A 113,521-nucleotide genomic window follows, 5' to 3' on the forward strand; every position below is an offset into this window, starting at 1 on the left:
CGGCTCGGGCTTGCCCGGGCCGACGACGGCAAGCCGCCGATGGCCGTCGGCGTCGACCTGCGCGGCGAGTCCTATGGCCTCCTGATCGATCAGATCGGCGAAGTGCTGCGGTTGCCCGAGGAAGGCCGGGAGGACAATCCCGTCAACCTCGACCCGCGCATGGCGAAGCTCGCCGGTGGCGTGCACCGCCTCGATGGCCAGCTGATGGTCATCCTCGACGTCGATCGCGTGCTCGAACTCGCCGCCGACAAGATGGCGGCCTGACGGCCGTAGCGTAAGCCCGGCCACGCGACACCGCGTGACCGGATTTGGACCCTGATCCCGAGAGGCTGAAATGAGAACGTGTCTGGTAGTTGACGACTCGAGCGTCATTCGGAAGGTGGCCCGCCGCATCCTTGAAGGCCTGGATTTCCAGATCGTCGAAGCGGAGGATGGTGAGCAGGCGCTCGAGATCTGCAAGCGCGGTCTTCCCGATGCGGTTCTGCTCGACTGGAACATGCCGGTGATGGACGGCTACGAGTTTCTCGGCAACCTCCGCCGCATGCCCGGTGGCGATGCGCCGAAGGTCGTGTTCTGCACGACCGAGAACGACGTGGCGCACATCGCGCGCGCACTGCATGCAGGTGCCAACGAGTACATCATGAAGCCGTTCGACAAGGACATCGTGACGGCGAAATTCCAGGAAGTCGGGCTGCTCTGATTTCAGACAGCTCGACGGATCCGTGCTCGTCCGGGGTTGCCGTCACCCTGTGCCTCTGTCCTGTTGGTGAACTATGAGCGTCGCGTTGGCCAGTTCTTCGATTCCAAGTTCGACCAGGCAGGAACCTCTTCGGGTGATGGTCGTGGACGACTCCGTCGTCATCCGCGGCATGATCTCGCGCTGGATCGCGTCCGAGCCCGACATGGTCGTGGCCGCCTCGCTGCGCACGGGCCTCGAGGCCGTGAACCAGATCGATCGCGTCAATCCCGACGTTGCCGTTCTCGACATCGAGATGCCGGAGCTCGATGGCATCGCCGCGCTGCCGAAGCTGCTTGCCAAGAAGAAGAACCTCGCGGTGATCATGGCTTCGACCCTGACCCGCCGCAACGCCGAGATCAGCTTCAAGGCACTCTCGCTGGGCGCCGCCGACTACATCCCGAAGCCGGAAAGCACGCGCGAGGCGTCGGCCGCCGATAATTTCCACCACGATCTGATCCAGAAGATCCGCACGCTCGGCGCCAAGGCACGCCGTTCCTCGCCTGCACCTCATCTCCACTCCGCGCCAGCCGCGCCGCACGTCCATGAGCTGAAGCCGGCTCCGGTGCCACGACCGCTCGCGGCTCCCGTTCCCATGCACGCCGCGCCCGCCGTCGCGGCTCCGCTGGCGCGTCGCGCCTTTGGCACGCAGATGCCGAAGGTGCTGCTGATCGGATCGTCGACCGGTGGTCCGCAAGCCCTGATGTCGGTTGTCACCGAGCTCGGTGCGGTGATCGATCGTTTCCCGGTGTTGATCACGCAGCACATGCCGCCGACCTTCACGACCATCCTGGCCGAGCATCTGGCGCGGTCGAGCCGCCGGCCGGCCCACGAGGCCGTCGATGGCGAGGTTATCAAGGCGGGCCAGATCTATCTTGCGCCGGGCGGCCGGCACATGCGCGTCGCGCGTCACGGCACGGATGCGGTGATCGCGCTCGACAATGGTCCACCGGTCAACTTCTGCAAGCCGGCGGTCGATCCGCTGTTCACCTCCGCCGTTGAGGTCTGGCAGGGCGCTACGCTGGCGGTGATCCTGACCGGCATGGGCTCCGACGGCATGCGCGGCGGCAAGGACGTCGTCGCCGCCGGCGGTAGCGTCATCGCGCAGGATGAAGCGACCAGCGTCGTCTGGGGCATGCCTGGTGCTGCCGCCAATGCCGGCATCTGCGCGGCCATCCTCCCCTTGAATCAGATCGCATCGAAGGTGGTCCGTCTGTTTGCAGGAGACCGTTCGTGACCCCCCTGGACTATGAGTTCTTGCGTAAGCTCCTGAAGGAGCGCTCCGGCCTCGACCTCTCGGCCGACAAGCAATATCTGGTCGAAAGCCGGCTGTTGCCATTGGCCCGCCGCGCCAACCTGTCCGGCATTTCGGAGCTGGTGCAGAAGATGAAGAGCGGCGGCGAGCAGCTCACGACGCAGGTGGTCGAGGCGATGACCACCAACGAGACGTTCTTCTTCCGCGACAAGGTGCCTTTCGACCATCTGCGCGACTACATCCTGCCCGCGCTGATCCAGTCGCGCGCCAGCCGCCGGTCGTTGCGGATCTGGTCGGCCGCCTGCTCGACCGGGCAGGAGCCTTATTCGATCGCGATGTGCCTGCGCGAGTTCGGTGCGGCGCTTGCCGGCTGGCGGATCGAGATCGTCGGCACCGACTTGTCGCAGGAGGTGCTGGAGAAGTCGAAGGCCGGCCTCTACAGCCAGTTCGAGGTGCAACGCGGATTGCCGATTCAGTTGCTGGTGAAGCACTTCACCCAGCTCGGCGACCTCTGGCAGCTCAGCGCCGACATTCGCGGCATGGTGCAGCACCGTCAGCTCAATCTGCTGCAGGACTTCTCGCATCTCGGCAAGTTCGACGTGATCTTTTGCCGCAACGTCCTGATCTATTTCGACCAGGAGACCAAGGCCTCGATCTTCGAGCGACTTGCCAAGCAGCTCGAGCCTGACGGCACGGTGCTGCTGGGCGCCGCCGAGTCGGTGGTCGGCATCACCGATGCCTTCAAGCCGAACCAGGAGCGCCGCGGTCTCTATCAGATCAATCCGGTCCGCAGTCCGCGCGGCGGAGCAGCCCTGTTGCCCGGACTCAAGGTGGTCGCGGCACGTTGACGCGGGCCGGCCCAGAGCCACCGCTTGACCGGCCATAACGCTGGCCGGTCGTCCCAGGACCTTCTGCAAAGCAAAATCTTTTCCCCGCAGGCGGAACCTTTTCCGCCCTGACGCGTCGATTCACGCCTTGGTGTGGCCGAAGCGTGTTGGTTCGACGGCGGGGGGATCTTGATGAAAACGAGTGTGCGTCCTCGGATCGTGACGCGGGATCTTCCTGTCATCGCGAAGTCAGCGACCGGGATCGACGGCCTCGACGAGGTCACCTTCGGCGGCCTGCCGCAGGGGCGTCCGACCCTGCTGTGCGGCGCCGCGGGCTGCGGCAAGACGCTGTTCGCCATGACGTTTCTCTACAATGGCGCGGTCACCTATGACGAGCCGGGCGTGTTCGTCGCGTTCGAGGAGCAGCCGGAGGACCTGATCAAGAATGTCGGCTCGCTCAGCTACGACATCGATCGGCTGATCGAACAGAAGAAGATCGTGGTCGACCACATCCATCTCGATCGCAACGAGATCGAGGAGGCCGGCGACTACGATCTCGACGGATTGTTCATCCGCATCGGCTTCGCGATCGATTCGATCGGCGCCAAACGCGTCGTGATCGACACGATCGAGACCTTGTTCGGCGGCCTCGACAACCAGGCCGTGCTGCGTTCCGAGCTTCGCCGGCTGTTCGAATGGTTGAAGAGCAAGGGCGTCACCGCCATCATCACCGGTGAGCGCGGCGACGGCACGCTGACCCGCTACGGCCTCGAGGAATATGTCGCCGACTGCGTGATCCTGCTCGACAACCGCGTGCACGATCAGCTGTCGACGCGGCGGCTGCGCGTCGTGAAGTATCGCGGCACGGCGCACGGCACCAACGAATATCCCTTCATCATCGACCAGGAAGGCATCACCGTGATGCCGATCACCTCGTCGGGTCTCGCCCATGATGCGTTCACCGAGCGCGTGTCGACGGGCATCCCCGACTTGGACGCGATGATGCAAGGGCAGGGCTACTACCGCGGATCGAGCATCCTCGTGTCCGGCATGGCCGGCGCCGGCAAGTCGACGGTGTCGGCCCATTTCGCCAATTCGATCTGCCAGGCGGGACAGCGCTGCATCTATTTCGCGCTGGAGGAATCGCCGCAGCAGATCGTGCGCAACATGAAGTCTGTCGGCCTCGACCTGCAGCAATGGGTCGATCGCGGCCTGCTGCGCTTCTCGGCGCGGCGCCCCAATCTCTACGGGCTCGAGACCCATCTCGCCTCGATGCATCGCGAGGTCAAGGAGTTCGATCCTGCGGCCGTCGTCATCGATCCGATCTCGGCGCTGATGGGCGCCGGGCAGGCCGGCGACGTGCACTCGATGACGTTGCGCCTGATCGACTTCCTGAAGTCGCGCGGAGTAACCGCGCTGTTCACCAATCTGGGTGCTGGAACCGCGGAGACTGCGACGACCGAGATGCAGATTTCGTCGCTCACCGACACTTGGCTGCTGCTCTACAATCGCGAGATCAATGGCGAGCACAACCGCCAGCTCTATCTCCTGAAGTCGCGCGGCATGGCGCATTCCAACCAGGTGCGCGAGTTCCTGATGAGCGCTGACGGCATTGCGCTGCGTGAGGTCTATGTCGGGCCCGACGGCGTGCTCACGGGATCGGCGCGGGCGGCCCAGGAGGCCAGGGATCGCGCCGATCAGCTGCTGCGCATGCAGGAGATGGACCGCCGCGCGCGGGAGATTGCGCGTCGCCGCGAGGAGATCGCGGCACAGATCGAAGTGCTGAAAGCCCAGCTTGCGGGCGAGGAGGGGGAAATGGAGCTTCTGAACCGGGAAGGGGCCGCCCGCGAGGATCAGCGCTCGGCCGATCGCGTCGCCATGGTGCAGACCCGCTCGTCGATGCGTGCGGTGAGCTCGCCGTCGAAACCGATGTCAAGCAAATGACGGCCGCACCCATGGAACAGGATGGCTATAACCTTCGGCTCTATGTCGCGGGCCAGACCCCGAAATCGGTGGCGGCGCTCGCCAATCTCAAGAAGCTGTGCGAGACGCATCTGCCCGGCCGCTACACGATCGAGGTGATCGATCTGATGCGGGATCCTGCGCTCGCCCAGCGCGACCAGATCGTTGCGATCCCCACGCTGATCCGGCAGCTGCCCGAGCCGCTCAAGCGCATCATCGGCGACCTTTCCAACGCTGAGAAGGTGCTGGTCGGTCTCGATATCGCCCCGAGCTGAACGGAGGATTCGTGGCAGCAAAAGACGCGATGCAGGCGGCACGGCCGCGCAACGAGGCCGAAGAGACCGTCGAGGCGATCCATCGCGGCAATGTCGATGCTGTCGTGGTGCAGGGGCCGACAGGACCGCAGGTCATCATGCTGCAGGGCGCAGATGCGCCCTATCACGTGCTGGTCGAGCGGATGAGCGACGGCGCGCTGACGCTCGATGAGGACGGCTGCATCGTCTACGTCAATTCCAGGCTGTGCGCGCTGACCGGACTTGCCGCCGAGCAGCTGGTGGGGCGCGACTTCGCCGCGCTGTTCGCTGGACCGGTGCCACAGCAGCGCGCGGACGATGCAGCGACCGATGCCCAGCTCAGCCGCGCCGACGGCGGACATCTGCCGGTGTCGGTGTGGATGCGGCAGATGGCGATGGGCGGCGTCGTGGCCACGCTCGTGACCTTGACCGACATGTCGATCCAGCGCCGTGCAGAGGAGGTTGCCAATGCCGAGCGTTTCGCGCGCTCGATCCTCGAGCAGGCGACCGACGCCGTCGTCGTCCTCGCGCCTGATGGCCGGATCACCCATGCGAGCTGGGTGGCGGAGCAGCTCGCGGAACGGCCGCCGGTCGGGCAGTTGTTCTCCGAGGCCTTTCCGCTCGATGCGCGCAGCGCCAGCCAGCAGGGCACCTTCACGCGCTTCTCCCGCGAAAGCCTCGATCAGGCGCTGGCGACCAAGCCGTTCCACGGCGTCGAAGTCGGACTCCGCAACGACCGCGTTGCAGGCCGCTCGTTCCTGTTGTCGGGTGGCCCGCTGGTCAACGACGCCAAGGACATGATCGGCTCGATCGTGACGTTGACTGATATCACCGACCGCAAGCGGGCCGAGGAGCAGCAGACGGTCCTGGTCGCCGAGCTCAATCACCGGGTCAAGAACATCCTGGCGATCGTGCAGTCGGTGGCCGGGCAGACGCTGCGCACCTCGCCATCGCTGCCGGCCTTCAACAAGGCGTTCTCCGGACGTATCCAGGCGGTCTCGATCGCGCACGACATTCTCACCCAGACACGCTGGATCGGCATCGGATTCAACGAGCTGCTCACGACCGTGCTGGCGCCCTACGGCGTCGGTGAAGGGCGGATCGCCATCGACGGACCGCCGGTGCTGCTGGAGGCGCGGCTGGTGCTGCCGCTGTCGATGGTGCTGCACGAGCTCGCGACCAACGCATCGAAATACGGCGCGCTGTCGGCGCCGTTCGGCCAGGTTTCGATCTCCTGGCAGCTGTGCGACGACCGCCGCCGGCTCGAGCTGGTCTGGCTGGAGCGCGGCGGTCCCGCGGTCGAAGGCGGCGGCGCCCGCGGCTTCGGCACCACGCTGATCGATCGCGTCGTCCGCTTCGATCTCGACGGTGATGCGGATCTGGCCTTCGAGCCGGCTGGAATGCGCTGCACGCTGCGCTTTGCGCTGATAGCCGAGACCGTGCCGGAGCAGGTGCCGGCCTCTGCCGTGCAGCCTGATTAGTCCCGGATCATGCGTTAGCTCGCAACCGAGCCCAGGAACGTCGCCTCGCACATCGCGCGCAGCGCCCGTTCGTCGAACGGCTTGGCGAGGCGCGGCAGGCTGCGGAAGTCCGGCGGGAACAGGGTCGCGTCGTCATAGCCCGAGGTGATGACGATCTTCAGATCGAGCGCGATCAGCTGCGGCAGGATCGCGAAGATCTGCTCGCCGCGCAGGTTGACGTCGAGCAGCGCGCCGTCGACATGGCCGCGCTCGGCTTCACGCAGCACCTCGGCGACGCGCGAGACGGGGCCGATCACCTCGCAGCCGAACCCCTGCAGCACGGTTTCGAGCTCGAGCGCGATCAATCCCTCGTCCTCGGCGACCAGGATGCGCAAGCCTTCGAGCCGGGAGTTGTTTGTCGCCATGCCTCGCATCCGGTCGCAGTCGCCGCGTCCAGGAGTTCCCTCCCCTTGCTCTATCTAGTCATCCGGAGCGGAGTGTCGAGCCGTTTCGCGCGGGCTCGTTAACGACTACAGGATCGCATGCGGCAAAAAGCGCGAGCGATTTCCCGTGATCGGAGTTGCATCCTCGCGGATCGACAGCCCGCAGGGGGTGTTGGCGACCAGCCAGCTGCCGATCACCGGGAACACGCCGCCGAAATCCGGCAGCGGCGCCAGCGCCTGGCGGATGTAGCCTTCGGCGCCATAGGGGCCGTCCTGGGCCGACACGGCGACCCCGCCCGAGACCAGGCTGACATTGGCGCCCTCGCGCGAATAGATCGGCTTGCGCACGAAGCTCTGCCCGAGGCTCGCCGCCTTGGGGTCATCCTCGAAATAGGCCGGCAGCAGGCTCGGATGGCCTTCGAACATCTGCCACAGCAGCGGCAGGATGCCCTTGTTGGACAGGATCGCCTTCCAGGGCGGCTCGACCCATCGCGTCGGCGCGGTCTGGAGCTTGGCCCCGAAGGCGTCGTGGAACATCCACTCCCAAGGATACAACTTGAAGGCGAGTCGTATGTCGTTATTGTCGAGATCGACGAAGCCGCCACCAGTGTCGCGCCAGCCGATATCGGTGATGTCGAGCACCGTCGTGGACAGCCCGGCCTGCGCGGCGGTGTCGGCGAGATAGACCAGGGTGGCGGCATCCTCGGGCTCGCTGGTGACGCCTGCGAGGTGCAGCCGGCCTTTGCCGAGCGCGCGCCAGCGCTCGATCAGCCGCTCATGGATCGAATTGTACTGGTCGGCGCGGCCGGGAAGGATGCGCCGCTCGATCGCCTGTTCGAGCCATGTCCATTGGAACACCGCGGCCTCGAAGATCGAGGTCGGCGTATCGGCGTTGTATTCGAGCAGCTTTGCCGGCACGCGGTCGCCGCCCCTGAAGCCGGGAAAGCTGAGGTCGAGGCGGCCGTAGAGGCTGGGGTCGGCGCGCGTCCAGCTGTCGGCCAGCAACGGCCAGGCGGGCTCGGGAAGCTGCAGCCGCCGCAGCAGCGCCTCGTCGGCGACGACACGCCGGACGAGCTCCAGGCACATCTGTTCGATCTCGCCGGTCGGCTCCTCGATGCCGAGTTCGATCTCGGCAATGGAGAACGCGTAGTAGGCGCGCTCGTCCCAATAGCGCTCGCCGTCGACTTCGTAGAAGTCGAAGCCGCATTGCGCCGCCGTCTCCCGCCAGTCATCGCGTTCGGGGCAGGGGATGCGCTGCATCTGGGCTAGCCGCCGGCGTGAGCAAGCGTGCCGTGGCCATGAACGCGGCGCACAGCATGACCCAAGCCACCGTCGATGACGCGGCAATGGAGATCGCCGAGCCCCGGCGCCTGATCGCGCCCGGGGCCGCTCGATGGCTTGCGTAGAAACCCTGTCGAGACCGCAGCATTGGCGGCAGCCTCGATCGTCGTCCGCACCATCAGGCGCGGACGTTTCACCGGATGCATTCCGATCAGTCGGCGGGCGAGTTTTTTATGATCGTTGGTCTGTGTCAAAGATCCGAATCCGAACAAACAACACAAAGGCGGTGTTTTCGCGGCAGCTCCGGGACGGAAATCAGCCGCCTCCGCCGAAGCCGAAGCCATGCCCAAAACCGCCGAAGCCGCCGCGCGAGACGTGCGACGAGGATGCGTCGGCGACATGCGTCGAGCTGGAGCCGGCGCTGCTGCTGCGCGACGACGAGTCGCTGCTCGAAAAGCCCCAGCGTCCGGAGCCGCTGCCGCCGCTGCTTCCCGAGCGATGTGTCGTGCACTCGGTCGCCTGCTGCTGGCCGGCCAGCGCAGGCGTATCCGGACCCGGCTGCGGGCAGCTCTGGCGGTGCGGCATCAGCGCATAGGCGGTGCCGCCGACCGCGAGCGTGCCCATCAGCAGCAGCGCGACCTGGCCGGAGCGCTTCACCGGCGGTGTCGTCGGCGGCGGCGGCAGCGGCTTGCGCTTGCCGAAATCGCGGCGTTGCTCGGCCATGGTCAGATGATCATCGAGGCGGCGTTGAGCGCGCCGGCCGAGAGCGAGGCGAGCCCAAGCCAGATCGCCGAGGCCAGCTCGCCGGCGACGATGCGGTTGGCGAGGTCCGGCACCGGGATGCGGACCAGGTAATAGACGATCACCTGGACGATCAGCGCCACCAGCGCCCAGATCAGGCAATCCAGCACGTTGGCGGAATGCGCGATGGCGCTGACCAGCGGCAGGGTGAAGCCGAGCAGGCTGAGACCGAGCGAGATCGCAGCCGAGGGGTGGTTGTCCCGGATCAGCTGGAATTCATTGTAGGGCGTGACCCTGGTGTAGATGAAGAGGTATGTCGTCACCGCGAACAGGGCAGTGCAGAAATACACCAGGAAGGCCGGCAGGCCGGCGAGCGATTGCAGGATCATGATCGGGTCCGACGCGGGAAGTTTTCATCTGTCGCGGCGCCAGCCTGACCGGTTCGACGTGAACAAAGTCTATGCGCTCTCCGTGGATTGGCGCATGACTTGCTTTGCATGGTCCCGGATCGGCCGAGGGCCGCACACTGCGCGCGGCGCACACTCTCTCCACCTGAAAGGGCGGGCACAGGATGACCAGACGCACCCTCCTCGGCATGCTGACGCCGTCGTCGAACACCGCGCTGGAGCCGATCACCTCCGCCATGGTGGCGGGGCTGCCCAACGTCTCGGCGCACTTCTCGCGCTTCAAGGTCACCGAGATCGCGCTCTCGACCGACGCACTGGCGCAGTTCGACACGTCCAACATCCTGCGCGCGGCCGAGCTGCTGGCGCATGCCAAGGTTGACGTCATCGGCTGGAGCGGCACCTCCTCCGGCTGGCTCGGCTTCGAGACCGACGTGAAGCTTTGCGAGCAGATCACCGCGGCGACCGGCATCCCTGCCACCACCTCGATGCTGGCGCTCAACGAGATCCTGGCGACGGCGAAGGCCACGACGCTGGGCCTCGTCACGCCCTACCGCGACGACGTGCAGGCGCGCATCGTGGCCAATTACGCCAAGCTCGGCATCGCCTGCCGCGGCGACCGGCACCTCAACCTGCAGGACAATTTCTCCTTCGCCGAGGTGACGCCGGCCGAGATCGAGACCATGATCCGCGAGGTCGCGCGCGAGAAGCCGGATGCGATCGCGGTCGTCTGCACCAACATGCGGGCGGCGCCGCTGGTGGCGCGGCTCGAGCTGGAGACGGGAATCCCGATTCTCGACAGCATCGCCACCGTGGTATGGAAATCCTTGAAACTGGCCGGCACAGATCCCCGTGGCGTCAGCGAATGGGGATCGCTGTTTCACAAATTCGCCTGAGCTTCGATTGCCTGGAATTGGGAGAGCGCGTCACATGGCTGTCTTCGACACCGTCATCCGCAACGGCACCGTTGCCACCGCGAGCGACACCTACAAGGCCGATGTCGCCATCAAAGGCGGCCGCATCGCCGCCATCGGCGAGGCGATTACCGATGCCGACGAGATCGTCGACGCCGCAGGGCTCCTGGTGCTGCCCGGCGGCATCGACAGCCATGTCCATATCAGCCAGCCCTCCGGCCCGGGCATCGTCATGGCCGACGATTTCGAGAGCGCGACGCGCGCCGCAGCGTTCGGCGGCAACACCTTCGTCATGCCCTATTGCCTGCAGGAGAAGGGCCAGCCGCTGCGCGCGGCGCTGAAGGACTATCACGCGCTGGCCGACCACGCCTGCTACGTCGACCATTCCTTCCACCTCATCATCGCCGACCCCACCGACGCCGTGCTCGGCCAGGAGCTGCCGGCGCTGGTCGCCGACGGCTATTCGTCGCTGAAGATCTTCATGACCTATGAGGGTCTCGCGCTGAACGATTACGAGATCCTCGGCGTGCTGCAGGTCGCGCGCGAGCAGGGCGCGCTGGTGCAGATCCACGCCGAGAACTACGACGCCATCCGCTTCCTCACCGACCGCCTCGAGCGCGCCGGCAACACAGCGCCTTACTATCACGGCAAGTCGCGGCCGATCCCGGTGGAGCGCGAGGCCACCCACCGCGCGATCTCGCTGGCCGAGCTGATCGACGTTCCGATCGTGATCGTCCACGTCTCCAACCGCGAGGCGATGGAGGAGATCCGCCGCGCGCAGATGCGCGGCCTGAAGATCCATGGCGAGACCTGTCCGCAATATCTGGTGCTGACAGAGGAGGACATGCAGGGCCTCAACATGGAAGGCGCCAAATATGTCTGCTCGCCGCCGCCGCGTGACAAGGCGAGCCAGGAGGCGTGCTGGGAAGGCCTGCAACGCGGCGTGTTCTCGCTGTTCTCCAGCGATCACTGCCCGTTCCGTTATGACGACGAGGCCGGCAAGCTGAACCCGAAGGGCCGCACCAGCTTCCGCTGGGTGCCGAACGGGATCCCCGGCGTCGAGACCCGGCTGCCGATCCTGTTCTCCGAGGGCGTCGGCAAGGGCCGCATCAGCCTCAACCAGTTCGTCGCCTTCACCGCCACCAACCACGCCAAGACCTACGGCCTGAAGGGCAAGGGCTCCATCGCCATCGGCTACGATGCCGACATCGCGCTGTGGGATCCGAACAAGACGGCCAAGATCAGCCAGTCGGGCCTGCACCACGGCTCCGACTACACGCCCTACGAAGGTATCGAGATATCAGGCTGGCCGGTCGCCACGATGCTGCGCGGCAAGTTCGTCGTCCGCGATGGGAAGCTGGTGGGCGCCAAGGGTGAGGGGCGCTACGTGACCCGCGGCAAGCCGGGCGCTATCGGCTAGATTAGCGATCGGTCGGGCTCGCTTCGACCGGTCGATTAGCGCGCTTGCCTACCCTCCCCTGGAGGGCAGGGCAATCGCATGTGGCTCTCCAACGCGGCCCAAACGAAATATTGGAATCGCGAAGGCCGACGGGAGGAAATTTTCGAATCCAGACTGCTCTTTGGAAGCACGAAAAGAATCGAAAAATTCCACATGCGATTGCCCTGCCCTGGAGGGGGAGGGTCGCCTCGCGGCGAGCGAAGCGAGACGGGAGGCGGGGTGGGGTGAAGCCCAGGGCGCGATCCATCGGGTCGACGTCCTTAACTCCTGCACGTTCGCTTCCCTCGCCCAGACCGTACGCTCGGAAAGTCTGTCACCCCACCCCGGCTCGCATTCGCTTCGCTCATGTGAGCCGACCCTCCCCCTCCAGGGACCCTCCAGGGGAGGGTGAGCACCGCGCTTGCTGCGCCTGTGTGCTTCGATCGACCGAATGTTGCGTTGCATCATCGCCGAAGCGCCCTTCTCACCATCCCATTCCTGTCCCGGATGTGTCGAACCGTTGTTGCAACTCAGAGACATATTCTTGTCTGAGCTGCTTCACTCTGGGGGTTTTCGACGAAAGGGATTGCCGCCATGCCCGCGCTTGCATTTTCCAACAATGACATTGCCGTCGTCGCCTGGACCTTCGATCGCCGTCTCGACGGCTGTCTCGGCTTCGCCATTCACCGCATCGACGTCGCCGCCAACACCGACACTCTGCTGCCCGCGCTGGCGCGCTTTGCCGGGCAGACGGCGGACAAGCTCAACACCGACCAGGCGCCGGTGCAGAAATTCTGGTGGAAGGATCTCTATGCCAAGCGCGGCGGCACCTACAAATATCGCATCGTGCCGATGGGCGGCACGCCGGGCCAGACGCTCACGCCGCTCGCCGGCGTTGCGCCGCTGGAAAGCAATCAGGTCACGCTGACGCCGGAGCGGCCGCCGTTCCACGCCTATTTCAACCGCGGCATCACCGCGACGCAGGCGCTGAGCCATGCGCTGAACGATCATCCCAGCATCCCGGCGCTGGCGCCGCACATCCTCGATCCCAATGATCCGATCCGCATCCGCCTGATGGGCCAGCTGCAGGACGGCCTGACCTCGCTGCTGAAGCGCGCCGACACCGGCGGCGGCACCATCCATGCCGCGCTGTACGAGCTCAACGATCCCAACGGCCTCGAGAAGCAGCTGCACCAGAACCCGGCGAGCCGGACTGTCATTCTCGGCAACGAGCAGGGCAAGGACTCCGACGACGCCGATGCCGAGAACCGCGCCAACCTGAAGGCGGCGGGCGTCAGCGTGATCGACCGCATCCTCGGCAAGGGCTCGATTCCGCACAACAAGTTCATGGTGTTCACCGAGAACGACAAGCCCATGGCGGTGCTGTCCGGCTCGACCAACTGGACCTCGACCGGCCTGTGCACCCAGACCAACAACGCCCTGGTGGTGGAGAGCCCGGAGCTGGCCCAGCGCTATCTCGGCTATTGGAATGCGCTGAAGGCCGATGTCGACGCTGCCGATGGCGAGAAGTCGGCGCTGCAGTCGAAGACCTTGCGCGACTTCGCGCGCGCCAACAACGCGAGCTCGATCAATCAGCCGATCGATCTCGGTCAGGGCGTGACCATCGAGCCGATGTTCTCGCCGAACACGCCGGGCAAGCTCGGCAAAAATCCCAAGACGCCAGGCGACATGGGCCGGGTGTTCGAGCTGATGCGCGGCGCCAAGCATGCGGTGCTGTTCCTCGCCTTCGATCCCGGCAACAATTCGATCCTCGACGTCGCCGGCCAGCTGCTCAAGGACAAGCCCGATCTGTTCGTACGGGGAGCGCTGACCAGCCCGGTGCGCGCGACGAACTTCTCCGCCGCGCTGCATTCCGGCGGCCAGTCGGAGAGCGGCGGCGACGATGGGGGCGAGGAGCCCGCGCCCGAGGTGAAGGTGGTCGGCGAATCCGGCACGCCGAAGAAGGCGGGCGCCAAGGGCAGCATCGATTTCCGCGGCGTGCCCGCTGGCGCGGTGCAGGACGCCTTCGGCAAGTGGGAAAAGGAACTCGCCAAATACGGCTTCGCCATCATCCACAACAAGATCGTGGTGATCGATCCGTTCAGCGACGATTGCGTCGTCGTGACCGGCTCGCACAATCTCGGCTTCCGCGCCTCGCACAACAACGACGAGAACATGCTGATCATCCGCGGTCATCGCGGCCTCGCCGAAGCCTATGCCTGCCACGTCCTCGACCTCTACGATCACTATGCCTGGCGCTGGCTGCTGAAGGAGCACCCGGAGATCTTCGGCAAGCCGCTGCAAGGCGACGACAGCTGGCAGGACCGCTACATCAAGGGGGCGGACGAGAAGTCGCCGGAGCTACGGTTCTGGCTATCGGCGGCGGGTGGCGGGGCAGCTGCGAGCGCGGAGAGTACGGCGCCGAAGAAGCCGACGAAACCAAGCGGGACGACCAAGCCGCCTAAAAACTTGGCTGCGAAGACCAAGCTGCCGACTAAGCCGGCCAGGAAGGTCCAAAAGAAAGCCGTTGCTGCCGCGAAGACAACTGCCGGCCACAAGAGATCTACGAAGAAGGCGGCTGCAGCAGCTAAAACCACTGCTGGCCGCAAGAAAAAGACCAAAGAAAAGGTGAAGCCCACTTTGGCAGCGAAGAAGGCAAAGGCCAAGACAGCCCGGAGGTAAGCCTGGTCAGCATGTAACGCGCAGCAATCTAGGAGTAGTGTTTCGAAGAAGCGAAAGAACAGCTGACGAACATTGCAGCTGCGCTATATAGCTTGCGTAGGCGAAAGCGAATGGTGGAGGGGGCTATTGACCGTCAATGTTGCGCATTGGTCCGAGACGTTTCCGCAAGATCAAGTTCCACCGTTTCGATGCCCGGCCTGTAATCAGGGTAGCCTCGCCCAGATAAAGGGCAGTCTCAAAGTTGTAGAGTCTCAACGTTCGAAACGTGCAAGATCGCACGAGGATTGGGAACCAGATTGGGTAGATCAAAGGTTTGTTTTGCTCCTTGAGTGCTCTTCCTCCTCCTGCGGCGAGCTGGTTGTCGTCAGTGGAGATACCGTCTTTGGCGAAGAGGATGATGAAGAGCTTGGACGGATCTGGGCGTCTCAGCTGAGGCCGCGCAGCATGTTTCCTGCTCCCTACATAATCGAATTGCCCAAAGAGGTCCCTGATTCAGTCCGAAGAGAACTTGAACAATCCTTTCAACTTTTTTGGGCTGACTTGAACGCTTCGGCCAACCGATTGCGAACAAGTCTTGAACGCGGCCTAGACGAAGTTGGTATAAAGAAGTTCAACCGAACCGGAAAGCGAGTTAGTATTTCGTTGGCCCAAAGAATAGGCATTTTTGAGAAGCAGAACGGAGCTGATTTGTCGGAAATTTTCACGGCGCTAAGGCACGTGGGAAATCTTGGAACTCATGCGAGTGTATCGCGAACAGCACTCCTTACAGCTTTTACGCTATACGAGCATGCTCTTGCAGAGTGGTTCGGAAGCTATAATAGAAAGATTGCGGCCATGTCCAAGAAGCTCGTTAAATCAAAAGGCAAGATGAGATAAGTCTGCTTCCGCGTGGACGAAGCAAGGCAAATCAGCCGGCTTAGGCTTCTTGGCAAGGCTCGTATAGGCTCGAAACTAATGCTTGAGCTGCTGCAATGAGCGGGCCGAGCGGCGGGTCACCAGGATAAGCTTGGGCTGCTTCTGGAAGTGATGGATATTCAAAGACCTTTTCATTGTAGTAAGAAGAGGCTCGGGCGATAGTTTCTTTCTGTTCTGACGAAAGTGACGCGTATTCCTCCAAGCCTCGTTTCAGCGCTTCTTCAAGCAGCTTCTGGATGTCGTGGCTGAAGCGTCTTGCGTCCTTCAAGCTGCTGTTCTTCAGGGTGAGAAAGGCCTTGAGAGCGAGTTCGATGCTATGACAAGCAAGATACTTTGGGACTGGCTGCCAAGTGCCTGTTGGGGAGGTCGTTTGTTCTGCAGCATCCGCTGCTATTGCGGACAGCAAGAACTTTTTTGCCATGAAGATCAGGCCAAATGGAGCAAAGCTCCAAGTGAGGCCGGCGATCTGAAGCTTTTCTACCTCGGTGTGCCGGTTCTTATCGACTTTCAAATCCGAATCCTGTGGGAGAGAGGCTGGAAACCCGTGAAACTGATTGACAGCAAAAGACGCCTTGATTGATTTTGTGGGGTGAGCAAATCGAATGCGACATCTTTATTGCAGATTCGTCAATGCTGCCTGCTGGTTCCGAGCTGTACTCTTTCAGCTAGGCGCTTAGTGACGGTCCATTTTCGATCCTTCGTAGCTGTTGGGAGGTCCGGCAGTTTGTGCTGGGCGTCGAGGTAATTCGCTGATCTCTTTTCGGTGCGGAGCATGCTCGTCGATTCCGGCGAACGCCCCCGGGGCGCGCGGCCGAGCGACGTGGATCTGTCCACGGCGCCGACAATCTTGGTTTCCAGGCGACTGATGGATTGATACCGGAACCCGGGCGTCCTTTGGTTATCGATAGTAGACGGTCTATGGCGAAAGGTATTCTAGCTAGATGCTAGCCCGTCTCTCTCCGATGTGCGTTCTGCCGTATGTAATCTCAGGAAAAAATTGGGAAAGCTAGTGCGGAAGCCTCTAATCGCACTAGCCGATTACTTTGATTGAGATATGGATCTCTTTTAATGTCCAAGTCTGTCGACCGACCGCGGACCGCGCCTGCTACGATCTCGGTTAGCCTTCGTGGTGGCTTTGAAACAGATGAGCACGCCCGTCAATTTGGTGAGCTGATCGCGGCGTATGTTGGTGAATTTAGTCGGTATATGGAGTTGGGGACGCTCGACGGTGTTACAATTGCCGCGAACTATGGGCAGGCCCTGCTCGACCTTGATTTGGGCTATGCTGCGTCCCAAAGGCTCAAAGCATCGGACAAGCTGGCTGTGGGAATTGCCATGACGCCATCTGTGCTTCGCGATGGTCAGCTTAAGAGCCACATGGTCTTCGATGCTGCAGCGATTATCGGTTTGGAGGATCTTTCAAATCCGCTCTACGGGAGAGCTTTTCATCTTCTTGCTCACGAGTGTGCTCACGTCGAAGTTACGGCCAGATTCGATGCGGCCTTTCCTGGAATGATTCTCCGCAAAAGGCCGGCAAATCTCCATGATCATCATCGTTGGGAGGTCATTGGCGTATGCTGGGACGAGTATGCAGTGACTCAGATTTGTGCAAATTACGGCCAACCATCAACGGACGCGTATGAGGAGATCTTCTTAGAGGCGTTGAATGTCACTCGTTCTCGAGCGAACGCTTTTATTAGGCAATATCGGTTGCATGGAAAGCTCAATCAAGTGTTGGCTGAGGTCTATGGCTGCTACGGCGAGCTGATGAAGTTTTCTTGCTATTTTCTCGGTGACCTTGCTGGTCGGTCCTTGACGCTACACGATCGGCCAGCTGCGAAGTCTGCTCTCGATAGGAGTTGGTTCGCTCCTCACTTCGAAAAGTTGCATGTTATCTGCGAATCCATTGCACTTGAATACGGTAGGTGGCGAGACTTAAGCGTTTTTGAAGCGCTGGGAGATTTGGTGGACGAAGTGGTTTCTTACGGTGGACTGTATATTCAGAATAAGCAGACGGATGGCCGCTTCGACGTCGATATCCCGCTTACCTCGGAGACTACTCCAGATTAGGCGTGGTGGTAAGGCGGTGGCTCTGGTCTCGCAGGACTCATTTTTGGTCGATGTGTATTTGGCCTCGCTCCGATACCCCGCTTGGGAACGACTTTTCGCGCTTGGCCTTCGGGGCAGGTTCGGATCGGCTGCACATCCCACAGTGAGATCAGTTGATGCGATGAGAATGTGGATGAGTTTTGGTGGCTCAAGCCGTCTATTTTGCCGGCGAGGGTGCACTCTCGCTCTTCACTTCCGACAGCTCCTGATGACTGATGGCCCAGACATAGGCCGACACCGCCTCGACATCCGCCAAGTCCAGATCGCCATCGCGTCCGGGCGCCACCTCCATGTTGTGCAGGATGGTGCGCTTCACGCCGTTGACGCTGCCGTCGCTCCAGACGAACATTCCGGCGGTCAAATCGTTGCCGTTCGGCGTGCCCTTGCCATCGATGGCATGACAGACGCTGCACTGCCCGTTCGCGGCCTCGCCATGGAAGATCCGGTCGCCGAGCAGGATATGCTCCCTGGTGAAGCCTGAGGGCACCGGCAACGTCTCCGCCACAGGGCGCCGCAGATCCCTGTAGATGCTGAGCGGCGGCGTCACCAGCCTGAACTCCGTCGGCTCCGCGTCGGCAGCCGACGCAGGAGGGGCGCCCGAAAGGATGACGCAGGCCGAAGCCGCCAGGGCGATGAAGCGCAATGCCATGTGTCCCCCTCCGCGAAGCACGAGCGGACTGCAGCCGACCTATACGGCGCAGCTAGGCGCGTGGTTCGGACGGATGTATCCTAGCATTGCAGGACTAAATGCTGGAAGCTTCATAAAAAGGCGGCAAGGCTGATCTCGCCTGGCTACCTTCGAGGTGCTGAGACGCCCTTGGGCGGTTTCGCCATCTAATGCGGGTGCATGAGAGCCGCTCTGCCGCCGTTCTGCTTAAAGTTCAATTATCCAGAAAAATTTTCTTTCGCTTTATCAGAAAACGTGCTTTACTCCGCTTCGTCCCGCCCCAACGAGGGGACGCTTCGCGGTCGTCACGGACGTCGGTGTGGGATGCGATGGGCGCTTCGGGTCGCAGCATGGCTTGGCCGTGCCGACGAACGATCCTGGGTGCACGGTGAAGTCGCGTGGTCCTGGCCTCCCGGTGCTGAGGTCAAGCCTGTGGGCGTTGCTGATGAGCTGCCTGCGGGTGATGGGGGCAAGACAGCCGGTCCCCAGGGAGATCGCGTATAAATCGTAAAGCCATCGCGCAGGGAGGGCCGGGTGTTTCGGCCAGACCTGTGGTGACTGCCGCCTGCTTTCTTTTCTGCAGGCGGGCCACGGGCGCGGCCAGCGCCCGGCCTTCCCTGCGCCCTCAGTTTGGAGGAGGGCGGTGAGGATGCCGAACAACTCGGGCGCGGGGCGCTGCGAGACCGCGGTGATTTGTCTGTACGTTCTTAGAAAGCGCATCCGCAGATGTCGTGCGAACTTTTAGAGATGAAAGTCGCCTCGGGCGTCATTGCGAGCGCAGCGAAGCAATCCAGGGGCCGGGGTGGGACTCTGGATTGCTTCGTCGCTTCGCTCCTCGCAATGACGGAGCAAGGCGAGGGGCCTGTGGGGGGCGTTTGAGCCGTGCAGCTGCGGCAACGGCGGTCGGCTCCCCTCCCCCACGCCGCCAATCGCGCCAGCGATTGTCGGCACGCGGGGAGGGGTTGGGGGTGGGGGCTTCTTGCTCGGGGTGGAGTTCGGGGCAGGGGCGGTGCGGGCGGCGAGCTCAGTGCTTAGTTGGTTGGCTGGAGTGGGGGAGTCTCATGCGGACCATTTTCGGGGACCCCCACCCCCGACCCCTCCCCGCAAGGGGGAGGGGAGTTCACCGTGCGCTTGGGGAGAGCTTGGCTCCAATGACTGTCGGCCAGGGCGCAAATGGCCGGCCCATCAGCAACACCGCCCCCACAAACAAAAACCCCGCCATTTGCGGCGGGGCCCAGTCTGGGAGGAGCAAGCGGTGAGGCTTGCCGAGTTACCCAGTGAAAGATCAGGCGGGGATGCGCTCGTCCATGTCGTGCGGCTCGCGCAGCACGTAGCCGCGGCCCCAGACGGTTTCGATGAAGTTGCGGCCTTCGGAGGCGTTGGCCAGCTTCTTGCGCAGTTTGCAGATGAAGACGTCGATGATCTTCAGCTCGGGCTCGTCCATGCCGCCGTAGAGATGATTGAGGAACATCTCCTTGGTCAACGTAGTGCCCTTGCGGAGCGAGAGCAGCTCCAGCATCTGGTATTCCTTGCCGGTCAGGTGCACGCGCTGGCCGCCGACTTCGACTGTCTTGGTGTCGAGGTTGACGACGAGGTCGCCGGTCTGGATGACCGACTGGGCGTGGCCCTTGGAACGGCGGACGATCGCGTGGATGCGGGCGATCAGCTCGTCCTTGTGGAACGGCTTGGTCATGTAGTCGTCGGCGCCGAAGCCGAGGCCCTTGACCTTGTCCTCGATGCCGGCGAGGCCGGACAAAATGAGGATCGGCGTCTTGATCTTCGAGACACGCAGCTGCTTGAGCACGTCGTAACCGGACATGTCGGGCAGATTGAGGTCGAGAAGGATAATGTCGTAATCGTACAACTTGCCGAGGTCGACGCCTTCTTCGCCGAGGTCAGTCGTGTAGACATTGAAGCTTTCGGACTTCAACATCAGCTCGATCGACTGCGCGACGGCGCTGTCATCCTCAATCAGCAAAACGCGCATGCCAGTTCCCCATAGTCGCCGCTCCGGGCGTCAGGTCGGCCGCCACCGCGGCACTCAAAACGCCTTTGAACAACTGATTCGGATCCTGACGAGAGATGGTTAACAAATCCTGATTCCGCTGCGCAAGCTCTATCCGTGCAATTTTTGTCGAATCGCCGTAAGGTGTTGCGAAGAAGCAGTTTTTCTCAGCCGTCCTCGTTCAAGCTCCATGTGAAGAGATGGAACTAACCGACTCTCGTTCCTCACCGCTTTTGGGGGGGCGGCAAAGCGCACTACGTCAGTCACTCCAGACCATGACGCAATGATTAATGATGCGAGTAAACACAGAGTTAAACCAGCCAGGCGAATCGGCTCCTATTTAAGGTTTTCGCAATGAAGGCTGTTTCGTGATGAAACTGGTTTCGCGATGAAGGCAGCTTTGCAATGAAAGCCCTTGCCGAACAGATCAACGACATCGACGCTGTGAACACCTATGGTCGTGTCGTCGGCGTGAAGGGACTCATGGTGGAGATCGCCGGGCCCATTCATGCGATGTCGGTCGGCGCGCGCATCGTGATCGAGACCGGCAGCAATGTCATTCCTGCCGAGGTGATCGGTTTCTCCGGCAGGAACGCGGTGGTGATGCCGTTCGCCGGGCTGGAAGGGGTGCGGCGCGGCTGCCGCGCGGTCATCGCCAATGCCGCGAACCAGGTGCGGCCGTCGCTGGCCTGGCTCGGCCGCGTCGTCAACGCCATGGGCGAGCCGATCGACGGCAAAGGGCCGCTGCCGCAGGGCGCAGCGCCGGTTCCCTATCGCAACAATCCGCCGCCGGCGCATTCGCGCAAGCGCGTCGGCGATCCGCTCGATCTCGGCGTGCGCGCTCTGAACACGTTCCTGACCTGCTGCCGCGGCCAGCGGCTCGGCATCTTCGCCGGCTCCGGCGTCGGCAAATCCGTGCTGCTGTCGATGCTGGCGCGCAACGTCGATGCCGCGGTGTCGGTGATCGGACTGATCGGCGAGCGCGGCCGCGAGGTGCAGGAGTTCCTGCAGGACGATCTCGGTGAGGAGGGCCTGGCGCGCTCCGTCGTGGTCGTCGCGACCTCCGACGAGCCGGCGCTGATGCGGCGGCAGGCGGCATATCTGACGCTCGCAATCTCGGAATATTTTCGCGACGAAGGTAAGGACGTTCTGTGCCTGATGGACTCGGTGACGCGCTTTGCGATGGCGCAGCGTGAGATCGGATTGTCGGCCGGCGAGCCGCCGACCGCGAAGGGCTATACACCGACTGTCTTTACAGAGCTGCCGAAGCTGCTCGAGCGCGCCGGTCCCGGCAGCGGCGACGGCACCATCACCGGAATCTTCACGGTGCTGGTCGACGGCGACGATCACAACGAGCCGGTCGCCGACGCCGTGCGCGGCATTCTCGACGGCCACGTCGTGATGCAGCGTTCGATCGCCGAACGCGGCCGCTACCCGGCGATCAACATCCTCAAATCGGTGTCGCGGACGATGCCGAAATCGGCCGACCCCGTATTCTTGCCGACGATCATGCGCGCGCGCCAGGTGATGGCGACCTACGCCGACATGGAGGAATTGATCCGGCTGGGCGCCTATCGGGCAGGCTCGAGCCCCGAGGTCGACGAGGCGATCCGGCTGCACGAGCCGCTGGAGGCGTTCCTCAGGCAGCGCAAGGACGAGGTCAGTACCCTTTCTCAAGGGTATCTGGAGCTGGAACAGATCCTGGGGCGTTTGGAAACGGAAAGCTAACTTTGTCGGGTAATCATCCCCTCCATGTAACGAGCTTAGTCGGCAAGCCCAGGAAGGGCGGCCGGCCCTGTCCCGCGCCGTCTACGGGACTTCTGGGGAGTATGAGTCGATGAAGTCGCGCGAAACGCTGATCCGCCTGAAAAAGTTTCAGGTGGATGAGAAACGCCGCCGGGTGACGCAGATTGAAGGCATGATCGCTGACTTCCAGCGCATGTCCGCCGAGCTCGAGCGGGAAATCCAGACCGAACAGGACCGGGCCGGCATCAACGACCCGACCCATTTCGCCTATCCGACCTATGCCAAGGCCGCGATCCAGCGCCGGGAAAACCTGACGCGCTCGGCCGACGAGCTGCGCGGGCAGCTCGAGGATGCCAAGGCGGCGCTGTCGGAGGCGTTCGAGGAGATGAAGAAGGTCGAGTTGCTCGACGAGCGCGACCAGGCCCGCGAAAAGGCCGAGGAGAGCGCCCGCGAGCAGGCCGACATGGACAGTATCGGCCTGATGCGCGCCCGGCTCGGCGTCATCGCCTGAGCCGGTCGCCACGGCCGGAAGCTTGACGTGAACCCGGGCCGCGAGGTCCGGGTTTTTCGTCTTTGCCCCACCCGGGTAGAGCGCCCCGCGCGATGTGTGCTACGGGAGGACGTGGGCTCGAACGAGGGAGTGGGGCGATTTTCGGGGACGCTGAATGCTGACGCCGGCAGATCTGGTCGAGCTGCTGGCCGCAGTCGCCAAGGGCGACGAGGCTGCGTTCGAGCGCCTCTACGCGGCGACGCGCGCGAAACTCTATGGCGTCGTGCTCCGTATCTTGCACCGACAGGACCTCGCCGAGGAGGTCGTCCAGGAGACCTACGTGAAGGTCTGGAACAACGCCGCCCAGTTCAACCCGGCGGTGTCTTCGCCGATCACCTGGATGGCCGCCATCGCCCGCAACCGCGCCATCGACCTGGTGCGCAAGCGTGGCGAGCTGTCGTTGGAAGATGAGCCTTCCGCGCTGGAGGTCGCTGCCGAGACGCCGGATCCGCTGGCGCGCCGGGAGATGTCGGAGGAGCTCAAGCGTCTTTTGGAATGCGTCGGCCGGCTCGAGCCCGATCGCCAGAAGCTCGTGCTGCTCGCCTATTACAATGGCTGGAGCCGCGAGCAATTGGCGACCAAGTTCGAGGCGCCGGTGAATACGGTCAAGACCTGGCTGCGGCGGAGCATGATGGACATCCGCCAATGCCTCGGTCTCGGATGAGGTGTGGCTCGACTGGACTAAGAGAGCTCGTAGGTGACGTGACCTGGACCCGTGATGGCGTATAGCGAAGACCATATCGCGCTGGCGGCGGAATATGCGCTCGGGACGCTCGATGGCGCCGAGCGCGCCCAGGTCGAGACGATGATGGCGGTCGACCGCGACTTCGCGGCCGTCGTGCAGGCCTGGGAATTGCGCCTCGGCGCGCTCAACCAGATGGTCGGGCTGGTCGAGCCGCGCGCTGAGCTGTGGGACCGCATCAAGGCCGAGATCGCACGCTCGAGTCCCAAAGCCGTCGCTGTCGATCTGTCCGAAGCGGAAACGCCGGCGGTCGCTGAGGTCCCCGTAATTGAAGAAGCCCCGGTCGCGGCCATCGCGCCTGAACCGCCCCCCGTTCCGGCTGCTGAGATCCAGCTGCCACCAGCTATGCCGGCCGAGATGCCCAAGGCCGAGCGGTCCGTTGCTGAGCCGCCCAGGGTCGAAGCGCCGCCGGTCGAGATCTCCAAGGCTGAAGTCTTCAAGCCTGAAGTCTCCAACGCCGACGTCGCCAGGGTGGAGACCGGCGGCCCGCGATCGCGGGCTGCCGCCCCGCCGGTGAACGCCCCGGCGCGCATCGGTACATCGGCCGAGAGCGCGGCGAACGACAATGCCGCTGTCATCCGATTGTCGTCCCGCGTGCGGCGGTGGCGCGCGGTCGCCAACGTCATGACCGCGCTCGCTGCGGCGCTGCTTGCGCTGGTCGGCGTGCAGGTCTATCGGCCCGATCTGCTGCCGCAGCGGCTGCAGCCGAAGCCGCGAATTCAGACGGTGGAGGTCAAGGTCCCGGCCGCGCCGGAGCCGGCGGCGCAGTTCGTCGCTTTGTTGCAGAAGGATGCGGCGTCCCCGGCCTTCATCCTCACCGTCGACTCCGCCACGCGGAGCTACACGGTGCGACGGGTCGGCGCCGCGCCCGAGGCGGGCAAAAGTTTTGAGCTCTGGATCGTGTCGGACAAGTTGCAGAAGCCGCGCTCGCTCGGCGTGATCGGCGGCAGTGATTTCACCAGCCGCCCGGTTCTGTCCTCTTACGACCCCGACATCGTAAGCCGCGCCACTTACGCTGTCACCGTCGAGCCGGAGGGCGGCTCGCCGACGGGGCAGGCGACGGGACCGATTGTCTTTACGGGCAAGCTGATCGAGACGGTGCCGCCGGGCAAGTAGCTCAAACCGGCAAAAAGAAAACGCCCGTGGGGAGCGGGCGTTTTCGGTAGTGGACTTGGGGTTGGGTCTACTACATATCCACGCGGCCAGTTGGGGGGCTGTGAGAACCGCGTGAATTCCGGGAATTCTGATCAGCGAACCAGCGACGCCTGCGAGCTCGTCACCACGACCGGCTTGCCGGCCTTGATGACCTTCGCGGTCTGCGCGTAGTTCGTCTCGGCGTTGAGCCGGGCGGAGATGCCGAAGCCGGCCACTGCGATGCCAGCCACGAGCGCCACCACCACGATCTTGAGGTGGGTCGTCCGATCTGCGCTGTAAATCGAGTGGTTCATGGAACCCTCCTGCCGTCTTCCGTCCTTCGCTGATTCGTGCGAACCGACGTCCTTCTGGTTCATCGTCTCGCCTGCAAGAACGTAGGAAACCTCGATTCCGTTTCGTAGAGGGCATCACAAGCGTGTGATAAGGCGTGATGCTTCGCGATCGCAGGTTCGAAATAACGATCTTTGTCATTCTGTATCAATAGCTTGAAGCCCTGTTCGGTCTTCGGCGAAAAATTCAGCCACCTAACGCAAAATTAAGAAATTGTTTGCCTGTGGCGGCAAAACACAGGTCGGTTTGCCCCTAAAAGCGGCAAGACCGGCGCGATGCGCCGGCCCTGGTCGTAACAACTTCGGAACGAGTCGCAGGTTCCGCGCCATTCGTCTCAAACACTCCCGACGGTCTTCAGCCGCGCCCGCGGGTGGATCTCGGCCTGCGACAGCACCGTGGTCTGGGCGCGGAAGCGCTCGACCAGCGAGCGGACGAACGGACGGATCGCCGCCGAGGTCACCAGCACCGGCGACTCGCCCTCGCGCGCGGCCCGCTCGAACGCGTCGCGCGTGGCGGTCATGAACTCCGACAGCTTCGACGGCTGCATCGCCAGGCTGCGCTCCTCGCCCTGGCCGATCAGCGATTCCGCAAATGCCTGCTCCCACTTCGCCGACAGCGCGATCAGCGGCAGATAGCCCATCGGCGAGGTGTTCTGGGCGCAGATCTGGCGGGCGAGGCGGGCGCGTACATGCTCCACGATGGTCGCCGGATTGCGCGAGAACGCGAGCGCATCGGCGACGCCTTCGAGGATGGTGGAGAGATCGCGGATCGAGATGCGCTCGGACAACAACAATTGCAGCACGCGCTGGATGCCGGAGATCGTGATCTGCGTCGGCACGATGTCCTTGACCAGCTCGCCCTGCTCCTTCGGCAGCTCCTTGAGCAGCTTCTGCACCTCGCCGTAGGACAAGAGGTCGCTCATGTTGGCCTTGAGCAGCTCGGTCAGATGGGTCGACAGCACGGTTGCCGCATCCACCACCGTGTAGCCCTTCAGCGTCGCCTCTTCCTTCAACCCGGCATCGACCCAGGTGGCGGGCAGGCCGAAGGTCGGCTCCGTGGTGTGGATGCCGGGCACCGCGACCTGGTTGCCGCCGGGGTCCATGACCATGAACTGGTTCGGCCAGATCTTGCCGGAGCCGGCATCGACCTCCTTGATCTTGATGATGTAGGTGTTGGCCTCGAGCTGGACGTTGTCGAGGATGCGCACCGACGGCATCACGAAGCCCATCTCGATCGCCAGCGAGCGCCTGAGCGCCTTGATCTGGTCGGTCAGCCGGTCGGTGCCATCAGGCGCGTTGACCAGCGGCAGCAGCGCATAGCCGAGCTCGATCTTGAGGTCGTCGATCTTGAGCGCGGCGGAGATCGGCTCCTCGGCGGCCGCGGCACTGGCTGCTGCGGTCGGCGCCGCGGCGGCTGCGGCGACTTCCTCGGCCTTCGCCATCTCCTTCTGCTTGCGGGCCTTGACCGCGAGCGCAGCGGCGCCGCCGCCGAGCGCCAGGAAGGGCAGGGTCGGGATGCCCGGCAGCAGCGCCAGGATCAGCATCACGGCGGCAGACAGGCCGAGCGCCTGCGGATAGCCGGAGAACTGCTTCATCAGCGCCTTGTCGGCGGCGCCGCTGACGCCGGCCTTTGACACGAGCAGGCCGGCCGCGGTCGAGACGATCAGCGCCGGCACCTGGGTCACGAGGCCGTCGCCGACGGTCAGCGTGGTGTAGGTGCGGGCCGCCTCGCCAAAGCCGAGACCCTGCTGGGCGACGCCGATGATGATGCCGCCGATGATATTGATGAAGACGACGAGCAGGCCGGCGACCGCGTCGCCGCGGACGAATTTCGAGGCACCGTCCATGGCGCCGAAGAAGCCGCTTTCGTCCTCCAGCTCCTTGCGCCTGACCTTGGCGACCTTCTCGTCGATCAGGCCGGCGGAGAGGTCGGCGTCGATCGCCATCTGCTTGCCGGGCATCGAGTCCAGATGGAAGCGCGCCGCGACCTCGGCGATGCGGCCCGAACCCTTGGTGATGACGACGAAGTTCACCGTCACCAGGATCGCGAACACGATGATGCCGATGACGAAATTGCCGCCCATCACGAAACTGCCGAACGCCTCGATGACGTGGCCGGCCGCGTCCGTGCCCTCATGGCCGCGCGACAGGATCAGCCGGGTCGAGGCCAGGTTCAGCGACAGCCGCAGCATCGTCGAGATCAGGAGGATGGTCGGAAACGACGAGAATTCCAGCGGCGTCTGGATGAACAGGGCGGTCATCAGGATCAGGATCGACAGCGTGATCGAGATCGCCAGAAAAAGATCGAGCACCAGCGAGGGCAGCGGCAGGATCAGCACCACCAGGATGGTGAGGATGCCGAGCGCCAGCGCGATGTCGCCGCGCAGGATCATCGTCTTGAGGTCGCCGAATGAGAACCCGCCGGCCGGTGCGCCGGCCCCCTGACCCGCCGTGACGTCGACCATGGCTTTCGCCCCTTCCCGTGAGCCGCGTTTGCCGGCCCCAAACGACTGCGCGGCGGCCGACGGGCCACCGTTCCTGAACTGAGGTACCGCGCTGGCGTCCACGGAAGCTCTCCCCCGTCAACCGCACCCAACCACGACACGCACATTCCACTGGGCAATTTTTGCCCGGTGGATGGTTAGCGTTCGGTTAACGGCGGTTAACAAGAGGTTGCCGGGAGAGGGGCATGTGCTCTTCTGCGGCATCTCGGATACGCCGTGAAAATACGGGCCTCGCCGTTTGAGATGCGTAGCACTCCGGGGCTCGGAGCCTGACCCTCTTCCCGCTATCCTTTGATGATCGCGTTCGAAGCAGCCAGCAACTTCCGCACCGCTGCGCGATGCAGTGCCCTCGCCCCTTGTGGGAGAGGGCAGCGCCGGCCGATCCGCACACTCGGTTGGGTGAGGGGTTCTCTCCGCGAGCGCAACTCGTTGAAACAAACCCCTCACCCGACCGAGATCGTTGCACTGCCATGCATGCCCTCTCCCACAAGGGGCGAGGGCGCAGCCACTGCCTTCGCGCCCGCGGCGAGGTCGATTGGTTTCCCGCTTGTCCATAAGGCTGCTCTCCACAAGCGCGCGGCCAATTTGTTCATGGTCAGCTTGCAGTACGCTCCGTGCTGGAGGTTCATGGTGGAGAAGCCGCGCATCGGCGTCTCGAACCATGAGGCCTCCGCCGCCGGCCGATGCACCCGAATGAATGTCGTCTTGAAGACAAGCGCGATCCTCTCCCGCGGCGCATTGCGCCCGGGCCGTGCATCAGGTCCGCCCTCGATCAGATGGAGGGCGCAGGGAAGGCCGGGCGCTGGCCGCGCCCGTGGCCCGCCTGCAGAAAAGGAAGCAGGCGGCAGTCACCACAGGTCTGGCCGAGAACGCCCGGCCTCCCCTGCGCAACGGTTGGAACGGCTTATACGTGGTCTCCCTGGTGCGCCGGGCTTGTTGGCCACCATCACGGGCGCGATGCGCGAGCACCGCCACCTGCTTGACACCAGCGTCGGGGTGTCAGGACCGCACGACTTCGCCGTGCGCAACGAACCGTTCGTCGGCGCGGCACGAAGCCACGCTGCGATTCGCTGCGCCCATCGCATCCCACCTCCCACGTCTCGTGACGGTCGCGACACGCCCCTCCGGCGGAAGCAGGACGGGGAGAGATATACATGATTTCCGAAAAATGGAAAGACAAAAATTCTGTAAACCGTAAATGATGATCGTTCGTGCGCTGCCCTAGCAGGTGGGCTTTTACACCCAACCGTAGCCAGCTTTGTGAGACGCGGTGCTCAGCGATCCGCAAGTCCTAAGTGCCGAGGGGCAAAATCGCTGACTCGTTCAGGAACGTAGGCTGATACTTACGTCAAGTGCACCGCCGTTGCAGTCAAGAAAGACGGGTTCCGAGCGTGTCGCGCCCATACCGGCGTGCGACCAGACCTGTTACCCGGCCGTCGTGGCTAATTTGAAAGGTAATCTCGGTGTCGTCGGCATCCCAAAAGAAGTGATTGGGAGCGTCCGGTCGAAGCTCATAGGGAGAGCGTTGCCGTTCAGCCCCTTCTATCACGAGTTGTGCGAAGAGCTGATCTTTCATGCGGGTGATGGACAAGACGGCGGTCGGCAACACCCTGTATCGACCTACATAGCGTTCCAGAGTAGCGGCATCGAGCACGATGAGCGGAGGTTGAGCCTTGCCCGGTCCAAGCGCGCTGCCGGTCAGCAGATGAAAGCCGATATCACCGAACCCACTCATGGTGAAGGTGTTGGCGAGAACCACCACGCCTGTTCGGCGCCCCTGATTGATCCCCAAGAAGCACTGATATCCGGCGGTGCTCCCGTTGTGGAATGCAATTTCCCCAGCCGGCGTCGTCAGAATGAACCAGCCGAGCGCTGTCGTCATACCCTTCGCGTCGACCGGACGACGCGGTCGCAGTTGTGCCGACATTGCCCGCTTGAGAGGGGTCTCGAAAAGCCCCAGTTCGGCCGCGGTGAACCGAAGTAGATCGTTCGCCGTGGAACGAAGTGCCCCCGCGCCGGCGAGAGCGGCAAGGGTCCAATTGCGGACTGGACGCCGACCCTGATCATGACCTCGGGCAAGCCGTGCGGCGAGGGCTGGCGGAAGTTCGATGCCCGTGCTGGGCATGTCGAGAGGCCCGGTGATCCGTTGTTGGACTAGCGTTTCGTATTCGAGACCCGCGCGCAGTTCCAGGATATGGCCAAGCAGACCAACGCCGAAATTGGAATATTCATAGGCTTCGCCGATGTTCCGGGTGAGGACTTGATCGGTTATGGACCGGTAAAGCTTGTCGACCGAATAGTCCCCGAAGGGGTTGGTCGGATCCTCGGTGTCGAGAAAAGCTTTCTGCATCCCTGGCAGGCCAGAGGTGTGGGTCGCAAGATCGATGAGCGTGATCTGTCTGCCGCCGCGTCTTGGCATCGTCACGCCTGCGGGCAAGTGGAAGGCGGCCGGATCTTCGAGGGAGATTTCGCCGCGCTCCACCATGTCGGACAGGAGCAGCGAGGTGAATGTCTTTGTCACGGAGCCAATCTCGAACAGCGTGTCTCCGTCTGGCGTCTCACCGTCCCGCCCGTCGGTCTTTCCGTAGGCAACGATCCGATGGCCGTCTTCGTCGACGACCCCAACGACAAGGCCGACGCTTCGACGCTGGACGTCGACCCGGTCAACCAGGATTGCGCGAATTTCCGCATCGTCCGGAAGTGTCCAGAATGCCATCTTCTTGGCCACCGTCGCGTATCCCCGACATTCCCAGTGTGCATCTATGCAGGTGTCGGGACAAGGTAAAGAGCGCCGCGTACTTTACGTCTCGTCGCTCGCTTCGATGAACTGATTGCGTTGGCTTGTTTCAAGCATCCGAAGGGACGCGCGCGCTGGACCTTGCGGCAGTTGGGGAAGGTGTGAAACTGAGGCGCGCTTTCGACGCGAATTCAACTGAAAGTAGATCTGGCGGGGAAGAGGACTTCATCTTGCCAACGCGTCCTTCGCGCCCCTCGTCAGGCGATATTCGAGCCGACCTTGTATCACTCTCGCATTCCGATAGAACGAGGGACAGCGTCGTTCACGTGAGTGCATGCGATGACAGATGACTTCCACTACGTGATCGACTTGTCCTTGGCGCAATCGCGAGCGGAAAAGATCATCGCTTGCATCAAGCGGTGGCAGGCGGAGCACGATTTGCGTCCGTTCGAATACACCAGGCATCTGCGGGTTTCGCCAACGTCGATTCCTCATAGCCACCCGGTCTTGACCTTGAACACCGAGTTGTACGACCCGAACGCCATCCTTTGCGAGTATCTCCACGAGCAGATGCACTGGTATCTTACCAGGTTGAAAGTTGCGGAAGACGGGGCGCCTCTCATTGCCGAATTGAAGCGCCGCTACCCCGCCGCGCCGGTCGGGTTTCCTTACGGAGGAAACGATGAATACTCGACCTATCTCCATCTGCTGGTGAATTGGCTCGAGATCGAGGCGGCCTCCCGGTTTGCTGGCCGGGACCGCGTGGAAGAAATCGCCCGCAACAAGCGCTATTATCGATGGATGTACCGTACGGTGCTGTCGGATTGGCGTTCGCTCGAAGAGCTCTATCGAAGCTACGATATCGTTCCGATCAAGCCGGCCGAGAGCCTTCTCGATTGAGTCTTGATGATGCGATCCAGACTAGCGTTTCCAGGGTCTGGTCACGTTGATATGAACGTGCAGACCCTCCGCTGTCATCGGCCGGCTCTTGACTGGGCGGTCCAGTAAGCCGTGACATCTCGGTTCAGTATCCTCGGCCGCGGAGTACTGGATGCTCCACGGAACAATGACCGTCGCGAATGCTTCGCCCCTCATCCCCTGCTATCATTCCACAGCGCGATTCGACGCGATGGAGTGACGGTGATGGCAGTGAACATGGCGCAGGAGCGGGCCAAGAAGGCGTAGCGGCGGAAGCAGCTGGCGACCTTGGCGAAACGCGAGGACGCGATTCACAACAGCCTGGGCGGCCGCGTGGCAAGAGCGGCGCAAGCGCCGATCAAGCATTGCTGCGTCAATGAGGGCCTGTTCGAGGTCGGCATGGGGACGCTGGTGCTGACCCGCGGCCACACGTCGCCCTACAACATGGCCGTATTCCTGCTCGACAGTTTCGCGCTGGGCGTCAAGGACGTGATGTTCAGGACCATGGAGGGCGCGCAGATCGAGCAATATATGGCCATGGCGGATGCGGGCGGGACGATGGTCCCGCTCGCTCCGAGCGAGGCGCGCAAGCTGTTGCGCGAGCTTGCCGCCTGGTCGAAGACCCATGGCTTCGCCCCCCACCGCGATTTCGCCACGGTGGAAAAGTTCTTCGGCGACGTCAATGCCGACGACAGCGACAGCGTGTTTCAATTCGGCAGGGATGGGAAGCCGGTGTTGATCAGCGGAGAGTTTGATCCCGACGAGGAGTTGCTATTGCTGGACGAGGCGCTGGATACGCAGCTTGCGGATCAGAGCCAATTCAGCCGTCGCGGCGATGCCGGCTGAGGCGCATGCCGCAGTGAATTCTCGAAAGCCCGGCGCGTTCAATGGTCGCGCTTCAGAGAATGGACGTCGGGACGCGTCGATGCGCCGCTCCTGTGGCAACGGTCGAGGACGTCCGGCTGGCAGTCGCCGGGCCGGGAAACGCCTCGCATCCGTCGCGGCCGCCGGTCAGGCTGCTCTCACCGAGCTGAGAAACTTGACGACCTCGGATTTGAGGCGGTGCGAATTGTGGGACAGCGATCGCGCGGCGGAGAGAACCTGCGATGAGGCGGAGCCGGTCATTCGCGCGCCGCCCTGAACGTCTGCGATGTTGGAGGAGACCTGCTTCGTACCGTGGGCGGCCTTCTCGACGTTGCGTGCGATCTCCTGCGTTGCCGCATCCTGCTCCTCCACGGCGGAGGCGATCGCCGATGAGATCCCCGACAACTTTTCGATGGTGCTGCTGATCTCCCGGATCGCGCCGACAGACTCGTGTGTCGCCGTTTGAATGCCATTGATCTGTTGGCCGATCTCACCGGTCGCTTTCGCGGTCTGCTCCGCCAACGCCTTGACTTCCGATGCCACGACCGCAAAGCCCCGGCCCGCGTCCCCCGCGCGCGCGGCTTCGATCGTCGCGTTCAGCGCCAGCAAATTGGTCTGTCCGGCGATCGCATTGATCAGTTCGATGACATCTCCGATGCGACCCGCCGCCTTGGACAGCTCGCCGACACGATCGGTGGTCGTGCGCGCCTGGCCGACGGCTTCGGTCGCCACGAGCGCCGATTCCTGAACCCTGCGACCGATCTCGCTGACCGAGGAAGACAGCTCCTTCGTGGCAGAAGCCACTGATTGTACGTTCGCGGACGCCTGATCGGATGCGCCTGCGACCACGATGGTCAGTTCTTGCGAGCGCGCCGCCGTGGTCGTCAGCGACGAGGCAGACGTCTCGAGCTCGGTGGCTGCCGCGGACACGATTTCGACGATTTCGCCAACGGCAGCCTCGAAGCCATCGGCGAGTGCGATCATATCGGCCTTGCGCCGCGCCGCCGCGCCTTGCTCCTGGTTTGCCGCAGCTTCAGCTTCGTCCCGCGCTCTCCGCTCAGCGTTCTCACGAATGACGACAACCGTCTTGGCAACGTCGCCCACCTCGTCGCCACGACTGGCCCCTGGAATCTCGATGTTCAACTCACCGGCAGCCATTTTCCCGAGTGCTCCGTTGAGCCGCATCAAGGGTCGTGCGATCCCGGCAAACGTGAAAACCACGGAGCCGATCAGCGACAGCATGAGAATGACGGCCACCACCAAATTCAAGCGGTTCTGCTGGCTCAACTCGGTCGCGGCCTGCGACTTTGCGTGCTCGGCGTTGTCAGCTGCCATATCGAGCGCTGTTCGCATCAGCTCGACGGCCTGATTTGCAGCCGGCACCGCCTTCACGTTGAAGAGTGCCTTCTTGGCTGTCTCGACCTTGATCAGATCGCTGGTGGCCGCAGTGAATTCCTTCACGGTCGTCGCGAGCCCATTGATCGTGCCGAGAAGTCCAGTATCGCTGATGATGCTCCTGGCGCTGTCCAGCGTGTCTTCCAGTCCGCCCGTGCGGTTCACGATCACCTGCTTTTCGCTCTCGTCGCCGGTGGCGATCAGGTGCCAGGTCGCCGCCTGTACCGAATTGAAATTCGAATCGGCTTCGCTCAGCACCTTTTCGATGTCACTTCGATTGGCCGCGCGGATCAGCGACGGCGACAGCAGGAACCCTTCGAAGGTCTTGGTCCATTCCGCCGAACGCTCGCTCCGCTTCTTCGCGATCTCGAAGATCTTGAGCTGGGCCTTGCCGATCTCCGATGCGACATCGTGATACTCGGCTCCAAGGGAGCTGATCTTCTGCAATCGTTCCTTCTCGTCCGGCTTCTTGACATCCGCGATCGCCTCATCGAGCTCCTTGGTCAGGGTCGAAAAGATTCCATTCAGCTGGCCGATTTGCGTTTCTAGTTCGGATCGGTTCTTTGACTGTCCGATGTCGCGCAACGCCAACTCCATCCCCCGCAAGGCGATATTGGCGCGAACGGTGTGATCGGCGATCTTCTGCTGCACCCGAGCGCGATCGTTCGCCAATGTAATGGCCGACTCCGACGCAATCTGATTGATCACCATGGTGGCGGAAAGCAATACGCCAAACAGCCCCACGGCGCCGAGCTTGTTTCCAATGCGATTGAGCTTGATCAATTTTCGGTCCACCTGATTTTCAGTCTTGGCAGGATCGCAGAATAGCCGGGGCGCATTGTTTTACCGTTAATTCATCGATCTTTTTGCTCGATTCCCAAGGGCTGATGATCGTTGCACGACTAATCAGTCCAAGAGTCGATCCCGGGTGGTGTCCGCCACTGCCGGGCTGTCGGCTGGGTGCGCGTTTGACGGGCAAATCCTCAGCCTTCGCGTTTCCGAGCGCCCGTTCGTGACATTTTGTAACGATGGCCCGCATAGCCTTCATCAGGCGACGCTTGCTGTTATCGTCTCCAAACGATGGAGCGATCGATGTTGCGTTCGATACTTGCCGTTCTCTTGGCTGCGAGCTTGTGGTTCGTGCTGCCCATTTCGCTGTCACCTGCGTGCGCTGGCCCGTTCCTGGAGCGCTGGCAGGCGCGGATGGCGGCGCGCGAGGCCGAAGGCCGGGTCGCGCCGGACGCCGAATATGCCTACGGCGCCGATCCGCTGCAGACGCTCGACGTCTGGCAGGCGAGGGGAGGCAGGGCCGCGCCGCTGATCGTCTTCGTGCATGGCGGCGGGTGGAAGCGGGGCGACAAGCGCAACGCCACGGGAGCTGCGAAGGTCGAGCACCTGCTCGCGCAGGGCTACGCGTTCGCCTCGATCGACTATCGCCTGGTACCGGCCGCAACCGTCGAGCAGCAGGCGGCGGATGTCGCGGCGGCCGTGGCGTGGCTGCGCAACAATGCGGGACGCCTGGGGATCGATGCCTCGCGGATCGTGCTGATGGGGCACAGCGCCGGCGCGCATCTGGTGGCGCTGGTCGGGACCGATCCGCGCTATCTGTCTGCGGCCCGGTTGACGTTGCGCGACGTCAGTGGCTTCATCGCGCTCGACGGTGCCTGCTACGACGTCGCGCGCCAGATCGCCGACAGCGGGCGCTTCATGCTCGACACCTACGTCCAGGCGTTCGGCACCGACCCGGTGCGACAGCGGGTGCTGTCGCCGACTTTGCAGGCCGCAAAGCCGAACGCACCGGCGTTCCTGATCCTCCACGTCGACCGCGCCGACGGCAAGGCGCAGTCCGAGGCGCTCGGTGCGGCCTTGATGCAAGCGGGAACGCCGGCCGAGGTCGCAGCCGTCGCTGGCACCGGCCTGCGTGGCCACATCGAGATCAATCGCGACCTTGGCGACGCCGGCCATCCGGCCACGGCCATCGTTGACGCCTGGCTGCGCAGGACGATCGGCACGAAGTGACGATCAGCATGACGGTGCAGGGACGCGCCACGCTCGCACTCGGAGCGGACCTGCAGCCTGATCTCGCCGAGCACCGCCGGCGACCCCATCAAGAATTTCCGATCTTTCCGACCGGCGATTTCCATTGGCCTCGCGAACGTTGTTCCTTTGAACTATTCGTTGACTTCACGCCCGGCGCGGAGTGAGGCAAGGCACGGGCTCCGCCCCGGCCATCCACGTCGTCGCGCATCCTGGGCAACGCAGACAAAGTGGAGACAGACGTATGAAGAGTTGGCTGGCGCCGTCGGCCGAGGCGACGTCGATCTCGCCTTCGCATACGGTGCGATCTTGCGGAGGCCGGGCCGCGTTCAGGCAGCGGTCTCCTCATTCCAGCGGCGCTGCATTTCCTCGGGGCTCACGTCCTCGATGGTCTGCGACAGCATCCAGCGATGCCCGAAGGGATCGAGCACCAGGGCGCTGCGTTCGCCGAAGCTCTGGTTGGCGGGAGCGCGCAGCACGGTGGCGCCATGCGCCGCCGCCTGGGCGACGTCGGCATCGACGGCCTTGGTCGCGAGGTGGAGCGTGACCGGCGAGCCGCCGATCGTGTCGGGGCCGACCGCGCCGAAATCGGGATACTCGTCGCTGAGCATGACAGTGTCGTCGCCGAGGCGCAGCTCGGCGTGGCCGATGCGCCCGTCGGACGGATCGGTCATACGGAACATCTCGTCAGCACCGAAGGCGGCCTTGTAGAAGGCGATCGCGGCTTCGCCGCCGCGGACAACGAGGTAGGGCTTGACGGAGGTGATGGACGGCATGACGGCTCCTTGCACTGCGATTTAAATTACGTTACGTTTCGTATCGAAATGAGTCAAGACGAGACATCCACCGCAAGAGCGCGCGGCCGGCCGCCGAGCGAAGCGGCACGCCGCAAGGCGCTGCATGCCGCCCACGATATCCTGATGAGCGAAGGCTTCGGGCGGCTGACCATCGACGCGGTCGCCGCGCGATCCGGGGTCGGCAAGCCGACCATCTATCGGCACTGGGCCAATGCCGGCGAGTTGGCGATGGCGGCGCTGATGCTCGATCCGGCCGGTGAGTCCGACGACAGCAGCCGCGCGCTCGCTGACCGGCTTCGCGCCCAGTTGCGGGCGCTCGTCACCGCGTTCGCGACCACCCGCGGCCGGCAGATTGCGCTGGCGCTGGCGGCCTCCGATCCGGACAGCGAGATGACCAAGGCCTTCCGCAACCGCGTCATCCTGTCGAGCCGCGAAGCCGGCCGCCGCCTCATTCGCGATGCGGTTGCACGCCGCGAGGTGTCCGAGCTGCCCGACATCGAGACGGTGCTCGACATGATCTACGCGCCGGTGTTCTACCGGCTGCTCGCTGGCCACCTGCCGCTCGATCGTGCCTTCGCCGACAGCCTCGTCACCCGAAGCCTCGCGATCATCACCGGCGGGTGAGCCGGGTACAGCGGCCGGTCGTGGGCAACTCGTTCGCCGACATGACGACGGTGGTTTCGCAGCGCCGGCCGACGCCACCTTCTACGTATTCGATTGTCGCGGCCGAACATCCCTTTCGCTCGTCAGAGACCGCGGACATCAATGGCTGGCGAATGAGCAGCCGCGGCCCGATCTGCAAGCCTGCGTCGGCGTCGATATCGCCGACACGCCATTTCCCAAGTCGGTCATTCTTCGTAAGCTTGCGCTGAGCAAAGGCGAATCGCGCAAGGTCACGATCGCACGGATCGACAACCGGACATCGCAGGTCGCGATGGTCGAGCGGGAGTGGCAGAGAGGGCAGGCGCCGATCGAAGCGAAGACGATGAGCCATATCGGTGCCTCGGCACGGTCGATCAGCTGGACCTTCTGTGCGATCGCAGGCTCATCGTTCGGTGGGGCCGGGACCGCTGGCGAATGGTTTCTGCGGACCAAAAGCCGGCCGGTTTAGATGACTAGCTGATGCTCAATCGTCTTTTGAGGAGTTCCTCATGAAGCTCTATTCGTTCTGGCGCTCGCTCGCGAGTTTTCGCGTGCGGATCGCGCTCAATCTGAAGGGCGTGGCTTACGAGCAGATCGCGGTCGATATCGACCGGCGGCAGCATCGCGATGGCGCGTATGCCGCGCTCAATCCGCAGATGGCGCTGCCGTCGCTGGTGCTCGACGACGGCACGGTGCTGACGCAGTCGCTGGCGATCCTCGATTATCTCGACGAGGCCTGTCCCGGTCCGGCGCTGCTGCCCGAAGACGCCAAGGGCCGGGCGCGGGTGCGGGCGCTGGCGGCGATGATTGCGTGTGATGCGCATCCACTGACGACGCCGCGCGTGCAGCGCTATCTCACCGAGGTGCTGCACGTCGACGAGGCGGCGCGCGTGGCTTGGCTGAGGCATTGGGCGGCGGAGATGCTCGTCGCCGTCGAGGCGCAATTGGCCGGCCATGCGGCGACCGGGCGTTTCGCCCATGGCGATGCGCCGACCATCGCCGACGTCTGCCTTGCCGGTCACGTCATCTTCGCGCGCAACCAGGGCCTCGACCTCGCCGAGACGCCGACCGTGCAGCGCGTCTTCGACGCCGCGATGGCGCTGCCGGCGTTTGTCTCCGCGCATCCGCTGGCGCAGCCCGATACGCCGGAGGCGATGCGCCGCAAGCCTGCGGCGCCGTAGATCGCGATCAGGTCCCCGGCTTGGCGCAATAAGTGCGCCAGAACTGCCGGTAGGCCGCCTCGACGCAGCGCGTGTAGTTGGCAACGTCGCCGGCCGGCGAGCGTGCGACCAGGCTCGGTAGATCGGCGCGCAGCTTCGCCAGCAGCTCGGGCTGGGCCGCAAAGCTCTTGGCAATCCGGATGTAGCCGTCGTCGTCATCGGCGACCCAGTCGGCGAGGCCGGCCGCGGTGAGAATGCCGCCGGCCGCGCGCGACGCCGCGCCGCTGCCGAGCTTGGCGACGACGGGCACGCCCATGTAGAGCGACTCGAACGTCGAGATGCCGCCGTTCTGCGGGAACGGATCGAGCGAGATGTCGATGCGCTCATACGAGCGCAGATGCTCGCTGCGCTCGGAGGCACCGAGGCAGAGCAGGCGCGCGTCCGGCACGCCCTGGGCCACGAAGCGGCCGATCAGGCCGTCGCGCACCAAGGGATCGTTGAGCGCGAGGTGCTTGATGACGAGCTTCGCCTCCGGCACCTCCGCGAGCAGCCGCGCCCACAGCGTGATCGCGGCGTCGGAGATCTTGTCGATGCGGTTGTAGACGCCGAAGGTGACATGGCCGTTCTGCAGCATCGGCAGCGGCGACGGTGCGATGTCGAGCAGCGGATCGATCGTGATCACCGAGGGCAGGTCGTGGACGTGCTCGGCGAACAGCGGCCGCACGTTCGCCGGCACCGTCACCGGATCGGCAAAGAAGTAGTCCATGGTGGCGAGCCCGGTGCCGGTGCCGCTGCCCCAGGCGGTGACCTGGATCGGCGCCGGCTTGCGGGCGAACACCGGCATGCGCGTGCCCGTGGTGTAGCCGGAGAGATCGACCAGGATGTCGACCCCGTCGGCCTGGATCCGGTCGGCCAGTTCGTCGTCGGACAGGCTCGAGGCCTCGACCCAGACGTCGGCAGCCGCCATGAACTTCGCGGTGAAATCATCGTGCCGCGGCGAGGTCGAGTAGCAGTTGACCTGCACCTGGGTCTTGTCGTGTCCGCGCAGCACCGGGAGGAAGGCGAAGGCGGCCGAGTGGGTGCGGAAATCGGCCGAGACGTAGCCGACCACGATGCGCCGGTCGGGATCGAGCGAGCGCGGCGAAAGCTTGCGGCGCTGGAATTTCGAGCCGACCGCGATCCACCAATAGTGCCGCGCCGCCTGCTGGCTGGCGAAATCGGCGCCGGGCAGGAAATCGAGGTAGAAGATCTTCTTGGTGATCGCCTCGTCGTAGTCCGGCTGCACCGTCAGCGCCTGGTCGAACTGCGCGACCGCGCCGGCGATGTCGCCGAGCCGCCCGAGGCAGGCGCCGAGCAGGGTCAGCGCGACCTGCGCGGTGGGATTGGTGTCGAGCACGCGCTTGCAGGCCGCCATGGCCATGGCGACGTTGCCGTTGAGCATGCAGATCTGCGCCTTGCCCTGCCAGCCGACCTGCAGCTGCGGATCGAGGGTGATGGCGCGGTCGAAATCGGCCTCCGCCTCGGCCGTCCGTCCCGAGACCATGTATAGCCGGCCGCGATGCGCCAGCAGCTCGGCATGCGCCGGCCGCACGGCGAGCGCCGCATTGAAAGTGGCCTCGGCCAGCTCGTAGTGATGCAGCTCGAGATGCGCGAGGCCCTTGTTGACGATGGCCTCGAAATGGTTCGGGTTGAGCGCCAGCGCGCGCTCGGCGCTGGCAGCGGCGGCATCCCAGCGCCGCAGCATCAGCTCGGCCACGGCGCGGTTGCACCAGCAATCGCCATCGTCCGGATTGAGCTCGAGCGCGCGTGCGGCGGCGGCGAGCGACGCCTCGCCCTTGCGCAGCCGCAGCAGCGTGGTCGCCAGGTTGCGCAAGGTGATCGGCGATTTCGGCCGCAGCGCCAGCGAGCGCTCCAGCGCCGCGCGCGCCTCCTCGAACTGGTCGCAATTCAAAAGTGCCCAGCCGAGATTGGATTGCGCGTCCGCCGAGTTCGGGTCGAGCACGATCGACTGCCGCAGGAACACGACCGCCTCGCCGAAGCGGCCCGCGGACACCAAGGAGATGCCGAGCAGATGCATGGCCTCGAAATGGTCCGGCACCTCCTGCAGCAGCTTGGCGCACGCGGCCTGGGCATCCGCCTGCCGCCCGGCGCGAAACGCGATGGCGGCGGCCGTCAGCTGCGTCTCGATCAGCTTCTTCTGCTTCTTTTCCTGCCGCGCCTTCTGGAAGGCGCGCGAACCGACGGTGCTCAAGGCTTTTCTCCGGGCGAACTCTGCAGTGGCGCGCTCGAACGAGCCCGCGCCGCGCCCGGCGGAGCGCCCCGCCAGGGCCGCAGGTCGGGCCGATTGCGCCGTCGTGCCGCCTCCGGCGTCGACCAGCGATCCGGCAGGTTGTCCGGCGACCGGCCACGCGCAGCGCGACGCGGCAAAGCTTGCCCGCGCCATGGTTAGCAAATGGTTAACGGGGGAGGGGGTGGTTGGTGTCGGCCGCGGTCTTCCAGGTGCGCAGGTGCGTAGGGCGGATTAGCGCAGCGTAATCCGCCACACCGCGGGGGGCCGTGGCGGCGGATTACGCTGCGCTCATCCGCCCTACGAGCTACGAGCTGTCGGGTATGCCTCAGCGGCTTCCAGATGGGTCAGTGGCCGGTGCCGGTTTCGGCGCCGCAGGCTGCGCGTCTACCGGCGCCGCGGCGGTCCCCAGGCTCATCTCGCCATTGGGGCGCCGGAGCTGCCAGCCCTGCGCGGCGCGCGTCAGATCGGTCGGCGCTTCCTTATTAGTCTCGCCAGACGCCTGGAGGCGTACGCGGCCGTCGCCGATCCAGGTGTCGACCTGGTATTGCTCGAAATCGTCCGGCTTGTAGCTCCATTCCAGCTTCGGATTGTCGCCGTACGAGAACAGGCCGATCCGATAGTCGATGCCGCAATTGCCGTCGTCGCGCGGATCGATGGCGATGAAGCGCTTGCCGTTGGGCGACAGGAAGGGCCCGCTGCCGATGTTGAGCTCGGCGCCGGTGCGGCGGTTGATCAGCATCACGTAGGGACACTCATAGGGTGAGACGAGCACGATGTAGTGCCGGTCGCCGATGTGGCCGACCAGCCGATAGCTGATGCAGGAGGCCTCCGGCCCTTCCGGTTCGCACGCCTTGTCGTCGGTGATCACCTTGGTCTTGCCGCCCGCGAGACTCAGCGTCAGCTTGCGGCCCTGGCGCAGGATTGTCGCGGGCATCTCCCTCACGCAGGCGCTCTCCTGCGGCACGCCGTCGTGAATTTCGAGCGGCTGGCACAATGTCCGCAGGTCGAAGAAGCCGGCGCCGGCCGCGGCCGCGCCGGGCTTCAGCACCGCGAGCGCGGCAATGATGATGATGGTGCGAAGGAAGATGTGTGGCATCGGCAGCTGCGGTGCATGCGGGATGGAAATGCTGTAGGGCGTGCCATCCGTGGCACGGGAGCTGCATCGGATCAAGCGCGTGTCGTCGTGCGCCGCGCGTTCATTCCGTGCACCCGTAAGGACGGCTATCGCATATGACAATCGGAGTGGTGCGCTCGTCTGTCTCCACGTCGTCATGGCCGGGCTTGTCCCGGCCATCCACGTCGTTCAGCACGCTGAGAACCACGTGGATGCCCGGGTCAAGCCCGGGCATGACGGAGTAACTAACTGCCGGGATTGTTCGTCACGACGGCCCCGTATCTATATGCGATCGCCCCGACTTTCGCAGGGCGAGTCGAACCGCGCAGCAATCCAGGTCGTTGTGCCGTGAGATGCGCATGCTTCTGCTACTTCCCCTTCTCGATCTTCGTCACCGTGTAGCCCGAGGCATCCTCCTGCGCCTCGAACTTCACCTTGTCGCCGGCTTTGAGTCCTTTCAGCAGGGCGGCGTCCTTGACGCGGTAGACCATGGTCATGGCCTCGTCCATGCCGAGGCCCTTGGCTGGGCCGTGATGCAGGGTGATCTTGCCGTTAGCCGCGTCGATCTTCTTGACGTCGGCGCTGATGGCGTCGGCGGCGATGGCCAGCGGCATCAGGGCGAGCATGGCAACAGCCGCCGCGGCGGCGCTGAAGCAGATGGAGCGTTTCATCGTGTGATCCTCGTGCTGGTGGAAAGGCTGTTGCTGGTGTCGGGGGCGCTTCGCCGCACCGGCTCCGGCGCGCTCGCGACCTCCCGGGCGACGGTGCCCGGCGGGAACTGGTAGGGGCCGGGATCGCGATAGTCGTCGCGCGCGAGGCCCTCGCGGACCTTCACGGTGGTGAACATCCCGCCCATCTCGATCGGGCCGAACTGGCCGTTGCCGGTCATCATCGGCAGCGTGTTGTCGGGCGCCGGCATTTCCATGCTGCCCATCGCCATGCCGGTGTGGCCCATCACCATGCCCTCGGGCGCGAGCTTGCCGACGGCGCGCGCGAGCTCGGCCTTGGGCACGCCGATCAGGTTGCGCATGTCATGGCCCATCGCATTCATCGTGTGATGCGACTTGTGGCAGTGGAACGCCCAGTCGCCGGGATTGTCGGCCGTGAAGTCGAGCACGCGCACCGCGCCGACCGGAACGTCGGTCGTGGTCTCCGGAAATTGTGCGGCTTCGGGCAGCCAGCCGCCATCGGTGCCGATCACCTTGAACTTGTGGCCATGCAGATGGATCGGGTGATTGGTCATGGTGAGATTGCCGATGCGGATGCGGACGCGATCGCCGAGCCGCGCCGGCATCGGATCGATGCCGGGAAACACCCGCGCGTTCCACGTCCATAAATTGAAGTCGGTCATCTCGTTGACCTTCGGCAGATAGGCGCCGGGCTCGATGCGATAGCTCGACATCACGAACACATAGTCGCGGTCGGCCAGCGGCGGGACACGGTCGCGCGGATGCACGACGATCATTCCCATCATGCCCATCGCCATCTGCACCATCTCGTCGGCGTGCGGGTGATACATGAAGGTGCCGGCATGCTTCATCTCGAACTCGTAGACGAAGGTCTTGCCCGGCTTGATGTGCGGCTGAGTCAGTCCGCCGACGCCGTCCATGCCGCAGGGCAGGATGACGCCGTGCCAGTGCACGGTGGTGTATTCCGGCAATTTGTTGGTGACGAAGATCCGGACCTTGTCGCCTTCGACCGCCTCGATGGTCGGGCCGGGCGACTGGCCGTTGTAGCCCCACAGATGCGTGGTCATGCCGGGCGCGAATTCGCGCGTCACGGGCTCGGCGACGAGATGAAACTCCTTCCAGTCGCCGTTCATGCGGAACGGCAGCGACCAGCCGTTGAGCGTGACCACGGGCTGATAGTCCGGGCCGGCGCTCGGATGCAGCGGCGGCTGCATCACGGCCTTGTCCATCGTCGGCGCCTCGGGGATCGCGGCGGCCTGGACGCGGCCGGACACGGCGGAGGCGCTGGCCAGTGCGGCGGAGCCGAGCAGGGTTCGGCGTGACAACATGCTGTTGCTCCTGTCAGTCGTTGCTGGACGCGAGCGCGCTCGCGGTCTGCTGCGGGACATCCTCGCGGCCTGCGCCGCCGCCGTTCACGGCCGCCGACAGCTCGGCCTCGGCGAGGAAGAAGTCGCGCTTTGCATCGATGGCGGCGCGGCGCGAGGCGAGGCGCTGCCGTGCTTCGACCAGCAGCGCGAAGATGTCGACCTGCATGCTCGAATAGCGCAGCTGCATCTCTTCGCTGATGATCTGGCGCAGCGGCAGCACCTCGCGGGCGTAGTGGCCGGCGATCTCGAATGTCGCGCGATAGCTGCGATAGGCGTCGCGCGCTTCGGAGCGGATCGTGACGGCGCGCTCGGTCAGCCGGTTGAAGGCGATGTTGTAGGTCTCGGCCGCCTGCCGCACGCGCACCTCGCCGCCGTCGAAGATCGGGATCTGGAACTGCACGTCGTAGCCGCGTTCGCGGATGATGCGGCCGTCAGGCTCGACCGTCTTGCGGTCGAGGCCGGCGAGATCGAGCAGCGTCACGAAGCGCGTGGCATCGCTGAGCTGCAGCGAGGTCGCGAGCGCGCTCAGCTCGAGCCGCGCCATCTGCAGGTCGATGCGATGCGCCACGGCGTCGCGCTCGACGAACGGCTCGGTCAGCGGCCGGCGCGGCAGCGCGGGCAGCCGGTCGGGCAGGCGAAACCTCAGATCGTCGCCCCACAGGCCCATCAGCCGGATCAGCCGCTCGCGCGCGCTCGCTGCCGCGCGGCGCGCGCCGGCGAGTTCGGCCGTGGTCTCGGCGTAGAACACCTGCTCGCGCGCCTGGTCGAGGCGATTGAGCGCGCCGGTCTCGCCGAGCTTCTGCGCGAGCTTGGCGGTCGCCTCCGCGGCCGATTGCGCCTCGGCCAGCAGCGCCACCAGCTCATTGGCGGCGACGACGCGGACATGAGCGCGGCGCACCTCGGCGGCGAGGCGCACCGTGGCGAGCGCGGCCATCAGCTGCGCCTGATGGAAGCGCTGGCGCGCGATTTCGGAGCGCAGCGGCAAGGTCGCGAGCGCCAGGATGTCGCCGGCGACCTGGCGCTCGGCTTCCAGTGCGCCGTCGCCGCTGAGGCGCATCAGGGAAAATGTCGGGTTCGGCGGCAGGCTGGCGCCGATCGCATCGGCCTCGCTCAGCGCCAGCTGATGATAGGCCGCCTGCAGGCCCTTGTTGTTGAACAGCGCGACCTGCACGGCGGCGTCCGCCGACAGCGGCCGCGCCAGCAGCCGTTGCGTCGCGGCCCGCACGCGCGTGGCGTCGTCGTCGCTGCGGACGGACACGATCTCTTGGCCGGTGGTGCGGCCCGCTAGGTCGGCGACCGCACTCATGCCGCCGTCCGGCGAGAACGAGGCGCAGCCGGCGAGCGCTGTGGTCGCGGCCAGGAGCGCAAGCCTGATGATGCTCTGCATGTCGGCGCTCCCTAGCGGCTCGGTTCGGAGCGCGGAGCGCCGTCGCGCGATCCCCAAGACGAGGGGGCGGTGGGACGCAGCGGCGTGTACGGCGCTGTCACGGCGGACGTGCGCACCGGGGCGACAGCGGCGGCCGGATCGGCGGGGTCTGCGCCCGACAGGGCGACCGTGCGCGGCTGGCAGGCGGCGAGGCTCAGGGACGCGAGCAGCACGGCGGCGCTGGGACCGATGCGAGACGGCAGGCCGCGCCGCGCCTGACATGCGGCCGCGGGCGTCGCCCGAAGGTGCGACAACATGGTTGAGTCCTTTGGTCTGTCGATGAGATGCGAGCGGCCGCGCGCGGGCAGGCGCGCAAGACCGGTTTGGTTCGCTCAGACCAGGACGATGGGGGGGCGATCGAGCCGCGGCGGCGTGCGGCCGGGCAGGCGGGTTTCCCGTGCAGCTTCGCTCGCCGTGGCGAGCGGAGCGGGCAGCATCACGGCCGGCAGCGCGGCGGTCAGACCGACGGCGCACATCATGGCGCAGCACGGACCGGGGATCTTGCCGTGGTCGTGGTGTGACGGCGCCGGAACCTGAGCTTCGGCCTCGGCACTGGCGTGGTCGTGATCGTGACCATGATGCGAGGCGTGTGCCGCATGCATCTGCGGCATCATCGTCTCAGCCATCTCGTGATGATGCGCAACAGTGAGGGTCGCATCCTCCAGACACGGAGCGACGCCAGGGGAGAATGCGAGCGCCACGCCCGGGCTCAGCACGCAGATCAGGTAGACGAGGACGAGCAGCCGCCCCGCCAGAACCCGCATCCTTCGTGTCAGTCCCAACGACATCCGCCGCCAATCTCTCCGTTCGGTCCGCAGTCTAGCGCACGATGCGCTGCGCCGCAAAGAGGGGGCAATATCAAGTCCCCTCGCGAACGCTTGTTTGAGCCGCGCTCGGGCCTCAGCGCACCTCTCCCCGCTCTTTTGCGGGGAGAGGTCGGATTGCGCAGCAATCCGGGTGAGGGGCATGGCACATAAGTGGACCAAATCGCAGATCCATCGGACGGGCACGTTCGCTCCGAGTTGGATGCGAAATTGGCTGCGAAGAAAGTAGCACTGCCCGTGCGGCTGCCCCTCACCCCGACCCTCTCCCCGTGAAGAACGGGGAGAGGGAGTCTACTGCCCGTGTTGCTCGACTTGCTGCTGCTCGCTCGACTCGACGCGTCATGCAGCACAGCGATTCTTACGAACAACACCAAGACGGATGCCCAACGCTCCGCATTGCCTCTGTTGCGCTGCTTCTGCATGGCCAATGCTGCAGCAATGTGGCTTGACCGGATGCGATGCAGCAACGAAGTTGCCGGGATCGTGCACGCACCCAAGACGAGATTCGAGGAAGCGCCTCAGTTCATACCGGATTCGCGCCAGGCCTGGGCGCGGCTGGTGCTGGCGCTCGTCATCGGTTCCATCGGTGGCGCCGGGATGTGGACGGTCGTGGTCGTGCTGCCGACCGTGCAGGCCGAATATGCCGCGAGCCGCGGCGCGGTCTCGCTGGCCTATACGCTGACGATGTTCGGCTTCGGCCTCGGCGGCGTCATCGTCGGCCGCATCACTGACCGCTTCGGCATCGTCACCGCGATGGCGCTCAGCATCGCCACGACATCGGCGGCGTATCTGCTGGCCGGGGCCTCGGTGACCTTGTGGCAGTTCCAGGCAGTGTATTTCCTGATCGGGCTCGGCTCCTCCGTCACCTTCGCGCCGTTGATGGCCGAAGCCTCGCACTGGTTCGTGCGCTATCGCGGCGTCGCGGTCACCATCGTCGCATCCGGCAACTACGTCGCCGGCACGGTGTGGCCGCCGCTGGTGAACTATGGCGTGCAGCAGATCGGCTGGCGCGCCAGCCATGTCGCGCTCGGCATCTTCTGCGCCGTCACGATGAGCGCGTTGTTGCTGGTGCTGCGTGCCCACATGGGCGGGGCCGGCGCGCAGAACCATGCGCATGCGGCGCCCCCGCAGCTGGAACTGCCGATCTCGACCAACGCGCTGACCGTGCTGCTCAGCGTCGCCGCGATCGCCTGCTGCGTGGCGATGGCGATGCCGCAGGTCCACATCGTCGCCTATTGCGGCGACCTCGGCTATGGCGTCGCCGTCGGCGCGCAGATGCTGTCGCTGATGATGGCGCTCGGCATCGTCAGCCGGATCGGCTCGGGCCTGCTCGCCGACCGCATCGGCGGCATGCGAACCTTGTTGATCGGTTCGCTGGCGCAGGGCTTTGCGCTCTTGTTCTATCTGTTCTTCGACGGCTTGACCTCGCTGTACCTGATCTCCGGGATGTTCGGCCTGTTCCAGGGCGGCATCGTGCCGAGCTATGCGATCATCGTGCGCGAGGCGATGCCGGCGCGCGAGGCGGCGACCCGGGTCGGCATCATCATCTTCGCCTCGGTGTTCGGCATGTCGTTCGGCGGCTGGGTGTCCGGCGTGATCTTCGATGCCACCGGCTCCTATGCCGCGGCCTTCGCCAACGGGATCGCCTGGAACGGGCTCAATCTCGCGATCGTCGTGACGCTGTTGATCCTGGCGCGGCGGCAACACCGGCTGGCCGCCTGACCCAAACAGTGTTGCGCGGCAGTGACACTGGCTGCGGATCGTTTCCATACGATCCTCTATATGCACGGCGTCATACAAAATCCCGATCTGTGCCGCAAAAGCATCGAATCCCCTCCAGCAACTAGGAAATTGGATCGAGCCCGATCAGCGCCGCCAAGGCGCGGGCGTCGGATCGCGCGCGGAACTGTCGCGAGGTCTCCGTGGGGGCCACGGACGACCGTCGCTTGCCTGAAGCGCTAAGGAGGCGTCGAGGTGAAAGCTCCGGACAGGTCGAGATCGCTGCGGCGGCATGGCGTTGTCGGAGAGCATCGCTCTTCTCAAGGCGTGCTGCGAGCTGTTGCCAAGCTGCTACTCGCTGGTATCACCGCACTCTCGTTCGCCGGTGACGGCTGGGCGCAGGCGTGGCCTCAACTCCAACCCCAAACTCAACCCCAAGCTCAGCCGGCGCGCCCCGGGGCGACCCGGTCGCTGATCGTGCCGGTCGCGCCAGCTCCGGCGCGGCCCAACGCCGCTGCCGTCGTTCCGGCGCCGCCGCGTCCCGCCGGCCTGCCCGCATCGCTGCAGCCCGCGCCGGGCAGCGGTCCCGATGTGTGGCGGCTGCCCAATCCGAACGACGTCAACGACGGCACCGTCACCATCATCACCGCGCCGGCCGGCGGCGCGACCTCGGTGTTCGGCTCAGACATGGCGCGCGTGCTCGATGATCAGACCAATGTCCGCGTGCTGCCGGTGCTCGGCAAGGGACCGGTGCGCAACGTTTCCGACATTCTCTTCCTCAAGACCATCGACATGGGCGCGGTCGCCGCCGACGTGCCCGAATTCTACCGCCTGCAATACGGCATTCCGGACATCACCTCGCAACTGCGCTACATCGCGCGGCTGTATCACAACGAGATTCACGTCATCGCGCGGTCCTCGATCCGCTCGATCGCCGACCTCAACGGCAAGCGCATCATCGCGCCGACCGACGTCGGCTTCTATTCCGCGCGCGTGATCTTCAACCGGCTCGGCATGACGGCGTCGTTCGACTACGCAACCGACGACGCGAAATCGATCCAGAAGCTGATCGACGGCGACGCCGACGCCTACATCGTCTCGACCGGCAAGGTGTTCCAGCTCGCGCGCAATATCAGGAACGAGAACCGCGCACTGCATCTGGTGACCATTCCCTACGATCGCCGGCTGCAGGATCTGTACCTGCCGACGACGCTGTCGTCGGATGAATATCCGAACCTGCTCAATCCCGGCGAGACGATCGAGACCGTGGCGATCGGCATGCTGCTGGTCAGCTACAATTGGCCCGAGAATACCGAACGCTACCGCAAGGTGGCGCGCTTCGTCGACGCGTTCTTCGCCAACTACGACGAGTTCATGAAGCCGCCGCGGCATCCGAAGTGGAAGGAATCTAGCATCGTCGCCACCATCCCCGGCTGGAGGCGCTTCAAGGCCGCGGACGACTGGTTGGTCGCCCGCAACATGACGCCGCGGCCGCAGGCCCTCGACGTGCCGCGGTCGCAGGTCGCGGATGTGCAGCAGCAGCAGTTCGAGAGCTTCGTGCGCCAGAGCGGCGGCCAGGTGTCGAACGATCCGGCCGAGCGCAGCGCGCTGTTCCGGCAATTCCTGCAATGGCGCCAGCAGCACGGCGGCCCGCCGACGCCGTCACGCTGAATGCGTTGAGCGCATTCCAGCTTGCCTTCAGACCGCCTGGCCGACCTTCAGCAGCGAGCAGCCGGTGATCTTGAGGCTGCCGTCGGGCTGGGTCTGCAGCGTGTAGAGCGCCTCCCACGCCTCGCCATCGGCATCGACGATGTGCACGCGCTGCGCGATGCTGCCATCCTCGACCTGTGATGGGCCGAATTCGAAGCTCTTGTGGCGATAGACCGGCGGATAGCCCTCGCGCACCATCGCCATGAAGATCTCGATGCTGGGAAACCGCGCCTGGATCTCCGGCGCCGCCTGCGCGTAGGCCGCGGGCCCGTCGTCGCGGGCCAGCGCCTGCTCCTGGGCGCGGATGACGTTCTGCGCGGTGGTGATGTCGTTGCCGGCGAGGGCCGGCGTCGAAAGCAGGCTGAGGCAGACGAGCCAGGCTGATACTCTCATCGCACTTGCTCCGTAACGGCGGTCGTGACAGACGCAGATCTTGCGATCTGGGGGCAGGCGCCCGCCGGGTCGATCTGGTCTCTTGCGGCCCGAATCATGCATTCAGGACGGCGAACAGAGCAAGGCAGCATGACGGATTTTTCTCATACGCGATCACTTTTCCGAATCCCTGACGGCGTCATCTATCTCGACGGCAATTCGCTCGGGGCGCTGCCTTCGGCCGTGCCCGCCCGCGTTGCCCGCATGCTGGAGGCGGAATGGGGACAGGAGCTCATCCGTGGCTGGAACAGCGCCGGCTGGATGGTGCAGCCGCGCCGCGTCGGCGACCGCGTCGCCCGACTGATTGGAGCGGCCCCTGGCACCGTCGTGATGGGCGATACGCTCTCGATCAAGGTCTATCAGGCGCTCGCCGCGGCACTCTCGCTCAATCCGGAGCGGCGCGTGATCCTGTCCGACAGCGGCAACTTCCCGTCCGATCTCTACATGGCGCAGGGTTTGGTGCGCATGCTCGGCGACCGCGCGACGCTGAAGGTGGTCGAGCCGGAGCAGGTGGAAGCCGCGCTCGATGACAGCGTCGCGGTGCTGATGCTGACCGAGGTGGACTACCGCACCGGCCGCATGCACGACATGACCGCGCTGACCAGGAAGGCGCATGCCGTTGGCGCGCTCACGGTGTGGGACCTCGCGCATTCCGCCGGCGCCGTGCCGGTCGATCTCGCAGGCAGCGACGCCGACTTCGCGGTCGGCTGCACCTACAAATATCTCAATGGCGGGCCCGGCGCGCCGGCCTTCATCTATGTCGCGCCGCGTTACGCGGATATCGCGCCGCCGGCGCTGTCGGGATGGATGGGCCATGAGGCTCCGTTCGCCTTCGATCTCGACTATCGTCCGGGCGGCGGCATCGAGCGGATGCGCATCGGCACGCCGCCGATCATCGCGCTCGCAGCCCTCGATGCGGCGCTGGATGCGTGGGAGGGCGTGTCGATGCTGGACGTGCGCAAGGCCTCGATCGCGCTGTCCGAGCTGTTCATCGCCGAAGTCGAGGCGCGCTGTCCGTCGTTGACGCTTGCCTCGCCGCGTGATGCCTCGCGGCGCGGCAGCCAGGTGTCGTTCCGGCACGCCGAGGGCTATGCGATCATGCGCGCGCTGATCGCGCGCGGCGTCATCGGCGATTTCCGAGCGCCGGATGCGCTGCGCTTCGGCTTTACGCCGCTCTACATTGGCGAGGCGGAGGTGCGCGGCGCCGTCGACATTCTCGCCGAGGTGCTCGACGACAGATTGTGGGACAAGCCCGAATATCGCCAGAAGGAACTCGTGACGTGAGCAACGGCCCTTACGATCCCGCCACCGAAGGTGCGCGGATGAACTTCAAGGGACGGATGTCCTATGGCGACTACCTGATGCTGGAGCGTCTGCTCGATGCGCAGTCGCCGCTGTCCTCGGCGCATGACGAGTTGCTGTTCATCATCCAGCACCAGACCTCCGAACTGTGGATGAAGCTCGCCATCCATGAGATCAAGGCCGCGATGGCGGCGATCGCCCGGGATGACGTGCAGCCGGCGTTCAAGATGCTGACGCGGGTCGCGCGCATCTTCGAGCAGCTCAACGGCGCCTGGGACGTGCTGCGGACGATGACGCCGAGCGAATACACGCTGTTCCGCGACAAGCTCGGCGAGTCCTCCGGTTTCCAGTCGTTCCAGTACCGCTCGATCGAATTCCTGCTCGGCAACCGCAACCTCGCGATGCTGCGTCCGCATGCGCATCATCCGGAGCTGACGGCCGAGCTGGAAGCGATCCTTGCGCAACCCAGCCTGTATGACGAAGCGCTGCGGCTCCTGGCACGGCGCGGCTTCTTCATCGGCGCCGACGGCCAGCGCACCGACTGGCGCGGCACGCGCGCCGAGAGCGCGGAAGTCGCGACGGCCTGGACCCAGGTCTATCGCGACCCGCAGCGGCATTGGGAATTGTACGAGCTTGCCGAGAAGCTGGTCGATTTCGAGGACTATTTCCGCCGCTGGCGCTTCAATCACGTCACCACGGTCGAGCGCATCATCGGCTTCAAGACCGGCACCGGCGGCACGTCAGGCGTGAACTATCTGCGCAAGATGCTGGAGATCGTGCTGTTCCCCGAGCTCTGGAAACTGCGCACCGGGCTGTGAGGCCGCGCTCATTCGATCAGGAGATTTCGATGTTGTACGCCGTCAAGGACTGGGACAACGCCTATGCCAATGGCCCGAACATTCCCGGCGGCGAACGCTGGCCGGGGCTGTGGGTCGCGCCGGCGGAAGACTATCGTGCTGAGCTCGGCAAGCAAGGGCGGGCGAAGCTCGACATCACCTATGGCGCGCACGAGCGCCAGCGCCTCGATCTGTTCCTGCCGGAGGGCGCGCCGAAAGGCCTCGTCGTGTTCGTGCATGGCGGCTACTGGATGCGGCTCGACAAGAGCTTCTGGTCGCATCTGGCGCGAGGTCCGGTCGCGCGCGGCTTTGCCGTGGCGATGCCGTCGTACCGGCTGTGCCCCGAGGTCGGCATCGCCGACATCTCGACCGATGTGGCTCAGGCGATCGCGAAGGCGATGGACGAGGTTGCGGGCCCCGTGGCGCTGACCGGCCATTCCGCCGGCGGCCATCTCGTCAGCCGCATGATCTGCCGCGGCGCGCCGCTGTCTCCTGAGCGGCAGGCGCGCATCACCAGCGTGGTCTCGATCTCCGGCCTGCACGATTTGCGCCCGCTGCAGCGGACTGCGATGAACGAGACCTTGCACATCGACGACACCACGGCAGCCGGCGAGAGCCCGGCATTGCTCGTGCCCGTCGACGGTATTGCCGTCACCGCCTGGGTCGGCGGCGCCGAGCGCAACGAATTCCGCCGCCAGGCGCAACTGCTCGCGAATATCTGGACCGGGCTGGGGGCGACGACGGCCTATGTCGAGGCGCCGGACCGGCACCATTTCGATGTGATCGACGAGCTCGCGGATGCGGACAGCGGGTTGGTGACGGCGCTGGTGGGGTAAACCGATCGTCAGGCAGCAGATCGCGCAGCAGCGGCGCTGCGCATGACTGCGCCCTCGCCCCGTGTGGGAGAGGGCATGTAGAACAGTGCAGCAAACTCACTCGGGTGAGGGGTCTCTCTCCTCGAGTACCGCTAGCTGAGAGAGACCCCTCACCCGAGCGAGACTGCGGATCGGCCGGCGATGCCCTCTCCCACTAGCTCCCACTAGGGGCGAGGGCACTGTATTGCGCAGCGGTGCGGAGGATGCAGACTGTTGCGAACGCGATCATCGACAGAGTGCATTCGCATTCAGGCGAAGGCTAATCAGCTCTCCGCCACCGCATCTCCCCACGCATGCGCGATCTCGGTGGCGCCGCTGTTCACGTCGCCGGCGCGCATCACCACGCTGGGGCAGGCGAATTTCATCGGCATGGTCTGAACCGGCGCAGCGACGGTCTCGAACTTCGCAGCCAGCGCAGTCATCACCTCCGCCGGCAGCCGCGTATCGGCGCCGACCACCTCGCCCTCGCTGGCATCGATGCGCGGCTGGTGGATGGCGGCGTCGAGGTCCATGCCGTAATCCATCACGAACGACAGCATCTGCGCCACGGCGGGCAGGATGCGGCGGCCGCCGGAGGCGCCGAGTGCCAGGCGGCGGCCGTCGGCCGTATGCGCGACCACCGGCGTGTAGTTGGTGAGGCAGCGCTTGCCCGGCGCCAGCGAGTTGGTCGTGCCGGGCGTCGGGTCGAACCACATGATGCCGTTGTTCATCATGATGCCGCTCTGCGGCGCCTGGAATTTCGAGCCGAAGCCGGACAGCAGCGTCTGCGTGACCGCCGCCATGTTGCCGTCGCGGTCGACCACTGAAAAATGCGTGGTGCAGGCCGGCGCGAGATATTCGGCACCGAGCGCGCGCTTTCCCGGCGCATCGCCCATGTCGTTGAGCCGCTCGCGATAGGCCGACTGCATCGCCTCGGCATAGGCGATGAACGTGCCGGCGTCAGGGGCGTTGCCCGATGCGGTCACGCTCGCCTGCATCAGCCGCAACGCGTGCGCCAGCGTCGGCCCGGCGGTGAGCTCCGGCGTGGCGAACACGGTGCCGCCGCGATAGGGAATGCGCAGCGGCTCGCGATGATGGGCTTCGAAAGCGGCAAGATCCTCGACCGACAGCGCGCCGCCGGCGGCCTGGATGTCGCGGGTCAGCGAGCGCGCGATGTCGCCCTGGTAGAAGTCGCGCGCGCCGGCATGAGCGAGATGCGACAGCGTCGCCTTCAACTGCTCCTGCGGCAGCCGCGTCACCGCCTTGGCGCCCCATTGCGGGTTCGGCGGCAGGCCATCCTTGAGATAGGCCGCGGCGCTGCCGGGATAGCGGCGCAAATCGGCGGCGCAGCTCGAGATCATCACGGTGGTCCACCAGTCCACCAGCAGGCCTTCGGCGGCGAGCGCGACGCTGGGCGTCACGAGGTCTCGCCACGGCAGCCTGGCGTAGCGGCGGTGCGCGGCCTCCATGCCGGCCACGACCCCGGGCACCGCGATCGCGCCGGGGCCATGCAGATTGCGATCGTCCTTGACGCGCGGCCACGGGAAGATATCGGGGGACACGCTGCCGTCATTGGCCAGCGGATAGTCCTCGATGCGCAGCGAGTCCGGTGCGCGCATGCCGTAGTCGATCACCTCGACCCGGTTTTCCTTGGCGCGGTAGAGCACCATGGCGCCGCCGCCGCCGAGGCCGCTCATCCACGGCTCGACCACGCCGAGCGCGAAGCCCGTCGCTACGACGGCATCGATACAGTCGCCGCCTGCGGCCAGCACCTCGGCGCCGATTTCGGCGGCGCGCCGCGACTGCGCCGCGACGATGCCGCCCTTGCTGGTCACCGCCGGCTTGCGGATCTGCTGGCGATTGGAAAACTGGTACGGCATGGCGCTCCCCTCGATCCGTCTCGTTCGTCGGGCGAATTGACACCGGCCCGCGCCGGCACACAATCGGCAACAGCGTCTGCCTCCTCAGATCAGATCGAATGCCCCTCAACGGGCGTTGAGGATTAATTTACCATTCGGAACTAGGGTCGTCGGCAGACCAGATCGATCTCGATCAGCGCGTCATAGGCCAAGCCGGTGACGCCGACGCAGGTGCGGGCCGGCAACGGGTCCGGCGGGAAGAATGAGCGGTAAGCTTCATTCATTGCCGCGTAATCCCGCTTGAACTCGGTCAGGTAAATCCGAGACATCACAATATGTTCGAGGCCGAGGTTAAGACCTTGGAGGATGTACTTCAAGTTCTGCATCACCGCCTTCGTCTGATCCACGATCCCCTCCGGCAGCACACCCGGCGCCTCCGGCGAGTCCGGCATCTGGCCGGTCACGAACACGAAGCCGTCGGTCTCGGCCGCATGACTGAACGGCGCCACCGGCTTCGTCGCGCCTGATATCATGTGGAACTGCATGGTGTGAGCCCTTCTGCGAGTGAATGAGTAGGGTGGGCAAAGCGGCGCCGCGGGCGCCGCGTGCCCACCATTCAGAGCGTCGGTGGGCACGGCGCGGGATGCATCATCCGGTACATGGGCATCGCCGGCGCGCCTTTGCCCACCCTACGAATCGACGTGAGATCTTCCAACATCCTCGAACAGCCGCATGGTGAGGGATCGCGTGCATGCCCACTTGCCGTTGACGCCCTTGACCTGCAGCGTGATTGCGATGAGTGAGTTTCAACTCGCTCCGATCATTGGCCTGGTCTGAAGGTTCACATGCCGCTGCTGCATCGTCTCATCCGCAACGACAGCGCCGTGATCGGCTTCACGGTGGATGGCGTGCCCTGCGAGGGCCGCGCCGGCGACAGCGTGCTGACGGCGGTGCTCTGCCAGGGCGAACGGCTGCGCGAGAGCGAGTTCTCCGGCGAAGCCCGCGCCGGCTTCTGCCAGATGGGCGCGTGCCAGGATTGCTGGGTTCAGCTCGAAGGCGGCGAGCGGCTGCGCGCCTGCACCACGCCGCTTGCTCAGGGCATGCACATCATCACGGGGCGTGCGCGCCTTCATGGCTGAGCGCGCCCCACCGCTGATCGTGGGCGCCGGCCCGGCCGGCATCCGCGCCGCGATGACGCTTGCGGCGGCCGGCTTGCGGCCCATCGTGATCGACGAAGGCCATGCTTGCGGCGGCCAGATCTATCGTCAGCCGCTGAGCCCCGACGGCCGCGATGCCAGGGCGCGCTACGGGTCCGAAGCCGCGAAGGCCACGCGCCTGCATCGGGACTTCGCAGCGCTTGCGTCCCACATCGATTATCGCCCGAGCACTCTGTTGTGGAACCTGCGCGATGGTGCCGCGGACACATTGCGCGACGGCGTCAGCCGGCGCGTGAGCCATGATGGGCTGATCCTGGCGACCGGCGCCTCCGACCGCGTGCTGCCGATTCCCGGCTGGACCTTGCCGGGCGTGTTCACGCTCGGCGGCGCGCAGATCGCGCTGAAGGCGCAGGGCTGCGCGATCGGCCGTCGCGTGGTGTTCGCCGGCTCTGGTCCGCTGCTCTATCTCGTCGCCTGGCAGTATATGAAAGCCGGCGTCGAGGTCGCCGCCGTGCTCGATGCGGCGCCGCTGCAGGCGAAGCTCAACCTGCTGCGTGCCTTGCCGCTGGCCCCTAGCCTCGTGCTGCGCGGGCTGCGCATGGCCGCTGAACTCAAGCTGAGCGGCACGCGCGTGCAGCTCGGGATCACGAGACTGCGGATCGAGGGCAAGGGCAGGGTCGCGCGCATCGTCTATCGGACGGGTGATCGCGAGCACACGATCGCCTGCGATGGCATCGGCTACGGCTTGAACCTGCGCTCGGAGACGCAGGCCGCCGACCTCGCCGGCTGCGCCTTCCGGTTCGATTCTCGCGACCGCGCGCATCTGCCGCTGCGCGATGCCGCTGGCCGCAGCAGCGTCGCCGGCGTGTATCTCGCGGGTGACTGCGCCCGCATCGCAGGCGCCGACGCGGCGGAGGCCGCGGGCGAGCGCGCGGCACTGGCGCTGCTGGAGGATCGCGGACTGCGATATGATGCTGCACGCGCCGCCAGCCTCGAACGCACGCTGGCGCGGATCGACAGGCTGCGCGTTGCGCTGGAGGCGGCGTTTCCCTATCCCGCGCATTGGGCGGACGACATCGCCGATGACACGCTGCTCTGCCGTTGCGAGGAGATCAGCGCCGGCGACGCGCGGCGTGCGATCGCGGATTTCGCACTCACCGAGATCAACCGGCTCAAGGCCGTGACACGCGTCGGCATGGGCCGGTGTCAGGGCCGGATGTGCGGCGCTGCCGCCGCGGAGCTGCTGGCTGCGCAGGCGCACCGTGACATCGGCGCCGTCGGCCGGCTGCGGACGCAGGCGCCGATCAAGCCGATTCCTCTGGCCGCGGGTTCGCCCGTCGACGCGAGGCAGCATGACCCGGCGCATTGATTGCGACGTCGCGATCATCGGCGGCGGGCTGGTCGGCAGCTCCGCGGCGCTGGCGCTGCGCGGCATGGGCTTGTCCGTCGCGCTGCTCGACAAGGGTTTTTGCGGCGCGCAGGCGAGCGGGGTGAACTACGGCGGCGTGCGCCGGCAGGGCCGTCCGCCCGAGCAGCTGCCGCTGGCGCAGCGGGCGCATGCGATCTGGCCGCGGCTGTCGCAGCTGATCGGCATCGACGGCGAGTTCATGCGCTCCGGTCATCTCAAGCTCGCGCGCAACCTCGCCGACATGGCGAACCTCGAGCGCTACGCCGCTGATGTCGCGCCATTCGGTCTCGATCTCGAACTGGTCGGCCACAATCAGCTGCGCGAGCGCTTCGGCCTCTCGGAGGGCGCCATCGGCGGCTCGTTCTCTCCCGGCGACGGCCACGCCAATCCGCGGCTGGTCGCGACCGTCTTTGCCGCCGCGGCCCGCCGCGCCGGGGCGGAGGTGCTGGAGACGACGGAAGTCACAGGCGTCACCCGGACATTCGAGGGCTTTGCGCTGGAGGCGCGCGATGTCGTCATCAAGGCGCGCACGATCATCAACAGCGCGGGCGCCTGGGCGGACAGCTTTGCACGGGCCTTCAACGAGCCGGTGCCGCTGGCGCGCACGTATCCCGCGATGATCGTGACCGAGCCGCTCGATCCGTTCCTGGCCGTCAACATCGGCATGGAGGGCGGCGGCATCTATGCGCGGCAGGTCACGCGCGGCAATGTCGTGGTCGGCGGCGAACGCGCCGCGCCGCTCGACGATCCCGACTACTCACGCCCACACAGCGACGGCGTGCTCACGATCATGCAGCGCGCGAGCGAGCTGTTCGGCCCGCTGCGCCACGCCCAGGCGATCCGGTTCTGGAGCGGCACCGAGGGCAACATGCCCGACGGCAACCCTGTGATCGGCCCGAGCGCGACGACGCCGGGCCTCATCCACGCCTTCGGCTTCTCCGGCGCTGGCTTCCAGATCGCGCCGGGTGTCGGCGAGGTGCTGGCCGAGCTGGTGCGCGATGGCCGGACCTCGACACCGATCGCGCCGTTCGCGATCACGCGGTTTGTATCCGCGCCGCAGACGGGGGCCAGCTCGTCGCTCAAGAAATCGTAGGGTGGGCAAAGACGTTCCGCGCATCGCGCGGAACGGCGTGCCCACCGGGCCGAGCACGCATCGCGGTGAGATGGTGGGCACGGCGCGGTCGGGCAGCGGCTACGAGAACTAATAGATGGGCGCGCCTTTGCCCACCCTACACGTCTAGCCCGCCGGATAGCTCGTGGCATAAGCCTCCGTCAGCGCCTCATCGAGCTGTCGTCCCGCGCTGAAACCGGACAGCGTCGCGGGGCGGGTCACGCCAGCTATTAGCCGGCCATCGGGCTCCGGGGCGCCGAGCACGGTGCGCACCGGAATGCGCTCGGCATAGATCGGCAGCGCATAATCCTCCTCGTCATCGATGACGCCGGCGGCGCGGATCTTGGCGGACGCCTTGTCGATCTCCATCGTCACGACCGACGTCGCCTTGATCTCCTGCTCCGTCGTCGGGCGCAACGTGGCGGTGCGACCTGGAAACAGACGGTCGAGCATCATCGTCAGGGCTCGCGCCTTCTCGGCCTCATCCTCGATCAGCCGGGCGAGGCCGAACGCCATCACCGAACGATAGTCGGCGGAGTGATGAAAGGCGCTGCGTGCCAGCACCAAAGCGTCGAGCTGAGTCACCGTCAGGCAGGCCGGCTGCCCTTCGGACAGGTTGCGCAGCATGCGGCTGGCGCTTGAGCCGTGCCAGTACAGCGTCGTCGCCTCGCGCCAGTACAGCGTCGGCGTGCAATAGGGCTGGCCGTCGATGACATAGGAGACGTGACACAGCGTACCGGCGTCGAGCAGCGCATGCACGGTGGCATGATCGTAATGCGCGCGCTGATGCCGCCGCTTGACCCGGTTGGTGCCGTCAACGGGATAGCTTGCCACTGATTGCTCGGACATCGTCATTCTCCTGTTCCCGCCGCCGTCATGCCATGGCAAAGTGGTTGCCGGGAGTTCCACTTGGATGCCAAAACAAGCAACCACTTCGCGGCGACGGGACGACGTGCTGGCGCTGCCGATCAGGCTCGACCGGGCGATCCGCAGCCAGTCGCAGCAGGTTCATGCCGCGCTGCGCGCCGGCATCGTCGACGGCCTGCTCGCCCCTAGCCTGCGGCTACCCTCGACCCGCGGGCTCGCGGAGCAACTGGGTGTCCGGCGCAACGCGATCGTCGCCGCCTATGAGGCGCTGCTGTCGGACGGGCTGATCGAGGCACGGCACGGCGCGGGCACCTATGTCGCCGCCGAGCTGCCGTCGCCGCAGCCGCCGGCTCCCGCCGCCGAGCTGGAGGTGAGGATTCCGCCGCGCCGGCCATTCACGCTCGGCGTCACGCTGGTCGATCCGATGCTGCTGAAGCGGCTCGCCGCCGCCAGCCGCCGTCGCATTGCGCAGGCCGCGCCCGACGATCTCGGCTACAGCGATCCGCGCGGCAGCCTGCATCTGCGCACGCAGGTCGCGCACTATCTCGCCGCCAATCGCGGCGTGCGCTGCGACCCCAGCTGCGTCCTGATCGTGAGCGGCACCCAGCACGGACTGCGCCTGTGTATCGACGCGCTGTTGTCGCCCGGCGATCCCGTCTGGTTCGAGGATCCCGGCTATGCCGCCTCGCGTTACACGTTGACGACGACAGGGGCGAAGCTGGTGCCCGTGCCGGTCGATGGCGAGGGCCTCGTCGTGAGTGCGGGAGAGAAGGCGGACGCAAACGCCCGTGCCGCCTATGTCACACCGTCGCACCAGTTTCCAACGGGCGTCGCGATGAGCATGGCCCGGCGGATCGCGCTGCTCGACTGGGCGCGCCGGTCCGGCGCCTATATCTTCGAGGACGATTATGACAGCGAGTATCGCTTCGCCGGCCCGCCGCTCACGGCGCTGGCCGGCATCGGCGCCGAACGCGTGATCTATCTCGGCACCTTCGGCAAGACGCTGTTCGCCGGATTGCGGCTCGGTTATCTCGTGGTGCCGCCGGCGCTGGTGTCGCGTGTCGTCGCCGCGCGTGCGGCGCAGGATCGCTTCCCGCCGGCCTTCATGCAGGACGCCCTGGCCGACCTGATGGCCGACGGCGTGATCGCCGCCCACATGCGCCGGATGCGTCCGCGCTATCGGCAGGCGCGCGACGTCGTTGCCGAAGCCCTCGCGAAGCATGGCAAGGGGCATCTGCATCTGGACGCGCCGTCGCAGGGACTGCATCTGCTGGCGACCTTGCCGTCAGGAGCGCCGAAAGGCGCAGCCAAGTTGATCCGCGAACGCGCCGGCATCGAATGCCGGCTGTTGTCGGACGCGCGCATCGTTCAGCGCGGGCCGGACGGATTCATCCTCGGCTATTCCGGTTTCGCGGCGAAGGATCTGGCGGATGCCGCCAGACGGCTCGCGCGTGCGGCACAGGAGGTCCTGGCGAGCGCATCGAGCTCGCGCCGAGCTGCCCGATGAGCGGCGCGCGGGTGTGATCCATTCGACACGTCGGGCAAATCAGTTCGTGCGACGAAGACGTGCGGAACAAAGAGAACGATGAAGCCGCGTCCGCATGCGGCGGGGCCGCTTCGGATTTCGTCAATCCGTTCAATACCATCGTGATGTGAAATCACGCCCGCACATTTTTCGCTTTCGTTTTTACGGAAATCATGCTCTGGTGCCGTATCCCGCCTCGTTGCAGAGGGCGTAGCGCGCGATCGTCACGACACGCGAGGTGGGGAAGCGATGGCCGCGATGGAGCCGCAGCGTGTCCTTGTGATGCGCGGACGAACGGCTCGGCGCGGACGTGAAGTCGCAGGGTCCTGATACCCCGACGCTGGTATCAAGCCGCGTGACGCCGATGCGCCGCGTGGTGATGGTGGCCAACAAGCCCGGCGCACCAGGGAGACTGCGTATAAGCGTTAAACCCATCGCGCAGGGAATGCCGGCGTGTTCGGCTTTGCCTGTGGTACTGCCGCCTGCATTTTTTTCTGCAGGCGGGCCATGGGTGGGGCCTTCACCCGGCATTCCCTGCGCCTCTGCAGTTCTGCAAGGCGCGACTACTGGAAGACCTCGGGCATTCCGTGCCGCGAGAGCGCGCCGTCATGTCATCATGTTCGAGATGGAGATCGAATGAGACGAGCATTCGCGCGTTGCCGTCACGCGGCCACGAACTCATTCGTAAGGATTGTGCTCGGCATTCGTCATCGTCTGGCGCACCCGACGCAGGGTGATGGGGGTGCCGTCGGAGACGAACTGCAGCTCATAGGCGCGGCCGCTGTCGTCCTTGGCCGAGCAGGTCACGCTCGTGACCTTGAGCATCGCGAAATTGCCGACCTGCCGACAGGAGCCGGACGAGCCCTGCGCCGCCGGCACGGGAATGCCGTCGACCTTGGGGCGATGCTTGGAGTTCAGCAGCATGCGGTCGACCGGCAGCTCGTAGACGTTCTGCAGCGAGCGTTTGCCGTTGATTCCGGAGAAGGCGATGATGTGGCTCTCGTCGGCGGGATCGTCGAGCGCGACGGTGAAGTGGGCGCGGCCCTTCTCGCTGTGGAAGAACGCCACCGTCTTGCAGGGGAATTCGCGGCCGTCGACCTTCAGCGTACGGCAGGTGCCAGACATCAGCGCGTAGAGATCGATGTCGGGCCGCTCTTCCGGCGAACCGGCCAAGGGCAGGGGCTGTTGAGCTGCGCACGGCGCGACCAGGCTGAGGCCAAGGGCAATGGCGGCGAGGCGAGGATAGTGCAAGGGCATTGCGCGGCTGCTTGCCTTGGAATCGGGGGGCGGACACGAGGTTAGCGATGTGTCAGCTTTGCGGCAAAAAGAGGTCGCGCCGGGTCTACCCGCCTTGGAACGTGAAGGCGGCGCGACGCCTGCGCGCGGCGCCGCCAGCGGGGTTGAAGCCTGCAAAATCGATAGAAAGGTCGCTGTGCAGCTTGTATGGAACTTTACGGCCGTCGACGGCCGATGACATTAAAGAGGGGGAGGAACTGATGACATTGTCGCGTCGCGGCATACTTTCGGCCGCGCTGAGCGGAGCGGCCTTGGCGGTCTCGGGCCAGGCGAGGGCGCAGTCCTTCGCCTTCAGGCCGAACCAGCGCTATCCCGATCCGGCGGTCGAGATCCTCGATCCGAGCTTTGCCAAATACCGACTCTACAGCTCGACCGTGGAGCAGGTCGCCAGCGGTATGCGCTGGGCGGAGGGGCCGGCCTATTTCCCGGAGGAGCGCTGCCTGCTGCTGAGCGACATTCCCAACAACCGCATCATGAAATACAGCGAGGATGACGGCAGCTTCACCGTCGTTCGCAGCCCGGCGAACTACGCCAATGGCAATGCCCGCGACCGCCAGGGACGGCTGGTCACCTGCGAGCATTCGGTGACGCGGCGCATCACCCGGACCGAGAAGAACGGCAGCGTGACCGTGCTCGCCGACAGCTTCGAAGGCAAGCGGCTGAACGCACCGAACGACATCGTCGTGAAGTCCGACGACACGATCTGGTTCACCGATCCGCTGTTCGGCATCAACGGCAATTGGGAGGGCTTCAAGGCGAAGTCCGAGCAGGCCAGCACCAACGTGTTCCGGATCGGCACCGATGGCAAGCTGACCGCCGTCATCACCGACCTCGTCAATCCCAACGGGCTCGCGTTCTCGCCGGATGAGAAGAAGCTCTACGTGGTCGAATGGAAGGGTACGCCCAACCGCAGCATCTGGAGCTACGACGTCAATGCCGACGGCACCGTCGGCAACAAGGTGAAGCTGATCGACGCCGCCGACCAGGGCTCGCTCGACGGCTTCCGCGTCGACCGCGACGGCAATCTCTGGTGCGGCTGGGGTTCGAACGGCGCGCTCGCCGCAGAGCCCGTGGATGTCAATGGCCGCAAGGTCTATCCGCTCAAGGCCAAGCCGGAGGATCTCGACGGCGTTATGGTGTTCAACCCGCAGGGCAAGCCGATCGGCTTCATCCATCTGCCGGAGCGCTGCGCCAACCTGACGTTCGGCGGGCCGAAGAACAACCGGCTCTACATGGCGGCGTCGCATTCGCTCTACGCGCTGTATGTCGAGACGGAAGGCGCGGTGTAGGAGAGGGCGATGACCGGCGCGGCGGCGAAGTACGTGAGACTACTTCGCCGCCGGCGCTGCAACCTTCTGCTTCCACAGCGCCCAGGCGCGGTCCATGATCACCATGTTGACCGCGTCGGCCTTGGTCGCCTCTTCGGAGCTCAGGAAGGTGATCTCACTGCCGAGCCCGGTCGCCTGCGCCTGCAGCTTGGCGTTCACGTCGGTGTAGTAGGCCCGGAACACGGCAGCCTTGACCGACGGTCCGACCGCGACATCGCCATGTCCGCGCATCAGGACCACGGACTTGTCGCCGAGCGCGGCTGCGAGCGACTTGCCGATCGCATTGTTGCTGACCAGCATGTTGGTCGCGCCGAACGCCTTGCCGATGTCCCACACCGGCGCGCCTTCGCCAAGAAAGGCCGCGTTGTGATAGAGCGGCTTCAGCGGCGTGCGGCTGACGCTGAACGGCACGACGCCCGGCGAATGGGTGTGCACGACCGCCTTCACGTCCGGGCGTGCGCGGTACATCTCGGCATGGATGAAGCGCTCGAGAAAGACGGCGCGGCCGCGGACATCGACAGCCTCGCCATTCTCGTCGAACTCCATGACGTCGTCGGCCGTGACCTGCGCCGGCGCGACCGAGCGCGGCATCAGGAAATGGCTGGTGTTGGTGGGATGTCGCGCACTGACATGGCCGAAGGCATCGACGACGCCGAGATCGGCGAGGATGCGGCTGCCTGCGGCGATGTCCTCGAGCAGCTCGCGGGGGACGCCGGGGATGGCGTCCTGGGCGCGGGAGGGCGTGGCGGAGAGGACGAGGGCGGCGATCGCAATCGCGGCGACGCTGTTGAAGTTCGACATCTGCGAGTTCCCCCTGGCGCCTGTTGTCTCGGCTTGCCGCCTCAGCATACGCGTCATTGCGAGCGAAGCGAAGCAATCCAGGATGGTGGGCGGGACTCTGGATCGCGTCGCTGCGCTCGCGATGGCGGGGAGAGGTCTGGGCAAGGCAACGGCCATCGCAGGATGGGCGACGTTGCTCCCTCAGGTCACCGGCGCCGGGTTGAACAAGGTCAGGTCGTTGTGGATGCCCCATTTGTCCGACCACGGCTTGGTGCGGCCGGAGGCGACGTCGAGGATCAGCTTGAACAGCTCCCAGCCGGTTTCCTCGATGGTCATCTCGCCGGTGGCGATGCGCCCCGCGTCGAAATCGATCAGGTCCTTCCAGCGCCGCGCCAACTCGCTGCGGGTCGCGACCTTGATCACGGGCGCAGCCGCGAGGCCGTAGGGCGTGCCGCGTCCCGTGGTGAACACCTGCAAGGTCATGCCGGAGGCAAGCTGCAGCGTGCCGCAGATGAAGTCGGAGGCTGGTGTCGCCGCAAACAGCATGCCCTTCTGCTTGGCCTTCTCGCCCGGCGCGAGCACGCCGTGGATCGGGCCGGAGCCGGACTTCACGATCGATCCCAAGGACTTCTCGACGATGTTGGCCAGCCCGCCCTTCTTGTTGCCCGGCGTCGTGTTGGCGCTGCGATCGGCGCCGCCGCGGGCGAGATAGGCGTCGTACCAGTCCATCTCGCGGATCAGCGCGCGGCCGACGTCCTCGTTGATGGCGCGGCGTGTGAGCAGCTGGATCGCGTCGCGGACTTCGGTGACTTCCGAGAACATCACCGTGGCGCCGGCGCGCACCAGCAGGTCGGCGGCGAAGCCGACGGCGGGATTGGCGGTGACGCCGGAGAACGCATCGCTACCGCCGCATTGCAGGCCGATGACGAGGTCGGACGCCGGGCAAGTCTCGCGTGTGCGCTTGTTGAGTTCTGCCAGACGCCGGTCGGCCTGGGTCATGATCGCGTCGACGATCGCACCGAAGCCGTCGAATGCCTCGTCCTGCATGCGGACGATCGAATTTTCGGTGCCTTCCGGCAGCAGCCGCTCCGGCGCCAGCTTCTCGCAGCCGAGGCCGACGACCAGGATCTCGCCGCCGAAATTCGGATTGAGTGCGAGGTTCTGCAGGGTGCGGATCGGCACAACAGCGTCCGGCGCCGTGATCGCGACGCCGCAGCCATAGGCATGGGTGAGCGCGACGACGTCGTCGACGTTGGGGTACTTTGGCAAGAGCTCGCTCTTGATGCGCTTGATCGCGAATTCGAGCGTGCCCTTGACGCACTGAACGGAGGTCGAGATGCCCAGCACGTTGCGGGTGCCGACCGAGCCGTCGGCGTTGCGATAGCCCTCGAAGGTGTAGCCTTCGAGCGGCGGCAGCGGCGCGGGGACGGCGGTGGAGATTTCCAGCTTGTCGAGTTCGGGGGCGTCGGGCATGTCGATGCGGGCTTCATCCACCCACTCGCCGGAGGCAATGAGCGACTTCGCATACCCGATGATCTCGCCATAGCGCACGATGGGTGCGCCTTGCGCGATGTCGACCAGCGCGGTCTTGTGGCCCTGCGGAACGAAACTCTTCAGCGTCAGGCCGTCAGGGAATTTGGTGCCGGCAGGCAGGCCGAAATCGTTCACCACGATCGCGACATTGTCGCGCGCGTTGAGCTTGATGGTGCGCGGCTCCTGGTTCACGACCTGCTGGTTCATGCTGGCTCCGTTCTGCTCCGTAGGGTGGGCAAAGCGAAGCGTGCCCACCGTCTTTCGTCTCGCTCGACTGCCGGTGGGCACGGCGCTTCGCGCCTTTGCCCACCCTACAGATCTTGTTTCCAGGCGAGGCGCTTCCCGTGCGGCTGCCCCTCACCCCGACCCTCTCCCCGTGAAGAACGGGGAGAGGGGGTGGACCGCGGATGCGGCCCGTCTGTTAGTTCACAACGGAGAGGCTCACACCGGGAAGGTGTAGGCCGTCTTCACCGTGGTGTAGAACTCGCGCGCATAGGAGCCCTGCTCGCGGGCGCCGTAGCTCGAGCCCTTCCGGCCGCCGAACGGGACGTGGTAGTCGACGCCGGCGGTCGGCAGGTTAACCATCACCATGCCGGCCTCGCTGTTGCGCTTGAAGTGCGAGGCGTATTTCAGGCTGGTGGTGCAGACGCCGGCGGCGAGGCCGAACTCGGTGTCGTTGGAGATCGCCAGCGCCTCGTCGTAGGTCTTGGCGCGGATGACGCAGGCGACCGGTCCGAAGATCTCCTCACGCGCGATGCGCATGTTGTTGGTGGCTTCGGTGAACAGCGCCGGCTGCATGTAGAAGCCGGGCGTCTCGCGGTTCAGCAGCTCGCCGCCCCAGGTCAGCTTGGCGCCTTCGTCCTGGCCGATCTTGAGGTAGCGCTGGTCCTGCTCGAGCTGGTTGCCGTCGACCACCGGGCCGATATGCGTGCCCTGCTTGACGGCGTCGTCGACGACGAGGCCCTTGAGCCGCTCGGTGAGCGCAGCGACGAACTTGTCGTGGATGCCCTCGGTGACGATCAGGCGGGAAGAGGCCGTGCAGCGCTGGCCGGTCGAGAAGTAGGAACCGTTGGCGGCGGCTTCGACGGCGACCTTGACGTCGGCGTCGTCGAGCACGACCAGCGGATTCTTGCCGCCCATCTCGAGCTGGAACTTCTTCATCGGGTTCGACAGCACGCAGGCCTGCGCGATCTTGCGGCCGGTGCCGACCGATCCTGTGAAGGAGATCGCGGCGACGTCCGGGTGCTCGAGCAGGGTCTGGCCGACCACCGAGCCGGAGCCGACGACGAGGTTGAACACGCCAGCCGGAATGCCAGAGCGCGCGATGATCTCGGACAGCGCATGCGCCGAGCCCGGCACCAACTCAGCCGGCTTGAACACGACGGTGTTGCCGTAGCAGAGCGCCGGCGCGATCTTCCAGGCGGGAATCGCGATCGGGAAATTCCAAGGCGTGATCATGCCGACGACGCCGACGGCCTCGCGGGTGATCTCGACGTCGATGCCGGGACGCACGGAAGCGCCTTTCTCGCCGGTCAGGCGCAGTGCCTCGCCGGCAAAGAACGCAAAAATCTGGCCGGCACGGGCGACCTCGCCGATGCCTTCCGGCAGGGTCTTGCCTTCCTCGCGCGCGAGCAGGCGGCCGAGCTCTTCCTTGCGCGACAGGATCTCCGCCGAGATCTTGTTCAGCGCGTCGTAGCGCTCCTGCGGCGTCGAGCGCGACCAGGCGGGGAAGGCGGCCTTGGCGGCGGCGATCGCCTTCTCGGTCTGCGCCTTGTCGGCCCTGGCGTATTCGCCGACGACGTCGTTGGTGTTCGAGGGGTTGATGTTGCGGGTGACCCCGCTGCCGTCGACCCACTCGCCGGCAATGAAATTCTTGAGGATCGCGTTCATGTTGTTCTCCAGACTTTGCGCGATTGCTCGGACAATCTAACCGATCGCCCCCGTCATCGCACGAGACAGGGGCGCTTGTCGTCGAAAGTCCAGCCGGGGATCAGATACTGCATTGCGACGGCGTCGTCGCGTGCGCCGAGCCCGTGGCTCTTGTACAGCGCATGGGCCTTTTCGATGGCGCCGCGGTCAACTTCGATGCCGAGCCCGGGTTGCTCCGGCACCGCGATCTTGCCGCCCTTGATCTGCAGCGGCGCCTTGGTCAGCGCCTGGCCGTCCTGCCAGATCCAGTGGGTGTCGATCGCGGTGACCTTGCCGGGAGCTGCGGCGGCGACATGGGTGAACATCGCCAATGAAATGTCGAAATGGTTGTTGGAGTGCGAACCCCAGGTGAGACCGTTGTCCTTGCAGGTCTGGGCAACGCGCACCGAGCCCTGCATGGTCCAGAAATGAGGATCGGCCAGCGGGATGTCGACGGCCCCGAGCCGCAGCGCATGGCTGAGTTGCCGCCAGTCGGTGGCGATCATGTTGGTCGCGGTCGGCAGGCCGGTGGCGCGGCGGAATTCCGCCATGATCTCGCGCCCGGAGAAGCCGGCCTCGGCGCCGCAGGGGTCCTCGGCATAGGCGAGGATGCCATGCATGTCCTTGCACAGCCGGATCGCCTCATCGAGCGACCACGCGCCGTTCGGATCCAGCGTGACGCGGGCTTGCGGAAAGCGCTTGGCGATCGCGGTCACCGCCTCGATCTCGGCCTCGCCCGCGAGCACGCCGCCCTTGAGCTTGAAGTCGGCGAAGCCATAAGCCTCATGCGTCGCCTCGGCCAGCCGCACGACAGCTTCAGGGGTCATCGCCTCCTGATGTCGCAGCGTATACCAGCCATCATTCTCGCCCTCGCCGGTGGCGTAGGGCAGGTCGGTCTTGCGACGGTCACCGATGAAGAAGAGATAGCCGAGCGCCTCGACGGAAGCGCGTTGCTGGCCTTCGCCGAGCAGCGCCGCGACGGGGAGATCGAGATGCTGGCCTAGCAGGTCGAGCAGAGCGGATTCGACCGCGGTCACCGCGTGGATCATCACGCGCAGGTCGAAGGTCTGCTTGCCGCGGCCGCCGGCGTCGCGATCGGCGAAGGCGGTGCGCATCGAGGCCAGGAGCGTGTTGCAGGCGCCGATGCTCTGGCCGACGATCAGGCTCTTGGCATCCTCCAGCGTCTGCCGGATCTTCTCGCCGCCGGGCACCTCGCCGACGCCGGTATGACCGGCATTGTCGGTGAGGATGACGAGGTTGCGGGTGAAGAACGGCCCATGCGCGCCCGAGAGATTGAGCAGCATGCTGTCACGGCCGGCGACCGGAATGACCTCCATGCCGGTGACGACCGGCGCGCCGGAGATTCCTGTGCGGGTGGCGTCGTGACTCATGTGCTCCTCCTTCGTCTCTCGTTGGCGCCGCGCCTCCTCAGGACGAGGAGAAGCGTCGCGGCCTCGTCTTTACTCCGCGGCCTGGCTCACGGCCGTTGCCGGCAGCGCCTTCACCAGTGCGGTCAGCTCGGCCATCTCGGTCTCGGTCAAATCGGTCAGCGGCAGGCGGACTGGGCCGGAATCGCGGCCGATCACCTTCATGCCGGCCTTGATGATCGAGACCGCGTAGCCCTTCTTGCGGTTGCGTATCGCGATCAGCGGCAAAATGAAATCCTTCAATCCCGCATGGATGGTGGCGTGGTCGCGCTTGCGCACTGCGGCATAGAAGTTGGTCGCGAACTCGGGCACGAAGTTGAACACCGCCGAGGAATAGGTTGTCACGCCCATGTCGAGATAGGGCAGGGCGAAGGTCTCGGCGGTCGGCAGGCCGCCGATATAGGTCAGGCGGTCGCCCATCTTGGTATAGACGCGGGTCATCAGCTCGATGTCGCCGATGCCGTCCTTGTAGCCGACCAGGTTCGGGCAGCGTTCGCACAGCCGCGCCAGCGTATCCGGCTGCAGGATGGCGTTGTCGCGATTGTAGACGATGACGCCGATCTTGACCGACTTGCAGACAGCCTCGACATGGGCGGCGAGGCCCTCCTGCTCGGCATGCATCAGATAGGGCGGCAGCAGCAGCAGGCCGTCGGCGCCGGCCTTCTCCGCACCAACAGCGATCTCGCGCGCGATCGCGGTGCCGTAGCCGGTGCCGGCCAGCACGGGCACGCGGCCGCGGGTCTCATCGACGGCGACCTTGACGACCTCCGGGACCTCGGCAGATGTCAGCGAGAAGAACTCACCTGTGCCGCCGGCGGCGAACAGGCCGGCGACCTCATAGCCGCACAGCCAGTCCATGTTGGCGCGGTAGGTGGCCTCGTCGAACGAATAGTCGGCCTTGAACGGCGTCACGGGGAAGGAGAGCAGGCCGCTGCCGATCTTCGCAGCCATTTCCTGGGGGGTCATCTTGCTCATCGCGCGTCTCCTCAGCGAATGTTCTTGGAATCGCCGCGGCGAGTGGACCGGCGCGCGCATTCCTCGCGCCGTTTGGTAGGACCAAGTTCGATGCCGGTCCAAGCCAAACACGGTATTGATTGATGCTGCCGGGGCATCAATCCTCCGCCTGCTGCACAGCGAGACGGCCTGCGAGTTCGACCAGCGCCGGCAGCAGCGGATTGTCGTGATCGCGCCGCCAGACCAGGAACAGCTCGGCCGGCGTCGGATTGCGCAGCTTCAGCGGCCGCAGCCGGACGTCGGCGATCTTCAGGCTCGCGGCGGCCTCCGGCACGATCGCGAGGCCCAGGCCGGCGCGGACCATCGCCAGGATGGAGTGGATCTGGCTGAGATGCTGGACGTAGCGCGGCAGCACCTCGGAACGCATGAACTGCGACACCAGCAGATCGTGGAAATAGCGCGCTTCGGTCTGCGAATACATGATGAAGGGCTGGCCGTCGAAGTCGCGGATCGACACGGTCTCGGCCGACGCCAGGCGATGTCGGCGCGGCAATGCGGCGCAGAGCGGCTCGGCGACGACGCGGCGGGTGGCGAATTCGGGCCGCGCGATCGGCGGCCGCAGCAGGCCGGCGTCGATCTGGCCGGACGCCAGCGCCTCGATCTGGTCGCCCGACACCATCTCCTTCAGCGACAGGTCGGCCTCGGGCAGTTCGGTGCGGCAGGCGGCCACGAGATCGGGCATGAAGCCGTAGGCGGCGGCTGCGGTGAAGCCGATCTTGAGCGAGCCGCTCTTGCCGCTGGCGATGCGCTGCGCGACCTGCGCGGCGCTCTCCGCCATCTTGAGAATGCGCCGCGCCTCGGGAAGAAAGCTGCGTCCGGCCGGCGTCAGCTTGACCGAGCGGCTGGTGCGCTCCAGCAGCACGGCATCGATGATGTGCTCCAGCACCTGGATCTGCCGCGACAGCGGCGGCTGCGTCATGTTGAGCCGGACGGCGGCCCGGCCGAAATGCAGCTCCTCGGCCACCGTCACGAAGCAGCGCAGCTGGTTGAGGTCGAACATCGATGCCTCCTCGGCATGGATCGGCGGATATTGCTGCGTTGATAGCATCGGTCTGGCGAATTGGGAACGGCCGCGAAAGGCTGTCTAAATAAGGCTGTCGGGATATTGCCGGGCTGTATCGGCGCCCTCCGCCGTCATCCCGGCGAACGCCGGGATCCATAACCACGGGGCGTGGTTTGAGGCCGGCTGGTCATTGGCATTTTGCCCAACACGACTGCTGCGGCGTATGGGTCCCGGATCGGCGCTGCGCCGCGCGGTCGCGCGTCACAGCTTGTCCGGGACGACGCGTGGAAAGAGACTGCTTTACATCTCAAACAGCATGGACGTGGCGATGCGGTCTCGCGGCACATTGCGCCCGAGGTCTGCTCTCAGTTCGTCCCTCGCAAATAGTGCAGAGGGCGCGGGGAATGCCGGGCGCTGGCCGCACCCATGGCCCGCCTGCGAAAAAAATGCAGGCGGCAGAACCACAGGTTCAGCCGAGACATCCCGGCATTCCCCGCGCGATGGGTTTCACGCTTATACGCAGTCTCCCTGGTGCGCCGGGCTTGTTGGCCACCATCACCACGCGGCACGTCGCGCCACGCGGCTTGATACCAGCGTCGGGGTATCAGGACCCTGCGACTTCACGTCCGCGCCGAGCCGTTCGTCGGCGCATCACAAGGACACGCTGCGGCTCCATCGCGGCCATCGCTTCCCCACCTCGCGTGTCGTGACGATCGCGCGCCGACGCCCCTCTGCGGTGAGGCGGGATGCGCGGATAAAATCATGATTTCCGAAATTACGCAAGAGGTTTATTTTTATCAGAATTCTTCCGAGGCCCACCACTGTCGTCCCGGCGAACGCCGGGACCCATACCCCCAGGGAGATGTTTGAGGCTTGCTGCCAATTGGCCTTTTGCCCTGCAAGTCCGCCGCGGCGTATGGATCCCGGATCGGCGCTGCGCCGCGCTGGCGCGCGTCACAGCTTGTCCGGGATGACAGCGGAGTTTGAGACGCGCATCGCAAGCAGCAGCCCCGCTGCTGTCGTTCCCGCATTCGCAGGTGAACGCGGGGGGGATACCCCCCGGAGAGTGGTTGGGCGGCTCGCTGGTCGTTGGCTTTTTTCCTGCGATCGCTGCGCGATCGCAGCGGGGGAGGGGAATGCACTCTCGTTGGCGAGAGATGATCAAGTTCACGCGCTCATGCGCGCAAAAAAAGAACGGCGGCCGGGTGGACCGCCGTTCAAGTGGAGACCACGCAAGGGGGCGTGGTGCTCAGGAGGCTCGGAGCTGGACGCGCTGGATGCGCCCTACGATGAAGAGATAGGCGAACGCAGCCACCAGGGCGTTGACGCCGACGAACACCAGCGCGCCGTTGAACGAGCCGGTGGCCGACAGGATGTAGCCGATCACGATCGGCGTGGTGATGCTGGAGAGGTTGCCGAAGGTGTTGAACAGGCCGCCGGAGATGCCGCCGGCTTCCTTGGGCGAGGTGTCGGAGACGACCGCCCAGCCGAGCGCGCCGATGCCCTTGCCGAAGAAGGCGAGCGCCATCAGGCCGACCACCAGGGCCTGGCCGTCGACATAGTTGCAGCCGATGATCGCCATCGACAGCAGCATGCCGCCGACGATCGGGATCTTGCGGGCGAGCGTCAGCGAGCCGGTCTTGCGCAGGATGGCGTCGGAAATGAAGCCGCCGAGCACACCGCCGATGAAGCCGCACAGCGCCGGCAGGGTGGCGACGAAGCCGGCCTGCAGGATCGACAGTCCGCGCTCCTTGACCAGGTACACCGGGAACCACGTCAGGAAGAAGTAGGTCAGCGTGTTGATGCAGTACTGGCCGATATAGACGCCGAGCATCATGCGGTTCGAGAGCAGCTGCCCGATATGCGACCAGGTCGGACCGCCGGTCGCGGCCTTGCTCTCGCGCGCGCCCTCCATGTCGACCAGCGCGCCGCCTTCCTTGATGTAGTCGAGTTCGGCATCGTTGACGCCGGGGTGATCCTTCGGGCCGTACATGGTCTTGATCCAGACCAGGCCCATGATGATGCCGAGCGCGCCCATGACGCTGAAGACATGGCGCCAGCCGAATTCATGCGCGATCCACCCCATCAGCGGGGCGAAGATCACGGTCGCGAAATATTGCCCGGAGTTGAAGAAGGCGGAGGCCGTTCCGCGCTCGTTGCTCGGAAACCACGACGCGACGATGCGGGCATTCGCCGGGAAGCTCGGGGCCTCGGCAAGGCCGACGAGGAAGCGCAACGCGAACAGCGCAGAGACCGCGGCGCCGCCGGTGAAGAAGCCGATCCAGCCCTGCATCATGGTGAAGATGGACCAGATGACGATGCTGCACGCGTAGACCCAACGCGAGCCGAAGCGGTCGAGCAGCCAACCGCCCGGCACCTGCGCGATCACATAGGACCAGCCGAAGGCGGAGAACACGTAGCCCATTGCGACGGAATCGAGATGGAGATCCTTGGACAGCGCGGGACCAGCAATCGACAGGGTTGCACGATCGGCATAGTTCACCGTCGTGACCAGGAACAGCATGGTCACGATGAACAGCCGCACACGCGATCGGCGCAACTCGGCCGTGGATACGATTGCGCTCATGCGCTCCACCTCTCTTAAACGTTCCTCAAGGATGTCCTAGAGGAGAGGAGCGGTCTGGGTCCAAACCGAAGCCTGTATCGATCAATGCAAATTTTGGATCGATCGCCCGGTCTTCATGCCAATGAAGGCGGATCGGCAAGGCCATGTCGCGGGGATGGCGTGGGCATGAAAACAATGAGGCGCAAAGGTCGGCGTCCCATCCGGAAGCTGATGACGCTCAAGGCGTGGCGGTCGCGGGCACATCGATCCGGTCGAGTGTCCAGCCATGTCGAAGCGCTGCGGATACTGCCTGCAACAACGATTCTCGTGCGCAGAGCTGCGTGTGCTTGTATCAGTTGCCGCCGCGTGCACAATCGATCGGGCATTGCATCAGGAGCTCACCCGCGTGAAGGCCGTCTACACCGAGCTGCATCGCAGCCACGATCCACAATTCTATCTGGTGCGTGGCGTGGTCAAGCGCACCACCGAGCAGCCCGAACGGGCGGATCGGCTGCTTGTGGGATTGAAGGTCGGCCATCACGAGTTGGTCGCGCCCATTCAGTTCGGCCAGGAAGCTCGCGCGCGCGTGCACAGTCCGGAATATCTCAACTTCCTGGAGGAGGCGTGGGACGCCTGGGCCGCGCTCGGCGACGCCGGCAGCGAGATGATCCCGAACATACATCCGGTGCGCAACGCCGCGACCTATCCGACCCATATCGTCGGCCGGCTCGGCTGGCACACGACCGACACCTCGGCGCCGATCGGGCCGGGGACGTGGGCGGGAGCCTGTGCCGCCACCGACGTGGCTGCCTCGGCGGCCCAACTGCTGCTCGAGGGCGAGGACGCGGTGTACGCGCTGTGCCGTCCGCCGGGCCATCATGCCTATCGCGACATCGCCTCGGGCTTCTGCTTCATGAACAATTCGGCCATCGCGGCGGCGCATCTGCGTCAACGCCATGAGCGTGTCGCGATCCTCGATGTCGATGTCCACCACGGCAACGGCACGCAGGGCATCTTTTACGAGCGGCCCGACGTGCTCACGATCTCGATCCACGCCGATCCGACGCACTATTATCCGTACCTCTGGGGCTATGCCCATGAGCGCGGCGCCGGCGCGGGTCTCGGCGCCAACCTCAACATTCCCTTGGCCCTGAAGAGCGGCGACGACACCTATCTCAAGGCGTTCGAGACCGCCGCGAAGACCATCCACGCCTTCGCACCCGGCGCGCTCGTCGTCGCGCTCGGCCTCGACGCCTCGGAGCACGATCCGCTCAAGGGTCTGTCCGTCACGACGCCCGGCTTCCGCCGCATAGGAGCGGCGATCGCGCGGCTCGGCCTGCCGACCGTGTTCGTGCAGGAAGGCGGCTACCTCTCCGACATCCTCGGCCAGAACCTGACCGCGGTGCTTGCCGGCTTCGAAGAGGCCCGCTAGCTCTCATTCCTCACAGGCTCGGTCATGACCGTCTGGCGCGTACTCCGTGGACAGTTGTTGCCAGTGGCGTCAGGGCTGCTCGGCGCAAACTGGCCGCCGCGCGCGGCGCTGGCCTGCTCCCTGGTCGACGTCAAGGAGGCGGTTGCCGAGGCCATTGCCAGCGCTCAGGCCTGGTGGGTCGCGAGCGCGGTGGTGGCCATTGGAATTGTTGTCGTTGAAGTCGGAGGCCGCCGTCGGTCCCTGCCGCTGTTGGCGGCTGCGCTGCTCGTCGCGTTTCACCCGGCCTGGTGGGGCGGGCCGAGCTACGGGCCGGATTGCTCATTCGCGATTGTCGAGGCGTCGCATGTCGTGTTTGCGGTCCTGCTCGTGATGCTCTGCTGCACGCTGTTTCTGGCCTGGCGCGCGAGAAGGCGCGGATGATGACCGGCGCACGACGTGGGTACCGCGACGCCTTCGGTACTCCGCGAAGCTACGGGCTTTGCCGATGACAAGAGCCGCTCGCCCGGAGTTCCACGGGCGGCGAAAGTACAAGGTTCTTTAAGGTCCACAACGACAATGCGTCGCAGTCTGGCCGCGGCGCATTCACGGCGTGCGGCTCTGCCAATGCAGCCACTGATCACGATGGATCGGTGGGCGTGCTGATTGGTATCTCGGGGTTGAGTCGATGGCCAAGATCATCAAATTCCCTGCGGCCACCGTGCAGGCGGTGTACGTCGAGGGAGCGGACCTCGCGCCCGAGAGCTCGGTTGCACTTCAGCTCGTGCAACTCCGGCGGACGCTGGAGTCGTGGCGGCAGATCCTGCGGCAGCTGGACCAGTTGGCCGAGGCGGACGGCAGTGACGGCCCGTGCGAGCAGTCGCGCCATATCCGCGCGCTGATCGCCGATGCCGAGCGCGCCATTGCCGAGGTCCAGGACCGCCGCGACATCTAGCTCGCGAGCGCGTGCCGCGCAGGCGCGGCGATCTCCTTTTCCGCCGCGCGGACGATCTCCATGGTCCGCACGATGCTCGCCGGATTGACGCTGATCGAATCGATGCCGAGCCCGGTGAGGTAACGCGCCATCTCGGGATAGTTGGCCGGCGCCTCGCCGCAGATGCCGACATGGCGGTGGTTGCGCTGCGCGCCCTCGACCGCGAGCTTCAGCATGGACATGAGTCCGGGATCGCGCTCGTCGAAGTCGAACGCGACGATGTCGGAATCGCGGTCGACGCCGAGCGTGAGCTGGGTGAGATCGTTGGAGCCGATCGAGAAGCCATCGAAGTGCTTCGCGAACTCGTCGATCAGGATGACGTTGTTGGGGATCTCGCACATCATGTAGATCTCGAGCCCAGTCTCGCCGCGGACGAGGCCATGACCGGCCATCGCCGCGATCACCTTCTCCGCCTCCGCGACGCGGCGGCAGAACGGGATCATGATCTTGAGATTGGACAGCCCCATCACGTCGCGCACGCGCTTGAGAGCCGCGCATTCCAGCGCGAAGCCGGCGGCATAGGCAGGGTGCGCATAGCGCGAGGCACCGCGGAAGCCGAGCATCGGGTTCTCTTCCCTGGGCTCGAAATCGCGGCCGCCGATCAGGCTGGCATATTCGTTGGTCTTAAAATCCGACAACCTGATGATGACCGGCCGCGGGTAGAAAGCGGCGGCGATGGTGCCGACGCCTTCCGACAGCCGCTCGACGAAGAACTCCGCCGGCTTCTTGTAGCGCGCGGTCAGGCGCTTGATCGTCGTGCGGTCCTTCGCCGACGTCACCTTGTCGGGCGCGGCGAGCGCCATCGGATGGATGCCGATCGACTGGTTGATGATGAATTCCATGCGCGCCAGCCCGACGCCGTCGTTCGGCAGCAGCGCGGTCTTGAAGGCGAGCTCGGGATTGCCGAGATTGACCATGATGTGGGTATGCGGCTTTTCGAGCTTGTCGATCGCGAGGCGCTGGACCTCGAACGGCAGGGCGCCGTCATAGACATGGCCGGCGTCGCCCTCGGCGCAGCACACGGTGACGCTCGCGCCCGTCCTGGCGCGCGTGCTGAAATCCTCGGTGCCGACCACCGCGGGCACGCCCAGCTCGCGGGCGATGATCGCGGCGTGGCAGGTGCGGCCGCCATGGTCGGTGACGATCGCCGCCGCCGTCTTCATGACGGGCTCCCAGTCCGGGCTGGTTGAGGGCGCCACCAGCACCTCTCCGGGCTTGAACGCACGCAGGTCCTTCGCTGATTTGATCAGGCGGACCTTGCCGGCGGCGATCTTCTCGCCGACGGCGCGGCCGGTGCCCAGCACCTTCCCCGTCTTCTTCAAGACGTAGGTCTCGACCTGCTCCGGCCGGCGCTGTGAAGCCACGGTCTCGGGCCGCGCCTGGATGATGTAGAGCGCGCCGTCGCGGCCGTCCTTGGCCCATTCGATGTCCATCGGCGTCGGCCGGCCGGCCTTCTGCGAGTAGTGCTGCTCGACGGTGATGGTGGCCTGCGCCAGCTCCAGCACGTCGGAATCGTCGATGCAGAACTTGGCACGCTCGGCCGGCGGCGTCGGCTCGGTGCGGGTGGTGGCGCCGCGCGCGCCGGCTTTGGCATAGACCATGCGCTTGCTCTTGGCGCCCAGGCGGCGCGACAGCACGCTGCGGAAGCCGGCGGCGAAGGTCGGCTTGTGGACGTAGAACTCGTCGGGATCGACCGCGCCCTGCACGATGGTCTCGCCGAGCCCATAGACGCCGGTGATGAAGGCGACGTCGCGGAAGCCGCTCTCGGTGTCCAGCGAGAACATCACGCCGCTGGCGCCGAGATCCGAGCGCACCATTTTCATGACGGCCACCGACAGCGCGACCTTGTCATGCGCAAAACCGTTGTCGATGCGATAGGAGATCGCGCGATCGGTGTAGAGCGAGGCGAAGCAGCGGCGGCAGGCCTCGAACAGCTCCGTTGCGCCGCTGATGTTGAGGAAGCTCTCGTGCTGGCCCGCGAAGCTGGCGTTCGGGAGATCTTCCGCGGTCGCCGAACTGCGCACCGCGACTGCGACCCGGCGGCCATATTCCTGCTCGAGCTGCCGGTAGGCCACGGCGACCTCGCGGCGCAGATCGTCACGGTCGGTCGCCTCGAACACGATCGCGCGCGCCTTGGCCGCGCGCCTGGCGAGGTCGGCGATGCGGCGCTTGTCGAGGCCCGCGAGCAGCTTGCGAAGCTCATCGTCGGCGCCGTCGGCGCGCAGCGCGTCGCGATAGCTCGCCGCCGTGAGCGCGAAGCCGTTGGGCACGCGGACACCCCTCGGCTGGAGCGCCGAATAGAGCTCGCCGAGCGAGGCCGTCTTGCCGCCGACGTCAGGCACGTCCTCGATGCGGAGGTCCTTGAACCAGCGGATGTAACCGGATGCCGTCATGACGTGCCTCCCGCATCGCAGCGCTTCAGCGGAGTTTGCCGTGTTGGACGCCGGCAGGCTTGCGCAAGATCAAGCGGCAGGGACGTGAGGCTCCTTAGATGATTCATATGAGCAAGGTTCCACAGCCGTTTGCAGCGCCGGACGACCTCCGCACGGCTGGTCTGCCCGAGGACGACAACGAGGATGGCGATCTGCAATGGTCGCGGTTCTGGCTGACGGCGCGGAATTTCTGGTGCGGCTGGAAAGCCTGGCGGGTCTGGCTGCTCTGCGCCGTGCTGGTCGGCATCGTCGTGCTGCAGCTCTACGTGCAGTTCCGCTTCAACACCTGGAACCGGGATTTCTTCAATGCGCTGGAGGGGCGTGATCCGGCGCGGCTGCGCCAGCAGGCCACGCTGCTGGTGCCGCTGTGCGCGGCGAGCGTCGTGCTCGCGATCGCCTCGGTGTGGGGCCGCATGGCGATGCAGCGCAACTGGCGGCAATGGCTGGCGGCCAAGGTGATCGACTATTGGATCGAGAACGACCGCTACGCGCGGCTTGCCACCGTGCAAGGCGACCAGAAGATTCCGGAGTATCGCATCGCCGAGGATGTCCGCATCGCCACCGATGCGCCGGTCGACTTCGCCGTTAACGTGGTCTCGTCGCTGCTGACCGCGGTGATCTTCCTGCAGGTGCTGTGGCAGGTCGGCGGCCCGATCGGGTTTGCCGTCGGCGGCTTTCAGCTGTGGATTCCCGGCTATCTCGTCGTCAGCGTGGTCGCGTATTCCGGGCTCGTCACCGGCGCGATGCTGTGGGTCGGCGCGCCGCTGACGCATGTCATCCAGGTCAAGAACCAGGCGGAGTCGGAGCTGATCACGGCGGCGCATCGGCTGCGCGATATCGGCGAGGGGGTGACGCCGAAGGACGACAAGCGCGGGGTGATCGCCGTGCTGTGGCAGGCGCTCGACCGCACCATCCGGCAATGGCGGCGGCTGTGCTGGCGGCTGATGCGCATGACCCTGGTGTCGCATACCAACTCGCTGGTGGCGCCGATCATCGGCCTGGTGCTGTGCGCGCCGAAATTCCTCGACGGCCAGATGACGCTCGGCGAGCTGACCCAGGCGGCCGCTGCGTTCACCTTGGTGCAAGGCTCGTTCAACTGGCTGGTCGACAACTACAGCCGCGTCGCAGACTGGATGTCGTCGCTGGAGCGGGTCGGCGGCCTGCTGCTGTCGCTCGACCGGCTCAACGGCGATGCGCCGGTCGACGTCACGTCGACTCCAGCCGCACGTCAGCCAGCAGACGGCTGACATCGACGGGATCGCAGAGCGCGGTGCCCGTGCGCAGCAGTGCGGCCGCACCGGCTGCGACCGCAAATCGGAACGCATCGTCCAGGCGCTCGCCTGCAGCCAGCTTGGCGATCAGCGCGCCGAGAAAGCTGTCGCCGGCGCCGACCGCGGTGACCGGCACCATCGTCAGCGGCTTGGCCCGCAGCACGCGATCGCTGGTCACCAGGAGCGCGCCGAGATGTCCCATGGTCAACGCGACCGTTGCGACCCGTCCGGTCGCGACCAGTTTGCGGGCCGCCGTTTCCCACGCAGCGGCGTCGGGCAGATCGCCGCCGACGAGGTCGCGCATCTCGTGCAGCGACGGCTTGATCAGGTCGACGCCGTGCTCCACCGCGGCCGCGAGTGCCGGGCCCGATGTATCGAGCACGAACTGCGCACCGCGCGCCCGCGCGATCGCGGCAAGGCGGGCGTAGTAGTCGGCCGGCACACCCTGTGGCAGGCTGCCGCTGCCGACGACGAACCGCGGAAACGGTTCGAGGCCGGCGAGCAGCGCGAGCCCCGCCTGCCACTCGGCCTCGGTCAGCGTCGGTCCCGGCAGGATGAAGCGGTAGGGCTGCCCGGTGGCGCGCTCCTGGACGAAGAAGTCCTCGCGGGTATCCTCGGCCGTGGTCCAGGTGCGGCTCCTAACCCCCTCGGCTTCGACGAGCTGCTTCAGCAGCATGCCGGTCGAACCACCGACGGGATAGAGCGCGGTGACGTCGCCGCCGAGCCGGGTGATGACGCGCGCGACATTGATGCCGCCACCACCGGGATCGCGGTGTTGCGTGGTGCCGCGCAGTTTCGTCACCGGCACGATTCTCTCCACGACCGTCGAGACGTCGACGGCCGGGTTGGGCGTGATCGTGACGATGTCGCTCATCTCAGGTCAATTCGTGGGAGAGCCGCCGTTCGCGGTGATGCCGGACTCATGGAACGACTTGAGGCCGAGGAAGCTGATGTCCGGCTTGGTGACGAGATGCACGGGGATCGGGCGCAGATAGCTGTCATAGCGGCCCTTGCTCTCGAATTGCCGGCGGAAGTCGGACTTCGCGAAATAATCAGGAAAGCGCGGCGGTATGCCGCCGGCGATGTAGACGCCGCCGCGGGCGCAGAAGGTCAGCGTGAGATTGCCGGCGACGGCGCCGAGCCAGGCGCAGAACATGTCGAGCGTCGCCCCGCTGGTCGCGCAGCTGCCGTCGAGCGCGGCGTGGGTGATGGCCGCGGCATCGCGCGGCGGCACGGTGACGCCATCGACCGCCGCGATCGCGTGGTAGACGTTCTCGATGCCCATGCCTGAAAGCGCCCGCTCGATCGACACGTGGCCGAAGCGCTCGCGCATCTTGGCCAGCACCGCCGCCTCGCGCGCGGTGGTCGCCGGCAAGGTGGCATGGCCGGCCTCGGTGACGGCCACCGTCGGCCGGCCGTCGCCTGGGAGAAAGCAGGCGGCGCCGAAGCCGGTGCCCGGGCCGATCACCAGCATCGGCGCGCCGCTGACCGCCGCGCTGCCGCCGAGCGGAAACAGGTCATCCGGATGCAGCGCCGGCAGCGACCAGCCGACCGCTTCGAAATCGTTCAGCAGCTTGGCGGAGCGCAGATCGAACCGGGCAGCCAGCTCGGCGCCGTCGATGACCCAGGTCGAGTTGGTCAGCATGCCGCGGTTGCGTTCGACCGGTCCGGCGATGTCGAGCACCGCGGCGACCGGCGGGCCGCCCGCTTCATGCGTGGCCAGGAACGCCGTGATCGCGTCCGCGATCGTCGGGAAGTCCGCGACCTTCAGGTGCGCGACGTCGCCGATCTTGCCGCCGTCGAGCAGCGCGAAGCGCGCATTGGTGCCGCCGATGTCTCCCAGAAGAACGCGCTCGCTCATTCCTCAGCCGCTTTCCGTCAATCTGTGCGGCTCGCCGGCGTTCGCCAGGGCGCGCCGCGCCGCGATCATCTCCGCATACCATCGCGCCGATGCCTTGGGAATGCGGCGCTGCGTGGCGTGGTCGACATAGACAATGCCGAAGCGCTGCGAATAGCCCGCCCCCCATTCAAAATTATCCAAGAGCGACCAGACGAAATAGCCGCGGACGTCAGCGCCGGCGGCGATCGCCTGTTCCATCGCCGCCGTAAAGGCCTTGAGATAGCCGATCCTTACGTCGTCCTGGATCACGCCGGCAGGATCGATCACGTCGTTGGCGGCGGTGCCGTTTTCCAGCACATAGATCGGCAGCCGGAACCGGCTGGCGATATCGATCAGCGTGTCGCGGAACGCCTCGGGTACGACCGGCCAGCCGATCGCGCTGCGCGGCACGGCCTCGGGTGCGGGGCCGAAGCTGGCGCCGATCAGGTTGTTGTCGGCCTTGACGTAGTGCGGCGAGTAGTGATTGAGCCCGAACCAATCGACGGGCCGCGCGATCTCGGCCATGTCACCCGGCGCGACATAGGGCGCCATCGCCGCGTGCAGCTCGGGCGGATAGCTGGCAAAGGCCTGCGGGAACGGAAAGGCATCGTTCCAATAGGCTGCGAGCCGCAGTGCGGCGGCAGCATCTTCCGGGCTGCTGGTCACCGGATAGCAGGGCTGGCGGTTGTGGATCGCGCCGATCGAGGCACCGGCCACCTCCTTGCGCAGCACGTCAACGGCGCGGCCATGGCTGAGATTGACGTGATGAATGGCCTTGTGCAGTGCCGCCGCATCGGCGATCCCCGGCGCATGCCAGCCGAGGCCATAGCCGAACAGCGTGAACACGCAGGGCTCGTTGAAGGTGGCGAAGCGCTTGACGCGGTCACCATAGCGCCGCGCCACCAGCGTGACATAGTCGGCGAACCAGCCGGCGATGTCGCGGTTCGGCCAGCCGCCGAGATCCTGCAGCGCCTGCGGCAGGTCCCAATGGTAGAGGCAGAGCCAGGGCTCTATCTCTGCGGCCAATAGCGCATCGATCAGGCGATCGTAGAAGGCGAGGCCAGCCTCGTTGGCGGCGCCGCGGCCCTGCGGCAGCACGCGCGGCCAGGCGACCGAAAAACGGTAGGCATTCAGGCCGAGCTCGCGCATCAGCGCGACGTCCTCGGCGTAACGGTGATAGTGGTCACAGGCGACCTCCGCCGTGTCGCCATGGCTTGCCCGCCCGGGCGTCCGCAGAAACACGTCCCAGATGCTGTCGGCGCGGCCCTCGAGATGCGCGGCGCCTTCGATCTGGAAAGCGGAGGTGGAGGCGCCCCAGACGAAGCGCGGAGGAATGGTCATGGCGGAATGGGCCTGCGCGGCTGCGAACGCGGCCATGATGCAGGTCGCGCGGTCTCTCCCGTTGACCGGGATCAAGCCGGCGGCCCGCGCCGGGCAGGGCGATCATGCAGGCGACGGGGCTTGCATCCAGAGCGAAAGCTGTGGAACGTGCCGCCGCCGAAACCTGGAGCCCCGGCGCGAATGAGCGTGTTTCTGCTGCGGCGATGCCTGACCCTGCTGGCCACCCTGGTCGGCGCGTCGCTGATCATTTTCCTGGTGCTCGACGCGCTGCCGGGCAACGCCGCGCAGATGCTGATGGGCGCCGATGCCTCGCCGGATGCGGTCAGGGCGCTGACCGTCAAGCTTGGGCTCGATCAGCCGCTGGCGGTGCGCTACGTGCAGTGGCTCGGCGGCCTCGCCACCGGCCAACTCGGCAACAGCTACGCCTATGGCACGCCGGTCGCCGAGCTGATCCGTGAGCGGCTGGCGATGACCATTCCGCTCGCGATCATGGCCATGGTACTGACCACGGTGTTGGCGCTGGCGGCCGGCATCTACACCGCGGCCAACCACAACCGCCTCGGCGATGTCGGCGTGATGTCGCTGACCCAAATCGGCATCGCGCTGCCGAACTTCTGGTTCGCGATCCTGCTGATCCTGCTGTTTGCGGTGAAGCTGCAATGGCTGTCGGCCGGCGGCTTCCCCGGCTGGGAGGACGGCATCTGGCCCGGGCTGCGGTCGCTGCTGCTGCCGGCGGTGGCGCTGGCCGTGGTGCAGGCCGCGATCCTGGCGCGGGTGACACGCTCGGCGGTGCTCGACGTGCTGCGCGAGGATTTCGTGCGCACCGCGCGCGCCAAGGGGCTGACCAGGCGCGAGGTGCTGTGGCGGCACGTGCTGCGCAATGCGATGATCCCGGTGCTGACCGTGATGGGCCTGCAATTCGCCAATCTGTTGGCCGGCACCATCGTGATCGAGAACGTGTTCTATCTGCCGGGCCTCGGGCGGCTGATCTTCCAGTCGATCGCCAACCGCGATCTCATCGTCGTCCGCAACTGCGTGATGCTGCTGGCCGCGATGGTCATCATCGTCAACTTCGTGGTCGACGTGCTCTATGCTGTCATCGATCCGCGCATCAAGGTGCACGAGCTGTGAGTGCGTCGGTGATCGTTCAAGCCGCGCCTGCGCCGTTGCCGAACGCGTTCTGGCGCCGCGCGCTGCGTCATCGCAGCTTCACGGTCGGTGCGCTGCTCTGCCTCGTCGTGCTCGGCGCTGCATTGCTGTCGCTGGTGTGGACGCCTTGGTCGGCCTATGAGATCGACGTCGCCTCCAAGCTGCGGCCGCCGTCGGCGGCGCATTGGCTCGGCACCGACGTGCTCGGCCGCGACATCGTCTCGCTGCTCCTGGTCGGCGCGCGTGCGACGATCATGGTCGGCATCATCGCGGTCGGCATCGGCCTCACCTGCGGCGTCTGTCTCGGCCTGGTCGCGGCCGCGCGGCGCGGCTGGACGGAAGAGCTGATCATGCGCTTCAGCGATTTCACCTTCGCGTTCCCGGCGGTGCTGTCAGCGATCATGCTGGCCGCGGTGATCGGCCCGGGCATGGTGACCTCGATCACCGCGATCGGCATCTTCCAGATCCCGGTGTTCGTCCGCGTCACCCGCGGCTCGGCCGGCGCGATCTGGGCGCGGGAGTTCATCCTCGCCGCCCGCGCCGCCGGCAAGGGCCGCTTCCGCATCACCATCGAGCACGTGTTGCCGAACATCCTGTCGATCCTGATCGTGCAGGCGACGATCCAGTTCGCGCTGGCGATCCTGGCCGAGGCGGCGCTGTCCTATCTCGGTTTGGGCACGCAGCCACCGCAGCCGTCCTGGGGACGGATGCTGAATGACGCGCAGACGCTGCTGTTCCAGTCGCCGAGTCTGGCGGTCTATCCCGGCGCCGCGATCGCGCTCGCCGTGCTCGGCCTCAATCTGCTCGGCGACGGTCTGCGCGACCTGCTCGATCCGCGCCTGGCGAGGCAGCGATGAGCGCAGGCGAACAGGCTTTGCTCGACGTCTCCGGTCTCGGCATCCGGCTCAACACCAGCCGCGGCCCGGCGCAGGCCGTGCGCGAGGTATCGTTCACATTGAGGCGTGGCGAGACGCTCGGCATCGTCGGCGAATCCGGCTGCGGCAAGTCGATCACGGCACTGGCCTTGCTGGGGTTGCTGCCCGAGGGCGCGGTCGTCAGCGGCAGCATCAGGCTCGACGGCCGTGAACTGGTCGGACTTGATGACGCTGACTACTGCAAGCTGCGCGGCAACCGCATCAGCATGATTTTTCAGGAGCCGATGACCGCGCTCAACCCGATGCACACGATCGGGCATCAGGTCGCCGAGCCGCTGCTGCGCCACACCGGCTGCTCGGCCGCCGACGCGAAACGCCAGGCCATCGCGCTGCTCGACCGCGTCGGTCTGCCCGATGCCGCCAGGCGCTTCGACGCCTATCCGCATCAGTTTTCCGGCGGCCAGCGCCAGCGGGTCACCATCGCGATGGCGCTCGCCTGCAAGCCTGACGTGTTGATCGCCGACGAGCCGACCACCGCGCTCGACGTCACCATCCAGCGCCAGATCCTCGATCTCATTGCCGACCTCGTCGCCGAGCGCGGCATGGCGATGATCCTGATCTCGCACGACCTCGGCGTCATCGCCGAGAACGTCCAGCGCATGATCGTGATGTATGGCGGCACGATCGCCGAAAGCGGCACGACCGATGCGGTGTTCTCGCGCATGGGCCATCCCTACACCCAGGGTCTGTTCAGGGCGCGGCCGCGGCTCGGCGCGCGCAAGGGTACGCGCCTTTCGACCATCGCCGGCACCGTGCCGGAACTGGCCGATCTGCCGGCCGGCTGTCCGTTTGCCGATCGCTGCGGCTTGGTGATCGACGCCTGCCGCGCGGCGCTGCCGCCGTTGATCGAGATCGGCGCCGGGCACGGTGTCCGCTGTATCCGGACCGATGTCGCGCTCGCGTGCGATCCGGCGGGAGTGGTCGCGTGAGCGCCGCCGTGCAGGACGTTGAAGCGCCGCCGCTGCTCGAGGTCCGCGATCTCGTGCAGCGCTACAAGTTGCCGCGCGAGAGCCTGCTGCGGCCGGCGGGGCAGGTGCTCGCGCTCAACGGCGTGTCGCTGTCGCTGATGCCGGGCAAGAGCCTCGGCATCGTCGGCGAGTCCGGCTCCGGCAAGTCGACGCTGGCGCGGCTGATCATGGCGCTGGAGCGGCCGTCGTCGGGATCGGTGCTGATGTCCGGGCGCGATCTCGATCGTCTGTCTGCGGATGAGCTGCGGCGCGCGCGCCGTGATTTCCAGATGGTGTTCCAGGATCCCTATGGCTCGCTCGATCCGCGTCAGACCATCGCGCGCATCGTCGCCGAGCCGCTGACCGCGCTGGAGCATCCGGATCGCGAATCGTTGCGGACGAAGGTCGCCGGCGTCCTGCGACAGGTCGGATTGCGCGACGCCGACATGGACAAATATCCGCACGAGTTCTCCGGCGGCCAGCGCCAGCGCATCGCGATTGCGCGGGCGCTGATCACCCAGCCGAAGCTGATCGTCGCCGACGAGCCGGTCTCGGCGCTCGACGTCTCCGTGCAAGCGCAGGTGCTCAACCTGATGCAGGACCTGCAGGAGCAGTTCGGCCTCAGCTACGTCCTGATCAGCCATGATCTCGCCGTTGTCGACTATCTCTGCGATGAGGTCGCGGTGATGTATCTCGGCCGCATCGTCGAGCTGGGGCGCCCTGAGGACCTGTTCGGCCAATGCGCGCATCCCTATACGCGCGCCTTGCTCGACGCCGTGCCTCGCGCGCAGGCTGGCGCTACCAAGCGCCGGCGCGCGGACGTTGCGATCGCGTCGCAATCCCTGGGGGCGGCGGGATGCGCCTATGCGCCGCGCTGCCCGCTCGCCGATTCGCATTGCCGCGAGACGGCGCCGGCATTGCGGGCGCTCTCCGAGCGACATTCGGCTGCCTGCCACAAGGCAGACAGCGTGATGACACTGCCTGCGCCGGCGGCCGTGGAACATCCGCCTCTTGTCTAACAGCCGTTTTGACGCCTAAGTTGGTTCCGTCCGGGAGAAACAAAACAATGTTGAAAAAGCTATCCATCATCGCATTGACCGCGCTCGTCGCGGCCACGGCCGCGCCGGCTTGGGCGCAGAGCAAGAAGGACAGTGTCGTCGTCGGCATGACCCTGGAGCCAACGGGGCTCGATCCGACCAGCGCGGCTGCGGCTGCGATTGCTGAGGTCACGCTCTACAACGTCTATGAGACGCTGACCAAGATCAACGAGGACGGCTCGGTGTCGCCGCTGCTGGCCACCAGCTGGCAGGCGTCGTCGGACCTGAAGAGCTACACCTTCAAGCTCGCCAAAGGCGTCAAATTCCAGAACGGCGAGGCCTTCGATTCCGCTGCCGTCAAGTTCTCGTTCGAGCGCGCCGGCGCCGCCAACAGCACCAACAAGGACAAGGCGCTGTTCCAGGCGATGGAGGCCGTCAACGCCGCCGACGCGGAGACCATCGAGCTCAAGCTGAAAAACCCCGAGCCGAACCTGCCGTTCCTGCTCGGACAGGCGACCGCATCGATCGTCGAGCCGAAGAGCGCGCCGACCAATGCGACTCAGCCGGTCGGCACCGGACCGTATACGCTCGGCGCCTGGGCCAAGGGCTCGTCGCTGACCTTGAACAAATGGCCCGAGTATCGCAACGCCGCGTCCGTCAAGCTGTCGAAGGTGACCATCCGCTTCATCTCCGATACGGCGGCACAGGTGGCAGCCCTCCTGTCTGGCGATGTCGAAGCGTTCCCGCGCGGTACCTCGGCGCGCACGATCGCCCAGTTCAAGTCGGATCCGCGCTTCACTGTGCTGATCGGCGGCTCCAAGGCGAAGACCATCGTCACCATCAACAACAAGAAGAAGCCGCTCGACGACGTCCGCGTCCGCCGCGCCATTCTCGCGGCGATCGATCGCAAGGCGATGGTCGAGGGCGCCGTCGACGGGCTCGGCACGCCGATCGGCAGTTTCTACACCCCGGGCTCGCTCGGCTATGTCGACACCACCGACATCAACCCCTACGATCCTGAGAAGGCGAAGAAGCTGCTGGCGGAAGCCGGCGTCACCACGCCGCTGCAGCTGTCACTGCGGCTGCCGCCGCCGGGCTATGCACGGCAGGGTGGCGAGGTGCTCGCGGCGCAACTCGCCAAGGTCGGCATCGTCGCCAAGATCGAGAACCTGGAATGGGCGGCGTGGCTGTCGCAGGTGTTCAACGGCCCGCATGATTTCGACCTCACGATCGTCTCGCATGTCGAGCCGTTCGACCTCGTCAAGTTCACCGAGCCGAACTACTACTTCGGTTATCAGTCCGAGGCGTTCAACAAGCTGTACCAGAAGATCGTCGACACGCCGAACGAGGCGGATCGCGCCAAGCTGCTCGGCGACGCCCAGCGCATGCTGGCCACAGATGCCGCCGCCGGCTTCCTGTTCCAGCCGCAATGGATCACGGTGATCAACAAGAAGCTCAAGGGCGTCTGGAAGGACGTGCCGCAGTTCGAGAACGATTTCGCGAGCTGGAGCTGGGAGTGAGTGACGTAACGCAGCGTGCGGCTCGGACGTGACACTGCGCAATACATGCCCTCTCCCCTTGTGGGAGAGGGCATGTGCGGCCTCTCCTCATATGCGGTTGGGTGAGGGGTATCTCTCCGCGAGTGGCGCTCGTTGAGAGAAACCCCTCACCCAACCGCGTTTGCCGCTCTGTCCTACATGCCCTCTCCCACAGGGGGAGAGGGCGCAATAACTGCCACTGCGCTGTCTGGTCGAAACTCAGTGCCTGAGCCCAGTGGCCCGATATGCCCTACGAGTCTCGCCTAATCAGTTCGGCCATTCGATCGGCGTGAAGCGCAGTTGCCGGCGCCGCATCTCGGCCTGCAGCTCCTGGGCATATTGCTTGGCGCGCTCGCCGATCAGCCGGTAGGGTCCCCCGATCCGGCTGTCAGCGGCCACCTGCTTGCGAACACTTTCGTAGTACGCCATCAAGCTTTCATCAGTGGAATTTACAAATCGCATCAACGCGCCCTCGCAATAGATCCCCCTTGCTGCCAAGTTTGCACGACTTTTTCGCCATGGCAGCGACATAGGTTAAAATCCATCGCCACAAAGGGTTCCATTTGTGTTCCGCTGCAGGCGCGGGTTTATGCCGAGTGTTGCTGCAGGAACGCATCGGCCGCGCAGTGTCTTGTTCCCTTGAGAGGGCGAACCAGGCGAGGGCGGCGATGCGCACGGAAATTCTCGTCATTGGCGGCGGGCCGGCAGGCCTGATGGCCGCGATCTATCTGGCGCGGTTCCGGCGCCAGGTGATCATCATCGATAGTGGCGCATCGCGAGCGGCGGTCGGGTGTCACGCCTCTCACTCGCTGCCGACGAGGTATGCGGAACCTCATGCTTGCGACGTCGAAACCTCGATCACAACCTGAAATCGTGCTATCGTGTGCTGGAGCCGCTGCTGTTGATTTGTCGGACCATGACATATGGACAGGAAATCCGCATGTATGACCGCCGCCGCGAGCTGTCGCGAGGAGGCCGAGCACGATCCGGCGCGGCGCGATCTTTGGCTGCAGCAGGCGTCGAAATGGATGGCGCTCGCCGGCGAGCATGCCGAGCATGCCTTGATCGTCTGTGAGCACATGCCGACGGTGCGCCGGGATGTCCGCGGCTGACCAGGATGACTGCCGGGGTCACTGCAACGTCGGATCGAGCCGGTCACGCAGCCAGTCGCCGATCACGGACACCGCGAGCGTCGTCACCACGATCGTGACCGCCGGTGCCAGCATGATCCAGGGCGCGCGCGTGAGATATTCGCGGCCATAGCCGACCATGTTGCCGAGGCTGGTCATCGGCGGCTGCACGCCGAGGCCCAGGAATGAAAGACCGGATTCCAGCAGGATGACTTCTGGAAAAACCAGCGTCATCGATACGATCAAGGTGGAGGCGATGTTCGGCAGGATATGTCTGAGATAGACGCGCTGCGGCGTCGCGCCGAGCTGGCGGACTGCCGCCGCGTAGCCTTGTGCATTGGCTGATATGGCGAGCCCCCGCGCGATGCGTGCATAGCGTTCCCAGCCGAACAATCCCATCAGCCCGATCAGCAGCGGCAGCGAGTTTCCGAAGAAGGCGAGCACCGCGAGCGCCAGGATCAGGAACGGCATGCTGGCCTGGAAATCCGCGAGCATCAGCACGAACTGCTCGACGACGCCGCGGAAATGCGCGGCGAGAAAGCCGAGCGTGGTGCCTGCGATCGCCGAGATCGCAGTGGCGCCGAACGCGATCAAGAGCGAGATGCGGATCGAGACGATCAGGCGCGACAGCACGTCACGGCCGAGCTCGTCGGTGCCGAGCCAATGCGCGGGGTTGCCCGGCAAGGACAGGCGATTGCGCAGGTCGAACTTGGTGAAGCCGTAAGGCGCGAGTTGATCGGCGAAGGTGGCGACGGCCAACATTGCCACGACCCAGCCGATCGCGATAGTGACGGAAACGGGAATGTTCGGCCAGCGCAGCCGCCTTGCGGCCGGCGCCTTCATCGCAACGTCGGTCATGCCGCCGCTCCCTTGCTGCGCAGTCGTGGATCGAGCAGGCCATAGAGGAAATCGACGATCAGGTTCGAGGTCACCATCGTCATGGCCACCAGCAACAGGATGCATTGAACGACGGCGAGGTCGCGGTTGGCCACGGCGACGACCAAGAGCCGTCCGACGCCGGGCCAGGAGAACACGCTTTCGACCACGACCGCGCCGGCGATCAGGCTGCCGACCATGAAGCCGAGGATGGTGACGGTCGGGATCGCGGCGTTCGGCAGCGCGTGATCGGTGATGACCCGGCGCCATGGCACGCCCTTGGCCGATGCGGTTCGGATGTAGGGCTGGCCAAGGATCTCCAGCATGGCACTGCGCGTGAAACGCGCGAGCACCGCGGCACCGCCGAAGCCGAGCGTCACGATCGGCAGGATCGCGTGCCGCCAGGAGTCCTGACCGCCCGACGGCAGCCAGCCGAGCTGCACGGCGAAGATCAGCACCAGCAGCAGCGCCAGCACGAAGCTCGGCACCGTGAAGCCGGCGACAGCCGTGATCATCACGGCGCGGTCGATCGCCGATCCCCGATGGAGCGCGGCGTAGATGCCGGCGGGAAGGCCGAGCAGCACCTTGAGGAGGAATGCTGGAATGGTCAGCGCCAAGGTCGCCGGGATGCGTTCGATGACGAGCTCGATCGCGGGGCGTCCGTCGCGCATCGAGCGTCCGAGCTCGCCCTGGCCGATCGCCTTGAAGTAGTCGAGATACTGCACCCAGATCGGATGATCGAGCCCCCACGCCTTGCGGAACGCGGCGATGACCTCGGGAGGCGCTTCCGGTCCCATGATCATCAGCGCCGGATCGCCGGAGAGGCGCAGCACGATGAAGGCGAAGGTGACGACGAGCGCGATGGTCAGCAAAGCGCGCGACAGGCGGATGGCGAAGAAGCGCAGCATCACGCGGCGTCCTGGTTCTGCGCCGGCGCGCCCGTCACGAGATGGCAGGCGACCCGGCGCTGCGGATCGAGCGCGGTCAGCGCGGGGACCTCGACCTTGCAGCGCGCGGTCACATGGCGGCAGCGCGGATGGAAGGCGCAGCCGGAAGGGCGCGCGGCCGGATTGGGCGGATCGCCGGCCAGTACGATGCGACCCGTGCTGCGGCGGCCCGGGGCAGGCGAGGCCGACACCAGCGCCTGCGTGTAGGGATGCTGTGGCCTCGCGAACAGATCGTCGGCATCGCCATGCTCGACGATGCGGCCGAGATACATCACGGCGACCTTGCTGCTGATCTGTCTGATCACGCGCAGATCATGGCTGATGAACAGCATGGTCAGTCCGAGACGGGCCTGCAGATCGACCAGCAGGTTCACCACCTGCGCCTGGATCGAGACGTCGAGCGCGCTGACCGGCTCGTCGCAGACCAGGAAGTCCGGCTTCGTCGCGAGCGCGCGCGCCAGCACGATGCGCTGGCGCTGGCCGCCGGACAGCGCGCCGGGATAGCGGCGGCCGTGGCCGTCGTTGAGATCGACCGATTGCAGCAACTCGTGCACGCGGGCATCGCGCTCGGCCATGGTGCCGATGTTGTGGATGTCGAGCGGCTCGCGGATCTGCTCAGCAACCGCGAGCCTGCGGTCGAGCGCGCCGAGCGGGTCCTGAAAGATCATCTGCATGTGGGCGCGCTGGGCGCGCCACGCCGCCGTGCCCGGTGCCGCGATCGGCGCGCCCTCGAAGCGCACCTGGCCCTGATCAGGCGGCTCCAATCCGAGCACCATGCGTCCGGTGGTCGATTTTCCGGAGCCGGACTCGCCGACGATCCCGAGCGTCTCGCCTTTGGCAATCGAGAAGCTCAGGCCGTCGACAGCGTGGACGGAGGTGGGGCGTCCGAACAGACCGGAGCGCATCCGGTAGGTGCGCGAGATCCTGTCGACCTCGACCAGTGGCGCTGTCATTCGGCGGCGAGCTCCACGGGAAGTCGCTGCGGCCGCAGGCAGGCGACGGCGCGATCCTGCTCGAACGGCGCCAACGGCGGCACACCGGCGTGACAGCCCTCGCCGGCGAACGTGCAGCGCGGCGCGAAGGCGCAGCCGCTCGGCAGCGCGCGGGGATCGGGCACCGTTCCGGGAATCGCCTGCAGCCTGCGCCTGACACCATCGAGCGGCGGCAGCGCGCCGATCAGGCCCTGCGCATAGGGATGCCAGGGATCATCGAACAGCCGTGATGCGGGCGCGCGCTCGACGATGCGGCCGGCATACATCACGCAGACGCGGTCGCAATTTTCGGCGACGACGCCGAGATCGTGGCTGATCAGCACCATCGCCATGTTGAACTCGCGCCGCACCGCCGCCAGCAGGTCGAGGATCTGCGCCTGGATGGTGGCGTCGAGCGCAGTAGTCGGCTCGTCCGCGATCAGGAGATCGGGCTGGCCGGCCAGCGCCATCGCGATCATGATGCGCTGGACCTGGCCGCCGGAGAACTCGTGCGGATAGGCCGACAGTCGCCTGACAGAATCGGGAATGCCGACGAGATCGAGCAGCCTGAGCGCCGCGGCCCGCGCGGCCTCGCCGCGCAGGCCGCGATGCAGCGCGAGGCACTCGCAGAGCTGGCGGCGGATCGTCAGCACCGGGTTGAGCGCGCTGGCGGGATCCTGGAAGATCATCGCGATGCGCCGGCCGCGGACCTGGTCGAGCACTTTGCCGTCGGCGCCGATCAACTCGCGGCCTTCGAGCCTGGCCGAGCCGGACACCTTCGCCTTGGCCGGCAGCAGGCCAAGCGCCGCGAGCCAGGTCACCGACTTGCCGGATCCGGACTCGCCGACGAGGCCCACGGCCTCGCCCTTGCCGATGTCGAGATCGATGCCATGCAGCACGTGTGTGCCGTCGAAGGCGACCTTCAGGCCGGAGATGCTGACCAGCGGCGCCACGGCATCAGACTCCGTAGTTGCCGGTGCGGAAGTCCATCGCGAAGGCCGGCGAGGCCTTCCACTTGATCGACTTCGGCTTGGCGGTGAACGTCGCGTTCTGGTGCAGCACCGTGTAGGCGGGGTCCTCGCGCTCGGCGATCTCCAGCATGCGGCCGAACGCCTTCTTGCGTGCCGCGCGATCGGTCGAGGTCTCCAGGAACTCGGAGAGCTTGTTCAACTCGGTATTCGTCCATTCGCCGATCTGCTGCTGCTGACCGTTCGGGCCGTGCTGGGCGACGATCGAGGACACCGGATCGTTGAAGGCGGCGGAGTTGGACCAGTCGCGCACCGCGCGGGTCGGCGCACGCTCCATGATCTGGGACCAGTTTTCCTTGGTCTCGATCTGCACGTTGAGGCCGACCGCCTGCCACATCTCGACCAGCACCTGCGCGGTCGCGACCTGGTTGGTGTAGTAGTTGTTGAGCAGCCGGTAGGGGATCGGATCGCCCTTGTAGCCGGCCTGCTTGAGCAGATCCTGTGCCAGCTTCGGATCGAACGCCGGCACGCTCCAGTCGGCGATGAACATGTCGCCGTAGAACTCCCATTGCAGGCCCTTCGGCACGCGGGTACGGCCGGCCCACAGGCTGTCGACGATCGCCTGGCGGTCGATCGCATGGGTGAAGGCGCGGCGCACCAGCGGATTGGCGAGCTGCGGATGGTTCTTGTCGAACACGGTGAGGCGGTGATTGAGGATGGTGCCGCCCTGCACTTCGAACGCCGCGTTCTTCTCGATGCCGGCGATCTGGTCCGGCGGGATGTCGCAGGCGAACTGGTATTCGCCAGACAGCAGTCCGTTGATGCGGCTCGCGACCTCCGGCACTTCGAGGAAGCGGATGCGCTTCAGCGGCGGGCGGCCGCCCCAATATTCGTCATGCGCTTCGAGCGTCAGCGACACGTCGGGCTTGAACTCGACGATCTTGTAGGGGCCGGTGGTGATCGGCTTGCGCGCCCAGTCGAGATAGCTCGCAGCCTCTTCCCAGCCGCGCCGGCTCATGATGTCGGAGCCGTAGCGCATCAGGCGGCCTTCGATGGTCACGTCGGGCGTCGCGTTGACGAAGCGCACGGTGTATTTGTCGACCGCGTCGACGCGGACGAGATCCGGCCACATCCGACGGGCGACGCCGATCACGTCCGGCGGCAGCTCCTTGCCCGGGCGTGGGCTCGGGATCTTCTCGAACGCCTTGATGGTGGTGCGGCTCTTGGCCTCGCTGTCGTCGAACATGCGCTCGCGGCTGAACGAGAACACGACGTCCTCGGAGGTCATCTCGTCGCCATTGTGGAACTTGACGCCCTGGCGCAGCTTCAGCTCGACAGTCTGGTCGTCGATGCGTCTCCACTCGGTGGCGAGGCCCGGGACGGCTTCGAGATTGCCGCGGAAGTTCTTCGAGATCAGACTTTCCCACAGCGACGAGTAGAACACGCGCTCGCCGACATTGGACTGCTCGCGCAGCACGTCGAGCACGTTCGAGTTGCTCACCTTCTGCACGGCGATCGTGACGGAGGGGCGGTTATCGGCTTGCGCGATCGAGACGCGCGGCAGGATGAAGCTGCCGCCGATTGCGGCGCCGGCGCCGAGCAGGCCGCGGCGGGTGAGCTTGGTCATGGCAATCTCTCTTGAGGTTGTCGACGAGGAAAAGTGACGGCCTATTCGGCGAGGCCGAGCGAGGCGAGATGGGCGGCGCCGGCCTTGACGTGATCGTGGTTGCGCAGCTCGAGGATCAGGCGCGGATTGGAATTGAGCCGCGCCAGCGCGCGGAACACGGCGATCCAGTGGATGTTGCCTTCGCCGGGCGCCCAGTGGCGGTCGGCGTAACCATCGGTGTCCTGCAGATGGACATGCGTCAGCATGTCGCCGGCGGCGTCGACATAGTAGTCGACCGGCGGCGCGCCGGTGGAATGATGCGCGTAGTTGGCATGACCGGTGTCGAGCGACACGCGCATTTTGCTGCTGCCCAGCGTCTTCGCGAGGCTGACGCGGTCCTGCGGATCCTTGTCCTCGATGTTCTCGATCACGATCTCGCAATTGGCCCGTTCGGCTGCAGCGATGACATCGGTCAGCGTCGCGCGCACGCGCTCGGTCAGCGCCTCGCGATTGTCCGGCAGCATGTCGATGTTGTTGTAGTCCCAGGTCGTGTAGGGCGAGTGGATCACCATCTGCGTGGCACCGAGGAACTCGGCGACTTCGAGCCCTTGCAACAGCCGCTTGGTGACGGCGCGGCGGATCATGGGATCGTGGCTGGCGATGGTGAAGCCCCAGAACGGGCCGTGGATGCCGAGCCGGCCGTTATGGCCCGACAGCATCGACTTGATTTCCCTGGCCGTGCTGCGCCAGTCGCTGTCGAGCAGGTCGGCGCGGAAGAAGTCCTGGATCTCGAGATCCCGCTGGCGCTCGAGCAGCCAGTCGGTGTGAGCCGGAATCGATTTGACGGAGAGGGCGGCACCGAGGACGGGCAGCGTGGCGGACATGGCGAGATCCCTTGGTTGAGACCTCGAGAGCGCTAGCGGAGTTCAATGACGTCCCCATGAAGGGGCTGTGGATGGCGACCGCGACATGTTTGTCGAGCAGGCCTTTGCGTCCCGCTGGCGTTCTATTCCTAGGGTAGACGGTCCCCTCTGGTCTCTACTTGACGTAGCCGCGGGAATTGCAACAATGCGGCCGAAATGGGGGCGGGTGATGATGGCGCGGCGTGCGATCCTTGCGGTGATGGCTTTGATCTGTGCGCTGATGTGCGCGTCGGTCGCGCCGGCGCATGCGAAGGGACCCTACGGCACGATCTCCGTCGCCGGCTGGTCGGGCGGCGCCTACACCGACGACAACACCGGCAAGTTCTCGAGCTGCATCGCGTCGGCCAGCTACAAGAGCGGCATCAATTTCGGCGTGCTCGCGCTGCCGACCTACAATTGGGCGCTCGCTTTCATCCATCCGAGCTGGTCGCTGTCGCAGGGACAGAAGTTTCCCATCGTGCTCAGCTTCGACGGCCGCCAATCCTACAACGTCGAGGGCTCGGTCTGGTCGGCCAACATGGTGGTCGTGCCGATGCCGAACGATTCCAGCCTGATCAAGGCGTTCAGGGCGGCGCGCACGATGTCGGCGTTCGCGCAGGGCAATCTGTTCCAGTTCGATCTCAACGGCACGTCGGTGCTGATGCCATCACTGGCCAATTGCGTGCGCATGATCAATACCGGCGGGCTGGCTGCTGCCACGAACTTCACGGCGCAGCCCGGTGCCGCCGCAGCACAGCGTCCGGGCGCGCCGGCCGCGGCCGCACCCGCTGCGACAGCGAGCGTGCAGCCCGCCCGTGCCGCAGAAGATTCTCCCGAGCTGCAGCTGGAAGCGATGCAGATCGCCTCCAATTTCATTCTCAAGGCGTCGCTGCAGCATCCCGCCATCCTGGGCGGCGGCGAGCGGCCGGTGTGGCTGACGGCGGGCGGCGTCGCGTGGAAGGCGGACAACGCGACCGGCTTCGTGCGGATCGTGCCGCCGCAGCGCAATGTCGATGGCCTCGAAGTCGCCGCCACGATCATCGGCAACGACGCGCGCGACTGCAAGGGCAAGTTCATCTCGGCGCGCAACAGCGAGCTGGTCGATAGCGCCGTCGTGTTCCGCGGCATGTCCTCCTGCGAGGACAGCGAGAAATCCGATGTGGCCGAATACTTCATCTTCCCGCGCAAGGCCGGCGGCTTCGTCCTGTTCTCAGTGATCACGCCGACCAAGCCGGTCGGCGGCGGCGGAGGCGGTGGCCAGCCGCTGCAGACGCACGAGGAGGCCAACGCCAACTTCCGCAAGGCGGCGTTCACGTCGATCGGCAAGTAAGGCGTCCAACGCTGCTCACGCGATCCTTTGGCGACAGCTCTTTGGTATGTCGTGTCTCTGCTACGTCATGGCCGGCTTGTCCCGCCTGCAGCCGCTTTGGCGCGGCTAAGCCCCGGCCGTCCACCTCTTGAAGCACGGCCGAACAACGTGAATGCCCGGGACAAGCCCGGGCATGACGATAACCCAGTGGGGCTTGCACGCCGTCAATGATTTGTCGCCAAGCAGCGCGGAGGCGAGAAGCTGAGCCCGCTCATCCGCGCGAGCGCTTCGGTCGCCGGACCGCGCGCACCTTGCCGCTGCCGCCGCCGCCGCAATACAGCGTCTCACGGCCGTCGGACTCCATCCCGGACACGTTGGTCCCTTCGGGCATGTCGAGCTGATCGAGCACCTCGCCGGTCGCGGGATCGATGTGCCGGATGTCGCTGACGTCATCCTCCCAGGTGCCGTGCCACAGCTCGCCATCCACCCAGGTGACTCCGGTGACGAAGCGCGTGCAGGGGATGCTGCGCAGGATCTTGCCCGTTGCTGGATCGATCTGGTGGATCTTGCGGTCGCGATAGGCGCCGACCCAGAGCGATCCTTCCGCCCACGCCAGCCCAGAGTCGCCGCCGCCGGACGGCGCAGGGATCGTCGCAAGCACGCGCCCGCTGTCGGGGTCGACCTTGTGTATGCGGTCCTCGGCGATCTGATAGAGATGCCGGCCATCGAACGCGGTTCCGGCATGCGAGGGGACATCGAGCGATTTGCGCACCGCGCCGTTGGCGGGATCGAACGCCTTGATGCTGCCGCCGGTCGCAATCCAGACCTGCGCGCCGTCATAGCTGACGCCGTTGACGCGATCGGCGTCCTCGAACGGTCCGTACTCGCGAATGATCTCTGCTGCTATTCGTGCCATGCTGGTCTTCCAATCGGTTGTGACGGCCGCACGCTAGTCGAGCGACGACCAGGCCGGGAGTAACAACGCGGTCGCGAATTCGGGGACGACCGGGCAGGTCCAGCGTTGCGCCCGGCCGCGCCCGAACGACTGCACCTTGCCGGACGATGCAAGCGTATCGAGTGCGCGCTGCACGGTGCGCTGGCTTTCTCCCAGCGCCACGGCGAGACCCGAGCTCGACCATGCTTCGCCGTCGGCAAGGCAGGCGAGAACCGACGCGTTCTCGTCCTCGACCGGCGGCGCGAGCACCACGACATCCCGATCCCGGCCCGGCCGAAGCGCATAGCCATCCCTCGTTGCGTCGATCTCGGCGAGGTTCCGAAGCAGTTGGCGCAGCCGCCCGATCTCGACGCGCAGGCGGACGCGGTGCGACTCGTCGGCATCCTTGCCGCGGAACGCATGGGCGATCAGCTCTGCGCGCGGCACGTCAGCGGGGACCTTCTCGGCCAGTCTCCGCGCCAGCGCGAAGAGCACCGGGCGTCGCGCCAGCGGCACGATCTGGCTGCCCTGGCGGATCGTCAGCCGGCAGGCATCGAGGATCAAATTGTCCGATCGAAACAGCGCCTCGACGTCGTCGAGCTGCAACAGACGATCCTCGCCTGTGCGGATCAACCGTGCAGCTGTCGCGGTCAATGTCGCCGAAGCTCGCTCGACCTCCGCATGCAACTCCGGGCTCCGCGCCTGCCGCGCCGTACGCGTGGCGCGCTCCAGCGCCGCGCGCGCGGTCTTGGTCTGCAGGCCGCGCAAGGCCAGGCCGGCGATGATCAGCTCGTAGATCGTGCGTGCCGCCGGCTGCAGTGGTGAAGGATCGAGTTCCGCAAGTCCACGCTCGGCTGCGTCGAGATGGCCGATGAGGACCATGCGCCGGATCTCGAGGCTGCGTGCATAGGCCGCGTTGGCGTGGTCGCCGTGCTGCTCGAGTGTCTGCCGTGCTGCAGCCAGCGCCTTGGTCGGCCAGGACAGATCACGCGCTGCGAGCGCGATCTCGGCTTCGGCGACCGCACAGCGCGCCCGCGCCAGCGCGGCCCTGGGACCAAACGCCCGCGCCGCCCGGCGCAGCAGCGCCTTCGCTTTGACGACATCGCCGAGCCGCGCCATCGCGATGCCGCGCAGCGCCAGCGCCGGCGGATCGTCGCGCAAGGCGACGCGGTTCAGCGCGCCGAGCGGATCACCGGCGGCAAGCGCCCGCGCCGCCGCCGAGATCAGCGAGTCCATGCAAATCCCGCCAAACTTGTCACTCCCGGTCCGTCCCGCGCCGATCCTAGTCTCAGTTGCGGTCAACACGCAAAGGGATGACGGACATGACCATGCATCAAACTGGAACTCGCGAAGACTGGCTGAAGGCACGGCTCGACCTGCTGCAAGCCGAGAAGGACTACACGCGCCGCGGTGATGAGCTGGCGCAGCGCCGCCAGGCGTTGCCCTGGGTGCGCGTCGACAAGACGTATCGGTTCGATACCGAAGAGGGCCCTGCGACGCTGCCCGATCTGTTCAAGGGCCGCTCGCAGCTGCTCGTCTATCACTTCATGTTCGGGCCCGACTTCCAGGCCGGCTGCCCGTCCTGCTCGATGATCGCCGACGGCTTCAACGGCTTCCAGCTCCATCTCGCCAATCACGACGTGATGCTGTGGGCGGTGTCGCGCGCACCCTTGGCGAAGCTGAAGGCCTACAAGACGCGCATGGGCTGGAGCTTCCCCTGGGCCTCGTCGGCGAGCAGCGACTTCAACTTCGACTTCAACGTCGCGATCACCGAGGAGCAGCAGCGCCAGGGCGGCACCGAGTACAACTACCGCACCAGCCCGCCGCTCGGCGCGGGCGACGTGCCGGCCATGGTGTCCGAGATCGCGGCCACGGCCGGCACCGACGGCGCGACCTTCATGCGCGATCGGCCGGGCATGAGCGCGTTCATTGTCGAAGACGGTGCCGTCTATCACACCTACTCGGCCTATGCGCGCGGCCTCGACGGCCTGTGGGGCGCCTATCAGTGGCTCGATCGCGCGCCGAAGGGCCGCAACGAGCAGGGTGTGTGGTGGCGTCGCCGCGACGAATACGGCGCACGCTGAGAGCACGGAGCGACGTCATGGCGTTCTTCCTGTCCAACAGGCGCGTGAGGCTCGGCATCACCACTGGTCTCCGCTTCGCCGCGGCGCCGACCTTCGCGCTGATGGCCGTGCTGAACGCCATGGCCCGCGACGGCCGCTCAGACATGATCTGCTCGGCCATGCCGGCCGGCGCTCCGCTCGGCAGCATGACGGTGATGTATCTGCTGATGAGCGCGTTCCATCTGGCGCCGTGGCTGAGAAGGATAGGGGGTGGCTTCCAAAGGCCTCGATGCGACGGAGCTGACTGCCGGCTCAAGAGTTAGCTAAGCAGCTACAGGTTTGCTTGCGGAGAGAACCCCTCACCCAAGCGAGCTCGCGGAACGGCCGGCGATGCCCTTTCCCACAAGGGGCGAGGGCGCTGTATCTGGCAGTCTTGCTGCGGGAGGGAAGTGATAATTTAGGGCAGCACAGTGCCCGTTATTGCGCCCTCGCCCCCAAGGCGAAGCGAAGCTTCGCCAGGGTGGGAGAGGGCATGTACGCCAGATCGACAAACTCGCTTGGGTGAGGGGTATGTCTCCGCGAGTTCGCCTCGTTGAATGGGTACTCTGACGCGCGACGATGTCGCGCATGGGCCGCCTCACGCCTCCGCCGCCACCTTCAGCGCCTCGGCCCGGATTTCCTCCACCAGCCGCTCCTTCAGCGCCACGAACTCCGGCGACGTCTTGATCTTGTAGGATCTTGGATGTGGCAGCTCGATCTTGATGTCGGCCTTGATGCGACCGGGACGGGCGCTCATCACCAGCACGCGGCTGCCGAGGAAGATGGCCTCCTCGATGTCGTGGGTGACGAACAGCACGGTCTTCTGGTCGCGCTCCCAGATGCCGAGCAGCATCTCCTGCATCAGCACGCGAGTCTGGTTGTCGAGCGCGCCGAACGGCTCGTCGAGCAGCAGGATCTTGGGATCATTGGCGAGCGCGCGGGCGATCGCGCAGCGTTGCTGCATGCCGCCGGAGAGCTGCTTGGGCCAGTGGTTCTCGAAACCCTTCAGGCCGATCTGCTGGATGAAGCGGTCGGCGACGGCGTTGCGCTTGTCCTCGGGTACGCCGCGTTCCCGTAGGCCAAAGGCGATGTTCTCGCGCACGGTGAGCCATGGAAACAGCGTGTAGGACTGGAACACCATGCCGCGGTCGGCGCCGGGGCCGGTAACCTCGCGGCCATCGAGCAGCACCTTGCCGCTGGTCGGATGGTCGAGGCCGGCGACGATGCGCAGCAGGGTCGACTTGCCGCAGCCGGAGGGCCCGAGGATGGTGACGAAATCGTTGTTGCCGATGGTGAGCTCCACCGGCTCCAGCGCGCGCGTCGGCGCGTGGCCCTGGCGGGCCGGAAAGGTGCGCGTGACCTGATCGATGACGAGCGTGGTCATGCGAGCTTCCACGGAAACAGCCAGGCGTTGAACGCCTTGAACAGGAAGTCCGAGATCAGGCCGATCAGGCCAATGATGATGATGCCGAAGATGATCTGCCCGGTGTTGAGCAGCGCCTGGCTGTCGGTGATCATGTGGCCGATGCCGGACGACGAGCCGATCAGCTCGGCGACGATGACATAGGTCCAGGCCCAGCCGAGGACGAGGCGCAGGATCTCGGCGATGTCGGGCGCCGCCGACGGCAGCAGCACCCGGCCGATGATGCCACGGTCGCTGGCGCCGAGCGTATAGGCGGCCTCGACCAGGTCGCGTCGCGTGTTGCCGACCGTGACGGTGATCATCAGGATGATCTGGAACACCGAGCCGATGAAGATGATGAGCAGTTTCTGCAGCTCGCCGATGCCGGCCCACAGAATGAGCAGGGGAATGAAGGCGGAGGCCGGCAGATAGCGCGCGAAGGATACAAACGGCTCGAGGAAAGCCTCGACCGGCTTGTAGGCGCCCATCAGCAGGCCGAGCGGCACGGCGATGACGGCCGCGAGCACGAAGCCGCCGACGACGCGCCAGACGGTCATGCCGATATCATAGAGGAAGCCGAACTTTGTCAGCAGATCCCAACCCTCGCGCAGCATGGTCAGGGGATCGGCCAGGAACGTCTTCGGCACGTAGCCGCCGAACGTCGCCAGCGACCACGCCGCGACGAACACGACGAAGAAGGCGAGGCCAAGCGCCGTTCGGGAGCGGGCGCTGACGGGATCGAGAGGACGGATCACGGATCGGGCTTTCGTGGTCTGGTGCGGGTCGTTCGAGGAGACTGGATCCAGAGCGCGGGGACTCAGATTGGAGCAGGCTGCATCAACATCGTCATTGCGAGGAGCGAAGCGACGAAGCAATCCAGAGTCGCACCCTGGGCCCTGGATTGCTTCGCTGCGCTCGCAATGACGACTCTACATCGAACGAGTTTCGCGGCTACTTGATGAAGCTCGCATCATACAGATCCTCGACGTTCGGGACCTGCTTGATGATGCCGACCTCGAGCAGCAGCTCGGCCGCATCCTTGTTGAAGGTCTTGAACTCGGTCTCGAAGAACTTCTGGCTCGCGGCCTTGTCCTGCCAGCGCAGATATTTGGCGGAGTTGCCGAACTGCTCGCCGCTCTGCTTCACGTCGGCGCCCATGATCTCATAGGACTTGGCCTGGTCCTTGGCGATCATGTCGAGCGCCTCGTAGTAGCTGTCGGCGAGCGCCTTGGCGGCCTTCGGGTTCTCGGTCAGGAACTTCGGCGTGCAGCCGAACGTGTCCATGACCATCGGATAGTCCAGCGTGGTGGCGATGATCTTGCCCTTGTCCGGCGCGGCGCGTACCGTCGACAGATACGGCTCATAGGTCATGGCGGCATCGTTCTGGCCGGCGACGAACGCCTGCGCGGCCGGGCCTGGCTCCATGTTGACGACGGTGACGTCCTTGATGCTCAGGCCGTTCTTCTTGAGCATCCAGGCCAGCCCGAAATAGGGCGAGGTGCCGGGCGCGGACGCAGCGACCGTCTTGCCCTTCAGGTCCTTGATCGCGGCGACGTCGTTGCGCACGGCCATGCCGTCGGCGCCGTAGCTCTTGTCGAGCTGGAAGATCTGCTTGGTGGCCACGCCATTGGCGTTCCAGGAGATCCAGGTCTCGACTGTGGTCGCGGCGCACTGCACGTCGCCGGCGGCGATCGCGAGGTGGCGGTCCTTCTGCGGGATCTTCTTGATCGTGACGTCGAGGCCGTTCTTCTTGAAGATGCCCGTTTCCTTGGCGAGCGTCAGCGGCGCGAAGCCGGTCCAGCCGGAAATGCCGATGCCGACCTTGACGTCATCGGCGAAGGCCGTGGTGGAGGCCAGCAGCGCGGCCGTCGCGGCAAGGAGTCCAAATCTGCGCATCGTCATCATCCTTTGCTGTTGAAAGAAGTGGTTGGAACGGTCCACGGTCGCCCGCGGCGACCGCATGTCTCTGCAAGAGCTGCCAGCTCGCTTGCAAATCTCATGCTGAGTTCGGGCGCGCACGAGCTGGCTCATTCGCTGCCCCTGAAGCGTGCCACGAGGCGATGCTGCTCGCCCGGATAGACCAGCCTGACGGCCGTGAGCGGCCGGCCCTTGCGCCAGGTGTGGCGCTCGATCACGAGACACGGCGCGCCGACGGCGATGTCGAGGCCCTCGGCGATCGCCTTGTCGGCGACGATGGCACTGATCGCATGCTCCGCTTCCGTCCACGGCACGTGATGCAGCAGCCATGAGCCCGGCGGATCGATCTTGAAATTGGCCTTGGCGGCGTCGGGCACGGCATCCAGGTCAATCAGCCGGTCCTCGATCGCGAACGGGACGTCGTCGGCGCTATGGCGGCAGCGGATCGCGATCACCTTGCACGGCTTCTTGACTCCGAGTCGTTCCCGATCAGCCGCGTTGGCTGGCCGGCGCGCCGACGCGATCAGCTCATAGCCATAGGCGCGGCCGAGTGCGCCGATCTCGGCCCGGATGTCGGGAATCTTCAACACAGCCGACAGGAATTGCGGCCGCCGCACGAAGCTGCCGGCGCGGCGACGGCGCTCGATCAGGTCAGCCTGCGCGAGCTCCGACAGCGCCTTGTTGACGGTCATGCGCGAGCAGCCATAGCGCGCCATGATCTCGTGCTCGAACGGGATGCGATGGCCGGGCGGCCATTCGCCGGTGAGGATGCGGCGCTCGATGTCCTGCCGGATGGTCTTGTAGAGCGTGCCAGCGCCCGGCTTGGCGCGATCCTCTGCGAGGCTCATGAGAGCAGCCTCCGCACGGCCGTGTTGAAGCCGCGCCGGGCCGCGTCGCGCGAGCGATGGTGGCCGCCCTGCACGACCTTGGCGCCGCCGGCCCAGACGCAGTCGATGGCGTCGGACGCGGTCGCGAAGATCCAGCCGTCGAGCAGCGCATCCTGGGTCCGCCCGGCGAGCGACGGATGCGTCAGATCGAGCGTGACGATATCGGCACGGCCGCCGACCTGCAGCCCGACGTTGGATTGCGCGAGCGCCTGCGAGCCGCCGGCGAGCGCAGCGTCGAACAGCGTCCGACCGGTCGAGGCTTGCGGACCTGACGTCAGCATGTTGCGCTCGCGATGCATCAGCCGCTGGCCGTATTCGAGCTGGCGCAACTCGTCGCTGACACCGACCAGCACGTTCGAGTCGGTGCCAATGCCAGTGCGTCCGCCTGCGCGCAGATAGTCGCGCGCGGGAAAGATGCCGTCGCCGAGGCTGGCTTCGGTGACCGGGCACAGGCCGGCGGTCGCGCCGCTCCGCGCGAGCGCCGCCGTCTCGTCCGCCGTCATGTGGGTCGCATGGATCAGGCACCAGCGGTCATTGACGGTGTGATGATCGAGCAGCCACTGCACCGGGCGCTGGCCGGACCAGGCGAGGCAGTCCTCGACCTCCTTGACCTGCTCGGCGGCATGGATGTGGACCGGGCCGCCGTCAGCGAGCGGAAGCAGCGCGCTGAGCTCATCCGGCGCCACCGCGCGCAGGCTGTGCGGCGCGATGCCGAGATTGGCGCCGCGGAGCGTGCTGATCGCCTTGCGCGAGGCCACGAGCAGCTTCTCGAATCGATCGACATCGCAGATGAAGCGCCGCTGTCCGTCATGCGGCGCGGCGCCGCCGAAGCCGCCATGCGCGTAGAAGCTCGGCAGCAGGGTCAGGCCGATGCCGGATGTCCGGGCGGCCGCGGCGATGCGCACCGCCATCTCGCCGATATCGGCGTAAGGCGTGCCGTCGCGATCGTGGTGCAGATAATGGAATTCGCCGACCCCCGTGAAGCCGCGCTCGAGCATCTCGACATAGAGCTGGGTCGCGACCGCCTCGACGTCCTCCGGGCGCATCGACAGCGCGAAGCGGTACATCGTCTCGCGCCACGTCCAGAACGTATCGGTGGCGTGGCCGCTGATCTCGGCAAGCCCGGCCATGCCGCGCTGGAACGCGTGGCTGTGCAGGCTGGCGATGCCGGGGATCGCGACCTCGTGCTGCTCGTCTTCAATGGTCGGCGGCACGCCCGCGGAGACCTGTGCGATCTCGCCGTTGCTGATCACGACCTGCACGTCCTCGGCCCATCCCGTGGGCAGGAGCGCGGATGCGAAGTGCAATGACGCCATGGTCGAGAAGCCCGCTGGACAGAACGGCGGAAGCGAGTTTATGTATAGACATATCGCCCGTCAAGCATTGGTGAAGGTGGGAGGCAGCATGGCCGAGCGTTTCGACCGGATCTGGCGCAATGCACGGCTCGCGACCTTGCGTGAGGACGAGCCGGGCCTCGGCGTCATCGAGCGCGGCGCGGTGGCGGCCCGCGACGGCCGCATCGCCTTCGCCGGTCCGCAAGCGGATTTTCCCGCTGATGCCGATGCGCCCGAGCGCATCGACTGCGACGGCTGCTGGATCACGCCGGGCCTGGTCGATTGCCACACCCATCTCGTCTATGGCGGCGACCGCGCCCAGGAATTCGAGCTGCGCCTGGCCGGCGCGAGCTACGAGGAGATCGCGCGCGCCGGCGGCGGCATCGTTTCGACCGTTGCGGCCACGCGTGCCGCCAGCGAACAGGAACTGATCGCGAGCGCGCTGCCTCGGCTCGATGCGCTGCTTGCCGAGGGCGTCACGACGATCGAGATCAAGTCCGGCTATGGCCTGGAGACGGCAACCGAACTGCGGCAATTGTCCGCAGCGCGCGCCCTCGGCAGCAAGCGGCCGGTGACCGTGCGCACCAGCTTTCTCGGCGCCCATGCGTTGCCGGTCGAAGCCGGCGGCGACAAGGACCGCTACATCGATCTGGTCTGCAACGAGATGCTTCCCGCGGTCGCCACGTCGGGACTGGCCGATGCGGTCGATGCCTTCATGGAGACCATCGCCTTCTCGGCCGCGCAGACGTCGCGCGTCTTTGCAACGGCCAAGGCGCTCGGGCTGCGCGGCAAGTTGCACGCCGATCAGCTCTCCAACCTCGGCGGGGCCGCGCTTGCAGCGGAGTTCGGGGCGCTCTCGGCCGATCACCTCGAGCACACCGACGACGCCGGCGCGGCTGCGATGGCGCGCGCTGGAACGGTCGCGGTGTTGCTGCCAGGCGCGTTCTACTTCATTCGCGAAACGCAGAAGCCGCCGGTGGAGCTGTTTCGCAGGCATGGTTTGAAGCTCGCGCTCGCCACCGACTGCAATCCCGGCTCGTCGCCGCTGACGTCGTTGCTGTTGACCATGAACATGGCGGCGACGCTGTTTCGCATGACCGTGGATGAATGTCTGGCGGGTGTCACCCGTGAAGGTGCTCGCGCGCTCGGTTTGCTGGCTGAAACCGGCACGCTGGAAGCCGGCAAGTGGTGCGATCTGGCGATATGGGACATCGGCCGTCCCGCGGAGCTGGTTTACCGCATGGGCTTCAATCCTTTGCACAAGCGTGTCTGGAGAGGCCAATGAGCGGCATTGTTGCGGCGCCGGGCCGCGTCAGCTTCGGCGATCTGGCAAGGGTCTACGGCGGAGCCTCGCTCGCGCTAGATTCTTCTCAGTGGCCCCGCGTCGAGGCCGCTGCGGCGATCGTTGCCAAGGCCGCGCAAGGCGCCGAGCCAGTCTATGGCATCAACACCGGATTCGGCAAGCTGGCGTCGAAGCGCATTCCTCCCGACCAGACCGCGCAGCTCCAGCGCAACCTCATCCTGTCGCATTGCTGCGGCGTCGGTCCCGCGACGCCCGAGCCGATCGTGCGGCTGATGATGGCGCTGAAGATCATCTCGCTCGGCCGCGGCGCCTCCGGCGTGCGACGTGAGATCATCGCGCAATTGCAGGCGATGTTGGCGTACGGCGTGTGGCCGTTCGTGCCACAGCAGGGCTCGGTCGGCGCCTCCGGCGACCTCGCGCCGCTCGCGCACATGACGGCGGTGATGATCGACGAAGGCCAAGCCTTTGTCGATGGCCGGCTCGTCCCAGGCCGTGACGCGCTCGCGAAGGCCGGACTTGCGCCAGTGACGCTCGGGCCGAAGGAAGGACTCGCGCTGATCAACGGCACGCAGTTCTCGACCGCCTATGCGCTCGCCGGCCTGTTCCGGGCGCATGATCTGATCAATGCGGCCCTCGTCACCGGCGCGCTGTCGGTCGACGCCGCGATGGCCTCCACCGCGCCGTTCCGCCCCGAGATCCAGGCGCTCCGCGGTCATCCTGGCCAGATCGAAGCCGGCCGTGTGCTCACCGAACTGCTCGACGGCAGCGCGATCCGGCTGTCGCATCTCGAAGGCGACGAGCGCGTGCAGGATCCGTATTGCATGCGCTGCCAGCCGCAGGTCGCGGGCGCCGCGCTCGACCTGCTGACGCAGGCGGCGCGCACGCTGGTCACTGAAGCCAATGCGGTCACCGACAATCCGCTGGTGCTCGTCGAGACCGGCGAGATCATCTCCGGCGGCAATTTCCACGCCGAGCCGGTGGCGTTCGCCGCCGACCAGATCGCGCTGGCGCTGTCCGAGCTTGGCGCGATCAGCGAGCGGCGCATCGCGACCCTGGTCGATCCCGCACTCAATTTCGGCTTGCCGCCATTCCTCACGCCGGAGCCTGGCCTGAACTCCGGCTTCATGATCGCTGAGGTGACGGCCGCGGCGCTGTTCGCCGAGAACAAGCAGCGCGCGCTGCCGTGCTCGATCGACTCCACGCCGACCAGCGCCAACCAGGAAGATCATGTCTCGATGGCCGCGCATGCCGCGCGGCGGCTGCACGACATGGCCGACAATCTCGCGCATATCATCGGCATCGAACTGCTGGTCGCCGCACAAGGCATCGAACTGCGCGTTCCGCATCGCACCAGCGCGGCTCTCTCTGCCGTGATCGGCGCCCTGCGCGTCCATGTGCCAGCGCTGGAGAGCGACCGCTACATGGCCGACGACCTCGCAAAAGCTGCCGCGCTGGTGGCCGGCGGCGTGCTGGCCAGCGCGGTGAGCAATGCACTCGGACGCGATCCGTTTCCCAGGCTTGGATGAGAGGGACCCATGAATCGACGCCTCGACAATGACAGGGTGATCCGTGCGCCGCATGGCAGCGACATCAGCGCCAAGAGCTGGCTCACCGAAGCGCCGTTGCGCATGCTGATGAACAATCTCGATCCCGACGTTGCGGAGAAACCGAGCGAGCTGATCGTCTATGGCGGCATCGGCCGCGCCGCGCGCGACTGGGACAGCTTTGATCGCATCGTTGCGTCTTTGCGCAAGCTGGAGGCCGACCAGACGCTGGTCGTGCAGTCCGGCAAGCCGGTCGGCGTGTTCCGCACCCATCCGGATGCACCGCGCGTGCTGATCGCCAACTCCAACATCGTGCCGCATTGGGCGACGCTCGATCACTTCAACGCGCTCGATAAAATGGGCCTGATGATGTACGGCCAGATGACGGCCGGCTCCTGGATCTACATCGGCAGCCAGGGCATCGTGCAGGGCACCTACGAGACCTTCGTCGAAGTCGGCCGCCGCCACTACAATGGCGATCTCTCCGGCAAGTGGATCCTGACCGCTGGCCTCGGCGGCATGGGCGGCGCGCAGCCGCTGGCCGCGACCATGGCTGGCGCCTCGATGCTCGCGGTCGAATGCCAGCCAAGCCGCATCGAGATGCGGTTGCGCACCGGCTATCTCGATCGCCAGGCCGCCACCCTCGACGAGGCGCTGGCGTTGATGGAAGAGGCAGCGAGGACCAAGAAGGCCGTGTCCGTCGGCCTGCTCGGCAATGCCGCCGAGATTTTCCCCGAACTTGTTCGCCGCGGTGTGCGTCCGGACATCGTCACTGACCAGACCAGCGCTCACGATCCGATCAACGGCTATCTGCCGAAGGGCTGGACGCTCGCCGAATGGGAAGCCAGGCGTGCCTCGGAGCCGAAGGCGGTGGAGCAGGCGTCCAAGACCTCGATGGTCGGCCACGTTCAGGCGATGCTGGATTTCCATGCCATGGGCATTCCGACGCTCGACTACGGCAACAACATCCGCCAGATGGCGAAGGACATGGGCCTCGCCAACGCGTTCGATTTCCCCGGCTTCGTGCCGGCTTATATTCGTCCCTTGTTCTGCCGCGGCATCGGCCCGTTCCGCTGGGCGGCATTGTCGGGCGATCCCGAGGACATCTACAAGACCGACGCCAAGGTGAAGGAGCTGCTGCCCGACAACAAGCATCTCCACAACTGGCTCGACATGGCCAGGCAGCGCATCAAGTTCCAGGGCCTGCCGGCGCGGATCTGCTGGGTCGGCCTCGGCGATCGCCATCGCCTCGGCCTCGCCTTCAACGAGATGGTGGCGCGCGGCGAATTGAAGGCGCCGATCGTGATCGGCCGCGATCATCTCGATTCCGGCTCGGTGGCGAGCCCGAATCGCGAGACCGAGGCGATGAAGGACGGCTCCGACGCGGTGTCGGACTGGCCGCTGCTGAATGCGCTGCTCAATTGCGCCAGCGGCGCGACCTGGGTGTCGCTGCACCATGGCGGCGGCGTCGGCATCGGCTATTCGCAGCATGCCGGCATGGTCATCGTCGCCGACGGCACTGATGATGCGGCGCGCCGGCTGGAGCGCGTGCTGTGGAACGATCCGGCCACCGGCGTGATGCGCCATGCTGACGCCGGCTACGAGGACGCCATCGCCTGCGCCGACGCCAATGGCCTCGATCTGCCGAGTCTGGGGCGATAGCGCGCGAAACCTCCCGGGTTGAACAGCGGCCCCTGATTGTGGTCTCATGCTGAAAACGCGACCGGTACGCGTCGCGGCGCAGAGGGAAGCCTATGGGAATCGCGTTTCCGTTCTCGGCCATTGTCGGCCAGGACGAGATGAAGCTGGCGCTGATGATCGCCGCCGTCGACCCGAAGGTCGGCGGCGTGCTGGCCTTTGGCGATCGCGGCGCCGGCAAGTCCACCGCGGTGCGCGCGCTGGCCGCGCTGCTGCCGCCAATGAGCGCCGTGGTCGGCTGTCCCTATCAATGCGATCCGGCCGACGTCGCCGCGCAATGCGCCGAATGCCGCGCACGCTCGAAGCCGGGCGGCAAGGCCAAGAAGCCGGCCGCGCTGAAGGCGCATCAGGTGCCGGTGCCGGTGATCGACCTGCCGCTCGGCGCCACCGAGGACCGCGTCGTCGGCGCACTCGATCTCGAACGTGCGCTGGCGCATGGCGAGAAGTCGTTCGAGCCGGGGCTGCTGGCGCGCGCCAACAGAGGCTTTCTCTACATCGACGAGGTCAACCTGCTGGAGGATCATCTCGTCGATCTCCTGCTCGACGTCGCCGCGTCGGGCGAGAACGTGGTCGAGCGCGACGGCCTCAGCATCCGCCATCCGGCGCGCCTCGTGCTGGTCGGCACTGGCAATCCGGAGGAGGGCGAACTGCGGCCACAGCTCCTCGATCGCTTCGGGCTGTCGGTCGAAGTCAAGACGCCCGGCGATCTGCCGACGCGCATCGAAGTGATCAAGCGGCGTGACGCGTTCGAGACGAATCCCACGGCCTTCGTCGCGCATTGGGAGAAGGAGGAGGCCAAGCAGCGCAAGCGCATCCTCGCCGCGCGCGCGCACATCGGCTCGGTGAAAGTCGCCGATCGCGAACTGGAGCAGGCGGCGCGGCTGTGCATGGCGCTCGGCACCGATGGCCTGCGCGGAGAGCTCACCTTGATGCGCGCGGCACGCGCCGCGGCGGCGCTCGAAGGCGCCAAGGCGGTCGATGATAGCCATCTGAAGACCGTGGCGCCGATGGCGCTGCGGCACCGTCTCAGGCGCAATCCGCTCGACGATTCCGGCTCGTCGGTGCGGGTCGAGCGTGCGCTCGCCGAGCTGTTTGCAACGTGAGCGACGGCGCCGCGATCTGGGCCGATGCGATGATCGCGGCCGCGTTGGCCGCGATTGATCCGGCCGCGTCGGTGCTGCTGCGGGCAGGTGCTGGCCCGGTGCGCGAGCAATGGCTGGAGCTGTTGCGCGAGCTGATGCCGGTGTCGACCCACATCCGCAAACTGCCGCCGTCGATCTCCGACGACCGCCTGCTCGGCGGCCTCGATCTCGCCGCCACCCTGCAGGCCGGACGGCCGGTGCTGCAGCGCGGCCTGCTCGCCGAAGCCGATGGCGGCGTGCTGATCGCGGTGATGGCCGAGCGCATCGCGCCGTCGACAACAGCACATCTCTGTGTTGCCCTCGACACTGGCGCTATCCGCATCGAGCGGGATGGAATGTCGCTGCATGCTCCGGCGCGCTTTGGCGTGATCGCCCTCGATGAAGGCCTTGGCGATGAGCGCGTGTCGCCGGCTCTCGCCGATCGCCTCGCCTGTCAGCTCGATCTCGGCACCGTCGCGCGCGCCGATCTCGGCGAGAGCCTGTTCAAGCCGTCGGACATCGCTGCAGCGCGCGCGCTGCTGCCGCAGGTTCGTCTCTCCGACGACGCGATCGCCGCATTGACCACCACGTCAGTGGCTCTCGGCATCGACTCTCTGCGCGCGCCATTGCTGGCCTGCCGCGTCGCGCGCATCGCCGCGGCGCTCGACGGCGAGACGGTCGTTGCGGACGCCCACATCGCCTGCGCCGCGCGGCTGGTGCTTGCGCCGCGCGCCACGCGGCTTCCCGCGGCGGATGACGACGCCGAGAGCAACCAGGCGCCGGAGCCGCAGAACGATCAGGCCGAGAGCGAGGAGGACGATCGTAGCAACGATGGCCCCCTCGAAGACCGCGTCCTCGAAGCCGCGCTGGCGGCCATTCCCGCCGATCTGCTGAAGCGTCTGCAGGACGAGCGCGCGATGCGGATGCGATCGAGCAGCGCCAGCAAGCAGGGCACCGCGCAGAAGGCGCCGAAGCGCGGCCGGCCGATTGGTGCGCGCCGTGGCGAATGGCGCGCCGGCGCGCGGCTCAACGTGCTCGAAACGTTGCGCGCGGCAGCGCCGTGGCAGCCGTTGCGACGGCGGGCGCGACGCGCCGGCAAGAGCGGCCGCCTCATCGTGCACAAGGACGACATTCGCATCACCCGCTTCAAGCAGCGCTCGGGCACCACGACGATCTTCGTCGTCGACGCCTCCGGCTCGTCGGCTTTGCAGCGTCTCGCGGAGGTCAAGGGCGCGGTCGAGCTGCTGCTCGCCGAATGCTACATCCGCCGCGACGAGGTCGCGCTGATCGCGTTTCGCGGCAAGGGCGCCGAACTGCTGCTGCCGCCGACGCGCTCGCTGACGCGCGCCAAGCGCAGCCTCGCCGCACTGCCCGGCGGCGGCGGCACCCCGCTGTCGGCCGCGATCTTCGCCGCGACCGAGCTCGCGCTCGCAGTGAAGGCAAAAGGGCAGGCGCCGACGATCGTGCTGATGACCGACGGCCGCGCCAATGTCGCGCGCGACGGCGGCGGGCGCAGCGAGGCCGAGGCGGAAGCGCTGGTGGCCGCGAAGCAGCTCGCGCTGACCGGCATTCCCGTGGTGCTGGTCGATTCCTCGCCGCGGCCGCAGGACAAGGCTGCGCAGCTCGCCGGCGCGATGCAGGCCCGCTACGTGGCGTTGCCTCATGCCGATGCCACCCGTTTGTCGCAGGCCGTGATGGCGCAGGCCGGCCGCGGCTGATGGAACCGTTGGCGTCAGGCAGCGTTCCCAACGACGACTGACAAGCGGGTCGATCAGCGTTATGCTCGCGTCGGATCGGTTGCACCGGGCGATTTTGCCGGTCGACATGAAATCGCCAACCAGGAGCATGCCATGCCGATCGCCTCGACCACCCAGCATGAGCATGCGGTGACCTCGCGCGCGGTGACGATGCCGCCGCCGCTCGCCGCGCCGCGCTTCGAGCTTGCGGATGCCCGCACCGGGCGGATCACCTGCTATGGCGAGGCGCCCGCCGCGCCGGTCGAGCAGCGGCCGCTGCTGCTGATCCACAGCGTCAACGCCGCGGCGACGGCCTACGAGATGAAGCCGCTGTTCGAGCATTATCGCACGGCGCGTCCGGTCTACGCGCTCGATCTGCCCGGCTTCGGCCTGTCGGACCGCCCCGACCGCATCTACACGCCGCGCCTCATGACCGATGCGATCCTGCTGGCCGCCAACGAGGTTCGTCGCCGTCACGGCGACGTCGCAATCGATGCGATCGCACTGTCGCTCGGCTGCGAATTCGCGGCGCGCGCCGGCACCGAGGCGCCGAACCTGTTTCATACCCTGGGGCTGCTCAGCCCGACCGGCTTCGATCGCCGGGCCGAGGCGGCGGCCAAGAAAGCCGGCAACAAGGACACGACGCGGGCGATGCCCTGGGTGCGCAACATCCTCAATGTATCGCTGTGGAAGCACGGCTTCTTCACGCTGCTGACATCGCGCGCCAGCATTCGCTTCTTCCTGCAGAAGACCTTTGGCCGCAAGGATATCGACGAGGGCTTGCTGGAATACGACTACATCACCACGCATCAGCCAGGGGCAGAGAATGCACCGTATTCGTTCGTCTCCG

Annotated in this window: 102 protein-coding genes (1 of these 102 cut by a window edge); 52 read left to right on the plus strand and 50 right to left on the minus strand. The window is 65.9% G+C overall.

What is annotated here, in order from left to right:
- From ACQR07_RS33285 to ACQR07_RS33315, 7 genes are all read left to right on the plus strand, one after another.
- The coding region (locus ACQR07_RS33285; protein ID WP_434906283.1) for a chemotaxis protein CheW at positions 1–264 on the plus strand (264 nt) is incomplete at its 5' end.
- 70 nt (positions 265–334) lie between these two features.
- Positions 335–700, plus strand: a complete 366-nt coding sequence (locus ACQR07_RS33290) for a response regulator (protein ID WP_434867745.1) — start codon at positions 335–337, stop codon at positions 698–700.
- Between the two features lie 73 nt (positions 701–773).
- Positions 774–1,973, plus strand: coding sequence for a protein-glutamate methylesterase/protein-glutamine glutaminase (locus ACQR07_RS33295; protein ID WP_434906284.1), 1,200 nt, complete (start codon positions 774–776; stop codon positions 1,971–1,973).
- On the plus strand, positions 1,970–2,839 hold the full coding sequence (locus tag ACQR07_RS33300; RefSeq protein ID WP_434906285.1) for a CheR family methyltransferase: 870 nt from the start codon (positions 1,970–1,972) through the stop codon (positions 2,837–2,839). Before ACQR07_RS33295 ends, ACQR07_RS33300 begins: the two co-directional genes overlap by 4 nt.
- A gap of 171 nt (positions 2,840–3,010) precedes the next feature.
- Positions 3,011–4,762: a circadian clock protein KaiC gene (gene kaiC, locus ACQR07_RS33305; RefSeq protein ID WP_434906286.1), complete on the plus strand. Its 1,752-nt coding sequence runs from the start codon at positions 3,011–3,013 to the stop codon at positions 4,760–4,762.
- The gene (locus tag ACQR07_RS33310) at positions 4,759–5,055 is read left to right on the plus strand and encodes a circadian clock KaiB family protein (RefSeq protein WP_434867741.1); all 297 of its coding nucleotides are present in this window, start codon (positions 4,759–4,761) and stop codon (positions 5,053–5,055) included. The genes kaiC and ACQR07_RS33310 overlap by 4 nt, the downstream gene beginning before the upstream one ends.
- 11 nt (positions 5,056–5,066) lie before the next feature.
- Positions 5,067–6,554: a sensor histidine kinase gene (locus ACQR07_RS33315; protein ID WP_434906287.1), complete on the plus strand. Its 1,488-nt coding sequence runs from the start codon at positions 5,067–5,069 to the stop codon at positions 6,552–6,554.
- Positions 6,555–6,568: 14 nt separating this feature from the next.
- On the opposite strand, the gene ACQR07_RS33320 is transcribed toward ACQR07_RS33315, so the two are convergent.
- The 5 genes from ACQR07_RS33320 to ACQR07_RS33340 all read right to left on the minus strand — a co-directional run bounded on the left by ACQR07_RS33320 (position 6,569) and on the right by ACQR07_RS33340 (position 9,387).
- Entirely contained in the window at positions 6,569–6,958 is a 390-nt protein-coding gene (locus ACQR07_RS33320; RefSeq protein ID WP_434867739.1) for a response regulator, read from the minus strand.
- Between the two features lie 105 nt (positions 6,959–7,063).
- The gene (locus ACQR07_RS33325) at positions 7,064–8,236 is read right to left on the minus strand and encodes a glutathionylspermidine synthase family protein (protein ID WP_434906288.1); all 1,173 of its coding nucleotides are present in this window, start codon (positions 8,234–8,236) and stop codon (positions 7,064–7,066) included.
- 5 nt (positions 8,237–8,241) lie between these two features.
- Positions 8,242–8,601: a hypothetical protein gene (locus ACQR07_RS33330; RefSeq protein ID WP_434906289.1), complete on the minus strand. Its 360-nt coding sequence runs from the start codon at positions 8,599–8,601 to the stop codon at positions 8,242–8,244.
- Positions 8,573–8,980 (minus strand): hypothetical protein, encoded by a 408-nt coding sequence (locus ACQR07_RS33335; protein WP_434906290.1) that lies wholly within the window; start codon positions 8,978–8,980, stop codon positions 8,573–8,575. Before ACQR07_RS33335 ends, ACQR07_RS33330 begins: the two co-directional genes overlap by 29 nt.
- A 2-nt stretch (positions 8,981–8,982) precedes the next feature.
- Complete coding sequence (locus tag ACQR07_RS33340) at positions 8,983–9,387, minus strand: DUF350 domain-containing protein (RefSeq protein ID WP_434906291.1); 405 nt, start codon at positions 9,385–9,387, stop codon at positions 8,983–8,985.
- Between the two features lie 182 nt (positions 9,388–9,569).
- Between ACQR07_RS33340 and ACQR07_RS33345 the strand changes: the two genes are divergently transcribed.
- The 4 genes from ACQR07_RS33345 to ACQR07_RS33360 all read left to right on the plus strand — a co-directional run bounded on the left by ACQR07_RS33345 (position 9,570) and on the right by ACQR07_RS33360 (position 15,312).
- Positions 9,570–10,298 carry a maleate cis-trans isomerase family protein gene (locus ACQR07_RS33345; protein WP_434906292.1) on the plus strand — a complete coding sequence of 243 codons (729 nt, stop codon included), beginning with the start codon at positions 9,570–9,572 and terminating at the stop codon, positions 10,296–10,298.
- 34 nt (positions 10,299–10,332) lie between these two features.
- The gene (hydA, locus tag ACQR07_RS33350; RefSeq protein WP_434906293.1) at positions 10,333–11,736 is read left to right on the plus strand and encodes a dihydropyrimidinase; all 1,404 of its coding nucleotides are present in this window, start codon (positions 10,333–10,335) and stop codon (positions 11,734–11,736) included.
- Positions 11,737–12,348: 612 nt separating this feature from the next.
- Positions 12,349–14,436 carry a phospholipase D-like domain-containing protein gene (locus ACQR07_RS33355; protein ID WP_434906294.1) on the plus strand — a complete coding sequence of 696 codons (2,088 nt, stop codon included), beginning with the start codon at positions 12,349–12,351 and terminating at the stop codon, positions 14,434–14,436.
- A 126-nt stretch (positions 14,437–14,562) separates the two neighbouring features.
- Positions 14,563–15,312, plus strand: coding sequence for a DUF4145 domain-containing protein (locus ACQR07_RS33360; protein WP_434906295.1), 750 nt, complete (start codon positions 14,563–14,565; stop codon positions 15,310–15,312).
- A gap of 40 nt (positions 15,313–15,352) precedes the next feature.
- Here ACQR07_RS33360 and ACQR07_RS33365 read toward each other — a convergent pair whose 3' ends face one another.
- Positions 15,353–15,862, minus strand: a complete 510-nt coding sequence (locus ACQR07_RS33365; RefSeq protein ID WP_434906296.1) for a hypothetical protein — start codon at positions 15,860–15,862, stop codon at positions 15,353–15,355.
- Between the two features lie 557 nt (positions 15,863–16,419).
- On the opposite strand from ACQR07_RS33365, the gene ACQR07_RS33370 reads away from it, so the two are divergent.
- A complete protein-coding gene (locus ACQR07_RS33370; protein ID WP_434906297.1) occupies positions 16,420–17,421 on the plus strand; it encodes a hypothetical protein in 1,002 nt (333 codons plus the stop codon).
- Positions 17,422–17,617: 196 nt separating this feature from the next.
- Here ACQR07_RS33370 and ACQR07_RS33375 read toward each other — a convergent pair whose 3' ends face one another.
- Together ACQR07_RS33375 and ctrA are read right to left on the minus strand one after the other, a co-directional pair.
- Positions 17,618–18,109: a hypothetical protein gene (locus ACQR07_RS33375; protein WP_434906298.1), complete on the minus strand. Its 492-nt coding sequence runs from the start codon at positions 18,107–18,109 to the stop codon at positions 17,618–17,620.
- A gap of 1,303 nt (positions 18,110–19,412) precedes the next feature.
- Complete coding sequence (ctrA, locus tag ACQR07_RS33380) at positions 19,413–20,114, minus strand: response regulator transcription factor CtrA (protein ID WP_012046382.1); 702 nt, start codon at positions 20,112–20,114, stop codon at positions 19,413–19,415.
- 423 nt (positions 20,115–20,537) lie between these two features.
- Between ctrA and fliI the strand changes: the two genes are divergently transcribed.
- The 4 genes from fliI to ACQR07_RS33400 all read left to right on the plus strand — a co-directional run bounded on the left by fliI (position 20,538) and on the right by ACQR07_RS33400 (position 24,286).
- The gene (gene fliI, locus ACQR07_RS33385) at positions 20,538–21,860 is read left to right on the plus strand and encodes a flagellar protein export ATPase FliI (protein WP_434906299.1); all 1,323 of its coding nucleotides are present in this window, start codon (positions 20,538–20,540) and stop codon (positions 21,858–21,860) included.
- A 109-nt stretch (positions 21,861–21,969) separates the two neighbouring features.
- Complete coding sequence (gene fliJ, locus ACQR07_RS33390) at positions 21,970–22,389, plus strand: flagellar export protein FliJ (RefSeq protein WP_434867726.1); 420 nt, start codon at positions 21,970–21,972, stop codon at positions 22,387–22,389.
- 154 nt (positions 22,390–22,543) lie between these two features.
- Positions 22,544–23,092, plus strand: coding sequence for a sigma-70 family RNA polymerase sigma factor (locus ACQR07_RS33395; protein WP_434867725.1), 549 nt, complete (start codon positions 22,544–22,546; stop codon positions 23,090–23,092).
- Between the two features lie 54 nt (positions 23,093–23,146).
- Positions 23,147–24,286 (plus strand): anti-sigma factor, encoded by a 1,140-nt coding sequence (locus tag ACQR07_RS33400; RefSeq protein WP_434906300.1) that lies wholly within the window; start codon positions 23,147–23,149, stop codon positions 24,284–24,286.
- A gap of 131 nt (positions 24,287–24,417) precedes the next feature.
- On the opposite strand, the gene ACQR07_RS33405 is transcribed toward ACQR07_RS33400, so the two are convergent.
- From ACQR07_RS33405 to ACQR07_RS33415, 3 genes are all read right to left on the minus strand, one after another.
- Positions 24,418–24,618, minus strand: a complete 201-nt coding sequence (locus tag ACQR07_RS33405; RefSeq protein ID WP_434906301.1) for a hypothetical protein — start codon at positions 24,616–24,618, stop codon at positions 24,418–24,420.
- Between the two features lie 371 nt (positions 24,619–24,989).
- On the minus strand, positions 24,990–27,119 hold the full coding sequence (flhA, locus tag ACQR07_RS33410; protein WP_434906302.1) for a flagellar biosynthesis protein FlhA: 2,130 nt from the start codon (positions 27,117–27,119) through the stop codon (positions 24,990–24,992).
- 1,408 nt (positions 27,120–28,527) lie between these two features.
- Positions 28,528–29,886, minus strand: a complete 1,359-nt coding sequence (locus tag ACQR07_RS33415; protein ID WP_434906303.1) for a serine hydrolase — start codon at positions 29,884–29,886, stop codon at positions 28,528–28,530.
- A gap of 348 nt (positions 29,887–30,234) precedes the next feature.
- Between ACQR07_RS33415 and ACQR07_RS33420 the strand changes: the two genes are divergently transcribed.
- Positions 30,235–30,795 (plus strand): hypothetical protein, encoded by a 561-nt coding sequence (locus tag ACQR07_RS33420; protein ID WP_434906304.1) that lies wholly within the window; start codon positions 30,235–30,237, stop codon positions 30,793–30,795.
- 417 nt (positions 30,796–31,212) lie between these two features.
- Positions 31,213–31,659 (plus strand): hypothetical protein, encoded by a 447-nt coding sequence (locus ACQR07_RS33425; RefSeq protein ID WP_434906305.1) that lies wholly within the window; start codon positions 31,213–31,215, stop codon positions 31,657–31,659.
- A 165-nt stretch (positions 31,660–31,824) separates the two neighbouring features.
- On the opposite strand, the gene ACQR07_RS33430 is transcribed toward ACQR07_RS33425, so the two are convergent.
- On the minus strand, positions 31,825–33,852 hold the full coding sequence (locus ACQR07_RS33430; protein ID WP_434906378.1) for a methyl-accepting chemotaxis protein: 2,028 nt from the start codon (positions 33,850–33,852) through the stop codon (positions 31,825–31,827).
- Between the two features lie 312 nt (positions 33,853–34,164).
- On the opposite strand from ACQR07_RS33430, the gene ACQR07_RS33435 reads away from it, so the two are divergent.
- On the plus strand, positions 34,165–35,091 hold the full coding sequence (locus tag ACQR07_RS33435; protein WP_434906306.1) for an alpha/beta hydrolase: 927 nt from the start codon (positions 34,165–34,167) through the stop codon (positions 35,089–35,091).
- 347 nt (positions 35,092–35,438) lie between these two features.
- On the opposite strand, the gene ACQR07_RS33440 is transcribed toward ACQR07_RS33435, so the two are convergent.
- Positions 35,439–35,885, minus strand: a complete 447-nt coding sequence (locus ACQR07_RS33440) for a VOC family protein (RefSeq protein ID WP_434906307.1) — start codon at positions 35,883–35,885, stop codon at positions 35,439–35,441.
- 48 nt (positions 35,886–35,933) lie between these two features.
- On the opposite strand from ACQR07_RS33440, the gene ACQR07_RS33445 reads away from it, so the two are divergent.
- The 3 genes from ACQR07_RS33445 to maiA are packed head-to-tail and all read left to right on the plus strand — an operon-like array spanning position 35,934 to position 37,729.
- On the plus strand, positions 35,934–36,530 hold the full coding sequence (locus ACQR07_RS33445) for a TetR/AcrR family transcriptional regulator (protein WP_434906308.1): 597 nt from the start codon (positions 35,934–35,936) through the stop codon (positions 36,528–36,530).
- Positions 36,475–37,017, plus strand: coding sequence for a putative glycolipid-binding domain-containing protein (locus ACQR07_RS33450; protein WP_434906309.1), 543 nt, complete (start codon positions 36,475–36,477; stop codon positions 37,015–37,017). The genes ACQR07_RS33445 and ACQR07_RS33450 overlap by 56 nt, the downstream gene beginning before the upstream one ends.
- A gap of 40 nt (positions 37,018–37,057) precedes the next feature.
- Complete coding sequence (gene maiA, locus ACQR07_RS33455; protein WP_434906310.1) at positions 37,058–37,729, plus strand: maleylacetoacetate isomerase; 672 nt, start codon at positions 37,058–37,060, stop codon at positions 37,727–37,729.
- A 7-nt stretch (positions 37,730–37,736) separates the two neighbouring features.
- Here maiA and ACQR07_RS33460 read toward each other — a convergent pair whose 3' ends face one another.
- The 6 genes from ACQR07_RS33460 to ACQR07_RS33485 form a co-directional block, all read right to left on the minus strand.
- Positions 37,737–39,959, minus strand: coding sequence for a tetratricopeptide repeat protein (locus ACQR07_RS33460; protein WP_434906311.1), 2,223 nt, complete (start codon positions 39,957–39,959; stop codon positions 37,737–37,739).
- Positions 39,960–40,323: 364 nt separating this feature from the next.
- Complete coding sequence (locus ACQR07_RS33465) at positions 40,324–41,094, minus strand: hypothetical protein (RefSeq protein ID WP_434906312.1); 771 nt, start codon at positions 41,092–41,094, stop codon at positions 40,324–40,326.
- 386 nt (positions 41,095–41,480) lie between these two features.
- A complete protein-coding gene (locus tag ACQR07_RS33470) occupies positions 41,481–41,738 on the minus strand; it encodes a copper-binding protein (protein WP_434906379.1) in 258 nt (85 codons plus the stop codon).
- Between the two features lie 41 nt (positions 41,739–41,779).
- Positions 41,780–43,129, minus strand: coding sequence for a multicopper oxidase family protein (locus ACQR07_RS33475; RefSeq protein WP_434906313.1), 1,350 nt, complete (start codon positions 43,127–43,129; stop codon positions 41,780–41,782).
- 13 nt (positions 43,130–43,142) lie between these two features.
- Positions 43,143–44,555, minus strand: coding sequence for a TolC family protein (locus tag ACQR07_RS33480; protein ID WP_434906314.1), 1,413 nt, complete (start codon positions 44,553–44,555; stop codon positions 43,143–43,145).
- Positions 44,556–44,926: 371 nt separating this feature from the next.
- Positions 44,927–45,358 carry a hypothetical protein gene (locus tag ACQR07_RS33485; protein ID WP_434906315.1) on the minus strand — a complete coding sequence of 144 codons (432 nt, stop codon included), beginning with the start codon at positions 45,356–45,358 and terminating at the stop codon, positions 44,927–44,929.
- Between the two features lie 543 nt (positions 45,359–45,901).
- On the opposite strand from ACQR07_RS33485, the gene ACQR07_RS33490 reads away from it, so the two are divergent.
- Together ACQR07_RS33490 and ACQR07_RS33495 are read left to right on the plus strand one after the other, a co-directional pair.
- The gene (locus ACQR07_RS33490) at positions 45,902–47,140 is read left to right on the plus strand and encodes an MFS transporter (RefSeq protein ID WP_434906316.1); all 1,239 of its coding nucleotides are present in this window, start codon (positions 45,902–45,904) and stop codon (positions 47,138–47,140) included.
- Positions 47,141–47,698: 558 nt separating this feature from the next.
- A complete protein-coding gene (locus tag ACQR07_RS33495) occupies positions 47,699–48,808 on the plus strand; it encodes a TAXI family TRAP transporter solute-binding subunit (protein ID WP_434906380.1) in 1,110 nt (369 codons plus the stop codon).
- A gap of 27 nt (positions 48,809–48,835) precedes the next feature.
- Here the strand turns inward: ACQR07_RS33495 and ACQR07_RS33500 are convergent, their stop codons facing one another.
- On the minus strand, positions 48,836–49,240 hold the full coding sequence (locus tag ACQR07_RS33500; RefSeq protein WP_434906317.1) for a DUF4864 domain-containing protein: 405 nt from the start codon (positions 49,238–49,240) through the stop codon (positions 48,836–48,838).
- A gap of 129 nt (positions 49,241–49,369) precedes the next feature.
- Here ACQR07_RS33500 and kynU point away from each other — a divergent pair, with 129 nt between their 5' ends.
- Genes kynU through ACQR07_RS33515 form a run of 3 tightly spaced genes read left to right on the plus strand, consistent with a single transcriptional unit; the run spans position 49,370 to position 52,253 of the window.
- Entirely contained in the window at positions 49,370–50,563 is a 1,194-nt protein-coding gene (gene kynU / locus ACQR07_RS33505; protein WP_434906318.1) for a kynureninase, read from the plus strand.
- Positions 50,560–51,399 (plus strand): tryptophan 2,3-dioxygenase, encoded by an 840-nt coding sequence (gene kynA / locus ACQR07_RS33510; protein WP_434906319.1) that lies wholly within the window; start codon positions 50,560–50,562, stop codon positions 51,397–51,399. The genes kynU and kynA overlap by 4 nt, the downstream gene beginning before the upstream one ends.
- Positions 51,400–51,428: 29 nt before the next feature.
- Positions 51,429–52,253, plus strand: a complete 825-nt coding sequence (locus tag ACQR07_RS33515) for an alpha/beta hydrolase (RefSeq protein ID WP_434906320.1) — start codon at positions 51,429–51,431, stop codon at positions 52,251–52,253.
- 302 nt (positions 52,254–52,555) lie between these two features.
- Here ACQR07_RS33515 and ACQR07_RS33520 read toward each other — a convergent pair whose 3' ends face one another.
- Both ACQR07_RS33520 and ACQR07_RS33525 read right to left on the minus strand, forming a co-directional pair.
- Positions 52,556–54,151 carry a gamma-glutamyltransferase family protein gene (locus ACQR07_RS33520; RefSeq protein ID WP_434906321.1) on the minus strand — a complete coding sequence of 532 codons (1,596 nt, stop codon included), beginning with the start codon at positions 54,149–54,151 and terminating at the stop codon, positions 52,556–52,558.
- A 140-nt stretch (positions 54,152–54,291) separates the two neighbouring features.
- Positions 54,292–54,675 (minus strand): RidA family protein, encoded by a 384-nt coding sequence (locus ACQR07_RS33525; protein ID WP_434906322.1) that lies wholly within the window; start codon positions 54,673–54,675, stop codon positions 54,292–54,294.
- A gap of 300 nt (positions 54,676–54,975) precedes the next feature.
- On the opposite strand from ACQR07_RS33525, the gene ACQR07_RS33530 reads away from it, so the two are divergent.
- Genes ACQR07_RS33530 through ACQR07_RS33540 form a run of 3 tightly spaced genes read left to right on the plus strand, consistent with a single transcriptional unit; the run spans position 54,976 to position 57,788 of the window.
- Positions 54,976–55,269: a (2Fe-2S)-binding protein gene (locus tag ACQR07_RS33530; RefSeq protein ID WP_434906323.1), complete on the plus strand. Its 294-nt coding sequence runs from the start codon at positions 54,976–54,978 to the stop codon at positions 55,267–55,269.
- On the plus strand, positions 55,262–56,656 hold the full coding sequence (locus ACQR07_RS33535) for an FAD-dependent oxidoreductase (RefSeq protein WP_434906324.1): 1,395 nt from the start codon (positions 55,262–55,264) through the stop codon (positions 56,654–56,656). The genes ACQR07_RS33530 and ACQR07_RS33535 overlap by 8 nt, the downstream gene beginning before the upstream one ends.
- A complete protein-coding gene (locus tag ACQR07_RS33540) occupies positions 56,640–57,788 on the plus strand; it encodes an NAD(P)/FAD-dependent oxidoreductase (protein ID WP_434906325.1) in 1,149 nt (382 codons plus the stop codon). Before ACQR07_RS33535 ends, ACQR07_RS33540 begins: the two co-directional genes overlap by 17 nt.
- 144 nt (positions 57,789–57,932) lie before the next feature.
- Here the strand turns inward: ACQR07_RS33540 and ACQR07_RS33545 are convergent, their stop codons facing one another.
- Positions 57,933–58,655 (minus strand): pyridoxamine 5'-phosphate oxidase family protein, encoded by a 723-nt coding sequence (locus ACQR07_RS33545; protein WP_434906326.1) that lies wholly within the window; start codon positions 58,653–58,655, stop codon positions 57,933–57,935.
- Positions 58,656–58,719: 64 nt separating this feature from the next.
- Here ACQR07_RS33545 and ACQR07_RS33550 point away from each other — a divergent pair, with 64 nt between their 5' ends.
- On the plus strand, positions 58,720–60,180 hold the full coding sequence (locus ACQR07_RS33550; protein ID WP_434906327.1) for a PLP-dependent aminotransferase family protein: 1,461 nt from the start codon (positions 58,720–58,722) through the stop codon (positions 60,178–60,180).
- Positions 60,181–60,369: 189 nt separating this feature from the next.
- Here the strand turns inward: ACQR07_RS33550 and ACQR07_RS33555 are convergent, their stop codons facing one another.
- Both ACQR07_RS33555 and ACQR07_RS33560 read right to left on the minus strand, forming a co-directional pair.
- Entirely contained in the window at positions 60,370–60,591 is a 222-nt protein-coding gene (locus ACQR07_RS33555) for a hypothetical protein (RefSeq protein ID WP_434906328.1), read from the minus strand.
- A 285-nt stretch (positions 60,592–60,876) separates the two neighbouring features.
- Complete coding sequence (locus ACQR07_RS33560; RefSeq protein ID WP_434906329.1) at positions 60,877–61,455, minus strand: hypothetical protein; 579 nt, start codon at positions 61,453–61,455, stop codon at positions 60,877–60,879.
- A gap of 239 nt (positions 61,456–61,694) precedes the next feature.
- Here ACQR07_RS33560 and ACQR07_RS33565 point away from each other — a divergent pair, with 239 nt between their 5' ends.
- Positions 61,695–62,783 (plus strand): SMP-30/gluconolactonase/LRE family protein, encoded by a 1,089-nt coding sequence (locus ACQR07_RS33565; RefSeq protein ID WP_434906330.1) that lies wholly within the window; start codon positions 61,695–61,697, stop codon positions 62,781–62,783.
- A 39-nt stretch (positions 62,784–62,822) separates the two neighbouring features.
- On the opposite strand, the gene ACQR07_RS33570 is transcribed toward ACQR07_RS33565, so the two are convergent.
- The 7 genes from ACQR07_RS33570 to ACQR07_RS33600 form a co-directional block, all read right to left on the minus strand.
- On the minus strand, positions 62,823–63,623 hold the full coding sequence (locus ACQR07_RS33570) for a class II aldolase/adducin family protein (protein WP_434906331.1): 801 nt from the start codon (positions 63,621–63,623) through the stop codon (positions 62,823–62,825).
- A gap of 180 nt (positions 63,624–63,803) precedes the next feature.
- Positions 63,804–65,342 (minus strand): galactarate dehydratase, encoded by a 1,539-nt coding sequence (gene garD / locus ACQR07_RS33575; protein WP_434906332.1) that lies wholly within the window; start codon positions 65,340–65,342, stop codon positions 63,804–63,806.
- 234 nt (positions 65,343–65,576) lie between these two features.
- Positions 65,577–67,025 (minus strand): aldehyde dehydrogenase family protein, encoded by a 1,449-nt coding sequence (locus ACQR07_RS33580; protein WP_434906333.1) that lies wholly within the window; start codon positions 67,023–67,025, stop codon positions 65,577–65,579.
- Positions 67,026–67,078: 53 nt separating this feature from the next.
- On the minus strand, positions 67,079–68,434 hold the full coding sequence (gene gudD / locus ACQR07_RS33585) for a glucarate dehydratase (RefSeq protein WP_434906334.1): 1,356 nt from the start codon (positions 68,432–68,434) through the stop codon (positions 67,079–67,081).
- A gap of 69 nt (positions 68,435–68,503) precedes the next feature.
- A complete protein-coding gene (gene kdgD / locus ACQR07_RS33590; RefSeq protein WP_434906335.1) occupies positions 68,504–69,445 on the minus strand; it encodes a 5-dehydro-4-deoxyglucarate dehydratase in 942 nt (313 codons plus the stop codon).
- Positions 69,446–69,581: 136 nt separating this feature from the next.
- Entirely contained in the window at positions 69,582–70,484 is a 903-nt protein-coding gene (locus tag ACQR07_RS33595) for a LysR substrate-binding domain-containing protein (protein WP_434906336.1), read from the minus strand.
- A gap of 1,252 nt (positions 70,485–71,736) precedes the next feature.
- On the minus strand, positions 71,737–73,074 hold the full coding sequence (locus ACQR07_RS33600) for an MFS transporter (protein WP_434906337.1): 1,338 nt from the start codon (positions 73,072–73,074) through the stop codon (positions 71,737–71,739).
- A gap of 385 nt (positions 73,075–73,459) precedes the next feature.
- Between ACQR07_RS33600 and ACQR07_RS33605 the strand changes: the two genes are divergently transcribed.
- From ACQR07_RS33605 to ACQR07_RS33615, 3 genes are all read left to right on the plus strand, one after another.
- Positions 73,460–74,485 (plus strand): histone deacetylase family protein, encoded by a 1,026-nt coding sequence (locus tag ACQR07_RS33605; protein ID WP_434906338.1) that lies wholly within the window; start codon positions 73,460–73,462, stop codon positions 74,483–74,485.
- Between the two features lie 24 nt (positions 74,486–74,509).
- Positions 74,510–74,905 carry a hypothetical protein gene (locus tag ACQR07_RS33610; protein ID WP_434906339.1) on the plus strand — a complete coding sequence of 132 codons (396 nt, stop codon included), beginning with the start codon at positions 74,510–74,512 and terminating at the stop codon, positions 74,903–74,905.
- A gap of 244 nt (positions 74,906–75,149) precedes the next feature.
- Positions 75,150–75,416 (plus strand): hypothetical protein, encoded by a 267-nt coding sequence (locus ACQR07_RS33615; RefSeq protein ID WP_434867680.1) that lies wholly within the window; start codon positions 75,150–75,152, stop codon positions 75,414–75,416.
- Here ACQR07_RS33615 and ppsA read toward each other — a convergent pair.
- A complete protein-coding gene (gene ppsA, locus ACQR07_RS33620) occupies positions 75,413–77,848 on the minus strand; it encodes a phosphoenolpyruvate synthase (RefSeq protein WP_434906340.1) in 2,436 nt (811 codons plus the stop codon). The genes ACQR07_RS33615 and ppsA overlap by 4 nt on opposite strands.
- 107 nt (positions 77,849–77,955) lie before the next feature.
- Here ppsA and ACQR07_RS33625 point away from each other — a divergent pair, with 107 nt between their 5' ends.
- Entirely contained in the window at positions 77,956–79,134 is a 1,179-nt protein-coding gene (locus tag ACQR07_RS33625; protein WP_434906341.1) for an SbmA/BacA-like family transporter, read from the plus strand.
- Here ACQR07_RS33625 and ACQR07_RS33630 read toward each other — a convergent pair.
- From ACQR07_RS33630 to ACQR07_RS33640, 3 genes are read right to left on the minus strand one after another with little or no spacing between them, the layout of a single operon-like run.
- Positions 79,094–80,032, minus strand: a complete 939-nt coding sequence (locus ACQR07_RS33630) for a 1-phosphofructokinase family hexose kinase (protein ID WP_434906342.1) — start codon at positions 80,030–80,032, stop codon at positions 79,094–79,096. The two genes, ACQR07_RS33625 and ACQR07_RS33630, sit on opposite strands and share 41 nt — an antisense overlap.
- Before the next feature lie 6 nt (positions 80,033–80,038).
- Complete coding sequence (glk, locus tag ACQR07_RS33635) at positions 80,039–81,019, minus strand: glucokinase (protein WP_434906343.1); 981 nt, start codon at positions 81,017–81,019, stop codon at positions 80,039–80,041.
- 3 nt (positions 81,020–81,022) lie between these two features.
- Positions 81,023–82,414: a GH1 family beta-glucosidase gene (locus ACQR07_RS33640; RefSeq protein ID WP_434906344.1), complete on the minus strand. Its 1,392-nt coding sequence runs from the start codon at positions 82,412–82,414 to the stop codon at positions 81,023–81,025.
- A gap of 144 nt (positions 82,415–82,558) precedes the next feature.
- Between ACQR07_RS33640 and ACQR07_RS33645 the strand changes: the two genes are divergently transcribed.
- From ACQR07_RS33645 to ACQR07_RS33665, 5 genes are read left to right on the plus strand one after another with little or no spacing between them, the layout of a single operon-like run.
- The gene (locus tag ACQR07_RS33645; RefSeq protein ID WP_434906345.1) at positions 82,559–83,509 is read left to right on the plus strand and encodes an ABC transporter permease; all 951 of its coding nucleotides are present in this window, start codon (positions 82,559–82,561) and stop codon (positions 83,507–83,509) included.
- 8 nt (positions 83,510–83,517) lie between these two features.
- Positions 83,518–84,384, plus strand: a complete 867-nt coding sequence (locus ACQR07_RS33650; protein WP_434906346.1) for an ABC transporter permease — start codon at positions 83,518–83,520, stop codon at positions 84,382–84,384.
- Positions 84,381–85,391: an ABC transporter ATP-binding protein gene (locus tag ACQR07_RS33655; RefSeq protein WP_434906347.1), complete on the plus strand. Its 1,011-nt coding sequence runs from the start codon at positions 84,381–84,383 to the stop codon at positions 85,389–85,391. The genes ACQR07_RS33650 and ACQR07_RS33655 overlap by 4 nt, the downstream gene beginning before the upstream one ends.
- A complete protein-coding gene (locus tag ACQR07_RS33660; protein ID WP_434906348.1) occupies positions 85,388–86,428 on the plus strand; it encodes an ABC transporter ATP-binding protein in 1,041 nt (346 codons plus the stop codon). Before ACQR07_RS33655 ends, ACQR07_RS33660 begins: the two co-directional genes overlap by 4 nt.
- Before the next feature lie 47 nt (positions 86,429–86,475).
- Entirely contained in the window at positions 86,476–87,966 is a 1,491-nt protein-coding gene (locus ACQR07_RS33665; RefSeq protein WP_434906349.1) for an ABC transporter substrate-binding protein, read from the plus strand.
- 285 nt (positions 87,967–88,251) lie between these two features.
- On the opposite strand, the gene ACQR07_RS33670 is transcribed toward ACQR07_RS33665, so the two are convergent.
- Positions 88,252–88,413 carry a hypothetical protein gene (locus tag ACQR07_RS33670; protein ID WP_009025659.1) on the minus strand — a complete coding sequence of 54 codons (162 nt, stop codon included), beginning with the start codon at positions 88,411–88,413 and terminating at the stop codon, positions 88,252–88,254.
- Between the two features lie 239 nt (positions 88,414–88,652).
- Here ACQR07_RS33670 and ACQR07_RS33675 point away from each other — a divergent pair, with 239 nt between their 5' ends.
- Both ACQR07_RS33675 and ACQR07_RS33680 read left to right on the plus strand, forming a co-directional pair.
- Positions 88,653–88,853 (plus strand): FAD-dependent oxidoreductase, encoded by a 201-nt coding sequence (locus ACQR07_RS33675; RefSeq protein ID WP_434906350.1) that lies wholly within the window; start codon positions 88,653–88,655, stop codon positions 88,851–88,853.
- Between the two features lie 75 nt (positions 88,854–88,928).
- On the plus strand, positions 88,929–89,096 hold the full coding sequence (locus ACQR07_RS33680) for a hypothetical protein (protein ID WP_434906351.1): 168 nt from the start codon (positions 88,929–88,931) through the stop codon (positions 89,094–89,096).
- Positions 89,097–89,114: 18 nt separating this feature from the next.
- Here the strand turns inward: ACQR07_RS33680 and ACQR07_RS33685 are convergent, their stop codons facing one another.
- From ACQR07_RS33685 to ACQR07_RS33710, 6 genes are read right to left on the minus strand one after another with little or no spacing between them, the layout of a single operon-like run.
- Complete coding sequence (locus ACQR07_RS33685; RefSeq protein ID WP_434906381.1) at positions 89,115–89,957, minus strand: ABC transporter permease; 843 nt, start codon at positions 89,955–89,957, stop codon at positions 89,115–89,117.
- 11 nt (positions 89,958–89,968) lie between these two features.
- A complete protein-coding gene (locus ACQR07_RS33690; RefSeq protein ID WP_434906352.1) occupies positions 89,969–90,898 on the minus strand; it encodes an ABC transporter permease in 930 nt (309 codons plus the stop codon).
- Entirely contained in the window at positions 90,898–91,890 is a 993-nt protein-coding gene (locus tag ACQR07_RS33695) for an ABC transporter ATP-binding protein (RefSeq protein WP_434906353.1), read from the minus strand. The genes ACQR07_RS33690 and ACQR07_RS33695 overlap by 1 nt, the downstream gene beginning before the upstream one ends.
- Positions 91,887–92,861: an ABC transporter ATP-binding protein gene (locus tag ACQR07_RS33700; protein ID WP_434906354.1), complete on the minus strand. Its 975-nt coding sequence runs from the start codon at positions 92,859–92,861 to the stop codon at positions 91,887–91,889. Before ACQR07_RS33700 ends, ACQR07_RS33695 begins: the two co-directional genes overlap by 4 nt.
- Positions 92,862–92,865: 4 nt before the next feature.
- Positions 92,866–94,503 (minus strand): ABC transporter substrate-binding protein, encoded by a 1,638-nt coding sequence (locus ACQR07_RS33705; RefSeq protein ID WP_434906355.1) that lies wholly within the window; start codon positions 94,501–94,503, stop codon positions 92,866–92,868.
- Positions 94,504–94,544: 41 nt separating this feature from the next.
- Entirely contained in the window at positions 94,545–95,366 is an 822-nt protein-coding gene (locus ACQR07_RS33710; protein ID WP_434906356.1) for a sugar phosphate isomerase/epimerase family protein, read from the minus strand.
- Positions 95,367–95,550: 184 nt separating this feature from the next.
- Here ACQR07_RS33710 and ACQR07_RS33715 point away from each other — a divergent pair, with 184 nt between their 5' ends.
- The gene (locus ACQR07_RS33715) at positions 95,551–96,714 is read left to right on the plus strand and encodes a hypothetical protein (RefSeq protein ID WP_434906357.1); all 1,164 of its coding nucleotides are present in this window, start codon (positions 95,551–95,553) and stop codon (positions 96,712–96,714) included.
- A 250-nt stretch (positions 96,715–96,964) separates the two neighbouring features.
- On the opposite strand, the gene ACQR07_RS33720 is transcribed toward ACQR07_RS33715, so the two are convergent.
- Together ACQR07_RS33720 and ACQR07_RS33725 are read right to left on the minus strand one after the other, a co-directional pair.
- Positions 96,965–97,609, minus strand: a complete 645-nt coding sequence (locus tag ACQR07_RS33720; RefSeq protein WP_434906358.1) for a Vgb family protein — start codon at positions 97,607–97,609, stop codon at positions 96,965–96,967.
- 33 nt (positions 97,610–97,642) lie between these two features.
- On the minus strand, positions 97,643–98,863 hold the full coding sequence (locus ACQR07_RS33725) for a helix-turn-helix domain-containing protein (protein WP_434906359.1): 1,221 nt from the start codon (positions 98,861–98,863) through the stop codon (positions 97,643–97,645).
- Positions 98,864–98,949: 86 nt separating this feature from the next.
- Between ACQR07_RS33725 and ACQR07_RS33730 the strand changes: the two genes are divergently transcribed.
- On the plus strand, positions 98,950–99,711 hold the full coding sequence (locus ACQR07_RS33730) for a DUF899 domain-containing protein (RefSeq protein ID WP_434906360.1): 762 nt from the start codon (positions 98,950–98,952) through the stop codon (positions 99,709–99,711).
- 17 nt (positions 99,712–99,728) lie between these two features.
- On the plus strand, positions 99,729–100,013 hold the full coding sequence (locus ACQR07_RS33735) for a hypothetical protein (RefSeq protein ID WP_434906361.1): 285 nt from the start codon (positions 99,729–99,731) through the stop codon (positions 100,011–100,013).
- Between the two features lie 314 nt (positions 100,014–100,327).
- On the opposite strand, the gene ACQR07_RS33740 is transcribed toward ACQR07_RS33735, so the two are convergent.
- From ACQR07_RS33740 to ACQR07_RS33760, 5 genes are all read right to left on the minus strand, one after another.
- The gene (locus ACQR07_RS33740) at positions 100,328–101,113 is read right to left on the minus strand and encodes an ABC transporter ATP-binding protein (RefSeq protein WP_434906362.1); all 786 of its coding nucleotides are present in this window, start codon (positions 101,111–101,113) and stop codon (positions 100,328–100,330) included.
- Positions 101,110–101,883, minus strand: a complete 774-nt coding sequence (locus ACQR07_RS33745) for an ABC transporter permease (RefSeq protein WP_434906382.1) — start codon at positions 101,881–101,883, stop codon at positions 101,110–101,112. Before ACQR07_RS33745 ends, ACQR07_RS33740 begins: the two co-directional genes overlap by 4 nt.
- Positions 101,884–102,082: 199 nt before the next feature.
- Entirely contained in the window at positions 102,083–103,027 is a 945-nt protein-coding gene (locus ACQR07_RS33750) for an ABC transporter substrate-binding protein (RefSeq protein ID WP_434906363.1), read from the minus strand.
- A gap of 131 nt (positions 103,028–103,158) precedes the next feature.
- Entirely contained in the window at positions 103,159–103,896 is a 738-nt protein-coding gene (hutC, locus tag ACQR07_RS33755) for a histidine utilization repressor (protein ID WP_434906364.1), read from the minus strand.
- Positions 103,893–105,251, minus strand: coding sequence for a formimidoylglutamate deiminase (locus ACQR07_RS33760; RefSeq protein WP_434906365.1), 1,359 nt, complete (start codon positions 105,249–105,251; stop codon positions 103,893–103,895). The genes hutC and ACQR07_RS33760 overlap by 4 nt, the downstream gene beginning before the upstream one ends.
- An 88-nt stretch (positions 105,252–105,339) precedes the next feature.
- Here ACQR07_RS33760 and hutI point away from each other — a divergent pair, with 88 nt between their 5' ends.
- From hutI to ACQR07_RS33790, 6 genes are all read left to right on the plus strand, one after another.
- Positions 105,340–106,554, plus strand: coding sequence for an imidazolonepropionase (gene hutI / locus ACQR07_RS33765; RefSeq protein ID WP_434906383.1), 1,215 nt, complete (start codon positions 105,340–105,342; stop codon positions 106,552–106,554).
- On the plus strand, positions 106,551–108,098 hold the full coding sequence (hutH, locus tag ACQR07_RS33770) for a histidine ammonia-lyase (protein WP_434906366.1): 1,548 nt from the start codon (positions 106,551–106,553) through the stop codon (positions 108,096–108,098). Before hutI ends, hutH begins: the two co-directional genes overlap by 4 nt.
- A 9-nt stretch (positions 108,099–108,107) precedes the next feature.
- A complete protein-coding gene (gene hutU / locus ACQR07_RS33775) occupies positions 108,108–109,778 on the plus strand; it encodes a urocanate hydratase (RefSeq protein ID WP_434906367.1) in 1,671 nt (556 codons plus the stop codon).
- Between the two features lie 92 nt (positions 109,779–109,870).
- A complete protein-coding gene (bchI, locus tag ACQR07_RS33780) occupies positions 109,871–110,917 on the plus strand; it encodes a magnesium chelatase ATPase subunit I (protein ID WP_434906368.1) in 1,047 nt (348 codons plus the stop codon).
- A complete protein-coding gene (locus ACQR07_RS33785) occupies positions 110,914–112,653 on the plus strand; it encodes a magnesium chelatase subunit D (protein ID WP_434906369.1) in 1,740 nt (579 codons plus the stop codon). The genes bchI and ACQR07_RS33785 overlap by 4 nt, the downstream gene beginning before the upstream one ends.
- A 132-nt stretch (positions 112,654–112,785) precedes the next feature.
- Positions 112,786–113,521, plus strand: partial view of an alpha/beta fold hydrolase gene (locus tag ACQR07_RS33790; RefSeq protein ID WP_434906370.1) — the 5' portion only. 233 nt of this gene lie beyond the right edge of the window; 736 of the gene's 969 nt are visible here — the first part of the coding sequence; its start codon is at positions 112,786–112,788; the stop codon falls past the right edge of the window.

Origin of the sequence: Bradyrhizobium sp. HKCCYLS20291, from assembly GCF_051167715.1 — a bacterium.
In the GTDB taxonomy this organism is placed as follows: domain Bacteria; phylum Pseudomonadota; class Alphaproteobacteria; order Rhizobiales; family Xanthobacteraceae; genus Bradyrhizobium.

Bases quoted from the DNA above. Each gene is read 5' to 3' on its own strand.
- ACQR07_RS33335 (WP_434906290.1), bottom strand. From the start codon at position 8,980: ATGGCCGAGCAACGCCGCGATTTCGGCAAGCGCAAGCCGCTGCCGCCG.
- ACQR07_RS33310 (WP_434867741.1), top strand. From the start codon at position 4,759: ATGACGGCCGCACCCATGGAACAGGATGGCTATAACCTTCGGCTCTAT.
- kdgD (WP_434906335.1), bottom strand. From the start codon at position 69,445: ATGAGCAAGATGACCCCCCAGGAAATGGCTGCGAAGATCGGCAGCGGC.
- ACQR07_RS33695 (WP_434906353.1), bottom strand. From the start codon at position 91,890: ATGACAGCGCCACTGGTCGAGGTCGACAGGATCTCGCGCACCTACCGG.
- ACQR07_RS33355 (WP_434906294.1), top strand. From the start codon at position 12,349: ATGCCCGCGCTTGCATTTTCCAACAATGACATTGCCGTCGTCGCCTGG.
- hutH (WP_434906366.1), top strand. From the start codon at position 106,551: ATGAGCGGCATTGTTGCGGCGCCGGGCCGCGTCAGCTTCGGCGATCTG.
- ACQR07_RS33690 (WP_434906352.1), bottom strand. From the start codon at position 90,898: ATGCTGCGCTTCTTCGCCATCCGCCTGTCGCGCGCTTTGCTGACCATC.
- ACQR07_RS33655 (WP_434906347.1), top strand. From the start codon at position 84,381: ATGAGCGCAGGCGAACAGGCTTTGCTCGACGTCTCCGGTCTCGGCATC.
- ACQR07_RS33290 (WP_434867745.1), top strand. From the start codon at position 335: ATGAGAACGTGTCTGGTAGTTGACGACTCGAGCGTCATTCGGAAGGTG.
- ACQR07_RS33535 (WP_434906324.1), top strand. From the start codon at position 55,262: ATGGCTGAGCGCGCCCCACCGCTGATCGTGGGCGCCGGCCCGGCCGGC.
- ACQR07_RS33500 (WP_434906317.1), bottom strand. From the start codon at position 49,240: ATGAGAGTATCAGCCTGGCTCGTCTGCCTCAGCCTGCTTTCGACGCCG.
- ACQR07_RS33760 (WP_434906365.1), bottom strand. From the start codon at position 105,251: ATGGCGTCATTGCACTTCGCATCCGCGCTCCTGCCCACGGGATGGGCC.
- ACQR07_RS33570 (WP_434906331.1), bottom strand. From the start codon at position 63,623: ATGTCGAACTTCAACAGCGTCGCCGCGATTGCGATCGCCGCCCTCGTC.
- ACQR07_RS33665 (WP_434906349.1), top strand. From the start codon at position 86,476: ATGTTGAAAAAGCTATCCATCATCGCATTGACCGCGCTCGTCGCGGCC.
- ACQR07_RS33740 (WP_434906362.1), bottom strand. From the start codon at position 101,113: ATGACCACGCTCGTCATCGATCAGGTCACGCGCACCTTTCCGGCCCGC.
- ACQR07_RS33610 (WP_434906339.1), top strand. From the start codon at position 74,510: ATGACCGTCTGGCGCGTACTCCGTGGACAGTTGTTGCCAGTGGCGTCA.
- ACQR07_RS33485 (WP_434906315.1), bottom strand. From the start codon at position 45,358: ATGCGGGTTCTGGCGGGGCGGCTGCTCGTCCTCGTCTACCTGATCTGC.
- ACQR07_RS33470 (WP_434906379.1), bottom strand. From the start codon at position 41,738: ATGCTCGCCCTGATGCCGCTGGCCATCGCCGCCGACGCCATCAGCGCC.
- ACQR07_RS33550 (WP_434906327.1), top strand. From the start codon at position 58,720: ATGCCAAAACAAGCAACCACTTCGCGGCGACGGGACGACGTGCTGGCG.
- ACQR07_RS33530 (WP_434906323.1), top strand. From the start codon at position 54,976: ATGCCGCTGCTGCATCGTCTCATCCGCAACGACAGCGCCGTGATCGGC.
- fliJ (WP_434867726.1), top strand. From the start codon at position 21,970: ATGAAGTCGCGCGAAACGCTGATCCGCCTGAAAAAGTTTCAGGTGGAT.
- ACQR07_RS33710 (WP_434906356.1), bottom strand. From the start codon at position 95,366: ATGTCCGCCACGCTGCCCGTCCTCGGTGCCGCCCTCTCCGTCAAATCG.
- ACQR07_RS33750 (WP_434906363.1), bottom strand. From the start codon at position 103,027: ATGCGCAGATTTGGACTCCTTGCCGCGACGGCCGCGCTGCTGGCCTCC.
- ACQR07_RS33515 (WP_434906320.1), top strand. From the start codon at position 51,429: ATGTTGTACGCCGTCAAGGACTGGGACAACGCCTATGCCAATGGCCCG.
- ACQR07_RS33405 (WP_434906301.1), bottom strand. From the start codon at position 24,618: ATGAACCACTCGATTTACAGCGCAGATCGGACGACCCACCTCAAGATC.
- ACQR07_RS33330 (WP_434906289.1), bottom strand. From the start codon at position 8,601: ATGGCTTCGGCTTCGGCGGAGGCGGCTGATTTCCGTCCCGGAGCTGCC.
- ACQR07_RS33640 (WP_434906344.1), bottom strand. From the start codon at position 82,414: ATGGCCGCGTTCGCAGCCGCGCAGGCCCATTCCGCCATGACCATTCCT.
- ACQR07_RS33600 (WP_434906337.1), bottom strand. From the start codon at position 73,074: ATGAGCGCAATCGTATCCACGGCCGAGTTGCGCCGATCGCGTGTGCGG.
- ACQR07_RS33725 (WP_434906359.1), bottom strand. From the start codon at position 98,863: ATGGACTCGCTGATCTCGGCGGCGGCGCGGGCGCTTGCCGCCGGTGAT.
- ACQR07_RS33735 (WP_434906361.1), top strand. From the start codon at position 99,729: ATGGCGTTCTTCCTGTCCAACAGGCGCGTGAGGCTCGGCATCACCACT.
- ACQR07_RS33425 (WP_434906305.1), top strand. From the start codon at position 31,213: ATGGGGACGCTGGTGCTGACCCGCGGCCACACGTCGCCCTACAACATG.
- bchI (WP_434906368.1), top strand. From the start codon at position 109,871: ATGGGAATCGCGTTTCCGTTCTCGGCCATTGTCGGCCAGGACGAGATG.
- ACQR07_RS33520 (WP_434906321.1), bottom strand. From the start codon at position 54,151: ATGCCGTACCAGTTTTCCAATCGCCAGCAGATCCGCAAGCCGGCGGTG.
- ACQR07_RS33445 (WP_434906308.1), top strand. From the start codon at position 35,934: ATGAGTCAAGACGAGACATCCACCGCAAGAGCGCGCGGCCGGCCGCCG.
- ACQR07_RS33595 (WP_434906336.1), bottom strand. From the start codon at position 70,484: ATGTTCGACCTCAACCAGCTGCGCTGCTTCGTGACGGTGGCCGAGGAG.
- ACQR07_RS33475 (WP_434906313.1), bottom strand. From the start codon at position 43,129: ATGTTGTCACGCCGAACCCTGCTCGGCTCCGCCGCACTGGCCAGCGCC.
- ACQR07_RS33320 (WP_434867739.1), bottom strand. From the start codon at position 6,958: ATGGCGACAAACAACTCCCGGCTCGAAGGCTTGCGCATCCTGGTCGCC.
- ACQR07_RS33325 (WP_434906288.1), bottom strand. From the start codon at position 8,236: ATGCAGCGCATCCCCTGCCCCGAACGCGATGACTGGCGGGAGACGGCG.
- ACQR07_RS33435 (WP_434906306.1), top strand. From the start codon at position 34,165: ATGTTGCGTTCGATACTTGCCGTTCTCTTGGCTGCGAGCTTGTGGTTC.
- ACQR07_RS33420 (WP_434906304.1), top strand. From the start codon at position 30,235: ATGACAGATGACTTCCACTACGTGATCGACTTGTCCTTGGCGCAATCG.
- ACQR07_RS33685 (WP_434906381.1), bottom strand. From the start codon at position 89,957: ATGAAGGCGCCGGCCGCAAGGCGGCTGCGCTGGCCGAACATTCCCGTT.
- ACQR07_RS33675 (WP_434906350.1), top strand. From the start codon at position 88,653: ATGCGCACGGAAATTCTCGTCATTGGCGGCGGGCCGGCAGGCCTGATG.
- ACQR07_RS33525 (WP_434906322.1), bottom strand. From the start codon at position 54,675: ATGCAGTTCCACATGATATCAGGCGCGACGAAGCCGGTGGCGCCGTTC.
- garD (WP_434906332.1), bottom strand. From the start codon at position 65,342: ATGAACCAGCAGGTCGTGAACCAGGAGCCGCGCACCATCAAGCTCAAC.
- ACQR07_RS33395 (WP_434867725.1), top strand. From the start codon at position 22,544: ATGCTGACGCCGGCAGATCTGGTCGAGCTGCTGGCCGCAGTCGCCAAG.
- ACQR07_RS33580 (WP_434906333.1), bottom strand. From the start codon at position 67,025: ATGAACGCGATCCTCAAGAATTTCATTGCCGGCGAGTGGGTCGACGGC.
- kynU (WP_434906318.1), top strand. From the start codon at position 49,370: ATGACGGATTTTTCTCATACGCGATCACTTTTCCGAATCCCTGACGGC.
- ACQR07_RS33375 (WP_434906298.1), bottom strand. From the start codon at position 18,109: ATGGCATTGCGCTTCATCGCCCTGGCGGCTTCGGCCTGCGTCATCCTT.
- hutC (WP_434906364.1), bottom strand. From the start codon at position 103,896: ATGAGCCTCGCAGAGGATCGCGCCAAGCCGGGCGCTGGCACGCTCTAC.
- ACQR07_RS33465 (WP_434906312.1), bottom strand. From the start codon at position 41,094: ATGCCACACATCTTCCTTCGCACCATCATCATCATTGCCGCGCTCGCG.
- ACQR07_RS33645 (WP_434906345.1), top strand. From the start codon at position 82,559: ATGAGCGTGTTTCTGCTGCGGCGATGCCTGACCCTGCTGGCCACCCTG.
- kaiC (WP_434906286.1), top strand. From the start codon at position 3,011: ATGAAAACGAGTGTGCGTCCTCGGATCGTGACGCGGGATCTTCCTGTC.
- glk (WP_434906343.1), bottom strand. From the start codon at position 81,019: ATGAGCGAGCGCGTTCTTCTGGGAGACATCGGCGGCACCAATGCGCGC.
- ACQR07_RS33715 (WP_434906357.1), top strand. From the start codon at position 95,551: ATGCGGCCGAAATGGGGGCGGGTGATGATGGCGCGGCGTGCGATCCTT.
- ACQR07_RS33340 (WP_434906291.1), bottom strand. From the start codon at position 9,387: ATGATCCTGCAATCGCTCGCCGGCCTGCCGGCCTTCCTGGTGTATTTC.
- ACQR07_RS33625 (WP_434906341.1), top strand. From the start codon at position 77,956: ATGAGCAAGGTTCCACAGCCGTTTGCAGCGCCGGACGACCTCCGCACG.
- hutI (WP_434906383.1), top strand. From the start codon at position 105,340: ATGGCCGAGCGTTTCGACCGGATCTGGCGCAATGCACGGCTCGCGACC.
- ACQR07_RS33440 (WP_434906307.1), bottom strand. From the start codon at position 35,885: ATGCCGTCCATCACCTCCGTCAAGCCCTACCTCGTTGTCCGCGGCGGC.
- ACQR07_RS33565 (WP_434906330.1), top strand. From the start codon at position 61,695: ATGACATTGTCGCGTCGCGGCATACTTTCGGCCGCGCTGAGCGGAGCG.
- ACQR07_RS33615 (WP_434867680.1), top strand. From the start codon at position 75,150: ATGGCCAAGATCATCAAATTCCCTGCGGCCACCGTGCAGGCGGTGTAC.
- ACQR07_RS33480 (WP_434906314.1), bottom strand. From the start codon at position 44,555: ATGCAGAGCATCATCAGGCTTGCGCTCCTGGCCGCGACCACAGCGCTC.
- ppsA (WP_434906340.1), bottom strand. From the start codon at position 77,848: ATGACGGCATCCGGTTACATCCGCTGGTTCAAGGACCTCCGCATCGAG.
- ACQR07_RS33540 (WP_434906325.1), top strand. From the start codon at position 56,640: ATGACCCGGCGCATTGATTGCGACGTCGCGATCATCGGCGGCGGGCTG.
- ACQR07_RS33400 (WP_434906300.1), top strand. From the start codon at position 23,147: ATGGCGTATAGCGAAGACCATATCGCGCTGGCGGCGGAATATGCGCTC.
- maiA (WP_434906310.1), top strand. From the start codon at position 37,058: ATGAAGCTCTATTCGTTCTGGCGCTCGCTCGCGAGTTTTCGCGTGCGG.
- gudD (WP_434906334.1), bottom strand. From the start codon at position 68,434: ATGAGTCACGACGCCACCCGCACAGGAATCTCCGGCGCGCCGGTCGTC.
- fliI (WP_434906299.1), top strand. From the start codon at position 20,538: ATGAAAGCCCTTGCCGAACAGATCAACGACATCGACGCTGTGAACACC.
- ACQR07_RS33705 (WP_434906355.1), bottom strand. From the start codon at position 94,503: ATGACCAAGCTCACCCGCCGCGGCCTGCTCGGCGCCGGCGCCGCAATC.
- hutU (WP_434906367.1), top strand. From the start codon at position 108,108: ATGAATCGACGCCTCGACAATGACAGGGTGATCCGTGCGCCGCATGGC.
- hydA (WP_434906293.1), top strand. From the start codon at position 10,333: ATGGCTGTCTTCGACACCGTCATCCGCAACGGCACCGTTGCCACCGCG.
- ACQR07_RS33560 (WP_434906329.1), bottom strand. From the start codon at position 61,455: ATGCCCTTGCACTATCCTCGCCTCGCCGCCATTGCCCTTGGCCTCAGC.
- ACQR07_RS33630 (WP_434906342.1), bottom strand. From the start codon at position 80,032: ATGAGCGACATCGTCACGATCACGCCCAACCCGGCCGTCGACGTCTCG.
- ACQR07_RS33295 (WP_434906284.1), top strand. From the start codon at position 774: ATGAGCGTCGCGTTGGCCAGTTCTTCGATTCCAAGTTCGACCAGGCAG.
- ACQR07_RS33720 (WP_434906358.1), bottom strand. From the start codon at position 97,609: ATGGCACGAATAGCAGCAGAGATCATTCGCGAGTACGGACCGTTCGAG.
- flhA (WP_434906302.1), bottom strand. From the start codon at position 27,119: ATGGTCGACGTCACGGCGGGTCAGGGGGCCGGCGCACCGGCCGGCGGG.
- ACQR07_RS33730 (WP_434906360.1), top strand. From the start codon at position 98,950: ATGACCATGCATCAAACTGGAACTCGCGAAGACTGGCTGAAGGCACGG.
- ACQR07_RS33370 (WP_434906297.1), top strand. From the start codon at position 16,420: ATGTCCAAGTCTGTCGACCGACCGCGGACCGCGCCTGCTACGATCTCG.
- ACQR07_RS33345 (WP_434906292.1), top strand. From the start codon at position 9,570: ATGACCAGACGCACCCTCCTCGGCATGCTGACGCCGTCGTCGAACACC.
- ACQR07_RS33680 (WP_434906351.1), top strand. From the start codon at position 88,929: ATGACCGCCGCCGCGAGCTGTCGCGAGGAGGCCGAGCACGATCCGGCG.
- ACQR07_RS33670 (WP_009025659.1), bottom strand. From the start codon at position 88,413: ATGGCGTACTACGAAAGTGTTCGCAAGCAGGTGGCCGCTGACAGCCGG.
- ACQR07_RS33545 (WP_434906326.1), bottom strand. From the start codon at position 58,655: ATGTCCGAGCAATCAGTGGCAAGCTATCCCGTTGACGGCACCAACCGG.
- ctrA (WP_012046382.1), bottom strand. From the start codon at position 20,114: ATGCGCGTTTTGCTGATTGAGGATGACAGCGCCGTCGCGCAGTCGATC.